The sequence below is a fragment of the Streptomyces peucetius genome (assembly GCF_025854275.1).
Classification (GTDB): Bacteria; Actinomycetota; Actinomycetes; order Streptomycetales; family Streptomycetaceae; genus Streptomyces; species Streptomyces peucetius_A.
The window spans coordinates 7,366,283-7,479,955 of record NZ_CP107567.1; the positions used below are offsets into that span (position 1 = coordinate 7,366,283).

104 protein-coding genes and 1 pseudogene (2 of these 105 only partly in view) are annotated in these 113,673 nt (G+C 72.2%); 47 read left to right on the top strand and 58 right to left on the bottom strand.

The features are described 5' to 3' along the window. From araD to OGH68_RS33245, 5 genes are all read right to left on the bottom strand, one after another. On the bottom strand, nt 1–1,280 hold the 5' portion of the coding sequence (gene araD / locus OGH68_RS33225; protein ID WP_264249141.1) for an L-arabinonate dehydratase. 445 nt of this gene lie to the left of the window's left edge; only the first 1,280 of its 1,725 coding nucleotides appear in the window; the start codon lies at nt 1,278–1,280; its stop codon lies off the left edge, out of view. Further along, on the bottom strand, nt 1,277–2,200 hold the full coding sequence (locus OGH68_RS33230; RefSeq protein WP_264249142.1) for a dihydrodipicolinate synthase family protein: 924 nt from the start codon (nt 2,198–2,200) through the stop codon (nt 1,277–1,279). The genes araD and OGH68_RS33230 overlap by 4 nt, the downstream gene beginning before the upstream one ends. Next, the gene (locus OGH68_RS33235; RefSeq protein ID WP_264249143.1) at nt 2,197–2,850 is read right to left on the bottom strand and encodes a GntR family transcriptional regulator; all 654 of its coding nucleotides are present in this window, start codon (nt 2,848–2,850) and stop codon (nt 2,197–2,199) included. Before OGH68_RS33235 ends, OGH68_RS33230 begins: the two co-directional genes overlap by 4 nt. A gap of 171 nt (nt 2,851–3,021) precedes the next feature. Continuing rightward, a complete protein-coding gene (locus OGH68_RS33240) occupies nt 3,022–4,551 on the bottom strand; it encodes an amino acid permease (protein ID WP_264249145.1) in 1,530 nt (509 codons plus the stop codon). Between the two features lie 105 nt (nt 4,552–4,656). Then, nucleotides 4,657–5,664 carry a hypothetical protein gene (locus tag OGH68_RS33245; protein ID WP_264249146.1) on the bottom strand — a complete coding sequence of 336 codons (1,008 nt, stop codon included), beginning with the start codon at nt 5,662–5,664 and terminating at the stop codon, nt 4,657–4,659. 477 nt (nt 5,665–6,141) lie between these two features. On the opposite strand from OGH68_RS33245, the gene OGH68_RS33250 reads away from it, so the two are divergent. From OGH68_RS33250 to OGH68_RS33280, 7 genes are all read left to right on the top strand, one after another. Then, on the top strand, nt 6,142–7,605 hold the full coding sequence (locus tag OGH68_RS33250; RefSeq protein ID WP_264249147.1) for an FGGY family carbohydrate kinase: 1,464 nt from the start codon (nt 6,142–6,144) through the stop codon (nt 7,603–7,605). Beyond that, entirely contained in the window at nt 7,602–8,999 is a 1,398-nt protein-coding gene (locus OGH68_RS33255; protein ID WP_264249148.1) for an FAD-dependent oxidoreductase, read from the top strand. The genes OGH68_RS33250 and OGH68_RS33255 overlap by 4 nt, the downstream gene beginning before the upstream one ends. A gap of 28 nt (nt 9,000–9,027) precedes the next feature. After that, nucleotides 9,028–10,296 (top strand): NAD(P)/FAD-dependent oxidoreductase, encoded by a 1,269-nt coding sequence (locus tag OGH68_RS33260; RefSeq protein WP_264249150.1) that lies wholly within the window; start codon nt 9,028–9,030, stop codon nt 10,294–10,296. Next, nucleotides 10,293–11,789 (top strand): bifunctional transcriptional activator/DNA repair enzyme AdaA, encoded by a 1,497-nt coding sequence (locus tag OGH68_RS33265; RefSeq protein ID WP_264249151.1) that lies wholly within the window; start codon nt 10,293–10,295, stop codon nt 11,787–11,789. The genes OGH68_RS33260 and OGH68_RS33265 overlap by 4 nt, the downstream gene beginning before the upstream one ends. Nucleotides 11,790–11,864: 75 nt before the next feature. Then, nucleotides 11,865–12,425 (top strand): DoxX family protein, encoded by a 561-nt coding sequence (locus tag OGH68_RS33270; protein WP_264249152.1) that lies wholly within the window; start codon nt 11,865–11,867, stop codon nt 12,423–12,425. Nucleotides 12,426–12,509: 84 nt separating this feature from the next. Beyond that, complete coding sequence (locus OGH68_RS33275) at nt 12,510–13,157, top strand: TetR/AcrR family transcriptional regulator (RefSeq protein WP_264249153.1); 648 nt, start codon at nt 12,510–12,512, stop codon at nt 13,155–13,157. Continuing rightward, nucleotides 13,157–14,917: an acyl-CoA dehydrogenase family protein gene (locus OGH68_RS33280; protein WP_264249154.1), complete on the top strand. Its 1,761-nt coding sequence runs from the start codon at nt 13,157–13,159 to the stop codon at nt 14,915–14,917. Before OGH68_RS33275 ends, OGH68_RS33280 begins: the two co-directional genes overlap by 1 nt. A gap of 80 nt (nt 14,918–14,997) precedes the next feature. On the opposite strand, the gene folE is transcribed toward OGH68_RS33280, so the two are convergent. After that, nucleotides 14,998–15,663: a GTP cyclohydrolase I FolE gene (folE, locus tag OGH68_RS33285; protein ID WP_264249155.1), complete on the bottom strand. Its 666-nt coding sequence runs from the start codon at nt 15,661–15,663 to the stop codon at nt 14,998–15,000. A 137-nt stretch (nt 15,664–15,800) separates the two neighbouring features. Here folE and OGH68_RS33290 point away from each other — a divergent pair, with 137 nt between their 5' ends. The 4 genes from OGH68_RS33290 (at nt 15,801) to OGH68_RS33305 (ending at nt 19,808) form a co-directional block, all read left to right on the top strand. Next, nucleotides 15,801–16,607, top strand: a complete 807-nt coding sequence (locus OGH68_RS33290) for a helix-turn-helix transcriptional regulator (protein WP_264249157.1) — start codon at nt 15,801–15,803, stop codon at nt 16,605–16,607. Nucleotides 16,608–16,669: 62 nt separating this feature from the next. After that, complete coding sequence (locus OGH68_RS33295) at nt 16,670–17,899, top strand: NAD(P)/FAD-dependent oxidoreductase (RefSeq protein WP_264249158.1); 1,230 nt, start codon at nt 16,670–16,672, stop codon at nt 17,897–17,899. 93 nt (nt 17,900–17,992) lie between these two features. Continuing rightward, nucleotides 17,993–18,700: a GntR family transcriptional regulator gene (locus OGH68_RS33300; protein WP_264249159.1), complete on the top strand. Its 708-nt coding sequence runs from the start codon at nt 17,993–17,995 to the stop codon at nt 18,698–18,700. Between the two features lie 100 nt (nt 18,701–18,800). Beyond that, nucleotides 18,801–19,808, top strand: a complete 1,008-nt coding sequence (locus tag OGH68_RS33305) for a 1-aminocyclopropane-1-carboxylate deaminase (RefSeq protein WP_264249160.1) — start codon at nt 18,801–18,803, stop codon at nt 19,806–19,808. A gap of 362 nt (nt 19,809–20,170) precedes the next feature. Here OGH68_RS33305 and OGH68_RS33310 read toward each other — a convergent pair whose 3' ends face one another. From OGH68_RS33310 to OGH68_RS33335, 6 genes and pseudogenes are all read right to left on the bottom strand, one after another. Then, nucleotides 20,171–21,031 carry an ABC transporter ATP-binding protein gene (locus tag OGH68_RS33310; RefSeq protein ID WP_264249161.1) on the bottom strand — a complete coding sequence of 287 codons (861 nt, stop codon included), beginning with the start codon at nt 21,029–21,031 and terminating at the stop codon, nt 20,171–20,173. Between the two features lie 293 nt (nt 21,032–21,324). Continuing rightward, nucleotides 21,325–21,756: pseudogene (locus tag OGH68_RS33315) on the bottom strand (oligopeptide/dipeptide ABC transporter ATP-binding protein); the annotation flags it as partial. 167 nt (nt 21,757–21,923) lie between these two features. Further along, entirely contained in the window at nt 21,924–23,072 is a 1,149-nt protein-coding gene (locus tag OGH68_RS33320) for a winged helix DNA-binding domain-containing protein (RefSeq protein ID WP_264249163.1), read from the bottom strand. 103 nt (nt 23,073–23,175) lie between these two features. Then, the gene (locus OGH68_RS33325) at nt 23,176–24,360 is read right to left on the bottom strand and encodes a low temperature requirement protein A (RefSeq protein WP_264249164.1); all 1,185 of its coding nucleotides are present in this window, start codon (nt 24,358–24,360) and stop codon (nt 23,176–23,178) included. Between the two features lie 61 nt (nt 24,361–24,421). Further along, nucleotides 24,422–24,736 carry a nuclear transport factor 2 family protein gene (locus OGH68_RS33330; RefSeq protein WP_264249165.1) on the bottom strand — a complete coding sequence of 105 codons (315 nt, stop codon included), beginning with the start codon at nt 24,734–24,736 and terminating at the stop codon, nt 24,422–24,424. A 160-nt stretch (nt 24,737–24,896) separates the two neighbouring features. Then, complete coding sequence (locus tag OGH68_RS33335) at nt 24,897–25,355, bottom strand: SDR family oxidoreductase (RefSeq protein WP_264249167.1); 459 nt, start codon at nt 25,353–25,355, stop codon at nt 24,897–24,899. 94 nt (nt 25,356–25,449) lie between these two features. Here OGH68_RS33335 and OGH68_RS33340 point away from each other — a divergent pair, with 94 nt between their 5' ends. Then, nucleotides 25,450–27,009 carry a SpoIIE family protein phosphatase gene (locus OGH68_RS33340; RefSeq protein WP_264249169.1) on the top strand — a complete coding sequence of 520 codons (1,560 nt, stop codon included), beginning with the start codon at nt 25,450–25,452 and terminating at the stop codon, nt 27,007–27,009. 37 nt (nt 27,010–27,046) lie between these two features. On the opposite strand, the gene OGH68_RS33345 is transcribed toward OGH68_RS33340, so the two are convergent. The 6 genes from OGH68_RS33345 to OGH68_RS33370 all read right to left on the bottom strand — a co-directional run bounded on the left by OGH68_RS33345 (nt 27,047) and on the right by OGH68_RS33370 (nt 34,637). Further along, entirely contained in the window at nt 27,047–27,781 is a 735-nt protein-coding gene (locus OGH68_RS33345; protein ID WP_264250412.1) for a class I SAM-dependent DNA methyltransferase, read from the bottom strand. 56 nt (nt 27,782–27,837) lie between these two features. Continuing rightward, nucleotides 27,838–29,010, bottom strand: coding sequence for an FAD-dependent oxidoreductase (locus OGH68_RS33350; protein WP_264249171.1), 1,173 nt, complete (start codon nt 29,008–29,010; stop codon nt 27,838–27,840). A gap of 23 nt (nt 29,011–29,033) precedes the next feature. After that, a complete protein-coding gene (locus OGH68_RS33355) occupies nt 29,034–30,764 on the bottom strand; it encodes a radical SAM protein (protein ID WP_264249172.1) in 1,731 nt (576 codons plus the stop codon). Between the two features lie 39 nt (nt 30,765–30,803). Next, the gene (locus OGH68_RS33360; protein WP_264249173.1) at nt 30,804–31,535 is read right to left on the bottom strand and encodes a TIGR04283 family arsenosugar biosynthesis glycosyltransferase; all 732 of its coding nucleotides are present in this window, start codon (nt 31,533–31,535) and stop codon (nt 30,804–30,806) included. Between the two features lie 117 nt (nt 31,536–31,652). Beyond that, nucleotides 31,653–33,080, bottom strand: coding sequence for a radical SAM protein (locus OGH68_RS33365; RefSeq protein WP_264249174.1), 1,428 nt, complete (start codon nt 33,078–33,080; stop codon nt 31,653–31,655). Nucleotides 33,081–33,197: 117 nt separating this feature from the next. Continuing rightward, nucleotides 33,198–34,637, bottom strand: coding sequence for a dihydrolipoyl dehydrogenase family protein (locus OGH68_RS33370; RefSeq protein ID WP_264249176.1), 1,440 nt, complete (start codon nt 34,635–34,637; stop codon nt 33,198–33,200). A 278-nt stretch (nt 34,638–34,915) separates the two neighbouring features. On the opposite strand from OGH68_RS33370, the gene OGH68_RS33375 reads away from it, so the two are divergent. The 3 genes from OGH68_RS33375 to pspAB all read left to right on the top strand — a co-directional run bounded on the left by OGH68_RS33375 (nt 34,916) and on the right by pspAB (nt 37,506). Then, nucleotides 34,916–35,665 (top strand): class I SAM-dependent methyltransferase, encoded by a 750-nt coding sequence (locus tag OGH68_RS33375; RefSeq protein ID WP_264249178.1) that lies wholly within the window; start codon nt 34,916–34,918, stop codon nt 35,663–35,665. 260 nt (nt 35,666–35,925) lie between these two features. After that, the gene (gene htpX, locus OGH68_RS33380; protein ID WP_264249180.1) at nt 35,926–36,846 is read left to right on the top strand and encodes a zinc metalloprotease HtpX; all 921 of its coding nucleotides are present in this window, start codon (nt 35,926–35,928) and stop codon (nt 36,844–36,846) included. A 15-nt stretch (nt 36,847–36,861) separates the two neighbouring features. Further along, on the top strand, nt 36,862–37,506 hold the full coding sequence (gene pspAB, locus OGH68_RS33385; RefSeq protein WP_264249181.1) for a PspA-associated protein PspAB: 645 nt from the start codon (nt 36,862–36,864) through the stop codon (nt 37,504–37,506). 120 nt (nt 37,507–37,626) lie between these two features. Here the strand turns inward: pspAB and OGH68_RS33390 are convergent, their stop codons facing one another. Then, nucleotides 37,627–38,151, bottom strand: coding sequence for an aspartate carbamoyltransferase (locus OGH68_RS33390; protein ID WP_264249182.1), 525 nt, complete (start codon nt 38,149–38,151; stop codon nt 37,627–37,629). Beyond that, nucleotides 38,144–38,587 carry a MarR family winged helix-turn-helix transcriptional regulator gene (locus OGH68_RS33395; RefSeq protein ID WP_264249183.1) on the bottom strand — a complete coding sequence of 148 codons (444 nt, stop codon included), beginning with the start codon at nt 38,585–38,587 and terminating at the stop codon, nt 38,144–38,146. The genes OGH68_RS33390 and OGH68_RS33395 overlap by 8 nt, the downstream gene beginning before the upstream one ends. A 191-nt stretch (nt 38,588–38,778) precedes the next feature. Here OGH68_RS33395 and OGH68_RS33400 point away from each other — a divergent pair, with 191 nt between their 5' ends. Beyond that, nucleotides 38,779–39,234: a PaaI family thioesterase gene (locus OGH68_RS33400; RefSeq protein WP_264249184.1), complete on the top strand. Its 456-nt coding sequence runs from the start codon at nt 38,779–38,781 to the stop codon at nt 39,232–39,234. Nucleotides 39,235–39,327: 93 nt separating this feature from the next. Here OGH68_RS33400 and OGH68_RS33405 read toward each other — a convergent pair whose 3' ends face one another. The 3 genes from OGH68_RS33405 to OGH68_RS33415 all read right to left on the bottom strand — a co-directional run bounded on the left by OGH68_RS33405 (nt 39,328) and on the right by OGH68_RS33415 (nt 42,916). After that, nucleotides 39,328–40,170, bottom strand: a complete 843-nt coding sequence (locus OGH68_RS33405) for a class I SAM-dependent methyltransferase (protein ID WP_264249186.1) — start codon at nt 40,168–40,170, stop codon at nt 39,328–39,330. Then, the gene (locus tag OGH68_RS33410) at nt 40,167–41,060 is read right to left on the bottom strand and encodes an alpha/beta fold hydrolase (protein WP_264249187.1); all 894 of its coding nucleotides are present in this window, start codon (nt 41,058–41,060) and stop codon (nt 40,167–40,169) included. Before OGH68_RS33410 ends, OGH68_RS33405 begins: the two co-directional genes overlap by 4 nt. Before the next feature lie 164 nt (nt 41,061–41,224). Then, nucleotides 41,225–42,916, bottom strand: a complete 1,692-nt coding sequence (locus tag OGH68_RS33415) for a helix-turn-helix domain-containing protein (RefSeq protein WP_264249188.1) — start codon at nt 42,914–42,916, stop codon at nt 41,225–41,227. A 309-nt stretch (nt 42,917–43,225) separates the two neighbouring features. Between OGH68_RS33415 and OGH68_RS33420 the strand changes: the two genes are divergently transcribed. Continuing rightward, a complete protein-coding gene (locus OGH68_RS33420) occupies nt 43,226–45,163 on the top strand; it encodes an aconitate hydratase (protein ID WP_413471142.1) in 1,938 nt (645 codons plus the stop codon). Here the strand turns inward: OGH68_RS33420 and OGH68_RS33425 are convergent. The 3 genes from OGH68_RS33425 to polX form a co-directional block, all read right to left on the bottom strand. Beyond that, nucleotides 45,150–45,461, bottom strand: coding sequence for a hypothetical protein (locus tag OGH68_RS33425; protein ID WP_264249192.1), 312 nt, complete (start codon nt 45,459–45,461; stop codon nt 45,150–45,152). The genes OGH68_RS33420 and OGH68_RS33425 overlap by 14 nt on opposite strands. 386 nt (nt 45,462–45,847) lie before the next feature. Further along, on the bottom strand, nt 45,848–46,279 hold the full coding sequence (locus tag OGH68_RS33430; RefSeq protein WP_264249194.1) for a DUF2267 domain-containing protein: 432 nt from the start codon (nt 46,277–46,279) through the stop codon (nt 45,848–45,850). A 28-nt stretch (nt 46,280–46,307) separates the two neighbouring features. Next, nucleotides 46,308–48,068, bottom strand: a complete 1,761-nt coding sequence (gene polX / locus OGH68_RS33435; RefSeq protein ID WP_264249195.1) for a DNA polymerase/3'-5' exonuclease PolX — start codon at nt 48,066–48,068, stop codon at nt 46,308–46,310. Between the two features lie 372 nt (nt 48,069–48,440). Between polX and OGH68_RS33440 the strand changes: the two genes are divergently transcribed. Continuing rightward, nucleotides 48,441–48,908, top strand: coding sequence for an Asp23/Gls24 family envelope stress response protein (locus OGH68_RS33440; protein ID WP_264249196.1), 468 nt, complete (start codon nt 48,441–48,443; stop codon nt 48,906–48,908). A gap of 129 nt (nt 48,909–49,037) precedes the next feature. Here the strand turns inward: OGH68_RS33440 and OGH68_RS33445 are convergent, their stop codons facing one another. The 9 genes from OGH68_RS33445 to OGH68_RS33485 all read right to left on the bottom strand — a co-directional run bounded on the left by OGH68_RS33445 (nt 49,038) and on the right by OGH68_RS33485 (nt 58,720). Next, the gene (locus tag OGH68_RS33445) at nt 49,038–49,472 is read right to left on the bottom strand and encodes a VOC family protein (RefSeq protein WP_264249197.1); all 435 of its coding nucleotides are present in this window, start codon (nt 49,470–49,472) and stop codon (nt 49,038–49,040) included. A gap of 92 nt (nt 49,473–49,564) precedes the next feature. Next, nucleotides 49,565–50,863 carry a methyltransferase domain-containing protein gene (locus OGH68_RS33450; protein WP_264249198.1) on the bottom strand — a complete coding sequence of 433 codons (1,299 nt, stop codon included), beginning with the start codon at nt 50,861–50,863 and terminating at the stop codon, nt 49,565–49,567. A 1-nt stretch (nt 50,864) separates the two neighbouring features. Then, nucleotides 50,865–51,794 (bottom strand): NUDIX hydrolase, encoded by a 930-nt coding sequence (locus OGH68_RS33455; protein ID WP_264249199.1) that lies wholly within the window; start codon nt 51,792–51,794, stop codon nt 50,865–50,867. 149 nt (nt 51,795–51,943) lie between these two features. Further along, a complete protein-coding gene (locus tag OGH68_RS33460) occupies nt 51,944–53,956 on the bottom strand; it encodes an ABC transporter ATP-binding protein (RefSeq protein WP_264249200.1) in 2,013 nt (670 codons plus the stop codon). A gap of 579 nt (nt 53,957–54,535) precedes the next feature. Continuing rightward, entirely contained in the window at nt 54,536–55,774 is a 1,239-nt protein-coding gene (locus OGH68_RS33465; RefSeq protein WP_264249201.1) for a cytochrome P450 family protein, read from the bottom strand. Then, nucleotides 55,771–56,808, bottom strand: a complete 1,038-nt coding sequence (locus tag OGH68_RS33470; RefSeq protein WP_264249202.1) for an amidohydrolase family protein — start codon at nt 56,806–56,808, stop codon at nt 55,771–55,773. The genes OGH68_RS33465 and OGH68_RS33470 overlap by 4 nt, the downstream gene beginning before the upstream one ends. Then, nucleotides 56,805–57,701: an NAD(P)-dependent oxidoreductase gene (locus OGH68_RS33475; RefSeq protein ID WP_264249203.1), complete on the bottom strand. Its 897-nt coding sequence runs from the start codon at nt 57,699–57,701 to the stop codon at nt 56,805–56,807. Before OGH68_RS33475 ends, OGH68_RS33470 begins: the two co-directional genes overlap by 4 nt. Then, nucleotides 57,698–58,036, bottom strand: coding sequence for an antibiotic biosynthesis monooxygenase family protein (locus OGH68_RS33480; RefSeq protein ID WP_264249205.1), 339 nt, complete (start codon nt 58,034–58,036; stop codon nt 57,698–57,700). The genes OGH68_RS33475 and OGH68_RS33480 overlap by 4 nt, the downstream gene beginning before the upstream one ends. Before the next feature lie 342 nt (nt 58,037–58,378). Beyond that, a complete protein-coding gene (locus tag OGH68_RS33485; protein WP_319020259.1) occupies nt 58,379–58,720 on the bottom strand; it encodes a DUF3223 domain-containing protein in 342 nt (113 codons plus the stop codon). 692 nt (nt 58,721–59,412) lie between these two features. On the opposite strand from OGH68_RS33485, the gene panD reads away from it, so the two are divergent. The 3 genes from panD to OGH68_RS33500 are packed head-to-tail and all read left to right on the top strand — an operon-like array spanning nt 59,413 to nt 60,709. Then, nucleotides 59,413–59,835, top strand: a complete 423-nt coding sequence (gene panD, locus OGH68_RS33490; RefSeq protein WP_264249207.1) for an aspartate 1-decarboxylase — start codon at nt 59,413–59,415, stop codon at nt 59,833–59,835. 51 nt (nt 59,836–59,886) lie between these two features. Then, nucleotides 59,887–60,045 (top strand): hypothetical protein, encoded by a 159-nt coding sequence (locus OGH68_RS33495; RefSeq protein ID WP_264249208.1) that lies wholly within the window; start codon nt 59,887–59,889, stop codon nt 60,043–60,045. 34 nt (nt 60,046–60,079) lie between these two features. Continuing rightward, entirely contained in the window at nt 60,080–60,709 is a 630-nt protein-coding gene (locus OGH68_RS33500; protein WP_264249210.1) for an aspartate/glutamate racemase family protein, read from the top strand. 461 nt (nt 60,710–61,170) lie between these two features. Here the strand turns inward: OGH68_RS33500 and gndA are convergent, their stop codons facing one another. Continuing rightward, the gene (gene gndA, locus OGH68_RS33505; RefSeq protein WP_264249211.1) at nt 61,171–62,613 is read right to left on the bottom strand and encodes an NADP-dependent phosphogluconate dehydrogenase; all 1,443 of its coding nucleotides are present in this window, start codon (nt 62,611–62,613) and stop codon (nt 61,171–61,173) included. A gap of 390 nt (nt 62,614–63,003) precedes the next feature. Between gndA and OGH68_RS33510 the strand changes: the two genes are divergently transcribed. From OGH68_RS33510 to OGH68_RS33540, 7 genes are all read left to right on the top strand, one after another. Beyond that, entirely contained in the window at nt 63,004–63,765 is a 762-nt protein-coding gene (locus OGH68_RS33510; RefSeq protein ID WP_264249212.1) for a DeoR/GlpR family DNA-binding transcription regulator, read from the top strand. Between the two features lie 125 nt (nt 63,766–63,890). After that, on the top strand, nt 63,891–65,258 hold the full coding sequence (locus OGH68_RS33515; RefSeq protein WP_264249214.1) for an ABC transporter substrate-binding protein: 1,368 nt from the start codon (nt 63,891–63,893) through the stop codon (nt 65,256–65,258). Continuing rightward, nucleotides 65,255–66,265, top strand: a complete 1,011-nt coding sequence (locus OGH68_RS33520; RefSeq protein WP_264249216.1) for a carbohydrate ABC transporter permease — start codon at nt 65,255–65,257, stop codon at nt 66,263–66,265. The genes OGH68_RS33515 and OGH68_RS33520 overlap by 4 nt, the downstream gene beginning before the upstream one ends. Next, complete coding sequence (locus tag OGH68_RS33525) at nt 66,262–67,140, top strand: carbohydrate ABC transporter permease (protein ID WP_264249218.1); 879 nt, start codon at nt 66,262–66,264, stop codon at nt 67,138–67,140. The genes OGH68_RS33520 and OGH68_RS33525 overlap by 4 nt, the downstream gene beginning before the upstream one ends. Further along, complete coding sequence (locus OGH68_RS33530; RefSeq protein ID WP_264249219.1) at nt 67,137–68,126, top strand: zinc-dependent alcohol dehydrogenase family protein; 990 nt, start codon at nt 67,137–67,139, stop codon at nt 68,124–68,126. The genes OGH68_RS33525 and OGH68_RS33530 overlap by 4 nt, the downstream gene beginning before the upstream one ends. A gap of 169 nt (nt 68,127–68,295) precedes the next feature. Then, nucleotides 68,296–69,567: an ROK family transcriptional regulator gene (locus OGH68_RS33535; protein WP_264249221.1), complete on the top strand. Its 1,272-nt coding sequence runs from the start codon at nt 68,296–68,298 to the stop codon at nt 69,565–69,567. A gap of 420 nt (nt 69,568–69,987) precedes the next feature. After that, on the top strand, nt 69,988–71,250 hold the full coding sequence (locus OGH68_RS33540) for a transglycosylase family protein (protein ID WP_264249222.1): 1,263 nt from the start codon (nt 69,988–69,990) through the stop codon (nt 71,248–71,250). On the opposite strand, the gene OGH68_RS33545 is transcribed toward OGH68_RS33540, so the two are convergent. The 9 genes from OGH68_RS33545 to OGH68_RS33585 all read right to left on the bottom strand — a co-directional run bounded on the left by OGH68_RS33545 (nt 71,131) and on the right by OGH68_RS33585 (nt 81,695). Further along, on the bottom strand, nt 71,131–72,096 hold the full coding sequence (locus OGH68_RS33545; protein ID WP_264249223.1) for a DMT family transporter: 966 nt from the start codon (nt 72,094–72,096) through the stop codon (nt 71,131–71,133). The genes OGH68_RS33540 and OGH68_RS33545 overlap by 120 nt on opposite strands. A 200-nt stretch (nt 72,097–72,296) precedes the next feature. Then, on the bottom strand, nt 72,297–73,082 hold the full coding sequence (locus tag OGH68_RS33550; RefSeq protein WP_264249224.1) for an endo alpha-1,4 polygalactosaminidase: 786 nt from the start codon (nt 73,080–73,082) through the stop codon (nt 72,297–72,299). Then, entirely contained in the window at nt 73,079–73,738 is a 660-nt protein-coding gene (locus OGH68_RS33555) for a spherulation-specific family 4 protein (RefSeq protein WP_264249226.1), read from the bottom strand. Before OGH68_RS33555 ends, OGH68_RS33550 begins: the two co-directional genes overlap by 4 nt. Then, nucleotides 73,735–74,742 carry an NAD-dependent epimerase/dehydratase family protein gene (locus OGH68_RS33560; RefSeq protein ID WP_264249227.1) on the bottom strand — a complete coding sequence of 336 codons (1,008 nt, stop codon included), beginning with the start codon at nt 74,740–74,742 and terminating at the stop codon, nt 73,735–73,737. Before OGH68_RS33560 ends, OGH68_RS33555 begins: the two co-directional genes overlap by 4 nt. 6 nt (nt 74,743–74,748) lie before the next feature. Continuing rightward, a complete protein-coding gene (locus tag OGH68_RS33565; RefSeq protein WP_264249229.1) occupies nt 74,749–75,462 on the bottom strand; it encodes a nucleotidyltransferase family protein in 714 nt (237 codons plus the stop codon). Nucleotides 75,463–75,490: 28 nt separating this feature from the next. Beyond that, entirely contained in the window at nt 75,491–76,486 is a 996-nt protein-coding gene (locus OGH68_RS33570) for an SDR family NAD(P)-dependent oxidoreductase (protein WP_264249231.1), read from the bottom strand. A gap of 127 nt (nt 76,487–76,613) precedes the next feature. Continuing rightward, a complete protein-coding gene (locus OGH68_RS33575; protein WP_264249232.1) occupies nt 76,614–77,987 on the bottom strand; it encodes a hypothetical protein in 1,374 nt (457 codons plus the stop codon). Beyond that, on the bottom strand, nt 77,984–79,477 hold the full coding sequence (gene pelF, locus OGH68_RS33580; RefSeq protein WP_264249235.1) for a GT4 family glycosyltransferase PelF: 1,494 nt from the start codon (nt 79,475–79,477) through the stop codon (nt 77,984–77,986). The genes OGH68_RS33575 and pelF overlap by 4 nt, the downstream gene beginning before the upstream one ends. 70 nt (nt 79,478–79,547) lie before the next feature. Beyond that, nucleotides 79,548–81,695 (bottom strand): hypothetical protein, encoded by a 2,148-nt coding sequence (locus OGH68_RS33585; RefSeq protein WP_264249237.1) that lies wholly within the window; start codon nt 81,693–81,695, stop codon nt 79,548–79,550. A 597-nt stretch (nt 81,696–82,292) separates the two neighbouring features. Between OGH68_RS33585 and OGH68_RS33590 the strand changes: the two genes are divergently transcribed. Both OGH68_RS33590 and OGH68_RS33595 read left to right on the top strand, forming a co-directional pair. Further along, nucleotides 82,293–83,759: an SDR family NAD(P)-dependent oxidoreductase gene (locus OGH68_RS33590; protein WP_264249238.1), complete on the top strand. Its 1,467-nt coding sequence runs from the start codon at nt 82,293–82,295 to the stop codon at nt 83,757–83,759. A 299-nt stretch (nt 83,760–84,058) separates the two neighbouring features. Then, complete coding sequence (locus tag OGH68_RS33595) at nt 84,059–84,229, top strand: hypothetical protein (protein WP_264249239.1); 171 nt, start codon at nt 84,059–84,061, stop codon at nt 84,227–84,229. An 8-nt stretch (nt 84,230–84,237) separates the two neighbouring features. Here the strand turns inward: OGH68_RS33595 and OGH68_RS33600 are convergent, their stop codons facing one another. From OGH68_RS33600 to OGH68_RS33610, 3 genes are read right to left on the bottom strand one after another with little or no spacing between them, the layout of a single operon-like run. After that, entirely contained in the window at nt 84,238–85,644 is a 1,407-nt protein-coding gene (locus tag OGH68_RS33600; protein ID WP_264249241.1) for a lipase maturation factor family protein, read from the bottom strand. 29 nt (nt 85,645–85,673) lie between these two features. Beyond that, on the bottom strand, nt 85,674–86,204 hold the full coding sequence (locus tag OGH68_RS33605) for a DUF1990 family protein (RefSeq protein ID WP_264249244.1): 531 nt from the start codon (nt 86,202–86,204) through the stop codon (nt 85,674–85,676). Then, nucleotides 86,201–87,046 carry a YndJ family protein gene (locus OGH68_RS33610; RefSeq protein WP_264249245.1) on the bottom strand — a complete coding sequence of 282 codons (846 nt, stop codon included), beginning with the start codon at nt 87,044–87,046 and terminating at the stop codon, nt 86,201–86,203. Before OGH68_RS33610 ends, OGH68_RS33605 begins: the two co-directional genes overlap by 4 nt. Before the next feature lie 144 nt (nt 87,047–87,190). Here OGH68_RS33610 and OGH68_RS33615 point away from each other — a divergent pair, with 144 nt between their 5' ends. Further along, on the top strand, nt 87,191–88,351 hold the full coding sequence (locus OGH68_RS33615) for a DUF6777 domain-containing protein (RefSeq protein ID WP_264249246.1): 1,161 nt from the start codon (nt 87,191–87,193) through the stop codon (nt 88,349–88,351). Between the two features lie 64 nt (nt 88,352–88,415). Beyond that, nucleotides 88,416–90,488: a SpoIIE family protein phosphatase gene (locus tag OGH68_RS33620; RefSeq protein ID WP_264249248.1), complete on the top strand. Its 2,073-nt coding sequence runs from the start codon at nt 88,416–88,418 to the stop codon at nt 90,486–90,488. Between the two features lie 34 nt (nt 90,489–90,522). Here OGH68_RS33620 and OGH68_RS33625 read toward each other — a convergent pair whose 3' ends face one another. Further along, the gene (locus OGH68_RS33625; protein ID WP_264250415.1) at nt 90,523–91,143 is read right to left on the bottom strand and encodes a DNA polymerase ligase N-terminal domain-containing protein; all 621 of its coding nucleotides are present in this window, start codon (nt 91,141–91,143) and stop codon (nt 90,523–90,525) included. Nucleotides 91,144–91,397: 254 nt separating this feature from the next. Here OGH68_RS33625 and OGH68_RS33630 point away from each other — a divergent pair, with 254 nt between their 5' ends. From OGH68_RS33630 to OGH68_RS33640, 3 genes are read left to right on the top strand one after another with little or no spacing between them, the layout of a single operon-like run. Continuing rightward, nucleotides 91,398–92,390, top strand: coding sequence for an aldo/keto reductase (locus OGH68_RS33630; RefSeq protein ID WP_264249249.1), 993 nt, complete (start codon nt 91,398–91,400; stop codon nt 92,388–92,390). Next, nucleotides 92,387–93,229, top strand: coding sequence for an amidohydrolase family protein (locus tag OGH68_RS33635; protein ID WP_264249251.1), 843 nt, complete (start codon nt 92,387–92,389; stop codon nt 93,227–93,229). Before OGH68_RS33630 ends, OGH68_RS33635 begins: the two co-directional genes overlap by 4 nt. 45 nt (nt 93,230–93,274) lie before the next feature. Continuing rightward, nucleotides 93,275–94,135, top strand: a complete 861-nt coding sequence (locus OGH68_RS33640; RefSeq protein ID WP_264249252.1) for an Fpg/Nei family DNA glycosylase — start codon at nt 93,275–93,277, stop codon at nt 94,133–94,135. Nucleotides 94,136–94,202: 67 nt separating this feature from the next. On the opposite strand, the gene OGH68_RS33645 is transcribed toward OGH68_RS33640, so the two are convergent. Then, entirely contained in the window at nt 94,203–94,871 is a 669-nt protein-coding gene (locus OGH68_RS33645) for an anti-sigma factor family protein (protein ID WP_264249254.1), read from the bottom strand. Between the two features lie 162 nt (nt 94,872–95,033). Here OGH68_RS33645 and OGH68_RS33650 point away from each other — a divergent pair, with 162 nt between their 5' ends. The 5 genes from OGH68_RS33650 to OGH68_RS33670 all read left to right on the top strand — a co-directional run bounded on the left by OGH68_RS33650 (nt 95,034) and on the right by OGH68_RS33670 (nt 99,702). Then, nucleotides 95,034–95,831 carry a LytR/AlgR family response regulator transcription factor gene (locus OGH68_RS33650; protein WP_264249256.1) on the top strand — a complete coding sequence of 266 codons (798 nt, stop codon included), beginning with the start codon at nt 95,034–95,036 and terminating at the stop codon, nt 95,829–95,831. A 129-nt stretch (nt 95,832–95,960) separates the two neighbouring features. Next, nucleotides 95,961–96,230 (top strand): hypothetical protein, encoded by a 270-nt coding sequence (locus OGH68_RS33655; protein ID WP_264249258.1) that lies wholly within the window; start codon nt 95,961–95,963, stop codon nt 96,228–96,230. A gap of 122 nt (nt 96,231–96,352) precedes the next feature. After that, entirely contained in the window at nt 96,353–96,733 is a 381-nt protein-coding gene (locus OGH68_RS33660; protein WP_264249259.1) for a hypothetical protein, read from the top strand. A gap of 21 nt (nt 96,734–96,754) precedes the next feature. Further along, entirely contained in the window at nt 96,755–98,488 is a 1,734-nt protein-coding gene (locus OGH68_RS33665; protein ID WP_264249261.1) for a cation acetate symporter, read from the top strand. Continuing rightward, entirely contained in the window at nt 98,485–99,702 is a 1,218-nt protein-coding gene (locus tag OGH68_RS33670; protein WP_264249263.1) for a sensor histidine kinase, read from the top strand. The genes OGH68_RS33665 and OGH68_RS33670 overlap by 4 nt, the downstream gene beginning before the upstream one ends. A gap of 20 nt (nt 99,703–99,722) precedes the next feature. Here OGH68_RS33670 and OGH68_RS33675 read toward each other — a convergent pair whose 3' ends face one another. Together OGH68_RS33675 and OGH68_RS33680 are read right to left on the bottom strand one after the other, a co-directional pair. Beyond that, the gene (locus tag OGH68_RS33675; protein WP_264249265.1) at nt 99,723–100,238 is read right to left on the bottom strand and encodes a hypothetical protein; all 516 of its coding nucleotides are present in this window, start codon (nt 100,236–100,238) and stop codon (nt 99,723–99,725) included. An 84-nt stretch (nt 100,239–100,322) separates the two neighbouring features. Next, nucleotides 100,323–100,940 carry a sigma-70 family RNA polymerase sigma factor gene (locus tag OGH68_RS33680; RefSeq protein WP_264249266.1) on the bottom strand — a complete coding sequence of 206 codons (618 nt, stop codon included), beginning with the start codon at nt 100,938–100,940 and terminating at the stop codon, nt 100,323–100,325. Between the two features lie 279 nt (nt 100,941–101,219). Here OGH68_RS33680 and OGH68_RS33685 point away from each other — a divergent pair, with 279 nt between their 5' ends. Then, a complete protein-coding gene (locus OGH68_RS33685) occupies nt 101,220–102,422 on the top strand; it encodes a CapA family protein (RefSeq protein ID WP_264249268.1) in 1,203 nt (400 codons plus the stop codon). Nucleotides 102,423–102,430: 8 nt separating this feature from the next. On the opposite strand, the gene OGH68_RS33690 is transcribed toward OGH68_RS33685, so the two are convergent. Next, nucleotides 102,431–102,895 carry a universal stress protein gene (locus OGH68_RS33690; RefSeq protein WP_264249269.1) on the bottom strand — a complete coding sequence of 155 codons (465 nt, stop codon included), beginning with the start codon at nt 102,893–102,895 and terminating at the stop codon, nt 102,431–102,433. A gap of 157 nt (nt 102,896–103,052) precedes the next feature. On the opposite strand from OGH68_RS33690, the gene OGH68_RS33695 reads away from it, so the two are divergent. Continuing rightward, complete coding sequence (locus OGH68_RS33695) at nt 103,053–103,889, top strand: polysaccharide deacetylase family protein (protein ID WP_264249271.1); 837 nt, start codon at nt 103,053–103,055, stop codon at nt 103,887–103,889. Nucleotides 103,890–103,896: 7 nt separating this feature from the next. On the opposite strand, the gene OGH68_RS33700 is transcribed toward OGH68_RS33695, so the two are convergent. From OGH68_RS33700 to OGH68_RS33715, 4 genes are all read right to left on the bottom strand, one after another. Next, nucleotides 103,897–104,544 carry a class F sortase gene (locus OGH68_RS33700; protein ID WP_264249272.1) on the bottom strand — a complete coding sequence of 216 codons (648 nt, stop codon included), beginning with the start codon at nt 104,542–104,544 and terminating at the stop codon, nt 103,897–103,899. A 320-nt stretch (nt 104,545–104,864) separates the two neighbouring features. Beyond that, nucleotides 104,865–105,347, bottom strand: a complete 483-nt coding sequence (locus OGH68_RS33705) for a hypothetical protein (protein ID WP_264249273.1) — start codon at nt 105,345–105,347, stop codon at nt 104,865–104,867. A 229-nt stretch (nt 105,348–105,576) separates the two neighbouring features. Then, entirely contained in the window at nt 105,577–106,095 is a 519-nt protein-coding gene (locus OGH68_RS33710) for a hypothetical protein (protein ID WP_264249274.1), read from the bottom strand. A 169-nt stretch (nt 106,096–106,264) separates the two neighbouring features. Further along, a complete protein-coding gene (locus OGH68_RS33715) occupies nt 106,265–106,786 on the bottom strand; it encodes a MarR family winged helix-turn-helix transcriptional regulator (protein WP_264249275.1) in 522 nt (173 codons plus the stop codon). A gap of 57 nt (nt 106,787–106,843) precedes the next feature. On the opposite strand from OGH68_RS33715, the gene pip reads away from it, so the two are divergent. From pip to OGH68_RS33735, 4 genes are all read left to right on the top strand, one after another. Then, nucleotides 106,844–107,806: a prolyl aminopeptidase gene (gene pip / locus OGH68_RS33720; RefSeq protein ID WP_264249278.1), complete on the top strand. Its 963-nt coding sequence runs from the start codon at nt 106,844–106,846 to the stop codon at nt 107,804–107,806. A 218-nt stretch (nt 107,807–108,024) separates the two neighbouring features. After that, on the top strand, nt 108,025–108,999 hold the full coding sequence (locus OGH68_RS33725; protein ID WP_264249279.1) for an SCO0930 family lipoprotein: 975 nt from the start codon (nt 108,025–108,027) through the stop codon (nt 108,997–108,999). A 248-nt stretch (nt 109,000–109,247) separates the two neighbouring features. Then, the gene (locus tag OGH68_RS33730) at nt 109,248–110,057 is read left to right on the top strand and encodes an SAM-dependent methyltransferase (RefSeq protein ID WP_264249280.1); all 810 of its coding nucleotides are present in this window, start codon (nt 109,248–109,250) and stop codon (nt 110,055–110,057) included. Continuing rightward, nucleotides 110,054–112,216, top strand: a complete 2,163-nt coding sequence (locus OGH68_RS33735) for a putative bifunctional diguanylate cyclase/phosphodiesterase (protein WP_264249281.1) — start codon at nt 110,054–110,056, stop codon at nt 112,214–112,216. Before OGH68_RS33730 ends, OGH68_RS33735 begins: the two co-directional genes overlap by 4 nt. Here the strand turns inward: OGH68_RS33735 and OGH68_RS33740 are convergent. Further along, nucleotides 112,186–113,106: a LysR family transcriptional regulator gene (locus OGH68_RS33740; RefSeq protein WP_264249282.1), complete on the bottom strand. Its 921-nt coding sequence runs from the start codon at nt 113,104–113,106 to the stop codon at nt 112,186–112,188. The genes OGH68_RS33735 and OGH68_RS33740 overlap by 31 nt on opposite strands. A 93-nt stretch (nt 113,107–113,199) precedes the next feature. Here OGH68_RS33740 and OGH68_RS33745 point away from each other — a divergent pair, with 93 nt between their 5' ends. After that, nucleotides 113,200–113,673: the 5' portion of a succinate dehydrogenase gene (locus tag OGH68_RS33745; protein WP_264249283.1), read on the top strand. It continues 234 nt past the right edge of the window; only the first 474 of its 708 coding nucleotides appear in the window; it begins with the start codon at nt 113,200–113,202; its stop codon lies off the right edge, out of view.

The window sequence follows — 113,673 nt, forward strand, 5'->3', positions numbered from 1 at the left end:
CCGAGCGACGGGTCGTCGATGGTGCGCTGCATCGTCCGGTAGTCCGGGAACACCACGGCCGGTCCCGTGTGCTTCAGCAGCCCCGGGTCGGCGGCGATGTGCTTGATGACCGCTCCGCCCGGGCAGAGATTGCCCCGCAGGACCGCGACCCCGCCCTCGGCCGCGACCGGGTTGTCACGGGTGCGGATGACGTCGTCGTTGTGCACCCGCGCGCCCTCGAGCTGCTCGCGCAGCGTGGTATGGGCGACGGTCGGCCGGTCCAGGTGCAGCAGGTCGCGGATGCGGGACAGGAAGCCGGGCAGGCCGCCCGCGAAGTGGAAGTCCTCCATCAGATAAGGGCCGCCGCCGGGGCGGACGTTGGCGAGCACCGGCACCGTCCGGGCGATCCGGTCGAAGTCGTCCAGGTCGAGGCGCACCCCTGCGCGCCCCGCCATGGCGATCAGATGGATGACGGCGTTGGTGGAGCCGCCGAGACCGAGGACCGTGGTCACCGCGTCCTCGAACGCCTCCCTGGTCAGGATGTGCGACAGCCGCAGGTCTCGGCGCACCAGCTCCACGATCCGCATCCCCGAGGCCGCGGCCATCCGGTCGTGGCCGGAGTCCACCGCGGGAATCGACGAGGCGCCGGGGACGGTCACGCCGAGCGCCTCCGCGGCGGCGGTCAGCGTGGCGGCGGTGCCCATGGTCATGCAGGTGCCGGGGGAGCGGGCCAGCCCGGCCTCCAGCTCGCTCATCTCGCAGTCGCCGATGAGCCCGGCCCGCTTGTCGTCCCAGTACTTCCACATGTCCGTGCCGGAGCCCAGCACCTCGCCCCGCCAGTGGCCCGGCAGCATCGGGCCCGCCGGCACGAAGACCGCCGGCAGACCGGCACTGGCGGCACCCATCAGCAGCGCCGGTGTCGTCTTGTCGCAGCCGCCCAGCAGCACCGCGCCGTCCACCGGGTAGGAGCGCAGCAGCTCCTCCGTCTCCATCGCCAGCATGTTGCGGTAGAGCATGGGCGTCGGCTTCTGGAACGTCTCCGACAGGGTGGAGACGGGGAACTCCAGCGGGAAACCGCCCGCCTGCCACACCCCGCGCTTCACGGCCTGCGCGCGGTCGCGCAGATGCACATGGCACGGGTTGATGTCTGACCAGGTGTTGAGGACGGCGATCACCGGCTTGCCCAGGTGCTCCTCGGGCAGATAGCCGAGCTGGCGGGTACGGGCCCGGTGGGAGAACGAGCGCAGCCCGTCCGTCCCGTACCACTGGTGACTGCGCAACTGCTCGGGCCGCAGGGTCATACGGACCACCCGGCCACGAGCTCGGCGACCTCGGTACGGCGCCGGCCCGGCAGCAGGCTGCTCGGCGGGCGGACATCGCGGCGGCACAGGCCGAGCGAGGCCAGCGCCTCCTTGACCACCGTCACGTTGTCGGCGGACCGCTGGGCGGCGCGCATCTCCTCGAGCGGCCGGATCTGCTCCCAGATCTTCATGGCGGCCGGATGGTCACCGGTGCGCAGCGCGGCGAGCATCCCCAGCGAGACGGACGGCGACACATTGACCAGCCCCGAGGTGAACCCGGTGGCGCCGGCGGAGAAGTACGAGGGTGCGTACAGCTCCGCGAGGCCCGCGATCCACACGAAGCGCTCCATGCCGGCGTCCCGGGCGAAGGCGGCGAACCGCGCCGCGTCCGGAACCGCGTACTTCACTCCGATCACGTTGGGGCACAGCTCCCCGAGCTGCGCCATGCGCTCGCCCCGCAGATGCGGGTTGCGGACGTACGGCACGACCCCGAGTTCCGGAACGGCGTCCGCGATCGCCCGGTGGTAGTCCACCCAGCCGTCCTGCGACACATAGGGGTGCACGGGCTGATGCACCATCACCATCCGGGCGCCCGCGTCGCGCGCGTGCCGCGCGCCGGCGACCGCCGTCGGCAGGTCCAGGCCCACACCGGCGAGGACGACGGCCCGGCCGCCGGACTCCGCGACGGTCTCGACGGTCAGTTCGGTGACCGCGCGCCGCTCGCCGGGGCCGAGCGCGTAGTACTCGCCGGTGTTGCCGTTCGGGGTGAGCGTCCGCACGCCGCCGTCGAGCAGCCGGCGCACCAGTGTCCGGTACGCACCCGAGTCGACGGTGTCCTCCGCGGTGAAGGGGGTGACCGGGATGGCCACCACATCGGCGAGCGCCTCGCGCAGCAGGACGAAACCAGGATCGTCGCTCATGCCTCGTCCTCCTCGGCAGTCATCGGGAACGCCCGCTGCACGAACGAGTCGATGTGCTCGTGCAGCGCGCGGGCCGCGGCATCGGCGTCGCCCGCCAGGGCGAGCCGCAGGATCTCGCGGTGCTCGTCCGCCTCCCGCTGCCACGACGGGTCGGCCGCCCACGCCACCGTGGACACCAGGGCCGCCTGGTCACGGACCTCGTCGAGCATCCGCGCGAGCAGCGGGTTGCCGCAGGGCACGTACAGCGCCCGGTGGAACTCCCGGTTGGCCAGCGACCGTTCGGCCTGGTCGGCCGCTTCGTCGGCCCTGACCAGCGCGGTCTGCGCCTCCTTGAGCGAGGCGCGGCGGGTGATCGAGCGCCGCAGCGCCTCGGGCTCCAGCAGCAGCCGCACGTCGTACACCTCGCGGGCCATGTCCGCGTCGACCATGCGCACGGTGACGCCCTTGTACTGGCTCATCACCACGAGCCCGGAGCCGGCCAGCGTCTTGAGTGCCTCCCGCACCGGGGTCTTCGACACCCCGAACTGTGCGGCCAGTTCGGTCTCGACCAGCGCCTGGCCGGGGCTGAGGCCGCCGGTGAGGATGCCGTGCTTGATCGCCTCCAGGACGTACTGGGTCCGGGAGGGGATCGGAGTGGGAGCGAAGGTCATCAGCACTCTCAGATCTCGCGTATCGCGTCTCATATATGACGTACGAAGTGCAACGCGCCGAACGTAGATCCGCCAAGACGTGCCGTCAATGCTTCGAACAGAATTTCCTCGCCCGGCACGCGAAAGGGCCCGACCGGCACGGTCGGGCCCCCCGGAGGACTGCGGATACGGTCAGACGATGTTCTCCGCGATCTCCGCCTGCTCGCGCGCGTTCCCGTACGCGGACGGCGTGCTGTACGAGTGGCGCGCCACGAACCACCACACCGTGGCCAGGATCAGCACCGCCGCCAGCGCGATCGACGCGTAGTTCATCGAGTCGACGGTCACCGGATTCGACTGCGGCAGGCAGAACAGCACGGTCACGCACGCCACCCACACCACGGCGACCCAGCCGATCGGCCTGCTCCACCTGCCGAGCGACCACGGGCCGGGTTCGAAGCGGTTGCCGGCGCGCAGCCGCAGATAGACCGGGATCGCGTACGCCGGGGTGATACCGATGACGTTGATCGCGGTGACCGCTCCGTAGGCGGTCGCGGAGTACAGCGACGGCACGGCCAGCAGGCAGGCGAACGACACGGACAGCCACACCGCGGGGACGGGCGTCTGCGTGCGGCTGCTCACCTTGCGCCACAGACGGGAGCCGGGCAGGGCGTTGTCACGGCTGAAGGCGAACACCATACGGCTGGCCGCGGCCACCTCGGCGTTGCCGCAGAAGAGCTGGGCGACGATCACCACGAGCAGCAGCGCCGTGGCGGCGCCCGTGCCGAGGGCGTCGATGAAGATCTGGGCGGGCGGCACCCCGGTCGCGGTGTCCTGGGTCCCGGCGTAGTCCTGTATGGCGAAGGTCAGGCCGGCGAGCAGGGCGAACCCGGCGATCCAGGAGACCCAGATGGAGCGCACGATGCCCTTGGCGGCGGCGACGGACGCGTTGGACGTCTCCTCGGACAGATGGGCGGAGGCGTCGTAGCCGCTGAACGTGTACTGGGCCAGCAGCAGACCGATGGCGGCGACGTAGATCGGATTGTCCCAGCCGGTGTTGTTGACGAACTCGCCGAACACGAACTCGGGGGACTGGTGGTCCGACGGCACGATCGCCAGGGCTCCCACGATCAGCGCCACACCACCGAGGTGCCACCACACGCTGACGGAGTTGAGCAGGCTGACGAGCCGCACGCCGAACAGGTTGAGGGTCGCGTGCAGCAGCAGGATGCAGATGAAGATGATCATCGTGGAGCCCGGGGTGGGCTCGAATCCCCACTGCAGGTTCAGGAAGGCGCCGGTGAACAGGGCGCAGCCGTAGTCGATCCCGGCGATGGCACCCAGCAGACCGAGCAGATTGAGCCAGCCGGTGTACCAGCCCCACTTGCGGCCGCCGAGCCGGTCCGCCATGTAGTAGAGCGCACCGGAGGTCGGATAGGCGCTGGTCACCTCCGCCAGGGCCATGCCGACACAGAGGACGAAGAGGCCGACGCCCGCCCAGCCCCAGAGCATCACCGCCGGACCGCCGGTGCCGAGACCGAACCCGTACAGCGTCATGCAGCCGGACAGGATCGAGATCACCGAGAAGCTGATCGCGAAATTGCCGAAGCCGCCCATCCGCCGGGCGAGGACCGGCTGGTAGCCCAGCTCCCGCAGCCGCTCCTCCTCGTCCTTGGGCGGATCCTGGCCGGGATCCGACCACTTCGGCGGGGATATGGACATCGAGTACCTCCGGGGAAAAGGTGATGTGCTGGGCGGGGCAGGGGCAGGGACAGGGACAGGGGACAGAGGGGAGCGGCGAGTCAGGAGAGGGTGAGGGGGGAGGGCTCAGGCGGACGTGCCCGTCCCCGCGTCGCGCGCCGCCGCCAGACAGCGCGCACGCGCGCGCAGGAACAGCTCCTCCGCGAGCCCCGCGTCCCCGGGGCCGGGCGTGCGGTCCGTCCACGGCAGCGTCGTCCAGAACGGGCCGAGCGCCTCGAACACCCGGCCCGCCTCGGCAAATTGGTGCGAGCCCCACAACGCGTGCGCCAAGTGGCCCAGATCGAGCAGCGTGTGCGACTGCGGCGGGGCCGCGTCGAACCAGTCCCGCAGCGCCAGCCGCCCGTCGCGGGCCGCGTCGTCCGTGACCCAGTGCAGGTCCAGGGCCTTCTCGTGGCCCATCTCCCGGCGGTAGCGCTCGACCCGCACATACAGCGGCAGGGCCTTGACCGGCGACCCGAGGGGTGCGGAGGAGGACGCCCACTGGACGAAGTTCACGGCCTCGGACAGATGGCTGCCGGTTCGCCGCGCGTACAGGAACTGGAGCATCCGGTGGTACGCCTCGCGGTTGTGCGGGTCGCGCTTGTCCGCCTGCGCCAGCAGGCCCCACGGCCCGGGAAAGAGCATCGGGCCGGGCGGCGCCGTCCGGTGCTCCTCCAGCCGCTGCCCCTCGTCGAGCCGGGCCAGGGCCAGCAGGCACACCCATGGCACGGGATCCTCCGGCGACCGGTGTGCGGCCAGCCGGCACGCCTCCCACGCCTCGTGCCACAGCTCCTGGGTGCGCCGGTGGCCGTCCCGGTGGGCGCGTAACGCCCGCTCGACAACGATCCGGCAGTGCATCACGACCGCCGCGGAACTCTCGGGCTCCTCCGCCCGCCACGCCTGCACCGTGTCGGAGCCGGCCGCGACCGCCGCCAGCACCTGGGTGCGCCGCGTCCACAGATCCCAGTCCGTCGTCGCCGCCAGGAGGTCACGCATCGCCAGCCAGCGGCCGGTGCGCAAGTCCTGCAGGGCTGTGCCCAGTTCCTTGTCCCGGCCGGCCGGGTGGTAGACCGGGCGGAAGGTGTTCGGGGCCATCAGGGACGGACCCATCGGGGCCGCGAGGTCGGGCCGATTACCGGCCGCCCCGGGGGGCGCGGGGTGAGGCCGAGTCCGGGCCGTGCCGGGGGGCGTAACGTCGGGGGGAGGTCAGTCAGCACGGGCGGCGGGCCCCCGATTCCGACATGGGGCGGTCCGCCGCGCGCTGTGCCGCAAAGGGACACTCGGTTCGTGCGCTGGTCGTCATGGGGCCTCTTGGGGCAGTGGGGGCTGAGGCATGCGCCGACGGCGGTGATCGGCCGCGCCGGCAGAGGTCGGACGACGGGACACAGAGCCGCGCCGGCCCCCCGTTCCGCTTCGGTGCGCGGCCGATCTTACTCAAGCCCCGCCCCACGGCAAGGAGTTCGGGACAACGCTGTCACGCGGACGGATTTCCGGGCCTTGACGGCGGTGCCCGCCTGCCCCACGCTTTCGTCAGCGATCAAGGTTCCTACTACCCGGAGAGCGGGGTGGCCGATGACGGGCCCGGTGCTTGCCGTCGACCAGGGCACGTCCGGCACCAAGGCCCTCGTGGTCTGCCCCGAACGCGGAGTGATCGGCAGCGGTTCCGCGCCCGTCTCGCCCCGCTACGGCCCCGGCGGACGCGTCGAGGTGGACCCGGCGCAGCTGCTCACTTCCGTCGTCGACGCGGGGCGCCGCGCGCTCGCGGACGCCGGTGAGCCCGCGTCGGCCGTCGGCCTCGCCAACCAGGGCGAGACCGTCCTCGCCTGGGATCCGTCGACCGGCGAGCCGCTCACCGACGCGATCGTCTGGCAGGACCGCCGAGCAGAGCAGCTGTGCGGCGAACTCGCACCGCACGCGGAGGAGTTACGGCAACTCACCGGGCTCCCCCTGGACCCGTACTTCGCCGCGCCGAAGATGGCGTGGATCCGCCGCGAGCTCACCCGCGACGGCGTCGTCACCACCAGCGACTCATGGCTCGTGCACCGGCTCACCGGCGCGTTCGTCACCGACGCGGCCACCGCCGGACGCACCCAGCTCCTCGACCTCGACCGCGTCGCCTGGTCGCGGCGGGCCCTCGACATCTTCGGTCTGGCCGGGGAACGGCTGCCGGACGTCGTCGACGCCGCCGGTCCCGTCGGCGTCACCACCGCCTTCGGCGCCGGGACTCCGCTCACGGGCCTCCTCGTCGACCAGCAGGCCGCGCTTCTCGCCCAGAGCGTCACCGAACCCGGCGCCGCCAAGTGCACGTACGGCACCGGCGCGTTCCTGCTCGCCCAGACCGGCCACCGGCCCCTCCGCTCCACCACCGGGCTGGTCGGCTGCGTCGCATGGCGGCTCGACGGCCGCACCAGCTACTGCCTGGACGGCCAGGTGTACACCGCCGCCTCCGCCGTGCGCTGGCTCGCCGACCTGGGGATCGTCTCCGGCGCCGCGGACCTCGACGCCGTGGGCCGGGCGGTGCCCGACAGCGGTGGCGTCACGTTCGTACCGGCGCTCGCCGGGCTCGCGGCGCCCTGGTGGCGCGGCGACGTCCGCGGCAGTGTGACCGGTCTCGGTCTGGACACCGGCCCCGGCCACCTCGTCCGCGCGCTGTGCGAAGGGATCGCCGCACAGGTCGTCTCCCTCACCGACGCCGTCGCCACCGACCTCAGAACCCCGCTGACGGCACTGCGCGTCGACGGCGGTCTCACCCGCTCCGCCCTGCTCATGCAGACGCAGGCCGACCTCCTCCAGCTCCCCGTCGAGGTCTCCGCACTGCCGGACGCCACCGCCCTCGGCGCCGCGGCCGTCGCACGGCTCGGCATCGACCCGGACCTCGCACCGGAACAGGCCCTCCCCGCCTGGCGGCCGTCCGCCGTCTACGAGCCCCGCATCAGCGCCGACCGGGCGGCCGAACGGCTCGCGGCGTTCCGCGCCGAGGTCGCGGCGCTGCTGGACCGCACACCGGCGCCCGCCGCCGGACCCGGAGCGTCATGACCGTCACGACCGACGGCACACTGGCCGACCAGTTGTACGACGTCACCGTCGTGGGCGCCGGTGTCGTCGGCACCGCCATCGCCCGCGAACTCGCCCGGCACCGACTGCGTATCGCGCTCATCGACGCGGGTGACGACGTCGGTGACGGCACCTCCAAGGCCAACACGGCCATCCTGCACACCGGTTTCGACGCCGTGCCCGGCTCACTGGAGTCCCGGCTCGTACGCGAGGGCGGGCGCCGCCTCGCCGCGTACGCGCAGCAGAGCGGCATCCCCCTCGAACCGGTCGGCGCCCTGCTCGTCGCCTGGGACGCCGACCAGCTCGCCGCGCTCCCCGCTCTCGCCGCCAAGGCCGCCCGAAACGGCCGCCACGGCACGCGCATCCTGGACGCCGCCGAACTCGCCCGGCGCGAACCGCATCTCGGCCCCGGCGCGCTCGGCGCACTGGAGGTCCCCGACGAGTCGATCATCTGCCCCTGGACCACGACACTCGCCTACGCCACCCAGGCCGTCCGCGCCGGCGTCGCCCTGCACCTGCGCTGCCGGGTGCAGTCCGTCACGAGTGGCAGCCACCACGAACTCGCCACCACGCGCGGCTTCTTGCGCACCCGCTACCTCGTCAACGCGGCCGGACTGCACGCCGACGAGCTGGACCGGCAGCTGGGCCACGACGACTTCACGGTCACCCCCAGACGCGGCCAGCTGATCGTCTACGACAAGCTGGCCCGCCCCCTCGTCCGCCACATCCTGCTCCCCGTCCCCACCGCGCTCGGCAAGGGCGTCCTCGTCGCACCGACCGTGTACGGGAACGTGATCCTCGGCCCGACCGCCGAGGACCTCGACGACAAGCGGGCCACCGGGTCGACCGAGGAAGGCCTGCGCAGCCTGCGCGACAAGGGCCGGCGGATCCTGCCCGCACTGGTCGAAGAAGAGGTCACGGCCGTCTACGCAGGTCTGCGCGCCGCCACCGGGCAGGACGACTACCGCGTCCGGGCCCACACCCGCCGGCGGTACGTCACCGTCGCGGGCATCCGCTCCACCGGCCTGACGGCCTCCATGGCGATCGCCGCCCACGTCACCGGCCTGCTCGGCGACGCGGGACTTGCCCTGGGCACGGCCCGCGACCTGGAGCCGGTGCGCATGCCCGGCATCGGCGAAGCGGGCCCGCGCCCGTACCAGCGGGCCGACCTCATCGCCGCCGACCCCGCGTACGGCACGATCGTCTGCCACTGCGAACGCGTCACCCGTGGCGAGATCCGCGACGCGCTGAACAGCACGGTCCCGCCCCGGTCGCTCGACGGGCTGCGGCGCCGGACCCGCGCCCGCGGCGGCCGCTGCCAGGGCTTCTACTGCGGACCCGCGGTCCGGGCGCTGTTCGAGGAGGGCTGCGGATGAGCCGGACGCTGTCACAGGAGGGCCGCGGATGAACCGCACGGAACGCGCCGTGGACGTCCTCGTCGTCGGTGCCGGCCCGGCCGGGCTCGCCGCCGCCGCCCAGCTGGCCGCCGCCGGTGCCGGCCGGGTGGAGGTCCTGGAGCGCGAACAGCGGCCCGGGGGCATTCCACGCCACAGCCACCACCGCGCGTTCGGACCGCGCCACCGGCCCGTCGACGGCCCCCGGTACGCCGGGCACCTCGTCGACGCGGCCGTCCGCGCCGGAGCCGCGGTGCGCACCGGCGTCACCGCCACCCACTGGGCCGGCCCCCGCACGCTGGACACGACCGGCCCGGACGGCCTCGAACGCGTCACCGCCCGAGCCGTCGTCCTGGCCACCGGCGCCCGCGAACGGCCGCGCAGCGCCCGTCTGGTGCCCGGCACCCGGCCCGCCGGCGTCCTGACCACCGGCGAACTCCAGCAGACCGTCCACCTGTACGGCGGACGGACCGGCCGCCGCGCGGTCGTCGTCGGCTCGGAAGCCGTCGCACTCCACGCCGTAAGCACCCTGCGCGCCGACGGCGCCCACGTCGTCGCCCTCGTCACCGAAGAGCCCGCCGCACCCGTCAGGTCACCCCGGCACCGGGTACCTGTGATCACCGGGACAGCCGTCGCGGAGCTGACCGGCCGGGGCAGACTGACAGGCGTCCGCCTGCGGGGTCCCGACGGCAGCAGCACGCTCCTCGACTGCGACACGGTCGTCTTCACCGGCGACTGGATCCCCGATCACGAGCTGGCCCGGCTCGGCGGCGCGGTCCTCGACGCCGGCACGCGCGGACCGGCCGTCGACTCGGCCTTCCGCACCTCCCTCCCCGGCGTCTTCGCCGTCGGCAACCTGCTCCACGGCGTCGAGCCGGCGGCGATCGCCGCGGCCGAGGGACACCGCGCCGCCGCTCACGTCCTGCTCCATCTGGCCGGGGCGCAGCACTGGCCGCACGGCTCTGTGCCCCTGGAGGCCGAGCGCCCCCTGCTCTGGATCGCGCCGAACCTCCTCGCACCCCACGGCCCGCCGCCCCTGGAGGAGCGCTTCACCCTCCGTGCCGCACAACGCCTCGCCCGGCCCGTCCTCCTCGTCAGCCAGGACGGCCGCGAGCTGGACCGGCAGCAGTTGCCACGCACCGCCCTGCCCGGTCGGGCCGTCCATCTGCGCGCCGGCTGGACCACCCTGGCGGATCCGGACGGCGGCCCGGTCCGCGTCACCGTCGTGTCCGATTTCCGCCAGCCCGGTACCGGGGCGGCTCGCATACTGGCCGTATGACCACCGAGGCACCCACGGCCCAGGACAGCCGTTACGAGGCCGTGAGCAGCCGGGACGCACGGTTCGACGGCGTCTTCTTCTTCGCCGTCTCCACGACCGGGATCTACTGCCGGCCCAGCTGCCCCGCCATCACACCCAAGCGCAGGAACGTCTCCTTCTACCGCACCGCCGCGGCGGCCCAGGCCGCCGGCTTCCGAGCCTGCCGCCGCTGTCGCCCCGACGCGGTCCCCGGCTCCGCGGAGTGGAACGTCCGCGCGGACGTCGTCGGCCGCGCCATGCGGCTGATCGGCGACGGGATCGTCGACCGGGAAGGCGTCGCCGGACTCGCCACCCGCCTCGGCTACAGCGCCCGCCAGGTGCAGCGTCAGCTCAACGCCGAACTCGGTGCGGGACCCGTCGCCCTGGCCCGCGCCCAGCGCGGCCACACCGCACGCGTACTGCTGCAGACGACGACCCTCCAGGCCGCCGAGATCGCCTTCGCGGCCGGGTTCGCGAGCGTACGGCAGTTCAACGACACGATCCGCGAGATCTACGCCGCCACCCCCACGGAACTGCGCGCCGTCCGGCCCGGCCGCATCTCGCCGGTCGACGGCGGCTCCGGGATCCCGCTGCGGCTCGCCCACCGGGGCCCGTACGCGGCCGACCGGATGTTCGACCATCTCGCCGCCCACGCCGTGCCCGGCATCGAGGAGGTCACCGGCGCACGCGGCACCCGCACCTACCGCCGGACCCTGCGGCTGCCCGGCGGCGCGGGCATCGCCGAGGTCGGCGAACGCCCGGGCACCGGCGGCTGGCTCGAGTGCCGGCTGCACCTGACGAACCTGCGCGACCTGACCTCGGCCACCCAGCGGATGCGCCGCCTCCTCGACCTGGACGCCGACCCCTGCGCGGTCGCGGATCGCCTCGGTGCCGACCCGGCCCTCGCCCCGCTCGTGGCGGCCCGCCCGGGACTGCGTGTCCCCGGTGCCGCGGACGCGCACGAGTCAGCCGTCCGCACTCTGGTCGGGCAGCGGGCCGCCGGCGAACTCGTCGCCGCGCACGGGGAGAGGCTCGACGCCCCGAGCGGGGGGCTCACCCACCTGTTCCCCCGCGCCGAGGACCTCACCGGCAGCGGCCCGCCCGCGCTGCGCGCCCTGGCCGAGGCGCTCGCCGGCGGCGATCTCGTCCTCGGCCCCGGCGCCGACCGCGAGCAGGCGGAGCACCGGCTGCTGCGGCTGACCGGCATCGACGCCCGCACCGCCGCCGCCGTCCGACTGCACGCGCTCGGCGACCCCGACGTCCTGCTGCCCGGCGACCCGGCGCTGCCGCCCGCGGCGGACACCGAGCGGTGGCGGCCGTGGAGGTCGTACGCGATGCACCATCTGTGGGCCGCCGCCGCTGCCCCCGGGTCACTGAAGAGCTCCGGCAGGACCGGGCGGGCGGGCACGGCGGGACGGACGGGCGTTCCACGGCGGACCAGGCCGGCCACGGCGGCGGCTCACCCGTACGGCTGAGCAACGCAGCGGCCACGGGGCCCGGCGGACCCAGAGTGGATGGCATCGCCCACCGTCACCGCACCGGGAGAACCGATGACCCCCCTCAACCGACGTGACCTCGGCCTGCTCGTCCTGCGCATGGGGACGGGCGCCGTCCTCATGGCCCACGGCACCCAGAAGCTGTTCGGCTGGTTCGGCGGCGGCGGTCTGGAGGGGACCGCCAAGGGCATGGAGTCCATGGGCTTCCACCCGCCCAGGCACAGCGCGATCGCCGCGGGCGTCGCCGAGACCGGCGGCGGCCTGCTGCTCGCCATGGGTCTCGCCACACCGGCGGCCGGCGCGGCGGTCACCGGGAACATGGCGGGCGCGGTGTCCGTGCACGCACCGGCCGGCTTCTTCGCCCAGTCCGGCGGCTTCGAGTACCCCGCGTTCCTCGGGTTCACGGCGGCGACCGTCGGCGTCATGGGCCCCGGCCGCTACTCCCTCGACCACGCCACCGGCCACCGCTTCGACCAGCCGTGGGTCCTGGCGTCCGCCTTCGCGGCCAGCGCCCTGGTGGCGGCCGCCGTCGTCGGCAAACGGGTCAAGGGCCAGATCGGGGCGGACGTCGACGACACGATGCAGGACCAGGGAGCCGACACCCTCGAGGACTGACCGGCGCGGAGCCGATCCGCGCCGATCGACTCGACCGCGTCGCGGGCCTGGTGCCGAAGCGTTGAACAGTGGTTCACTTCTTGCATGGCCTATCGCAAGACAGCCGCCGTGCAAAGCCGCCTGGACGCCGCCCGTGAGCATCTCGTGGAGCAGGCCACGTCCGTCGTCGCCGAGGTCGGCTGGGCGAACGCCTCGGTCACGGCGGTGGCCGCCGCCGCGGGCATGTCGGTCGGTTCCGTCTACCAGCACTTCCCGTCCAAGGGGGCACTCGCCGTCGAGGTCTTCCGCCGTGCCTCCGGCCGCGAGGTCGAGGTGCTCGGCGACGTGCTCAGGGAAGGCAGCGGCGGCCCGGTCGAACGGCTCGCGCTCGGCGTGGGCGTCTTCGCCCGCCGCGCCATGGAGCGCCGCGGCCTCGCCCACGCCCTGCTCGCCGCGCCCGCGGAACCGGCGGTCGGCCAGGAGCGGCTGGAGTTCCGGCGCCGCTACCGCGACGTCTTCGCCGAGGTGATCCGCGAGGGCGTCGCGGCCGGGCACCTGCCCCGCCAGGACCCCGACGTCACCGCCGCCGCGCTGACCGGCGCCATCGGCGAGGTGCTGGTGGACCCGCTGTCCGCCCCCGTGGCGGGCGACGCGGCCGACGACCTGGTCACCGAGCTGGTGGCGATGTCCCTGCGCTGTGCGGGCGCCACGCCCGCCCGGCCGACCACCCCGACGACCCCTGAGGACCTGTGATGACCGCGCACCCCGCCGTATCCACGCCGCCCGCCGTGGCCGCGCCCGCATCGTCCGGTTCCCCCGGCACGTCCGCCGCCGCGCCCGTCACCACGTCCGCCGGTGCCGCCCCGCGCAGCAACCCCGCCGCCCGTACCCACGAGGTGACCAACCAGGCGCCACCGCTCGTCGGTCACGACGTCGCGGACGACGCCGTGCTGCTCGAAGGCATGGAACGCGAGGGCGCCGGGTGGTACGTGGAGGACCTGCACCGCGTCGGCAGGCTGGCCGGCTCCGAGGAGGTCCAGCGCTGGGCCGAGGAGGCCAACCGCTGCGAACCGCTGCTGCGCACGCACGACCGTTACGGAAACCGGATCGACGAGGTGGAGTTCCACCCCTCGTACCACTCGCTCATGGACGTGGCGATCCGCGAGGGACTCGGCGGCGCGCCGTGGGCCGACGACCGGCCCGGCGCCCATGTCGCGCGTGCCGCGGGCTTCATGGTGTGGAGCTCGGCCGAACAGGGCCACGCCTGCCCGGTGTCCATGACGTACGCCGCCGTTCCCGCCCTGCGCTCCGCGCCCGGACTGGCCGCGGTCTACGAGCCGTTGCTGACCAGCCGGACGTACGACCCGGGCCTGCGCGCGCCCGGCCGTAAGCGCGGGCTGCTCGCCGGGATGGGCATGACGGAGAAGCAGGGCGGCACCGATGTGCGCGCCAACACCACCGTCGCCGTCGAGCAGCCGGACGGCACCTGGCGGCTGCGCGGCCACAAGTGGTTCACCAGCGCGCCCATGAACGACCTGTTCCTCGTGCTCGCACAGGCGCCCGGCGGCCTGTCCTGCTTCCTGGTGCCGCGGGTCCTTCCCGACGGCAGCCGCAACACCTTCCGTATCCAGCGCCTCAAGGACAAACTGGGGAACCGGAGCAACGCCAGCAGCGAGCCCGAGTTCGACGACACCGTCGCCTGGCTGGTCGGGCCCGAGGGCCAGGGTGTGCGCACGATCATCGACATGGTCACGATGACCCGCCTCGACTGCGTCCTCGGTTCCGCCTCCGGCATCCGCACCGCGCTGACGCAGGCCGTCCACCATGTCCGCCACCGTTCCGTGTTCGGTGCCAAGCTGATCGACCAGCCGCTGATGCGCAACGTCGTCGCCGACCTGAGCGTCGAGTCCGAGGCGGCGACCACGCTCGCGCTCCGTGTCGCGGGAGCGGCGGACCGCGCACAGCGCGGCGACATGCAGGAACGGGCCTTCCTCCGCCTCGCCACCGCGGTCGGCAAGTACTGGGTGTGCAAGCGGCAGCCGGCGGCGGTCGCCGAGGCGCTCGAGTGCCTCGGCGGCAACGGCTACGACGAAGCGTCCGGCATGCCCCGGCTCTACCGGGAGGCGCCGCTGAACGGCATCTGGGAAGGCTCCGGCAATGTCAACGCGCTCGACGTGCTGCGCGCGTTGAGCAAGGAACCCGACTCGCTCGAGGCGTACGGCGCCGAGATCGAGGCGGCGGTGGGCGCGGACGCCCGACTGGACGCGGCGTGGCGGCAGTTGCGTGCCGAGCTGGTACCTTCCGACGACGCGGCACTGGGCGCCCGCCGCCTGGTCGAGCGCATGGCGCTGGTGCTCCAGGGCTCACTGCTGGTCCGGCACGCGCCGACCGCCGTGGCAGACGCGTTCTGCGCGTCGCGGCTCGCCGGGGACCGCGGTCTGGCCTTCGGCACACTGCCCACCGGTCTCGACCTCGCCGCGCTGATCGCCCGCGTGCCGGCCGCGGCGGGCTGAGGCTTCGACGCCGACGCCGACGCCGACGCCGACGCCGACGCCGCGGTGGCGGCAGCGGCCGACGGCGCGCCGCCGTGCGGTCAGCGCGGCGGGCCGGTCAGGGCGAGGAACTCGCTGCGGGAACGGGCGTCGGTGCGGAGCAGGCCCAGCAGCGTGGAGGTCATCGTGGTGGTGCCGGTGGCCTGGGCGCCGCGCAGGGTCATGCAGGTGTGCTCGGCCTGGATCACGACGCCGACGCCCTTGGGCTCCAGCTGGGTCTGGAGCCAGTCGGCGACCTGCTTGGTGAGGCGTTCCTGCACCTGGGGGCGGCAGGCGAAGTGCTCGAGGACCCTGGCGAGTTTGGACAGGCCGAGGATCCGGCTGCCGGGGAGGTATCCGATGTGGGCGGTGCCCACGAACGGCAGCAGATGGTGCTCGCACACGGACCGCAGGGGGATGCTGCGGGCGAGGACCAGCTCGTCGTACCCCTCGTCGTTGGGGAAGGTGGTCAGGTCGAAGGGGCGGGGGCTGAACAGTTCGGCGTAGGCGCGGGCCATCCGGCCGGGGGTGCCGCGCAGGCTCTCCGAGTCGGTGCTGATGCCGAGGGCTTCGAGGAACTGTCCGGCGGCGAGTTCCGCGGCCGTGAGGTCCGCCTCCTGCGCGTCGTGCACCACACGCAGGGCCGGGGGCTCCGCCGTGCGGGCCGGTATCGACGCATGCGCGGCGTCGGAGGCCACGTGCAAGGTGGGGTGAGGGCGCTGAGTCATGTCACTCTCCGATGCCTGAAACGCCGGTCGATTTCACCAATCAGTATTGGCGTTTCTGTGATCACGGTCAAGAAACCCCAGGAAAACAGCGGCTCGTCGAGAGGCGTGTCGGCAATGACTGGCGTTATCGTGGAGGTATGACCTCCGACTCGACACCGTCTTCACTCCCGCCGTCCACCGCCGAGGGCGTCGAAGCGGTCTCGGTCCTGGCCGACGAGCTGCGCCGTAGGATGTACGGCTTCATCCGGCGCGCCCACCGCCCGGTGACCCGGGAGGAGGCGGCCGCCGACGCCGGGATCTCGGTCAAGCTGGCCGCATTCCACCTCGACAAACTCGTCGCGGCCGGGCTGCTGCGCGCCGGTTACGACAGCCCCGGCAAGGCCCCCAGGGTCGGCCGCAGGCCGAAGGTCTACGAGCCGGCCGGCAACGACATCCGCGTCAGCATCCCCGAACGCCGTCCCGACGTGCTCGCGGAGATCCTCGTGGACGCGGTCCTCGACCAGCGGCCGGACGAGGACGCGCGGGCCGCCGCACTGCGCACGGCCCGCACCCGGGGCGAGGAGCTCGGCGCCGCCACCCGCGCGCACAGCCGTCCCGGCAGGCTGGGGCCCGAGCGTTCCATCACCCTCAGCGAGGCCGTCCTGCAGGAGCACGGCTTCGAGCCCGACCGTCCGGCGCCGACCGACCTGCGGCTGCTCAACTGCCCGTTCCACCCCCTCGCCGCCCGCTCGCCCGAGCTGGTGTGCGGGATCAACCACGCCTTCCTCGAAGGGTTCCTCACCGGACTGCGCACCACCGGGATCGAGGCCGTCCTCGCTCCCCGGCCCGGGCGGTGCTGCGTGGAGTTGCGCGCCGCGTCCGGGGGCCACGGTCCCCCCGGCCCCGAGGAGAGCTGCGCGAGAGAACCCGGCCCCCCGTCCCGGGGTGACCGGACAACCGGCTGACCGGCCCGGTCGTCGGACCGTGAACCGCCCGAGAGCACTTTCGACGCGACAGAGGAGCGGACATGCCCGCACACAACGCATATGTGATCGTCGGAGCCGGCCTGGCCGGCGCGAAGGCCGCACAGACCCTGCGGGAGGAGGGTTTCGACGGCCCGCTCGTGCTGCTGGGGGAGGAGGCCGAGCACCCCTACGAGCGGCCGCCGCTCTCCAAGGGCTACCTGCTGGGCAAGGAGGAGCGTGACGTGGTCTACGTCCACCCTCCCCGGTGGTACACCGACCAGAAGGTCGATCTGCGTCTCGGGGTCAGGGTCACCGCCGTCGACCCGGCCGCTCACGAGGTGACACTCGACGACGGCAGCCGCGTGGGCTACGCGAAGCTGCTCCTGACCACCGGTTCTTCGCCACGGCTGCTGCCCGTGCCCGGAGCGGACCTCGACGGTGTGCACACCCTGCGACGGCTCGCCGACAGCGACCGCATCAAGGACGCCTTCGCGTCCGCCTCGCGAGTGGCGGTGATCGGGGCCGGGTGGATCGGCTTGGAGACGACCGCCGCCGCCAGGGCCGCCGGTGCCGAGGTGACGGTGCTGGAGGCCGCGGAACTGCCGCTGCTGCGAGTCCTGGGCCCCGAGGCGGCCCAGGTCTTCGCCGACCTGCACACCGACCACGGGGTCGACCTGCGCTGCGGTGTGCAGGTCGCCGAGATCACCGGGGCGGACGGCCGGGCGAACGGCGTACTGCTGGACGACGGCAGTCGCGTCGACGCCGACGCGGTCGTCGTCGGCGTCGGTGTCACCCCCGACATCGGGCTCGCGGAAGCCGCCGGTCTGGAGATCGGCAACGGCGTCCGCGTCGATGCCGCACTGCGTACCTCCGAGCCCGACATCCATGCCGCGGGTGACGTGGCCGACGCCTTCCACCCGCTGCTCGGCAAGCACATCCGGGTCGAGCACTGGGCCAACGCGCTGAACCAGCCGCAGGCCGCGGCCAGGGCCATGCTCGGCCAGGACGTGGCCTACGACCGCGTCCCGTACTTCTTCACCGACCAGTACGACCTGGGCATGGAGTACACCGGGTACGTGGAGCCCGGCGGTTACGACCAGGTCGTCTTCCGAGGGCCGCCCGAGACCCGTGAGTTCATCGCCTTCTGGCTGTCCGGCGGCCGGGTGCTCGCCGGCATGAACGTCAACGTCTGGGACGTCACGGACCCGATCCGGGCCCTCGTCACGTCCGGGCGGCCGGTCGATCCTGCCCGGCTCGCCGACCCCGACGTGCCACTGGGCGACCTTCTCTGACGTTCGGCCGCGCGGCGGCCCCGGCATCGCGGCGGTCCGGGGCCGCGGTGCCGGACCTTGACACGCTCTCGCTCGTAGCATGCAATATATTGCATGCCGGTACCGCAGAGCCGAGGTCTCGTTTCCAGGTCACTCCTCAGGGAGAACGCCTTCCGCGCGATTCGGGACGCCATCGTCGACGGCACGCTCGCGCCGGGCGAACGCCTCAACGACGCCGATCTCGTCGAGTGGCTGGGCGTGAGCCGCACGCCGGTCCGGGAGGCCCTGGCACGACTCGAACAGGCCGGTCTGGTGCGCACGAAACCGGGCCGGTTCACCATGGTCAGCCCCCTGGACTTCCGTGCCGTGCGCGCCGCGCAGTCGGTCACCGCCGCCATGCACGAACTCGCCGTACGGGAGGTTATGCCCAACCTGTCGGCCGCCGAGCTCGACGCCATGCGCGCGGCCAACGCCCGCTTCGCCGACGCACTGCGGCAGGGCGACGTGGACGCGGCGATCAGCGCCGACGACGACTTCCACGGAGTGTTCGTCACCGCATGCGCGAACGACGCGGTCCGTACCGTCCTCGAGCAGTTCACGCCCGTGCTGCGGCGCGTGGAGCGGCTGCGCTTCTCGTCCCTGAGCGGCCGGGGCTCGGTCGCCCAGCACAACCGGATCATCGAGCTGTGCGCGGCGGGGGACACGGAAGGCGCGGTCGCCGCGACGCGTGCCAACTGGCAGACGCTGCTGCCGCTTCTCGACAGCGCGCTGCCGGAGGCAGACGAGCAGGACGGAGCCGACGGCAGCAGCCCCGCCCACTGACCGGCCCGCCCACCGACCGGCGCCCCACTAACCGACCGGCCCTGCCCCGTCCCGGGGCGGGGCCGTGACCCACCGGATGCCGCACCCCAAGGAGCCGCAGATGTCCCTTGACTCGTTCGAGCGCTACCCCCTCCTGTTCGGCCCCAGCCCCGTCCACCCGCTGGAGCGGCTCAGCGCGCATCTCGGCGGCGCCCGCATCTGGGCCAAGCGGGAGGACTGCAACAGCGGGCTGGCCTTCGGCGGCAACAAGACCAGAAAGCTGGAGTACCTGATCCCCGACGCACTGCGGCAGGGCGCCGACACCCTGGTCAGCATCGGCGGCATACAGTCCAACCACACCCGGCAGGTGGCCGCGGTCGCCGCCCGCGCCGGCCTGAAGGCCGTACTGGTGCAGGAGAGTTGGGTGGACTGGCCGGACGCGGTCAATGACAAGGTCGGCAACATCCTGCTGTCGCGCATCATGGGGGCGGACGTACGGCTGGTGCGGGCCGGGTTCGGCATCGGCTTCAAGGAGAGCTGGCAGCAGGCGCTGGACGACGTCCGCGCCGCCGGCGGCACTCCGTACGCCATCCCGGCCGGCGCCTCCGACCATCCGCTGGGCGGTCTCGGCTTCGCCGGCTGGGCCCGCGAAGTGGAGCAGCAGGAACGTGAACTGGGCGTCTTCTTCGACACGATCGTGGTGTGCAGCGTCACCGGCAGCACCCACGCCGGCATGATCGCCGGTTTCGCCGGCCAGGACCGGCCCCGTCGTGTGCTGGGCATCGACGCCTCGGCCAAGTTGGACGAGACGCGTGCGCAGGTGGAGAAGATCGCACGCGGCACCGCCGGGCTCATCGGCCTGCGCCGCGATCTCCGTGACGACGAGATCACCGTTCTCGGCGGCTGGGCCGGCGACTTCTACGGCATCCCCGTCGAGTCCACGCTGAACGCGATCCGGCTCACCGCGGGCCTGGAGGGCATGATCATCGACCCCGTCTACGAGGGCAAGTCGATGGCCGGCCTGATCGACCTGGTGAAGAGCGGTGACATCCCCAAGGACTCCAATGTCCTCTACGCCCACCTCGGGGGCCAGCCTGCGCTCAACGCCTACAGCGGCGTCTTCCAGTGACGGGCCTACGCGCCGGGAGCCGAACGCCCTGATCGCCACCGTACGGTGACGGTCACTCGCCCCGTCCGGAGCCGGGGCCGGACACACGCCTGTCCGGCCCCGGCGAACCACTCAGCGGCCGGAAGGCGGGACCATGCTGGGTGAGGAGGCGTCGCGCGCGACACGGGGCGGCTCACCCGTGCCGTCGGCCGGGACGGACCAGATGTCGAAGGACCCCGCACCGCGGCGGCCACGGTCACGGCCACGAAGCGGGTACGCAGGGTCGGTGCGGGGGTCATCTCGAGGGCGGTCCGCAAGGGGCGCGGCAGAAGAAATGCAAACGGGCGCAGGGGCAGCGGTCCGGCTGCGGAGTCGACTCCCCTTCAGACGGCGGCCTGTGCCGGGTCCATCGCGGCCCTCGCCCGGACCGCGTCGCCGGGGTCCCAGCCCTCGTGCGGCACGGAGGCCAGCAGCAGCCGGGTGTACGGGTCCGAGGGAGCGCCGAGCACCCGTGCCGTCGGCCCCTGTTCGACCACGGTGCCCTTCCGCATCACGGCCGTCTCGTCCGTGATGTGCTGCACGACGGCGAGGTCATGGCTGACGAAGACGAGGGCCACGCCGGTGTCGTCCCGTATCTCCGCGAGGAGTTGCAGGATCTGCGCCTGGATCGAGACGTCCAGTGCCGCCACCGCCTCGTCGAGGACGAGGATCCGCGGATCGACCGCGAGCGCCCGGGCGATGGCCAGGCGCTGCCGCTGGCCGCCGGACAACTGGTGCGGCCGGGCCTCGGCCTCCCGCGAGCCGAGGCCGACCCGGTCCAGCAGCGAGCGGACCCGGGTGTCGGAAGCGTCGTGGTCGTGGAGGCGCAGGGCCGTGCGCAGGCACTGCCGGGCGGTGAGCCTGGGGTCGAGCGAGACATAGGGGGCCTGGAAGACCATTTGGATCTCACGGGCGCGCGTCAGCCGTGCGGCCCGGCGGCCCAGGGCCGGCGGCCGCGCGGCGCGGTCCCTGCCCTCGACCGAGACCGTGCCGGCATCCGGCCTCTCCAGACCGACGAGCATGCGGGCCACGGTGCTCTTGCCGGACCCGGACTCGCCCACGATGCCGAGGGACCCGCCGCGGGGCACGGCGAACGACACCTGTGCGGCGGCCGTGAGACGGCCGCCGCCGGGCAACCGGTAGGTCTTGGTCAGCCCGTCGACGCTCAGCAGCGGGACTTCGGCCGTCGGTTCGCATGCGGTCACGGTGTACTCCTCTTGGCCAGGGACGCCCGGGTGCCGGCGGGTGGTGCGGATGCCTCGGTGAAGCCGCCGGCCAAGCCGCCCGGGGCCCGGTCACCGTCGGCCGCCGGCCGGACCGTCCCGTCCGGCTGCGCGTCCGGCACGGCGGGGAGCCCCGGCGACTGGGCGACGCGCCGCCCGGGGTCGCCGGTCGGGTCGGTCGGGTCGGTGCAAGCGGTGCTTGCGGTGCTTGCAGTTCTCGCGGCGTCGGCGGTGCCGACGGGGCCGGCGGGTCGGTGGGAAAGATCGGGCAGGACGGGGAGAGTGGGCAGGTCGGTGAGTCGTCGGCAGGCCGCCGTGCCCCCGCCCGGCACCGCGAGCGGCTCCGGTGTCCATGTCTCGCACGCCGGCTCCGCGTACGGGCAGCGCACCGCGAAGGGGCAGCCGGTGAAGGCGTCGGCCAGCGACGGGGGCCGTCCCGGAATCGGGCGCACGGACCGGGCGGTGTCGCCGAGTGCGGGTGAGCAGTCGAGCAACCCGCGGGTGTACGGGTGCCGGGCCCCGGTGAACAGGCGGCGCGCGTCCTGCTCCTCCACGACGCGCCCCGCGTACATGACGTACACCCGGTCGCAGTAGGCGGCGGCGAGGTGGAGGTCGTGGGTGATGAACAGCGTGCCCATCCGCAGCAGGGCGAGGATCTCGGCCTGGGTGGTGACGTCCAGTGCGCTGGTCGCCTCGTCGGCGAGCAGTGAAGCCAGTCCGGGCCTGAGGCCCGTCCGGGGTTGGAACGCCGAGGCCGCGGATCCGGTCCGCCGTCCCCGTGACCGCCGCACCGTTCGCAGGAGCGGCACGCCCGCCCGGTGGCGGCCGTGACCGGTCGGGCACCGGGGCGTTGCCGGGGGACCGGGCCGGTGGTTCAGCCGGCGGGCAGCAACCGGGTCTCGGCGGCCGGCAAGCCCTTGGCCCACCAGTGGTTGTAGCGGCCGTAGACCGTGGGTTCGCGGTCGGCGAGGAAGGCTACGAGCGTCCGCGCCTCCGCGGCCAGTCCCTCCCAGGCATCGCCCGGAAGCGGATGGAAGGCGGTGGCCTCGATCCCTCCCACGGCGGGACGCCAGACGCCGGCGACGTAGCCGTCCACCAGCAGCGTGGGCAGCACATCGCCGTTCACGCGGATCACCGTCCTGCGGTAGTCGGGCGGGATGACGCGACTGCGGTCGGCGTAGGCGAGCAGGATGCTGTCCCACATGGCCATCAGCCGGGGCGGCGCCGGAGTGTCCCCGGCCGGCCGGGGCGCGCCGGGAATGTCGTACAGCACCTCGCCACCCGGGCCCCGCAGTTGCTCGAGCTCCGCGCCGAGCGCCTGGACCGCCGCCCTGACGCGCTTGCGCTGGGCCATCGCGAACTGGGCCATGTCCGCCACCGACGCCGGCCCGAAGCCCTCCAGATAGCGGCGGACCAGGGTCTGCAGAGCGCCGGCGGCAACGTCGGGATCCGCCAGTACCGGCTGCGTGCCCGCGGCGACGTACGACTGCCGGGTGCCGAACGACCAGGGTCCTGCGACGGGCGTGTGCCACAGCGGCGTGTACTGCCGCAGCATCCGCCAGGCCGCCGGTTCCAGCGGTGCGCCCAGCAGTTCCCCGAGCCGGCCCTGCAACTCGGCCACGGTCCGCGGCCGGTCGGCGTACTTCATCAGGTCCGGGATCAGAGCGTCGGCGTCGGCCGGGGTGAGCCCGGACGCCGCGAAACGGGCGTCTCCCAGCCTGGACGCGCGCAGCGACGGCTCCATCGCCTCACGGAAATCCCGGTAGTCCTCGGCATGGACCATGTGCAGGGTGAGCCGCATCAGCGTCGATTTGACCGCCTGGAGCCCGCTCACGGCCGTATCGAGGCCGGCCGCGTCGAACCCGCCGATCCGGTTCCACAGCGCGACGTACGGCGAGGCGGGCTGCTGCGCCTGAAGCGCGACCACCCGCCGTATCCCCTCCAGGACGTCGAGCGGCTCCCGGCCGAGCAGCAACTGGCGTGCGAGCGTGGAGCGGTTGAGGGCGCGTGCGGTCATCACCATGCCGACGATCTTCTCGCTTCTTCGTTCGATTCGGTAGCCGTCGTCGTGGTCCGGCGAACCGAACGAGCGGAAGAGGACGTTCAGCGCACGAGGCGACGCCCTGTCAGGCGTGGCGCGCCGCGGCCGCCGCACGCGCCCCCAGGACGAGGGTCGCGGCGATGAGGAGCGTCGCGAGAATTCCGGTGACCAGTACGGGGGCGGGTGCGAAGGTCGCGGCCAGGACTGCGAGAACGACCAGGGGGTGGACGATGTCGGTCGCTCTGCGTACCTCGGAAGCCCGGTGGTGCAGAAGCCAGACGACGGTGATGTAGACGGCGACGGGGATTGTGTAGGCGGCCGCGACCGCGTGGTCGGTGAGATGGCCGTGACCGGTGGTGTGGGCGACGTTGAGCGCGAGCCCGGCGCCGACGGCGGCCGCCGAGGCGAAGACGGCGTAATGCCCGTAACCCCACAGCAACGCCGAGCGCAGGCCGGTGAGTCTGCCGGGTGCGTTCTGGGCGAAGTAGAGCCACCACAGGGCGAAGACGGTGAGGACACCGCCGACGACGAGGGTGGCGACGTCGCCGAGCGAGGCGTCGTCGTCGAGGGCGGTACGGACCGCAGCCGTGGCCGCGATGATGGATTCGCCGAGGACGATCAGGGTGAACAGGCCGTAGCGTTCGGCGATGTGGTGGGGGTGCCACGTGGTGATGGCCGCGCGCTCGGCCCAGACGGGAACGGCCAGTTCGGCCAGGACCAGGATCCCGAAGACGACCAGGCCGCCGTCGTCGGGGAGGAACAGGCGCCCGACCCAGCCGAGCTGGACGACGAAGATCCCCGCCGCGTAACGCAGACAGGTCGTGCGGCGGTCGGGGTCGGAGTGCGCGGCGCGCAGCCACTGGCTGACCATCGCGAGGCGCATGACGACGTAACCCCACGTGATGACCGTGAAGTCGCGGTACTGGAGGGCCTCTGCCGCGCCCGCGGCCATGATCAGGGCACCGGTGATCTGGACCAGGGTGAGCAGCCGGTAGGCGACGTCGTCGGTGTCGTAGGCGGAGGCGAACCAGGTGAAGTTCATCCACGCCCACCAGATCGCGAAGAACACCAGGACGTAGCCGAGCACGCCCTGGCCGATGTGGCCTTCGGCCAGCTCGTGCTCGAACGCCACCGCGGCCTGGGCGACGGCGGCGACGAAACACAGGTCGAAGAAGAGTTCCAGCGCTGTCGCGCTGCGGTGCTCCTCGTCCGAGAAGCGGGCCACCATCGGCCGGTGCCAGGCGCCGGCGATGGAGGGTGTCTGGCTCATGGGCGTGGGACCCCTACGGTGCGGTGACGGGCGGGACGTCGTGGCGGTGCGATCGCCCGGTTCAGGCCTGGCCGGTCTCGAAGCGGCTGACCCTGCCTCCGGTGACAGTGAAGGTCCAGCGGGTGCGCATGGCTCCCCACGTCGAGTTGGTGTAGACGGTTGTCAGTGTACGGCCGTCGGGGGAGACGCTTTCGACGTCCATGCGTCCGTTCGAGGAGAAAATCTCCTTCTCGGTCCAGTCGCTGAGATCGCGCTCGGTGCCGTCGTCGGCCATGGTCGCGTCCGGAGTGAGCGCGGCGAAGAAGGCGTCCTTGTCGCCGGCGTTGACGGCGTTGACGAACGCCGCGACCGCGGGGTCGGTGAGTTGGGCTGTCATGGTGGCCTCCGATCGGATCGGTACGACGGGGGACCCGGCCGTGCGGGTGGACCGGTGACGGCGTCCACCCGCCCCGCCGGCTCCGGTCAGCGGGTGGTGTACCCGCCGTTGAGGAACAACGTCTGGCCGTTGGCCCACCAGCCGTCGGTCAGCAGGTGCCTCACCCAGGGACGATATCCCCGAGCTTGGTGAGATCGCCGTTCATCGCGGACGACTTGTGGTAGGCGACGGAATCATCGGCCTCGGCGGGGTAGAAGAACGAGGTGTCCATCGGACCCGGGGCGATGTTGTTGACCGACACGTTCCGGCCGAAGAGCTCCTTCGACAGGGCCCGGGTGAAGTGCTCGACCGGCGCCTTGCCGCCCGCGTAGGCCGAGTACAGCCCCGTGTAGGCGGCAAGCAGCGAGGTCACGATCGTGATGATCTTCCCGCCGTCCTCGATCCGGCGGGCCGCCTCCCGCATGACGAAGAACGCGGCCTTGGAGTTCACCGCGAACATCCGGTCGTACTCCTCCTCGGTGATCTCGGTGAGCGGCTTCTTCAGCACCATGCCGGCCGTGTTGACGCTGCGGTCCAGCTTGCCGAACCGGTTCACGACCTCGTCGAAGACCCGTTCCACCTCCCCGGCCCGGGGTCAGGTCGGCCTGGACGGCGAACGCCTCTCCGGGGCCGGTGTCGAACGGGGACGGCACGACCGGCGGACACCGAGGGCCATGCCCTGCCCCGACAGGATCGCCGTGACGACGGGCGCCCATCCTGAACGATCCGATCACCGATGGAACGGAACGCTCACGACTTCGGGCACGGCCCGTCAGCGGCGGCCGTTTCCCGTCGCGCAGCGCCTGCGGTGTGGCCCCCTACTGCTGCACCCGGACGACGTGCCGGTGCTGCAGGCGGCGATCGCCCGGGTGACGGAGGAGGCGGTCAGTGCCCCGGCGCACGGGGCTGCGGATGCCGGCCGCTACCACCTCGGCTACCGCATCCGGCACTCCGACGGGAGCGTCCACGCCGTGGCCGAATTCGGCCGCGTGATCATGGACGACCAGGGGCGGCCCGCCCGTGCGCTCGGCCTGGTGATGGAGACCGGCGAAGGCACCGACCGGTCGCCGCGCGGTCCGGTGTCGGCGGACAGCTCCCGGGACTCGTTCCTCTTCACGCTCACGCGGGCGCTCTCCCAGGCCGTCACCGTGCGGGACGTCACCCAGGTCATGACCCAGCTCGCCCGTCCGGCGCTGGGCGCCGAGAGCCTCATCCTGGGCATCGAGGAAGCCGGCCGGCTGACCATTGTCGGCGAGACCTCCATTGCTCCGGCGCTGTCGCACCTGCGCGGACCCGCGCACACCGTCATGGCCCTGGCCGCCCGGCAGGAGCAGGCCCTGTTCGTCGAGGACCTCAGCCGGCACACCGGCCCGGAACTCGCCGAACTGGCCGCGGCGGGTGAGATACCGCCGCGGTCATGGGTGGTCCTTTCCCTGGGATCCGTGGCCCAGGTGACCGGGGCCTGCCTCATCGCCTTCGCCGGGCCGCGGAAGTTCGACGCGGGCGAGCGTACGTTCTACACGGCTGTCGCCGTCATCCTGACACAGAGCCTGGAGCGCGCACGGCTGTTCGACACGGAGCATCAGCGCGCCACCGACCTGCAGAAGGCGATGCTGCCGCGTCACCTTCCGGCGCTGGACTCGCTCACCGTGCACTCCCGCTACCTGCCCGGCACGCAGGGCATGCACATCGGAGGCGACTGGTACGACATTCTCTCGCTCAGGGACGGGTCGGCAGCGCTCGTCATCGGTGACGTCCAGGGCCACGACGCCCACGCGTCCGCGGTCATGGGCCAACTGCGCGTCGCCCTGCGGGCGTGCGCGGAGGCGGGGCTGCCGCCCGGGGCCCTCCTGGGGCAGGTCAACCGGGTCCTCTGCGACCTCGACACCGACCGCTTCGCCACCTGCACCTACCTGGTCCTCGACAGCGGGGTGCCGGTTCGCACGGCGACGGCCCGCAGACACCAGTGGCCGGGAGGGGGACAGGCAGACCAACTGTCCCACCGGGGATGGCTCCGGACCGACACCGAGCAGCGACTGTTGCTCACGGATGCCGGGGAGGCGGCCAGAGCGCGGCTGCGTGAGCCGGCGACCGAGGTGCGTTCCGTGGTCCACCGGGGCATCAGCGACGAGGAGTACGTATCCGCGCCCAAGGTGCTGCGCACGATGATCAACAATGTCGAGGCGGACGGGGGTCCTCAGCACTCCGGCCCGGCCGCGTCACCGACGGTGTGACACCGCCGGTTCGATCACGAGCGGGGTCGGCACCCTGTCAGCGTGGCGGTTTCTGCCACACGGAGACGTGTGACCTGCTGGACGCGGTGAAGGGCGTCTCGTTCCAGTCGGCCCATCGTTCCGACGGCTCCAGGCCGGCGAGCTCGGCCATCAGGTCGAGCTCGGAGGGCCACACGTAGCGGTGAGGCGATCGGAACGTGGAGCCCCGGCCGTCCACGACCGTGTAGTGATGCGAGACGAGTCGCTGGTTGAGCAGGTCGTACGTGTCGAAACCGACGTGGTGGTCGCCGATGTGGAACGGACGTGCCGTCTCGCCCGGCGGCAGGCGCTGCAGTTCCGGGACGAAGACCTCCACCACGAAACGGCCGCCCGGTTCCAGATGAAGAGCGGCGTTGCGGAAGCACGCGACCTGTTCGGCCTGGGAGAGGAGACAGGTGATGGAGTTGTGGACGAGGTAGACCAGGCTGAACGAATCCGGGGCGCGAGACGTCGTCATGTCCCCGACGATCACGGCCACATCGCTGCCGCCGGGCTTCCCGGCGAGCTGCCGTGCCATGGGCGCCGACTTCTCGATACCGGCCACCCGAACGCCGCGTGCGCTCAGCGGAAGCGCGACGCGCCCGGTCCCCACCGCGAACTCCAGGGCGGGGCCACGGCCGGCACGGCGCTCGAGGAAGCGGACCGTGGGGTCCAGGACTTCCGGTGTGTACATGTGCGCGGACGACGCGTCATAGCCTTGCGCCACCTGCTCGTTCCACACGTCCGCATCCATGACGTCGAAGGCTGCCACGCCGTCGAAGCGGCGTGCCAGTGCACTTCGCCGCCGGCTCAGCCGGCCACGGCCGGGGCGTACGCGCCCGCGACGGCGTCGACCTGTTCGTATCCGGTGCGCAGCAGAAAGGTGTTGAGGCGTCCGTAGGACTTGGCGCCGAGGACGAAGAAGTGCGGTTCGGGGTTGCGCAGGGCGTCGATGCCGACGGCGGGCCGGGCGAGGCAGTCGCCGCCCGCGGAGCCGAGCAGGGCGGCGGAGAGGTTCATGGGTGCGGCGGTGGCGTAGCACTCGTGGACCTGAAGTTGCCGGTGGAGGCAGGCGTCGCCGACGTAGCCGGTGAGGGCCACGACGTGGTCGCAGACGACGTCGCGCGGGCCGTCGGCCGTGCCGAGGACGGCGTGTACCCGGTCACCGTCGGACCGGAGGGCCTGGACGTGCGCGCCGGTGTGGACGGTGACGTGGCGGTGGGTGACGCCGTCGGCGAGCGAGCGGGAGCTTTCGACGAGCTGTCGGCGGCCGGGCAGGGTGTCGCCGGGCACGGCGCCCCAGTCGGGCGCGGGGCTGCGCACGACCCATTCGACGCGGGTGCCGCGCAGCGCGGCGAGGTCGCGGGCGGCGGTCTGCGCGGACTTGCCGGCGCCGACGAGCAGGACCGTACCCGCCCAGCGTTCCGGGTCGTCGACGGACGGGAGGGTGCGGGTGATGCGGTGGGCGAGGGCTCGTTCGCCGAGGGCGGGGATGCCGCCGGCGCCCAGGGTGTTGGGGACGCCGTAGGTGCCGGTGCAGTCCAGGACCAGGTCCGCCCGCGTGGTCTCCTCACCGTCAGGCCCGTCGATGAGCAGGGTGAACGGCGCCGCGCCGCGGGCGTCGGTCCCGATCTGCTCGTGCTTCAGCATGCCCGTGCGGGCGACGGCGGCGACACGGCTGCGCAACCGGATCCGGCCGGCCAGTGCGGGCAGGGCGGCCAGCGGGTCGAGCAGACGGGCCGCCAGCTCCGTGCCGGTAGGGCAGTCGGGCCCGGCTGGGGCGTGGGGGAGGTGGGTGCGCATCCGGTGGGACACGTTGAGGTCCCACGGGGTGAACAGGCGCACATGACCCCAGGCCCGTACATGGGCGGCGACGGCGCCGCCTGCTTCGTAGACGGTGAAGGGCCGTCCGGCGTCGGCGCAGGCGAGTGCGGCGTCGAGGCCGACGGGGCCGGCGCCGAGGATCGCGACGTGTCGCTGCATGGTGAACTCCCTTGGTGTACCGGTCACATGGCGCAGTGGACGGGGCGGGGCAGGCTGCCGTCGGTGAGGCGGGCGGCGAAGAACCGTTCGGTCACCAGTTGTCTTCCCAGGACGAGCGGGGTCCCGGCGGGCGCGAGGTGCATGTCGGGGCTCGTGGCCCGATCGGCTCCGGCGGGGTGCCAGTGCAGGCCGTCGGCGGTGACGGTCAGTTCCGGGATGGTGGAGTCCTCGCCGATCTCCACGCCCGTTGCGGAGAAGCCGCGGCGCAGCAGCGGTCGTACGGCGAAGTGGCCGGCCGGCAGCCCGAGTTCGGCCAGCAGCGCGGCGACGGCGGGGATGTCGTGGGTGTTCTCCGGTGTTTCGGTGAGGGCGACGCGCGGGGGCAGACCGAGGTCGATCAGATGGCCGATGCCGTCCACGGCGCGCTTCCAGGAGCCGGTGCCGCGATGCCGGTCGTGGGTCGCGGCGGTGGCGCCGTCCAGCGACGTCTGGACGGTGAGCCTGCGGCCGGCCAGGCCGGCCAGGCCGACCAGCTCCGCGAGCCCCGCCGCCCGGCGGCCGCGCAGCAGCATCGCGTTGGTCATGACGACGGTGGGCAGCCGCGCGGAGGCGTGGTCGAGCAGACGGACGATGTCGGGATGGAGGAAGGGCTCGCCGCCGGTGAGATACAGCTCGGAGAACCCGGCCGTGACGGCCTCGTCGACGAGGGCCCGGAAGGCGCCGACGGACAGGCTGCGGGCGGCCGCCCCGGGGGATGACGCGACGGCGCAGTAGTCGCAGGCCAGGTTGCAGTGGAAGTTGGTGTAGATCCACAGCCTGGACGGGAAGTACGGCGAGCCGAACAGCGGGACAACCGGCCGGTCGTCCTCGACGGCAGGCGGGACCACCTGCCGGTCGTCCTGGACGGCCCGGGGCGTGGCATCGCCCCAGCCGTCGTCGTCGGCGGGCCGGAAGCCGGACGGCAGCGTGGAGCGGTAGAGGTGGTAGCGGCCACGGGAGCGTTCGCGCGGCGGCAGGACCTCCAGGCAGGTGGTCCACCAGCCGGTCTCGATGGTCTCGACGAACACGTCGGGCAGACCGGCGGCGCGCATGGACCGCGCCTGCGCCTGCCAGTCGTAGGCGAGCGGCACCAGTTCCGCGGCGGCGTGCCCGTCGATCAGGTCGAGCACCGCGTACCGGACCTCTTGGCGCCCGTCGTTGGCCGGTTTGCCGATCACGCCGACGTTGACGGCGAGCGTGTCCCCGATGCGCCGCTGCCAGGGCAGACCGCTGTGGGTGCACAGCACCACGTCCGCGCCGGACGCCTCGGCGCGGAGCCGGTGCTCCTCCTCGGGCAGCGACTCCCACCAGAAGTCGTTCAGGGCCAGCGTGGATCCGTGGACCATGTGGACGTCGACGCCTGCGATCGTCTCCCGGTGCTCGGTGGGCAGCCGGCCCATCCAGGCGGCGAAGTCGCGGCCGGTCGCGGCGAGGGTGTGGTCGTAGACGATCTGGGCGTACTCGTTGTCCTTCGGGTCGCGGTATCCGCAGCCGCAGTCGGCGTCGCCGCGGGCGATCGCCACGTCGTAGTTGCCGGCGACGCACTCGATGCCGTTGTCCGTCAGGATCGGCCACAGGGCATCGACGTCGGCACCGAAGCCGCCGAGGTCGCCCAGGCAGAACAGCCGCTCGGCGCCCCGGGCACGTGCGTCGTCGACGAACGACCGCAGGGCGTACGGGTTGCCGTAGGGGCCTCCGCATACCGCGATGCGCACAGGGAATCTCCAGTCTCTCCGGTGAAACGGGCGTGGGGGTCAGGACCGTTCGGCAGGGACGTCGCGCGCCGTCCGCCCGCGGCGGCGGAGGTGGGGCCCGGCGGCGTACAGGGCGCGGATGCGTTCGGGGTCGACGCCCGCGAAATACAGCAGCTTCAGGTACTGCATGAAGGCGACCATGCGCCAGGTGCCGTGGGCGGTGAACCGGCGGGAGGACGCTGTGGAGGTCGCGGGCAGAAGGCACAGGGTCCCTCGCCGGTGCAGACGCCGGGACATTTCCAGGTCCTCCATGATGGCCAGGTCGGGGAAGCCGCCCAGTTCGTCGAAGACGCCGCGGCGGATGAACATGGCCTGGTCGCCGAAGATGTGGTGCAGCCGACGGGCCCGGGCGTTCGAGGTCCACGCCAGGTGGTTCAGGCCGGGGGTCCGGCGGTCGAAACGGATCGTCAGGCCCCCGCCGACCACGGCCGGGTCGGCCAGGCAGGCGCGGATCTGACCGAGCGCCGCCGGGTCGACGGCGGTGTCGGCGTGGACGAACCAGAGCACATCACCGCCGGCGTGCCGGGCGCCTTCGTTCATCTGCTTGGCGCGGCCGCGTGCGCTGTGCACCACGGTGGCGTGGCGGGCGGCGAGTTCGGCGGTGGTGTCGGTGGAGCCGCCGTCGACGACGATGAGCTCGCAGTCGGGGAAGTCCCGGCACAGGCGGCTCAGCGCGGCCTGTACAGCGGCTTCCTCGTTCAGTACCGGGACGATGATCGACACCTCGCTCATTCCGCTCACCGCGCCCCTGAAGTCGCAGCCGGAGCCGCAGCCGGAGCCGCAGCCGGAGCAGCGCGGCGAATCGTGACGGCATCGCCGGCTCCGCCGACGAGTCCGGTGCGCATGGGCCTACTCCTCCTGTCCGTCGGGACGGCGCACGGACGGCGCACGGACCTCGACGAGCGGGAGCAGCGTGCGCAGCTGTGCGTTCTCGGCCGGGTCGAGCACCGCGTGCTGCACGCAGGCCGGCACCACGGTGCCGTCCTCCGGGTGCGCCATGGAGTACTGGCAGGCGGCCAGCCGCTCCTGAGCCTCCCGCAGCGCCGGTTCTCCCGCCGGCTCTCCGCGCCGCATCATCTCCCAGGCGGGCCCGACGACTTCGGCGTCCATGAACCGATGCATCACAAAGGTGACCGGGCGGACACGGAAACGGTTCCGCACCAGCCGCGGCACGCCGACCCGGCCGGCCGTACGGGCCAGCCACCGCACCGCGATCACCACGGTGGAGGGGTGCCGGGCGACGACACGCGCCATCTTCGCGGCGAGCACGGCGGGCGGGGTGCCGGTGAAGCTGACCTTGCCGAAGTACCGGAAGAAGGCGTCGCGCACCGCCAGATCGCGAGGGTCGTCCTCTTCGAGGAACGGGTACCAGCGCCTCCCGGCGTAGAAGCCGTACGCGGTGCGGTTGCAGCGCACATCACCGTTCTGGAAGACCCCGTACCCGAGCGGGCGTCCCGCGCCGCGCCCGATCTCCGCCCACACCGCGTCCGCGGTCGCCTCGCGGTACGGCTCCTTCCAGCGCCGCTCGTCCCCGAGGAAGGCGGCGGGCTGGAAGGAGAACATGCCGTACCCCATGGTGCGGCACTCCCGGACGACGTCGGCGATCTCGTCGAGGTTGCCGGGTGTGACGGTCATGTTGTGGGCGAGGAAGTACCGCACCCCGTGTTCGCGGCGCAACCTCGCGAACATGTCGGCGAACCGCTTCCGGTAGGGGTTCAGCGCCAGTTCACCGGGCGGGCGTTCGATGCCGCGCCTGCCGTACATGAACTTGTCGAAGTGCGCGGCGAAGGACAGCCGCGCGAAGCGGCGCTCGCCGTCGTCGCGCAGCGCCAGCCGCTCCAGATGGTCGTAGTCGAAGTCGCCGTGCGTGAAGCTCATCGGCTCCCGGCCCTGGGCGTGCATGATCTCCAGCGCGGCCGCGTGATCGTCCGGCGGAAGCAGGCTCACTTCGCCGCCGATCAGCTGGGCGTGGGCGCGCGGGCCGCGCAGTATGCGCAGCAGACGCATCTGGGCGGCCACCTGCTCCCGGCTGTGCGGGCCGTCGACCCGGACCTGATTCGCGTCCCGCGAGTGGTAGCAGGGCGTGCACTTCAGGTTGCACCTGGGGAAGACCCCGTGGGTGCCTTCACAGCCCACGCCGTGCTGCCCGATGATCTGCCCCGGCGTCCTGACGGCATCCGGCAGTTCGGCCCACCGGCGTGCCATCGCCGCCACGAACTCGGGATCGTACGGCCGGGTCGCCCGTTCGAGGGCTCGCAGTCGCGCCAGGATTCCCATCGGTCACTTCTCCGTCCTCGATGCCGTACGAGTGATCAGCGGTGGTCCGCCGGAGGGCGCCCGGGTCCGGCCCACCGCGAACCGCGAGCCGGGTGGACGTGCCGGGCGCCCGGCGTGTCACGGCGCGCGGCCCCTTCCTGCCGGCCGTGTCCTCCTGCGCAGTCCCAGCAGCGCGCCCGTGAGGGCACGAGCACGGTCGAGCCGGTCGTACACGTCCGTGAGCGCCGCGTGCCAGGGCCCGTCCGTGTAACCGGGGTACGGGTGCACGGTCCTGGCGTACCGCGAGGGCGTCCAGCCCAGCCGCACCGCGGTGGCCAGGTGCGCGATCGTCTCCCCGGCCCGCGGAGCGACCACTGTCGCGCCGGTGATCCGCCCGCGTCCGTCCAGCACCAGGCAGGTGAAGCCGTCGGTACGGCCGTCGGCGACGGCCCGGTCCACCCGGTCGTGTTCCACGGTGACGCTGCGGGCCCCTTCGGCGGACGTCGCACCCACGCGGGCGACCTCCGGGTCGGTGTACGTCACCCGGGGCACCGCGTCGTAGTCGATCCGGCGCCGCACACCCAGCAGCGCGGACGCCGCCGCGGCCGCGCCCTGCACGCCGCCCAGGTGCGTGAAGGCGGAGCGGCCGGTGACGTCCCCGGCCGCGTAGACGCGCGGATTCGTGGTGCGCAGCCGGTCGTCCACCCGGACGTCGCCGCGCCCGGTCAGCGCCACCCCCGCCGCCTCCAGCCCCAGGCCGCGGGTGTTCGCGCGGCGGCCGGTGACGGCCAGCAGCGCGTCGTACACCAGCGGGCCACCCGGAGCGTGCACCGCGCCGCCGTCGACCCGCTCGGCCGGGCAGCCGGTGCGGACCGTGACTCCCTCGGCCGCCAGTCGCTCCCGCACGAGAGCGGAGGCGCGTGGTTCCTCGCGCGGCAGCAGCCGTTCCGCCGCCTCCACGAGGGTGACCGTGGAGCCGAGGCGGGCGAAGGCCTGCGCCAGTTCGCAGCCGACGGGCCCGCCGCCCAGCACCAGCAGCCGCCCGGGCAGCTCGGTCAGTCCCCACACGGTGTCGCTGGTCAGCGGATCGGCCTCGGCCAGGCCGGGGACGGGGACCAGGGAAGGGGCCGAGCCGGTGGCGATCACCGCGTACCGGAAGGCGACCTCCCGCTCACCGGCCACCCGCAGCGCCCGCGGTCCGGTGAAGACGGCCTCCCCGTGGGCCACTTCGACACCGGCGGCGTACAAGGACTCGGCCGAGTCGTGCGGCTCGATCGCCGCGGTCGCCCGCTCGACATGCGCCATGGCCGCCGCGAGGTCCGCCGGGCCGTGCGGTGCCCGCAGCCCGTACCGCCCCACGCCCCGGGCGGCCTGCACTTCGGCGGCCACATGCAGCAGCGCCTTGCTGGGCACGCACCCGGTCCACAGGCAGTCACCGCCCAGCCGGTCCCGTTCGACGAGCAGCACCCGGGCGCCGAGGCGGGCGGCGGTCCGGGCGGCGGTCAGGCCGGCGCTGCCGCCTCCGACGACGACCAGGTCGTACGCCCCGTCGCCGCGCGAGGGCTGTCGCATGCTCATCGGCCGCCTCACTCGCCTCTCGTGTCCACTGCGGCACGGGAATCCGCTCGGGTGACTCCGGCCTTCCCTTCAGGTACGACTCATTCGACACGCCGCACCCCACCGGCAGGCCGACCGCCGTCCCCGGCGTGTCGGGCAGGCAACAGGGCAGGGCCCGGGGATGTACTGCGTCCTCAACGGACCGGAATCACGGGACGCGAGGCACGGCCAGCCGCGGAAGGACCGGCCCGAACCTGGGGTTTCGCGCATCCGTCCGCCGGCACAGAGGAGTCATCGCATTGGACGAGAGGGAGTGGCGCCGCTACCTCGCCGCCTACCATGACGACCGTCCCGGCATCACCGAGGAGTTCTTCCGGCGCGCCGACACCTCACCGCACGCCTGGCTCGCCGAACCGCTGCGTGCGTCGGCCGGCACCGTACTGGACCTGGCCTGCGGCACAGCACCTCTGCGCCCCCTGCTGCCGGACGCCGAATGGGTCGGGCTCGACTCCTCGCCCGGGGAACTGGCGGCGGCCGCCCGGCTCGGCCGGGGGCCGCTCCTCCGGGCGAGTGCCGACGCCCTGCCCCTGGCCTCGTCGAGCCTCGGCGCCGTCTGCGCGTCGATGTGCCTGCCCGTGCTCACCCCGCTGCCGCGAGTACTCGGCGAGGTCGAACGGGTGCTGCGGCCCGGCGGGATGCTCGCGGTCCTCGTCCCTGCCCGCCTCGGGCTCGACCCGCGGGGGCTGATGGGCTGGGCCCGGGTCATGTCGGCGCTCGGTGTGGCACGTCAGCCCTGGCCCAATCCGCAGGCCAGGGATGCCGCTGCCACGGTGCTGCGGCGGGCGGGATTCACGGTCCGGTCCGACGAGCGGCGGGTCTTCACCCTCGTACTGGAGACCGACGACGACGCGGCCGTCCTGGTCGACGGCCTCTACCTGCCCGGCCTGCGCCCGGAACGTGCGGCCGCCGCCAAGCGGGTCCTCGGCGGCTGGATCCGTGACGGACGAACACTGCCGCTGCCGTTGCGCCGAGTCCTGGCGACGACCTGACAGCGACCTCGGCCTTTGCCCTTACACCTTGGCGAGCTCCTGATTCCCCGTCCGCACCTGCGCACTGCTCGCGAGCGGAGCCGGACGTGCCGGGCCCCGGTGCTGGGAGCCCGCCCCCGCCGCCATCGGTACACCGTGGGTGCGTCCCGGGCCGGGCGGTGCTGATCGTTGCCTGCCCCTCACCGCCGCCGGGAACCTGTACAAAAAGGGCAGAATGAAGGGAGAGGTTCGCCCGCAGCCTCTGTCCGGAGGGTGACCAGATGGCAGGGAAGGGTTCTCGTTCACGCTACGTCCCTGACCGGGGACTGACCACGCGCATGGTGACGACGATGTTCCTGATCGGGCTGCTGTACGTGGTCTTCGTCGGTGTCCTGCTGGCCACCCTGCGGGACTCGTGGCTCCTGATCCTCGTGATCGCGGGCGCCGTCTTCATCGCGCAGTTCTGGTTCAGTGACCGGATCGCGGCTTTCAGTATGGGCGCCCGCGAGGTCACTCCCGAGCAGCAGCCCGAGCTGCACGGCGCTGTCGACCGTATCTGCGCCCTCGCCGACATGCCGAAGCCGCGGGTGGCGGTCGCGGAAAGCGATGTGCCGAACGCCTTCGCCACCGGCCGCAGCCAGGAGACGGCTCTGGTCTGTGCCACGACCGGCCTGCTCCGGCGCCTGGAGCCACAGGAACTGGAGGGGGTCCTCGCGCACGAGCTGTCGCACGTCGCGCACCGCGACGTCGCGGTGATGACCATCGCGTCGTTCCTCGGCGTCCTGGCGGGCGCGATGACCCGTGTCGCACTGTGGGGCGGCTTCGGGCGGCCGGGCAGCAGCCGTGACGGCAACACCGCCATCGCGATGCTCGTCATCCCCCTGGTCAGCGCCGTGGTCTACGTGATCAGCTTCCTGCTGACCCGGTTGCTCTCCCGCTACCGGGAGCTGTCCGCCGACCGTGCCGCCGCACTGCTGACCGGCCGCCCCTCGGCGCTTGCCTCCGCCCTCACCAAGGTGACCGGCGAGATGGCGCGGATCCCGACGCGGGACCTGCGCAAGGCCGAGCCGTTCAACGCCTTCTGGTTCGCGCCGGCGTTCTCCTCGAAGGAGAGCCTGAGCAGGCTGCTCTCCTCGCACCCGACTCTGGAGCAGCGGCTGGACCAGTTGGGCAGGATCTCGTCGCAGCTCGGCAGCCCGTGACGGAAGGTTCCTGCTATGGGACTCCTCGACACCATCCTCGGCCGCAGCCGACCGGTGCGCCCCGATCTCGAACAGCTCTTCGGTCTGCCCGGTGCCGCGATCACCCTGGAGGCGGGCACCGGGTTCACACCGACCGGCCTGGGCTCGGTGTGCTTCGCCAGCGTCGAAGGCGGCGCCTTCACGCGGCTCCGGACGGACGTACGGGAACTGCTCGACGCCGACACCGGCCGGGGTGGCGTCCCGGTCGAGTTCAGCCAGGACGCGTACGGCTACACCTGGCTCCTCGCCCGCCACCCGGCCGGCGACGTCGTCTCGCTCGTCAACGACCTGCACGCCGTCAACACCCTCCTCGAGGAGGCAGGCTTCGGGCCGCAGCTGCTCTGCTCACTGGCCGGCTTCCGCGCGGCCGGGGGAGACCGTGCGCTGGCGTTGGTCTACCTCTACAAGCGCGGCACCTTCTATCCGTTCGCGCCGCTCCCGGGCGCCATCGAGAAGCGTGACAACGCCCTCGAGCTCCAGGTGAGGGCGCTGCTGAAGAACGATCTGCGGATCGAGACGGATCTGAAGCGCTGGTTTCCGGTGTGGGGGGCACCCGGCCTGGGCGGGACGGGGGCCGACGGCGGTGGCGGGCCGGGCGGTTCGGGTACGGGCCGGCCCTGAGGAAGCGTGTGGACGCGAGCCGGCCGTGGTCCCCGTCCTGCCGTTCCACGGCGGGCAGCGGCCGCCGCTGCCGGTGACGCCGGCCTGCCGGTCATCGTCCGGTGGCCTTCCCCTTCCGTTTCAGTGGCCGGACTCGGCGTGCGAACCGTGGTCGCCGAGCTGAGCTGCGAACCAGTCGTGCAGGGCGTCGGTCAACGCCGAATCCCCCGTGGCGTAGGTCAGGGTGGCCCCGTCGGCCCGGTCCTCGTAGCGCACCTCGATACGGTCGTACCCGTCCCGCAGTGCGGCGAGGCCGGGCATGTCGTCGCCGTGGATCCGGGCGGGATCGGCGAAGTCTCCCCGGCTGAACGCCTCGGCCTCCTTGCGCAGATGAGCGCGTATCAGGTCGATCTGCTCGGTGTCGCCGCGCCGGTCGGCCACGACGTCCTGGGTGCCTCCCGTTGCCGTGGGCGTGAAGCGGTGCGTGGTCTGCTCGAGGTCGAAGGGCATCACGGTGCCTCCCCGCTCGGCCACCACCTCCTGCCGCTCGGTCCGGCCGCCGCCCGGACCCTGCTCGGGGCCGCCGGCTGCCAGGACGACGGCCGTCACCGCCCCGGCGACGATCACGCCCGCGCCCGCCAGGGCCAGGAGCCTGCCGCTATTCATCCAGTGCCTCCACCATCACATCGAGGGCGTGGAGCACGCCCGATCTTTCGTGAGCCGGGATCGAACCGAGCAGGCGGGAGAACCGCTTCCGTCGCGCCTCAGCCAGGTTCTGTGCCGCTCGTCGCCCCGCAGCGGTGAGCCGCAGGACGACGCCGCGTCCGTCGTCGGGAGCCGGGGCGCGTTCCACCCAGTCACGGGTGGACAGCTGTCTGACGAGTCGGCTGACGGTGCTCTTCTGCAGCCGCAGCCGGCGGGCGAGTTCGACCTGCCGCAGCTCTCCCTCCTGCGCCAGCTCGCTCAGGGCGTGCGCCTCGGAGACCGGGATCGGCCGGCCGCAAGGCGTTGCTTCCGGCTGGTGCAGCCCGAAGGCGCGAACGAAGCTCCCCAGTGCCTCTTGCAGGGCGACCGGGTCGTCCGCCCTTTGATCCCTCGACATGGTTCGACGGTACAACCATGTGGTTCGATGATGCAACCAGTTCAGGTGTCCGGGCAGTCGGCGGGGCTGCGGTGCCTTGATGATCGCCATCGGCGGATTCCAGCCGGTGGAAGCGCCCGGCCGGCCGGGGTGAACCCGCCTCGTCCCGTCCACCCCGTTCGAAGGCCGCGACGTCCGTCGGAGGAGAGCACGTGGAAGACCAGACGCAGCACGGACAGGCGAGCCCCGAGGCCCAGCAGCGCATACAAACCAGCTTCGACCGCCAGGGCCTGATGAGTCACCTCGGTGCACGCATCACCCACATCGGACCCGGTCGGGTGCACATCGAGCTGCCGAGCCGCCCGGAAGTGACCCAGCAGCACGGCTACTTCCACGCCGGCGCCACCAGCGCCGTCGCCGACAGCGCCGGTGGCTACGCGGCCTTCACCCTGTTTCCCGGGGACGCCGAGGTGCTCACCGTCGAGTACAAGATCAACCTCCTCGCGCCCGCCGCCGGTGACCACATCGAGGCGGTCGGGACCGTACTGAAATCCGGACGCACCCTCACCGTCTGCCGGCTGGAGGTGTTCGGCGTCCAGGGCGACCGGCGCAAGCCCGTCGCCAACGGCCAGCAGACGCTGATCCGCGTGAACCGACCCGAGCAGTGAGCCGGCGGGAGTGCGGATGGGGGCCCGCGGTGAGGCGGTCGGCGGCCGGAAGGATGCGTCGCAGTCGCCCCGTCGTACCCGGACGATCCGCACTCAGGGCGTACCCGTGGCGACGTTGATCGTGGTGTGCAGGACCGCGCCCGGTGCACCGCCCGAGCGTTCGCGGAGCATGCCCTCCAGGATCTGGCGGACCTCAGTGGACTGGGCCTCGGTGAGGCCGGCGATCCACTGGGCGCCGAGGGGATGACTGCTGCGGATGGTGTCCAGCAGTTCCGTGGCGGAGCCGAAGGGTGTGTCCATCACTGCCTGACGGACGGTCACCTCACCGAGGCCCGCTTCGCGCAGCACGGCCGCGAAGCGCTCCGGGTCCGCGAGCCGGAAGGGTAGCGGCGGCGGGTCCGTCGGCAGACCGGCGAAGCCGGGGACGGCGGCCCGCAAGGCCCCCAGCGTCCACGCGATGAACTCCGCCTTCTGCGGCGGGCCGAACGCCGCGACCAGCACCGTGCCGCCCGGGCGCGTGACCCGGGCCATCTCGGCGAGGCCGCGCCCCAGGTCGGGGAAGAGCGACACGCCGTTGAGCGACGCGGACACGTCGAAGGCGTCGTCGTCCAGGTCCAGATGCTCGCCGTCCATGACGAGCGCGCGGACCTGTTCCAGGCCCTCGGCGCGGGCGCGGGACGCGAGCCGCTCCACCATCGCCGGTGCGATGTCGACGGCGACGACCCGGGCACCGCGGCGCGCCGCGGGCAGGGCCAGGGCGCCGCTGCCCGCGGCCACGTCCAGGAAGCGGGTGCCGGGGCCGACGGCGGCCTCGGCCAGGATCTGTTCACCGAACTGCATGGTGTGCGGCGTGGTGTGGCGGTCGAACCCGGGAGCAAGGGTGTCCCAGGCGGTGCGGATCTGGTCCGTGGTGGGGGGTTTGGTCGGGGTGGTCATGGCCGGGTCCTTTCCTGCGTGGGGCGAAGCACGGTGCGCAGGGTCGCCACGAGGGCGTCGGGCTGTTCGAGGTGGGCGTCGGCGCCGCACTCGTCGATGACGTGCAGCGGCCAGCCGTGCCGGGCGGCGGCCTCCTCGCCGTACCGGAGCCGCGCCTCGGGGTCCTGGCGGCCCCAGACGAGGGTCGTGGGGACGGGGATGGCGGCAAGGTCGGCCGGCGGGATCACGGGGAGCACGAACTCCTTCATGAGCGTGCGGCCCGCGGCCTTCACGCCGGGGGTACGGGCGCGGTCGAGCGCGTAGTCGGCGACGCCGTCCCAGCGCTCTCCCAGGTCGTCCCGTACGCCGTCGAAATCGACCATGCACCGTCCGAGCATGCGGTCCCGGGTCCGCTCGGTGGCACGCAGCTGGAACGCCGCGACGCTGACCGCGAAGCGCGGCGCCGGGCGGAACGGGCCCAGGCCCAGCGCGTCGACCAGGACCAGCGCGGCGATCCGGTCACCGTGCGCGGCGGCGAAGCGGGCGGCGACGGCGCCGCCCACGTTGTGGCCGACCAGCACGGGAGGTACGGCGCAGGCGGTCGCGACGAGCTCGACCAGCCACTCCACGACCCGGCCCGCGGTGAGCGGGACGCCGGCGGGGACCTCGGAGGCGCCCTGGCCGGGAAGGTCCGGGACGACGAGCGTCCAGGACGACGCCAGGTCGGGGATCACCCGGATCCACCCCAGGGCGGACTGCCCGATGCCGTGGAGGATGACCATCGGGGGTCCGCTGCCCCCCTCCAGTACGGCGGTGGGGACGCCGGCCAGGTCGCGGTGGTGCTCGGCGAGCGGGATCTCCGCGAGGATCCGCTGCCGGGCCTCGGCGCCCACGGTGGATGTGCGGTTCATCGCAGCCTCCTCTCCATTGATCCGCGGTCTCTTCGGCGGATGTTCCGCGGATCTATGGAGAGTGTGAGGGCGGCACCCCGACCGGCACATCGGGGGAAATGCGCATCTCATCCGCCACGTCCGATGTGGGTGGAACCACCCATACCGGGGTCGGGCCGTCGGCGTCAGGCCAGGTCGTGTTCGTACGCGTACGCCGTGGCCGCCGCGCGCGAGCCGACGTCCAGCTTGTGGAACATGTTGTTCAGATGGCGGGCGACGGTCTTCTCGCTGATGACGAGCGCGGCAGCGATCTCGCGGTTGGTGGCGCCCGCCGCGACGAGCTTCAGCACCTCCGCCTCGCGCGGGGTGAGTCCGCCCGGCAGCCGGTGGCCCGTGGCGCGCCGGGACAGCCGGTCCACGCGGGCCAGCTGCGGGACGGCCCCGAGCCGCTCGAACACGGCGCGGGCGGCGTCCAGCGCCATTTCGGCCGAGTCGTGGTCGCCGAGCGCCCGGTAGGCCTCCGCCATCAGCACGCGCACCCGCGCCCCCTCGTACGGAACCTCCAGCTCCTGCCAGGCCGCCCACGCTCCGCGCAGCGCCTCCCCGGCGCCCTCCGGGTCTCCACCGGCCAGCAGCACGGCGCCACGGGCGCCGGCCGCGACCGCGCGCAGGTAGGGCGCGGCCAGATCGTCCGCCGCCGTGGCCAGTGCACGGGCGGCGTCGCGGGCGGCGTCGGTGTCGCCTGCCGCGAGAGCGATCTCGGCGTAGGCGGCGAGGACGCGGGAGCGCCGCACGGGATCGTGCTCGGCCTCGGCCGCGACCCTCCGGACAGCGGCCAGGGCGTCGTCGGTCCGGCCCTGCGCCAGCCGCAGCAGGGCGAGCCCGGGCTGCGGCGGGTGCCCCCACCGGTCGGCCTGCCGGTACGCATCCTCCGCACGCCCGAAGGCACCACGCAGGCGCAGCAGTTCGGCCCGCTGGTAGTGGGCCATGCCCGCGGCGGGGTCACCGGCCGGGGTGTCCATGTGGGTGCAGGCCTGCTGCGCCTCGGCGAGGGCGTCGGCCCACTCGCCGTGCAGCTGCATGATCTCGGAGCGGTGGACCATGCACTGCCCGCGGTACGGCCTGAGGTCGGGCTGGGACGCGCACCAGCGGCTGAGGGCCGCGGTCCACTCGGAGGCACGGTGGACGTCGAAGGTGTCCCGGCACGCGATGATCACGGCGCAGTAGACGATGCCGGCCGTGATCGGGGAGACCTCGCCCGAGGTGACGGCGACCATCGCCTCGTCGAGCAGCGCCCGGCCGCCCACGCAGTCGCCGCCACCGATGAGCGCCTGCCCCTGGCCGAGGCGGCCGAGGGCGACGAGGTCAAGATCGCCGAACCGGTCGGCGATCCGGGTGGCCTCGGCGAACGCGGCGCGCGCCGCCCCGTGGTCGCCGGCTCCCATCGCACGGAGACCGGCGGGCAGGAGCAGATAGCCGCGCTCCACGTGGTCCCCGCCCGCCTCGTCCAGCAGGCGGGCGGCGCGGCCGAACCAGCCTCCGGCGCGCTCGTGGTGCCCGAGCCGGGCGAGCGTCATGCCGATCCAGAAGGCGCAGCGTGCGGCGGGCCCCACCGCGCCCGCCTCGCCCAGCGCGAAGTGGGCCCGCTCCCAGAGCTCCAAGGCCCGGTCCTCCCGGCCGGTCAGGTAGGCGGCGCGGGCGAGCAGGTCCACGTCGGACGCGGGAAGCGGCTCCCGCGCATCGGCGGCCGCGAGGCGGTCGTACGCCTCGGCCCAGGCCCGTCCGCGGAACGCCTCCCGGCCCTCGTCCAGCGGCCGGGCGTCCGCGACGGCGCCTTTTGCAGCCGCGGCCCGCTGTGCCGCCGAACGCTCCGCCATGGCAGCTCCGCACTCCTACTCCTGGGCGGCCGGAAGGGTCGCCCGTGCTGGCACCCCCCTCCAACGTACGAGTGGCCGGTCAGGCGCGCAGGACGACCTTGCTGAAGCCGTCCTCCTCGCGGTGGAGCATGCGGCACGCATGGCCTGATCGTCCCTTCCCTTGCCGCCCTTCGCCGGTCCCGCAAAGGCCGGCACGGTCCGGTGGCGGCTTGCCGTCCCCGGCGCGCAGGGCGCAGGGTGGAGGGTGTGACGCGCTCCCACGGCACGCTGGCGCACCGGCTGATCGCGGACCATCTCGTCGACGGCCGGATGGAGCCCGCATGCGAGATCGGACTGCGGATCGACCAGACCCTCACCCAGGACGCCACCGGCACCTTGGTGATGCAGGAACTGGACGCTCTCGGCCTGGACCGGGTCCGCACCGAGGTCAGCGTTCAGTACGTCGACCACAACCTGCTCCAGGCGGACGAGCGCAACGCCGAGGACCACGCTTTCCTCCGTTCCGCGTGCCGTCGCTTCGGCCTTTGGTACTCCAAGCCCGGCAACGGCGTCTCGCACCCCACGCACATGCAGCGCTTCGGTGTGCCCGGCAGGTCGCTGGCCGGGTCCGACTCGCACACGTGCGCCGCGGGCTCGCTCGGCATGCTCGCCCTGGGCACGGGCGGCCTGGAGGTGGCGCTCGCCATGGCCGGGCGGCCCCTGTACGTGACCATGCCGGAGATCTGGGGAATCCGGCTGACCGGCCGCCTGCCGGAGTGGGTGAGCGCCAAGGACGTGGTGCTGGAGATGCTGCGGCGGCACGGCGTCAAGGGGGCGGTGAACCGGATCCTGGAGTACCACGGCCCGGGTCTCGCGCACCTGAGCGCCATGGACCGGCATGTCATCGCCAACATGGGCGCCGAGCTGGGCGCGACCACCTCCGTCTTCCCCGCGGACACCGCGGTGCGCGACTTCCTGCGTGCCGAGGAACGGGAGGCCGACTTCCGTGAACTGGCCGCAGAGCCGGACGCCGTGTACGACCTCACCGACGAGATCGACCTCGCCACGCTCGAACCGCTCATCGCGCGCCCCACCTCCCCCGGCAACGTGGTACCGGTGCGCGAGGTCGCGGGCGAACCCGTGGGGCAGGCCGTCATCGGTTCGTCCGCCAACCCGGGGCTGCGTGACTTCGCCGTCGCCGCCGCTGTCGTCGCCGGCCGTCAGACCGACCCCGCGGTCAGCTTCGACATCAATCCCACCTCCCGCGAGATCCTCGCCGACCTCACGAAATCGGGTTCCACCTTCGAGCTGATCGCGGCAGGGGCCCGTATCCACCAGACCGGATGCCTGGGCTGCATCGGCATGGGGCAGGCCCCGGCACCCGGCCGCAACAGTCTGCGCACCTTCCCCCGCAACTTCCCCGGCCGCTCCGGCACCGAGCAGGACGCGGTCTGGCTCTGCTCCCCTGAGACCGCCGCCGTCTCCGCCCTGACCGGCGAGATCACCGATCCCCGCGACTGGGCGGCCGAGGAGGGCGTGCGGTACCCGCGGCTGCGCCTCGCCGAGCACGCGACGGTCAACCGCGCGATGCTCGAGCCGCCGCTGCCGCCCGGACAGGCGGCCCGCGTGGAGCTGGAACGCGGGCCCAACATCTCCGTCCTGCCCGACCTCGACCCCATGCCCGACGCGCTCGAGGGGCCGGTCCTGCTCAAATGCGGCGACAACGTGTCCACCGACGAGATCTCCCCGGCCGGCGCGAAGGCACTGCCGTACCGCTCCAACATCCCCAAGCTCGCCGAGTTCACCTTCACCCGTATCGACCCGGACTACCCACGGCACGCCGCCGAACTGGCCGGCGACGGCGGATCCGGCGGGCACTTCGTCGTCGGCGGGGAGAACTACGGGCAGGGGTCGTCCCGCGAGCACGCCGCGATCACCCCGCGTCACCTCGGGCTGCGGGCGGTCGTCGCGAAGTCCTACGCCCGCATCCACTGGCAGAACCTGACCAACTTCGGCATCCTGCCGCTGGAGTTCGACGATCCGGACGACCACCACCGCATCGACGCGGGCGACCGGCTGCGACTGGACGGTCTCCACGCCGCCCTGGCTCCCGGCGCCGAGCCGTTCCTGCGGCTGCGCAACACCACCAAGGACGAGATCTACCAGGTCCGCCACCGCCTCTCCGACGGCCGCCGTCGCACCGTACTCGCCGGAGGGACGATCGCGGCCCTCGCCGGCGAGGAGCAGCACCACCTCACGGATCGCTGAAGCGGAGGGAGTACGTGCGGCCCTCGACGCCCCATTCGCCGGCGGGCGGCTTCAGCCCGGCGTCGATCGCCCGCAGGCCGGGGCGCCCGATGTGGGCGTAGACCAGGCGCCGCACTCCACGATGTGCGGCCTGCTCACTGATCGTGCGGACACTCGCGTGGCCGCCGACACCGCCCCGGAACCGTATCGGCCGGTCCCAGGCCGCCGCCTCGGCGAACATCAGGTCCGCCCCCGCGGCCCAGGCCGGAAAGTCCCAGAACTCCGGTGCCCAGACCACCACCGAGTCCCCGGCTTCCACGCGGTACCCGTATGCGGGGTGCGAGGTGTGCACCACCGGACAGCAGCGCACCCGGGCACCTCTGCCGTCAGATCGCCGACGCGCATTTCGACACCCCGTTCGGACGCCAGCCGCCGCAGTTCCGACCGCAGTTCCGACTGTTCGTCGGTGACCAGCCACGCGTCCAGCCGCCCGGGCGGCGGCTCGGCACCGGGACCGCCGTCGAAGGCCACCTGGTGCCCCGCGCACCGCAGCAGCAGGCCCGCCGGGGCGAAGCGGGGCGAGTTCATCGCTCCTGCCCCGAGGAGTGTCAGCCGCAGCCAGTGGTTCATCAGTACCCCCGGCTCCTCCGCTCTTCGGCTCCTCCGCTCTTCGGCTCCTCCGCTCTTCGGTTCCTGCGCGATCGGTCAGTCGGCCGGCTGGAGGAACATGGAGCGGATCTCGTGCGGGAGTTGTTCCAGCGCCGAATCCAGAGCCCCGGGCGAGAAGTGCTCCCGTACGACGCCGGTGACGGCGGCTGCGATCCTGGGAACCTCCTCGGCCGATACCTTGGCCTCCTGGACGAAGCGGTTCACATAGCCGTCGCGGTCGTACCTGATGGGTACGGCGCTCGGGTCCCAGCCGTCGTAGTAGACGCCCCGCAGCAGTTCGGGCAGCTGCGCGGCGAAGTGGGCGGCCACGTCGACGGTCAGCCGGTCACGGAACGTGTGCAGCCAGGCGCGCAGGACCCGGTGGGCGAAGTGCCGGTCCTCCGTACCCAGAGCCTGCGACACCGCTTTCAGCCAGATGTTCGAGGTGTGGATGGCGTGCTCGAAGTCGTGTGGATGCGTGACGGGCATGGTCGTTCCCTTCAGTGCGTTGTCGCGGTCAGGAGCGGGTTCCCCGGTCCGTGCCTTCTTTGCGCAGAAACCGCCGCAGCCGTGCCTCCGTCCAGGTGTTGATCACGTCGTTCTTGTTGAGCCAGCCGCGCTGCGCCGTCCCCACGCCATAACGCACGTTGGCCAGATGCAGCACGGAGTGCGCGTCGCTGTCGACGGCGAACTTCACCCCGTGCCGCCGCGCCCGCAGGATGTCCTCGTCGCGCAGATCCAGCCGGTCCGCGTGGGCGTTGACCTCCAGCGCGGTGCCGGTCCGCGCGCACGCGGCGAAGACCTCGTCGAGGTCGACGTCGATGCCCGGCCGCTTGCCGATGATGCGGGCGGTGGGGTGGCCGATGATGTTGACGAACGGGTTCTCGCAGGCCCGTACGATCCGGCGGGTCAGCTGCTCGCGGGTCTGGTTGAAGTGCGAGTGCACCGAAGCCACGCACAGGTCGAAACCGGCCAGGAAGTCCTGCGGCCAGTCCACGTCGCCGTCGGGATCGATGTTGAGCTCCGCACCGTGCAGCAGCCGCATGCCGCCGCGTCTGCCGTGCTTGCCGTACGCGCCGTCGAGTTTCCGTACCTGCTCACGCTGGGCGAGCATCCGCTCGTCCGTCATCTGCTGCATGTACAGGTTCGGCCCGTGATCGGTCACGGCGTAGTAGGCATAGCCCCGCTCGGCGGCCGCGGCGACCATCTCCTCCAGCGGCGCGAGGCCGTCAGTCAGGTCGGTGTGCGTGTGCAGATCGCCCCGCAGGTCCGACTCCTGGATCAGGCCGGGCAGCTCATCGCGCAGGCCCGCCTCGATCTCCCCGCGGTCCTCGCGGAGTGTCGGCGGGATCCAGGGCAGGCCGAGCCGGGCATACACCTCCTCCTCGGTCTCCGAGACGATCTTCTTCCCGCTCTCGGCGTCGAACAGCCCGTACTCGGACAGCTTGAGCCCCTGTCGTACGGCCAGTTCACGGGTGCGGATGTTGTGCGCCTTCGAGCCGGTGAAGTACTGCAACGCCGCGCCCCAGGCATCGGGCGAGACGACCCGAAGGTCGACGGCGAGGCCCTTGGTGGTGCGGACCGAGGTCTTGGCCGTGCCCTGCGCGACGACCTCGCTGACATAGGGCAGCTCGGTGAACGCCCGCATCAGCGGCGCCGACTTCCGGGCCGCGACGAGGACGTCGATGTCCCCGATCGTCTCCCGGACGCGGCGCAGCGACCCGGCGTACGTGCAGCGCCGGCAGCCGGTCGCCCCGGACAGCTGGGCCACCAGGTCCTCGGCGAGATCCATGGCCACGTCCAGCAGCACACGGCCCCCGGCCGACTGCAGCAGCTCGACGCCGTGCAGGATCTTCTCCTCCGTCCTGGGCCCGAAGCCCTTCAGATCCCGGAGCTTCTCGGCGTGGACGGCTTCCACCAACTCGTCGACCGAGGAGATGCCGAGCTCCTCGTACAGGGTGTGTGCCTTCTTCGGACCGAGGGTGGGAATGGCCGTCAGCCGGCGCACACCGGCGGGGATCTTCGCGCGCAGCTCCTCGACGGCCGACACACTGCCGTTCCGGAAGTACTCGGTGACCTTCTCGGCGATCGACTTTCCGACCCCGGGGATCTCCTGCAGACCCTTGACGTCGAGCGTGGCGACGTCGGCGTGGTGACCGCCGATGGCACGGGCGGCCTTCTCGTAGACGCGCGCCTTGTACGCCTCGCCGCCGGTGATCGAGATCAGGTCCGCGTACTCGGCCAGCAGCGCGGCCACCTCTTCGTTGGACCGAACCATGTCTTCCGAGTGAGCAGACTCGCGCCGTCCATTCGTGGCGGATCCGGTCCCGGTGAGGGCGGCCCCGTCCGAAGCACAGAGCGCCGGCAGGGACCGGCTCGTCGAGCGGCAGGAGGCAGGGCCAGCCGCGCCGGGGGATGCCGCGGAATGCGGAGTCTCATGTTCGTTCCTGGCCGGGCTGCGGTGGAACTGCAACCCGGAGCGGCGTAGGGCAAGCTGGTGTGAGAGGGCCGTGCAGGGTTGTGGCCTTCCCCGGGGTTGGGAGCGTTCGACGGCAACATTCCTGTTCCTCGTCCTTGCAGCCGTCGTGCTCTTCGTGGCCATCGTGACGGTTTCTGCCAACCGGTCAGATTGTCGAGGAGGTGGCTTCGCGTGACGGAGCCCAGCAGCACCAGGACCAGGACCGAACCCCGCGCGAGCACTTCGCAGGGCGGGCGGACCGGCACCGACCCCGCCGCCCGGGGCAGGACCACGATCGCGGACGGCGTGGTGGCCAAGATCGCCGGGATGGCTGCCCGGGAGGTCTCCGGCATCCATGCCCTGGGAGGTGGGGTCGCCCGCACCATGGGCGCGGTGCGTGACCGGGTCCCCGGTGGACGCCCCGGCGTCACCCGAGGCGTCAAGGTGGAGGTCGGTGAGCGTCAGAGCGCTATTGACCTCGAGATCGTCGTTGAATACGGCGTGGCCATCGCAGATGTCGCCGCAGAGGTCCGGGAGAGCGTCGTCGAGGCGGTGGAGCGGATGACCGGTCTGGAGGTCGTCGAGGTGAATCTCTCGGTCAACGACGTCCACCTTCCGGACGAGGAAGAGGAGGAAACCACCGAAGGGCGCGTGCAGTAACCACAACGCTACGGCTGGTACCTCAGCGGCTTCCTCGGCATGAGGCCGACGGTTGCGGGACGGGCCCGCCTCACCGGATCACGTGATGCGACCCCCGACGGCTGTCCACCTCGCCGTCCCGGAGGATGCTCAGTCGAGACAGAATTCGTTGCCCTCGATGTCCTGCATCACGATGCACGACTCGTTGTCCTCGTCGGCAAGCAGCGTCCGCACGTGTACCGCGCCGAGCGCGACCAGTCGTGCGCATTCGGCCTCCAGCGTGGCGAGGCGCTCTTCACCCACGAGTCCGGTGCCGGCCCGCACGTCGAGATGCAGCCGATTCTTGACGACCTTGCCTTCGGGAACGCGCTGGAAGAGCAGGCGCGGACCGGCACCCGAGGGATGAGCGCATGCGAAGTAGGTGACCTGTTCCTCAGGCGGCAGCGAGCGATGGTATTCGTCCCAAGAGACGAACCCCTTCGGCGGCGGCGGTACGACGTACCCCAGCACCTCGCACCAGAAACCGGCAAGGCGCGCGGGTTCTGCGCAGTCGAAGGTGACCTGGAACTCCTTGATCGATGACATCGGCGCACCATAGCAGGGGGACTCTGTAGGCTCATTTCCCGGTGCGGATCCGCATGTTGTCGGGAGGACGGCCCCTGCCGGCCGCTGCTGTGTCATGCGGGCCGCACGTGGCGAACCGATGCCGATGCCTCCAAGGGCTGCGCGCCGCTTTGGACCGGACCGCGGCCACGGCCCTCGCTGGGATCCAGCGTCCAGGCGAGGGCCTTCGGGCCGGTTCCGGAGGTGATGTGCTGGGGGCCGTTTCCACTCAAGTCGACGTGGTACGAGTCGGGTCGGCCGGCTCGCTGCCAGCGCTCGTGGAGGTCTTCGAGTTCGGCCCAGACGTCCCGCGGCCCGTGCACGCGAACGGTTCCGTCGCCGGGGCCGGCCACCGCCCAGGAGTCGTCCTCCGGGGCGACGATGGTCATCGTCTCGGCCTGGAAGTCCCGCACCGTGCCGGGCACCAGGTACGCCGCGGCGAGCCAGAAGGCGTAGGCGTCGTCCGGCGGTGGCGCGAGCCGGGTCGGCCGCGGCGTGCCGGGGTTCGCCTTGATCCGGGCGCGGTGGTCCAGGGCGGTGAGCCACTGGTGGCCGAGCATGGGCCTGTACCCGCGTGGCCGGCCCTTCAACGCTGCCTCGATGCGGCCCTGCGGGGTGCGGGTGACGAGGAGCCGGCCGGGCCAACTCGGCGTCCTGGTCGCGAGCGTGGTGAGCAGGCGCCCGCCCGGCGTGAGCTGTTCCACCCAGGCCGCCGGGACGCAGGGAACACCGATCCCGGAGTGGATGCGGTCGTACAGGGCCCCTGCCGGATCCCCGTCGAGCGCGTCACCCTCGACGACGGCCGCGCCGAGGCCGAGCCGGTTCAGGTTCTTCCGGGCGAAGGCGGTCATGTGCGGATCACGCTCCACGCCGACGGCGTGGCCGGGGCCGGTGACGGTGGCGGCGAGCGCGAGGGAGACGCCTGGACCGGGTCCGAGGTCCAGGAACCGCTGCCCGGTGTCGAGTTGGAGACTCTGCAGTGCATCGATGGTGGCCGGGGTGTAGCTGGACATGGACGTCATGTGTCCGCCGGTCACAGGGCCTCGGCCGAGGGCGTCGAGTGGTTCGCCGTCCCGCTGGAGCAGGACCGAGTCGTCGCTGTGGATGAGGGCGAGCCACTCCGCCTGGTCCTCGGCGTGGGAGCCGTCGAGGAGGCGCCATTCGATCGGGTCCGCGCCCGGGCCGCTGACCCGGACGTACGCGTGGGGGAGGAGCACTTCCCGCCGTACTACGAGGAGGGCTTCGCGCAGTCGCGGATCGGTGAGCACACCGTCGCCGTCGAGGCGGCTGACCAACTCCTGCCGTGCCTTCGCGGCCCGGGCGGCGAGATGCTCCTGAGCCCCGGCGTGTGAGACCGAGTTCGGGGCTGTCATGTCAGCGCCCTCCGCGGTAGGCCGTGGTGCCCCAGCCGAGTTCGGTGTAGGAGATACCGCTGCGGGTACCGGCGATCGCCGCGCGGGTGTAGGGAACCATCGGCTCGGGCAGCGCGTCGACGGGCCACCACTTCCAGGCCGTGCACTTGTCGGGCTCACGCACCTCCGGCTCCCCCGACCACCGGGACGCGGAAAAGAACAGCTGGATCCTGGGCTCGGCATGCTCATCGTCGAGCAGATGCACGGTGTGCACCAGGGCCAAGTCGTCGGGGTCGATGCCGATCCCGGCCTCCTCGACTGCCTCTCGCACCAGGCATGCGCGCACGCTCTCCCTCTCCACGTGGCCCGCCAGGGCGTGCCATTGGCCGCCGGCGAACGCGACGCTCTCGTGCCGAAGTCCCAGGAGGGTGGCCCCGTCCCGCTCCAGAAAGAGGTGCGCGCCGATCACGTTCTTCACCGCGCTGACCCCGCCGGCCCGTACGGACGCCCGCTGCGAGGGTACGGCGGCAGTGGGCTGCTCGGCGTGATGGGCCTTGATCGCCTCGTGGGCCCAGGAGCACATGGTGAGCTGCTCCATGGTGGCCACGTCGAACCAGGCGAACATGATCCCTTCGGAGGCCGGCAGCGCACGGGCGTCGCCGTCCCACCGGGCCGTGTACAGGTGGATGTTCCCCTCGGTGACGTACGGGCCGTCAGCCGTAGTGGTTGCGAAGGCGGCGACCTGCAGGATGAGGCCGGTCTCCTCGCGGATCTCCCGGACGATCGCCTCGTCCAGGCTCTCACCGGGCTCGAGCCCGCCCCCGACCAGGGACCACGTCCCCCGGTCGCAGATCGGCTTGTGCGCGTCGCGCAGATGGAGCATGTACTGGCCGTGGCTGTTGACGATCAGTACGGCCGTGCCGGCCCCGCCGGTGGTGTGCGAACGGGACAAAGCGATCACCCTTCCTTCGGTCTTCGGTGACAGTGGATGATGACGCGGAGGAGTTCGGCATGTCGGCCGGTACGGCGGTCGGTCGGCGCCGAAACCGGCAGCGAGCAGAAGCCTCATCAAGGAGTGCTGCGACGCGAGACGGGTGGGTGTCACGACCGTGCCTGCCCCTCGCCGACAGAGCTTCCCGGCTCGCACGATGTCCTCCCGGCCTGCGCCGGCACCGACGGGCGCTGGAACTGGCGGGCTTGCAGCTCGTACGCCTCGCGGAACGCCCCGGTGCTCGTGGTGGCGGCCATGAGCTGCTCGAAGGTGCCGTGCTCGACGACCCGGCCCTCGTCCAGGACGTAGATGAGGTCGGCGTGGCGCACGCTGTGGAGGCGGTGGGTGATCAGGACGGTGGTCTGGCCGGTGCCGGCGAGGCGGTGGATCTGGTCGAATACGCGCTGCTCGGCGGCAGGGTCGAGGGCGCTGGTCGGCTCGTCGACGATGAGGACCCGCCCGTCGCGGTACCGGGCGCGGGCGAGGCCGATCTTCTGCCATTGCCCGCCCGAGATCTCCTGTCCGTCTTTGTATCCCCGGGCGAGCAGGGTGCCGAGGCCGTGGGGCAGGCCCTTGACGACCTCGTCGGCGCCCGCGTATGCGGAGGCAGCTTCGACGGCTGTGTCGTCCATCGGAGCGCTGCTCCGGCCGATGCCGATGTTGACGCGGGCCGTGAAGGGCCAGCGGTAGAAGTCCTGGGCGACCATGGCGACACGGTCGAAGACCTGCGCGCGGTCGGCCTGGGCCGTGTCCACGCCGCCCCAGAGGACCCGGCCGGTGTCGGGAAGCCGGGCTCCGCTGAGCAGGCGGACGAGGGTCGACTTTCCTGAGCCGTTCTTCCCCACGAGGGCCACCGTCTTGCCGTGGGGGACGACCAGGTCGACGTCATGCAGGGACGGCTTCTCGGCCCCGGGGTAGGTGAAGGTCACCTTCTCGAACCGGATCTCGTCAACCCGCTCGGGCAGGTCGAGACCGCCGGTGGGAATGGCGCGCCGGACGGCCTCCTCGCACAGGGTCTCCAGATCGGCGACGAACATCGACTCCTCCTGCACGTCGGTGACGCGCAGGACCAGGTCCGTGATGCTCACCGAACCGGTACGGATCGCCAGCACGGCGGTGCCGGCCACGGCGAGGGCCATCTGCCCGTGCCACAGCAGCAGCCCGAGGACGCCGTAGGTGGCCACGGTCGCGAGCCCGCGCGCCGCGTCGGCGAAAAGGCCCGTACGGGCACCGATCCAGGCGAGCCGGGTCTGCTCCCGCTCGCTGGTCTCCGCCATCTGCCGGAAGTGTTTCAGCAGGAACGGTGCAACCCCGTGAACGCGGACCTCGGCCGCGGCCTGCTGGTCGATCAGGAGCCGGCTGATCAGCTGGGCGGCCCGTACGTGCTGGACGAAACGGTGCCAACTGACGTACCTGTGCCGGGCCATGGTCAGGGAACCCCACGCGCTCGGCAACGCCATGCAGATCAGCAGCGGCAGGAGCAGGGGGTGCAGCACCGTCAGCACACCGGCCGCCGCGATCAGGGAGATCGCGGAGGTGACCACGGCGGTGCAGTGGACGACCATCCTCCGGGCCGACTCGGCGCCCCACTGCGCGGAGTCCATGAGCTTGTGGAAGGCGTCGTCCTCGATCGCCTCCAGCTCCACCCGGGCCACCAGACCGAGGTAGCGCTCGGTCGCCACCCGCTGGACCTTCGGCTCCAGGATCCCGGTCGCGGCGGCCGAGGCCGATTTACAGGCCGAGCCGATCACGGCGAGGAAGGCGACCAGCGTGAGCGCCGGCAGTGCCGCGCGCAGCCGGCCGGGGATGTCGCCAGGCGCGAGCAGCTCGACGAGCAGGGAGTTGACCGCGATCAGGGAGACGGCCTGCGTCACACCGCGGGCGATCTCGCCGACAACGACCGTGGTGAGGGCCTGCGGGTCCGCCGCGCGGGCCAGTCGTACGGCGACCGCGACCTGTCGCGGCAGCGAGCCGGCCATCGTGCGCAGACTGAGCTTCAGCCAGGCACCTTTGTGGGTGCCCCACCCGTAGTCGTAGGTCAGTTCGCCGCCGAAGAGCAGCTGCTCCGACTCCGAGAGGCCGCCGGCTGCGGCCGCCGGCGGGGCGCCGGCGCTGCTGGTCATGCCCCCCACCTCGCATCCGGACGTGCTGAGCGCGAGGATCCGTCACCGCTGCGGCGGGCAGGGCTGCTGGACAAAACGCATGTGAGCCGGATGTCACCGGCGGAACGAGGGGCGGTGGCGCAGGGAGGCAAGGGGGGCATGGCGGTCTCCGAAGCAGAGCGGGCCGGGATGTCGCTTGGTTTAACGAGGGTGCGGCCGGGTTCGAACACACGTGTTTCGGACGTGGCGGTGGGCCCGTGGTTGAGCGAAAGGGTGTTCGTGCCCGGTACACCGACCCGCGTAGGTGCAGCGGTGAGGCACCGCGACGCTGTGGCCGAAACGCCGACACCCGCGACGAAGCACGGCTTACAGGCGGTCCGACGCTCCAGGCGCTGTGTCGGCCGCCTGACGGCGACGCGGCTCGGGCCCGGCCCCTTTCAGGAGCCGGGCCCGAGCCGCGCTGCGGAAGGGCCCTGCCGCACAGAGCCCATGCCGATCGCGGAGGTCGTCAGGGGCGGGACGGCGACGCCGCCGTCGGCGGTGTGAGCCTGCTCGGAGGTCCGAACCGACTGCGCTGGAAGACGACGGCTCCGCTGCCGGTCACGGTGCGGGGTCCAGCACGACCGGCAGTTCCGCGAGGCCGCGGAAGGCCGGGAACGGCACCTCCATCCACTTCGGCTCAGCCGCGGGGTCGGCCGGAGCGAGTTTCGGGAACCGGCTGAACAGGCTGGTGAGGGCGAGCTGCATCTCCAGTCGCGCCAGCGGCGCGCCCAGGCAGTAGTGGCTGCCGTGGCCGAACCCCAGGTGGCCGTTCTGTGCGCCCTGCCGGGTGATGTCGAACTCGTCCGGGCAGTCGAACTTGCGCGGATCGCGGTTCGCCGAGAGGAGCGAGATCTGCACAAGAGCGCCCTTCGGGATCCGCGTACCGCCGATCTCCACGTCCTCGGTCGCGAACCGGAACGTCGCGCTCTCCACCGAGCCGTCGTAGCGCAGTAGTTCTTCCACCGCGGTGCCGACCAATTCCGGATTCTCCTGCACGGCACGCAGCTGTGCGGGGTTGGCCAGGAAGTGGTGGACGGAATTGCCGATGAGGTACGCGGTCGTCTTGTGGCCCGCGAACATCAACAGGAACGCCGTCGAGACCAGCTCGTTCTCTGTGAGACCGCCGTCCTTGTCATGGACCTCGGTGAGCGCGCTGAGCAGGTCGTCGCTCGGGTGCTCGCGCTTGCGCGCGATGAGCTGCGTGAAGTAGGCGTGCAGGTCCAACTCCGCCTTCTGCTGCGCCTGCTTGGACTCCTTGCTGAAGCCCGTCTGCGCCACCGTGGTGGACAGCCGCTGCATGTGGGGCCGCTCCTCGGGCGGCACGCCGAGGAGTTCGCAGATCACGGTGATCGGCAGCGGGAAGGCGAACGCGGGCAGCAGATCCACCGGCTCCCGCGTGGGACATGCGTCGAGCAGTTCGTCGACGACATCCTGGATCTTGGGCCGCAGCGCCTCTACCCGGCGGGGGGTGAACTCGGCGTTGACGAGCTTGCGCAGCCGGGTGTGCTTGGGGGCGTCGGCGTTGAGCATGTTGTCGTCGAGTGAGACCGACGAGTCACCGAAGATCCTTCGGTACGAGTCCACGGCGCCGTACATGTCCTTGCTCAGCCGAGGGTCGGACAGGGCGGCCCGGGCGTCCTCGTACCGCGTGATCAGGTACGTTTCGAGGCCGTGCGGCGGCTTCATCGGGCACACGGGCGCCGTGTCCCGGAGGGACGCGTAGACCGGGTGCGGGTTTCTCCGGAATTCGGCGGTGCATTGCTCGGCTGCGGCGACGGGATCCTGCGTGGTGGTCACGGACGGCTCCTGAGGTCGAAGAGGGCCTCGGCATTGCCGCCGAGGATGAGCTGCTGGGACGCCTTGTCCACGGGCAGCTTCTCGATCATGCGGATGAGGTCCTCCAGAGGCGCGGACAGCGGCGGCGAGTCGCTGCCGAACAGCATCCGTTCGGGTCCGAGGACCTCCGCGTTGAGGCCGAGGTGCGCCGGGCTGAACGGGCTGGTGTCGACGTACATGCGCCGCAGGGCCGCGGCCGGGTCGGCCGACGGCGGGACGGTGGGCTGCTCGCGTGGTGCCTGCCGTCCCTGCGCCGGCCCGCCGGATGCCGGCCCGCCGGACGCGGGAGCGGCGGATGGCGGAGCGGCGGAGGGCGGTGCTCCCCCGCCCCAGTGCCGGGGGGCTGCCGCTGTCTGCAGGCGCTCCGGCAGCAGCGCCATCGCGCCGCCGCCGGTCGCGCCGATCAGCCGCAGACCCGGGTACTTGTCCAGCCATCCCGCGAACGCGATCATGGCCATGCTCAACGTGAGGTCGCCGAACCGGCCGATCTGCTCGACGAAGCCGATGCTGTCCACGTGCTCCGTGCCGATCGGTTCGGCCGGTGCGTGCACCAGGACGGGGACTCCTGCTTCCGCGGCGAGCGCGAAGAAGGAGTCCGCCCGCGGCGAGCCGAGCAGCTCGCCGTGGACGCTGGAAGTGGTGATCAGGCCGACGAAGGCGGGGTCCGCCAGAGTCTCCCGCACCCCTTCCAGATGATCGTCGTCGCCGAACGGGTTGGCGTAGACGTACCCGCGCAACTGGTCCGGGAACGAGGCGATCAGACCCGACATCCATGCGTGGAATCCACGCAGCCGGTCGCGTGGCTGCTTGTAGTTGTCGACGCCTGGGACCCGTGCCATCGCACCGGCGCCCACCGGGCTCCCGATGATGGTGAGGTCGATCCCGGCCTGAGCGCGGGCCGCGAGCATTCCGTCGACGTCGGTCAGGCTCGGGGGCATGGGGAAGCGTCTGGCAGCTTCCGGCGGGGACAGATGTCCGTGGATGTCGATGATCATGTGTGTGTTCCTGGTTCCGGTGCGACTGCGCGGGTGACCGCGGCACAGTCCTCGTCTCCGAACCCCTGTTCGGTGACGCGGGTGTGGGTCTCCGCGGCTGCGGCGGTGAGTGGAAGGTGCAGGCCCGCCGCGGTCGCCTGCTCCGTAGCGAGCATGAGGTCCTTGGCCATCAGGCGCAGCCGGAAGTCCGGCTCGTCGAATCGCCCGGCGGCCAGACGCCGCGACTTGAACGACATGACCGGCGAGGCGAAGCCGCTGCCCGCAATCGCCCTGAGGACGAGCTGCTTGTCGAGACCGGAGGCGGCCGCCAGTTCGGCGGCTTCGGCCATGGCCTGCACCTCTATCCCCATGAGGAGATTGAGCAGCAGCTTCATCCGCATGCCGGAACCGAGCGCGCCCAGATGGACGACCTCCTTGCCCAGCTTTTCCAGGAGCGGCCGGCCGGCGGTGAACACTCGCTCCTCACCGCCGACGAACAGCCGCAGTTCGCCGTCGCGGGCGTGGTCGCGATTGCCGAGCATGCCGACGTCCATGACGGAGGGGACGTCCCCGGCGAGACGGACGACGTCGTCGGGTGCGACGGTGCTGGCGCAGATCAGGGCCCCGGGGTAGGTGCCCCTGGCCAGGACGCCGTCGGGGCCTCGCAGCACTGCGGCGAGGGCGTCGCCGTCGGCGACCGTGCAGATGGCGGCGCTCGTACCTTCGACGGCTTCGGAGGGACGGCCGACGGCGACGGCGCCGGCCCGGGCGAGGGGCTCGGTCCGCTCCGGAGTCCGGTTCCAGACCCGCACTTGTATGCCTTGTGCGATCAGGCGTGAGGCCAGGCCGCTGCCCATCGTGCCGAGACCGAGGACTGCGACGGGGCCGGCGTCGTGTGTGGTGGTGTGCGTCATGACTTCTCCTCCACGGTCTCCTTGACGACCCGGAACCGCAGCGACTGCGTCGAGTCGACCCAAGTGCGGAGCGGAGCCACCAGTGCGCGATGGTCCTCACTCTGCTGCCAGGCGAAGAAATGCTCGGGAGTCTCCCACTCGCTGGTGATCACCCACTGCCGGGAGTCGTCAACCGGTGCTCCCAGCCTTTCGACGATGTGCCCGGGGGTACGAGCAACGGATTTCCGCATCTGCTCGTACATCTCCAGGAACCCCTGCTCGCCGCCCTCGATCACGCGAACCGCGAAAACCACGGACAGCCTTTCGGCCGGTTGGCCGTTCTTCACAGTGCCCATGTCTCCTCCTGATGGTGAGATCCGGCAGGACACGCTCTCCAAGGACTCATGGCCACCATGGCGTCGCAACTCCGGTGGGTGCACGGCCCAGTCGGGACAAGGGCTCTCTCTCGTCACCTAGCCCGTTCGAGTGAGTCCGGAAGGGCCCCTCGCCCGGCGGATCCGAGCCCCGCGCCGACCGTCTCCCCATGCCTCGAATGGCGCCGTAAGCCCCTACGAACGAGGGATTGGCAACGAACGGCTTCTCACCCGATGCGGTGGAGGTCCTGGAGCAACGGGCCACGGCCCCCGCACCCGGAGCACCCAGCGGGGTTCCCGGCAGGCGCGGTGGTCGACGATCTGTCACGTCCGCGGTCCTCGCGCGCCCACGGCATGCGGCTCTGGCACACGCGAAGTCGGGGGGAGGAGGAGAAGCCTGTCGGCCGTGGGGTCTTCGTTGACGTGGACTGCCTCGGGTCCCTTGTGGTTACCCCGCGGCGTTCTGCTGACGCGGAAATGTGCGACGCCCGGACCGACCTTCTCCGCTGCCTTCGGATGCATGTCGAGAAGGTCGCGCAGTAGCAGGTCGTCCTCCTCCTGGTCGACCACGGCGCCCACGCTGTGCCGGCACAGAATGTCGCGCACGGCCTCCTCTCGGGCCGCCTTCGTGGGGTAGCGGCGCTCGCCGATTGCGGCCTCGGGCACGGTTGTCCCTCTTCTCTTGGGGAAGATCCCACGGGCGCCCAACGCTGAGGCGTCATCTCATGCGGTGCGGCCCGGCATTGGGGCTCGTTCAGCTACTCCGCGACGCTGCCCATGAACGTGTGGATCTCGGTCGTGAGGTTGCGCATGTCCTCGCCTGGCCGCGTGCACTGTGGTGGTCTCGAACTGACGTCCTTCGGAGGGTGCCCGGTCGCGGATTCCCCGGGTCAGCTATAGCCATGGCCATGAGGATTGCCGGTTTGGCCAACCGGCGATGCCTGCTGTGTTGCCGCGCCGTTTCGGCCCCTCAGATTCCCTGTTGCACCATGGGCTCCGCCTCCTTTGAGGCAGCGTAGAGAGTGCTTGGGTCGGCTGCCCCATGGCAGCGCGCCGGCCCGGCTCCTGGCCGACCGCCTTCGCTCCTGACTGCCGCCCGGACCGTCCGGAGTGACGCTGATCACGGACGCCCTGTGCAGGGTGCTGCGTAGGCTTGTGCCGTCGTCGCGGTGGGTCCGGGAGAGCGGGTGAAGCACTCCTGTACTTGCCTGACGGCACGTCAGGGAAGTCGGCAAGTGGTCGGTATGAGTCCTGAAACATGGGGAATGCTGCCCGGCCTTGCGACTCGTTGTAGAGTAGGGAAACCGCCCTTGACCTGCAAAAACGCAGGCAGGGAGCTCAGATCCAGGAGTACCTCGATGATGCGTACGATGTTCAAGTCCAAGATCCACCGGGCCACCGTGACCCAGGCCGACCTGCACTACGTCGGCTCCGTCACCGTCGACCGCGATCTCATGGACGCCGCCGATCTGCTGCCGGGTGAGCTCGTGCACATCGTCGACATCACCAACGGCGCGCGGCTGGAGACCTACGTCATCGAGGGGCAGCGCGGCTCCGGCGTGATCGGGATCAACGGGGCCGCGGCGCACCTGGTGCACCCGGGCGACCTGGTGATCCTGATCAGCTACGCCCAGGTCGAGGACGCGGAGGCCCGCGCCCTGGTGCCCAGCGTCGTCCACGTCGACGCGGACAACCGGATCGTGGCCCTGGGCTCCGACGCCTCCGAGCCGGTGCCCGGTACCGACACGGAGCGCAGCCCTCAGGCGACCTCCGCGCTCTGACGCCCGGGGAAGGACGACGACCTGCAGGCGGGGCAGCTGCTCCGGGCGACCGTGGGCAGTCCGTGGATCCGCTCCGTCGACACCGCCAAGTACGTCAGCGCCGCGCCCGGCGCCGATCCCTGGGTGGGCCCCGACCAGACGGTCCTCGAGCAGATGCTCGCGTCCTTCGAGCCCGGAGAAGCACCGCCGGCGCCCGTCGTGGCCGGTTGAGGCCGCCGGTGACAGCGGCACTAGCATCGCGCTCATGCTCGTGCTGCTCCACACCTCCGCCGTCCACGTGCCCGTGTTCGACGCGCTCAGGGACCGGGATCACCCGTCCCTGAGCCTGCGGCACCTGGTCCATGACGAGCTGCTGGCCCGCGCGGTACGGGACGGGCCCGAGGCGGTGGCCCCTGCGGTGGAGGACGTGCTCGCGGGCGCGGTCGCCGACGGCGCGAGTGCCGTCCTGTGCACCTGCTCGACGATCGGCGGGGTCGCCGAGGCGTGCGGGCCGCGGCTCGGGGTCCCGGTGCTGCGTGTGGACCGGCCGATGGCCGCCGCCGCGGCCCGGCACCGGCGGGTCCTCGTGGTCGCCGCGCTGCACAGCACCCTGGAACCGACCGCCGCCCTCATTCGTGAGGAGGCCGCCGGACGTGACGTCGAGCTGACCACACGGCTTGTCGACGGTGCCTGGGAGCGGTTCCAGGCGGGGGACCGTGACGGTTATCTGGACGCCGTGGCCGCCGCCGTCGAGGACGTGGGCGGCTCGGACGTCGTCGTCCTCGCCCAGGCGTCGATGGCGGACGCCGCCGACCGTGCCGACAGCCGGGTGCCGGTGCTCTCCAGCCCCCGGCCCGGCCTCCGGGCGGCTGCCGCTGCCGCGGCCGGCACCTGACCGCGGCACCGGGCACCGGGCCCCGGGGCACGGCGGCGGGGCAGCCGCCGGACAGCAGGGCCGCTCTCGCCGCCCGCTGGGCGGTCGCCGCCGGGCAGCGGGACTGCCCCCGCCGCCCCGGCCACGCAGCCGGCCGTACGGCGGGACCGCTCCCGCCGCCCGCGGGAACGCCGCCTCTCGTCGTGAGTGGATCGCACCGGGGTGGGAACGCGGACAGCGGAGATATCGACCGCACCATGGAGGCCGGCATGACGCACCCGTACCCCGACCCCGCACCACCGGTGCCGACGCCCGACCCCGGGGCGCCACCGGACCCGGGTCCGCTGCCCGGGCCGGTGCCGACGCCGAGTCCGCCGCCGGTGCCCGCACCGGACCCGATCCCCAGGCCGCCGGGGCCCAGCCCGGACCCCGTGCCCGAGCCGGAACCCCAACCGGGACCCGCCGGGCCCTGACGGGGCCGGTCAGCCCGCGTCCACCTCCGTGCGGTCACCGCCCCAGAGGGTGTGGAAGGAGCCCTCCCGGTCGGTCCGCCGGTAGGTGTGCGCTCCGAAGAAGTCGCGCTGCCCCTGCGTGAGCGCAGCGGGCAGCCTCGCCGCGCGCAGGGCGTCGTAGTAGGCCAGGGCCGCGGAGAAGCCCGGTGTCGGTACGCCCTGCCGGGCGGCCGTCGCGACGACCTGCCGCCAGTCGTCCTGCGCCGCGCCGATCTCCTCGGCGAACTGCTTGTCGGCGAGCAGGCTCGGCAGATCCCGCCGCTCGTCGTACGCCCCGCGGATCCGGTCCAGGAACGCGGCCCTGATGATGCACCCGGCCCGCCAGATCGCCGCCACGGACCCGGCGTCCACGTCCCAGCCGTAGGCGTCGCTGCCGGCCTGCACCTGGTGGAAGCCCTGCGTGTACGACACGATCTTGGACGCGTACAGCGCCTGCTCGACCTGGTCGGCGAAGCGGGCCGCGTCCTCGGGCTCCAGCGGCTCCGGCTGCGGACCCGGCAGCGAGCGCGAAGCGTCGCGCAGTCCGGCGTGGCCCGAGAGGGACCGCGCGAACACCGCCTCCGCGATTCCCGACACGGGCACCCCCAGGTCGAGCGCGATTTGAACCGTCCAGCGGCCCGTACCCTTCTGCTCCGCCTGGTCCAGGACGACATCGACGAACGGCTCGCCCGTCGCCGGGTCCGTGTGCGCCAGCACCTCCGCGGTGATCTCGATCAGATACGAGTCGAGGCGCCCCGTGTTCCAGGTGCGGAAGGTCTCGGCGATCCGGCCGGGGGAGTAGCCCGCGACCGCGCGCAGCAGGTGATACGCCTCCGCGATGAGCTGCATGTCGGCGTACTCGATGCCGTTGTGGACCATCTTCACGAAGTGGCCCGCGCCGTCCGGTCCGACATGGGTGACGCACGGTGTGCCGTCGGGGGCCTTCGCCGCGATCTTCTCCAGCAGCGGACCGAGCGAGGCGTACGACTCGGCCGAGCCGCCGGGCATGATGCTCGGTCCGTGCAGGGCGCCCTCCTCGCCGCCGGAGATCCCGACGCCCACGAAATGGATGCCGCGCTCCCGGAGCTCCTTCTCACGGCGCCGCGTGTCGGCGAAGTGGGCGTTGCCGCCGTCGATGATGACGTCGCCCTCGTCGAGCAGGGGCGCGAACTCCTCGATCACCGCGTCCGTCGCCTCGCCCGCCTTGACCATGATGACCAGGCGGCGCGGCCGTTCCAGCGCCGCGACGAAGTCCTCCGCCGACTCGGCGGCGACGAATGTGCCTTCGTGGCCGAACTCCTCCACCAGGGCGCGGGTCCTGGCCGCCGTACGGTTGTGGACGGCGACCGCGAAGCCGTTGCGGGCGAAGTTGCGGGCCAGGTTGCGGCCCATCACCGCGAGTCCCGTGACGCCGATCTGAGCTGTGCCACTCATCTGTGTGCTCCTGGATGTCCGTCGGAAGTACGTCCGTGCCGTCGTGCCGCTGTCGCCCCTCGTACACGTACGCATACGTCCGGGCGGCCGGGGCCATTCATCGATCGTCCGCGTACGGGCGCTGCCGCGCACCCTGCCCGGGTCCCGCGCCCGCACCCGGGCACCGTTCGGACTCCGTCACGCCCCCAAGCGGGCACCGGCATGACCTGTGGCGCACCCGCACATCACTGCCCACCAGCTACGACGCGATGGACGAAACGGGCATGAACGGGCACACCGCAGCCCGCGAAGACGCTGGTCCAGCGGCCCCGATTGCTAGTACAAACGACGCATGGGCCCGAACGGACGTCGAGCCCGCCAGTAAGACCAGCACCAGCAGGGATGTGCGTCGTGGACACCGAGGAACGCCGACGGGGCATTCTCGACACGGCCCGGCAGAACGGGTCGGTCGAGGTCAATGCGCTGGCTGCCCGGTTCGCGGTGGCCAAGGAGACCATCCGCCGCGACCTGACGACCCTGGAGGAGCACGGACTGGTGCGGCGCACGCACGGCGGGGCGTATCCGGTCGAGAGCGCCGGCTTCGAGACGACGCTCGCGATGCGCACCACACGTCATGTACCGCAGAAGTCGAGGATCGCGGTGGCCGCCGCCGACCTCCTCGGCGACGCCGAGACCGTCTTCGTCGACGAGGGCTTCACCCCGCAGCTCGTCGCCGAGGCCCTGCCGAGGGACCGGCCGCTGACCGTGGTCACCGCCTCGCTGGCGGTGGCGACCGTCCTCGCGGACGCGGAGAGGATCGCCGTGCTGTTGCTCGGCGGCCGGGTCCGCGGCCAGACCCTGGCCACGGTCGACCACTGGGCCACCCGGATGCTGGCCGGTTTCGTCATCGACCTGGCGTACATCGGAGCGAACGGCATCTCCCGCGAGTACGGCCTCACCACACCCGACCCGGCCGTCGCCGAGGTCAAGGCGCAGGCCGTGCGCAGCGCGCGGCGGTGCGTCTTCGCCGGCGTGCACACCAAGTTCGGCGCGGTGAGCTTCTGCCGCTTCGCCGAGGTGGGGGACCTCGAGGCCGTCATCACCGACACAGGCCTCTCCTCGGCCGAGGCCCAGCGCTACTCCCTGCTGGGGCCGCAGGTCATCCGCGTCTGATCCGACACCTCCACAGCAGCAGCCACCGCACCCGCCCCCGCGGGATGGCCCGTCACACCCAGAAAATCCGAACAAACCGCTCGAAACCGGCACAATGAGCCGCTCTTAATCCCCAGGAGACATCCATGACCCTGAAGCGACGACACCATGGAAAGCGCATCAGTGCGGTTGCCGCCACGGCTGCCCTCGTCGTCCTCGCCGCAGGATGCGGGGGTGCCGGCGGCGGTTCGTCCTCCTCCGGAGGCAACGGGACCCTGAACGTGCTCATGGTGAACAACCCGCAGATGGTCGAACTGCAGAAGCTGACCGCCGACCACTTCACCAAGGACACCGGCATCAGAGTCAACTTCACCGTCCTCCCGGAGAACGACGTCAGAGACAAGATCAGCCAGGACTTCTCCAACCAGGCCGGCCAGTACGACGTCGCCACCATCAGCAACTACGAGGTACCGATCTACGCCAGGAACGGCTGGCTGCACTCCCTCGACACATACGCCGCCGAGGACACGGCCTTCGACCAGAACGACATCCTGGCGCCCCTGCGCCAGTCGCTCACCGCCGAGGACGGCAGGCTCTACGGCCAGCCCTTCTACGGCGAGTCGTCCTTCCTCATGTACCGCAAGGACGTGTTCGCGGCGAAGGGCCTGACCATGCCCGACAAGCCCACCTGGCAGCAGGTCGCCGACCTCGCCGCGAAGGCGGACGGCGCCGAGAAGGGCATGAAGGGCATCTGCCTGCGCGGCATGCCCGGCTGGGGCGAGGTCATGGCTCCCCTCACCACTGTCGTCAACACCATGGGCGGCACCTGGTTCACCGAGGACTGGGAAGCACGGCTCGACTCGCCCGAGTTCACCAAGGCCACCAAGTTCTACGTCGATCTCGTCCGGGAGCACGGCGAGGCGGGTGCGGCCCAGTCCGGCTACGCCGAGTGCCTCAACAACATGACCCAGGGCAAGACCGCCATGTGGTACGACGCCACCGCAGGCGCCGGCTCCCTGGAGGCCGCCGGTTCCCCGGTCAAGGGGAAGATCGGATATGTGCCCGCGCCGGTCGAGAAGACCGACAGCTCCGGCTGGCTCTACACCTGGGCCTGGGGCATGCAGAAGGCGTCCACGAAGGCCGACAACGCCTGGAAGTTCATCTCCTGGGCATCGAGCAAGGAGTACGAGGAGCTGGTCGGCAAGCAAATCGGCTGGGCCAACGTGCCCGCCGGCAAGCGGGCCTCCACCTACTCCAACCCCGAATACCTCAAGGCGGCGGGCGCGTTCGCGGACGTCACCAAGCGAGCCATCGCCGAGGCCGACCCGAAGAACCCCGGCACCCAGCCCCGCCCCGCGCCCGGCATCCAGTTCGTCGGCATCCCCGAGTTCACCGATCTCGGCACCAGGGTGTCTCAGGAGATCAGCTCGGCCATCGCCGGCCGCCAGTCCGTCGAGGCGGCCCTGAAGAAGTCGCAGTCCCTGGCCGAGAAGGTTGCCGAGGAGTACCGGTGAGTACACCGCTGAGCACACCGTTCCCCACACCCGCCGGGCAGCGGCCGCAGACCGCGGCCGGCACGGCACCCGAGCCCCCGCCCTCCGCGCCGCGCACGGCCGGCCACAGCGACCGGATGCGTGCCTGGGCCACCAGGGCTCCACTCCTGCCCGCCCTCGTGTTCCTGATCACGGTCACCCAGCTGCCCTTCGTGGCCACACTGGTGATCTCCCTCTTCGACTGGAATTCCCTCGCCCCCGACGAACGCGGCTTCACAGGCCTGAGCAACTACGCCTCCGTGTTCACGGACGCCTCGATGCGCGCCTCGGTCCTGACCACCGTGCTGCTGACCGCGAGTGTCGTCATCGCGAGCGTGGTCCTCGGACTGCTCCTCGCGCTGCTGCTCGACCGCACCTTCTTCGGCCGCGGCATGGTGCGCACCCTGCTGATCACCCCCTTCCTCCTGGTGCCCGTCTCGGCCGCGCTGCTGTGGAAGCACGCCCTCTACAACCCCGAGTACGGGCTGTTCAACGGCGCCCTCACCTGGGCCGCCGGACTCTTCGGCATCGACTCCCCGGCCCAGCCCGACTGGATCTCCGAGATGCCGCTGCTCGCCGTCGAGGCGGCGCTGGTGTGGCAGTGGACGCCGTTCATGATGCTGATCCTGCTCGCCGGACTGCAGAGCCGGCCCGCGGAGACGCTGGAGGCCGCCCGGCTGGACGGCGCCGGGCCCTGGCAGACCTTCCGGTACCTGACCCTGCCCCATCTGCGCCGCTACCTCGAACTGGGCGTTCTGCTCGGTTCGGTGTACATCGTGCAGAACTTCGACGCCGTGTTCACCCTCACCTCCGGCGGGCTCGGCACCGCCAACCTCCCCTACACGATCTACCAGACCTTCTACCAGGCGCACGAGTACGGACTGGCGTCCGCCGCGGGAGTCGTCGTCGTGATCGGCACCATCGTCATCGCGACCTTCGCACTCCGGGTGGTCTCGTCCCTCTTCCGTGAGGAGGCGACCCGCGCATGAGCACCGCCACCGTCCGACCGTCCCACCAGGCGCTGCCGCCCGCGGCACGCAAGGCCCGCAGGCGCTCCGCAGCCCTCGGCCTCGTCGCCTGGATCGCCGGCGTCGCGTTCTGTCTGCCCGCCCTGTGGATGCTGCTCACCTCCTTCCACTCGGAGGCGGACGCGGCCACCAACCCGCCCTCGTTCGCCGCCTCGCTCACCCTCGACGGCTACCGCGAGTTCTTCGGGGGCGGCGGCGGACCCACGCCGTGGCCGCCGCTGATCAACTCCCTGTCCGCGTCCCTGTTCTCGACCGCGCTCGTGCTGGTGCTCGCGCTGCCCGCCGCCTACGCGCTGTCCATCCGGCGGGTGCGCAAGTGGACCGACGTGATGTTCTTCTTCCTGTCCACCAAGATGCTGCCGGTCGTCGCCGGGCTGCTCCCCGTCTACCTGTTCGCGAAGAACACCGGGATGCTGGACAATGTCTGGCTGCTCGTCATCCTCTACACCTCGATGAATCTGCCGATCGCGGTGTGGATGATGCAGTCGTTCCTCGCCGACGTCCCGGTCTCCATCATCGAGGCCGCCCAGGTCGACGGTGCCCGGCTGCCCACCATTCTGGCCCGGGTCGTCGCCCCCGTCGCCGGCCCCGGCATCGCCGCCACCGCGCTGATCTGCTTCATCTTCAGCTGGAACGAGCTGCTCTTCGCACGGGTGCTCACCGGCGTCGTCGCGCAGACAGCCCCCGTGTATCTGACCGGATTCGTCACCAGCCAGGGCCTCTTCCTCGCCCAGCTGTGCGCCGCGTCCGTCGTCGTGTCCCTGCCGGTGCTCGCCGCCGGCTACGCCGCCCAGGACAAACTCGTCCAGGGCCTGTCCCTTGGAGCCGTCAAATGAGGGCAGCGATCGTCGAAGCCCCCGGCAAGGTCGTCGTCACCACCGTCCCCGACCCGAGCCCCGGACCGCGCGAGGTCGTCGTCTCGGTGGCGTCCTGCGGCCTCTGCGGCACCGATCTGCACATCCTGCAGGGCGAGTTCGCGCCCACCCTCCCGATCGTGCCCGGTCACGAGTTCGCCGGCGAGGTCGTCGGCATCGGGAAGGACGTCACCGAACTGGCCGTCGGCGACCTCGTCGCCGTCGACCCCTCCCTGCACTGCCACGAGTGCCGCTACTGCCGCAGCGGCCGCGGCAACCTCTGCGACAACTGGGCCGCCATCGGCGTCACCGTCCCCGGCGGCGCCGCCGAGTACGCCGTCGCCCCTGTCGCCAACTGCGTCAAGCTCCCCGGCCACATCGACGTCGGGGACGCCGCCCTCATCGAGCCCCTGTCCTGCGCCGTACGCGGCTACGACGTGCTCAGCAGCACCCTCGGCGCCGAAGTCCTCATCTACGGCTCCGGCACGATGGGCCTGATGATGCTCGAACTCGCCAAGCGCACCGGCGCCGCCGACGTGGACGTCCTCGACGTCAACCCCGACCGGCTCGCCACCGCGGGGATCCTCGGCTGCTCCCGCACCGCGGCCTCGGCCGACGAACTCGACCGTCCCGGCGGCTGGGACGTCGTCATCGACGCGACCGGCAACGCCAAGGCCATCCAGGACGGTCTCGGACGCGTCGCCAAGGGCGGCACGTTCCTCCAGTTCGGTGTCGCCGACTACGCGACGACCGCCGTCATTGAGCCGTACCGCGTCTACAACCAGGAGATCACCATCACCGGCTCCATGGCGGTGCTCCACAGCTACGAACGCGCCGCCGCGCTCTTCGCCGCCGGCGTCCTCGACCCGTCGGTGTTCATCAGCGACCGGCTGCCGCTGGAGCAGTACCCCCAGGCGATCGACCGCTTCCAGGCGGGCCAGGGCCGCAAGATCGTGGTGGAGCCGTGAGCCGGGCCGGAGCACCGGCCCCGGGGAAGGCGCGCTGAGCGGCCTCCTGCCGGAGCCGGGAAACCGCACCGCCACCGGCCGGAGCCACGGCCGGTGGCGGTGGGCGTGTGCCCCTGTCCGGGGAGCGGCGACCCCGCCGCGGTATGTTGCGTCCAGGGGAAGGAGCACCATGGCGGCAGGCAAGAGACGGACAGTGCGTGACCTGCGGCGCGGCAACCGCGCCCTCGTCCTGCAGCGGCTGTACTTCGACGGCCCGCTGAGCCGCCAGGAGCTCGGGCCGGCCACCGGACTCAGCTCGGGATCGATCAGCAACGTCGTCTCCGAACTCGTCGCCGAGGGCCTTCTCGAGGAAGCCGGCATCGTCGACTCGGACGGCGGCAGACCGCGGACCCTGCTGCGTGTCGCCGCCGGCAGTGGACTCCTGATCGGCATCGACATCGGTGAGACCCGGGTACGGGCCGAGCTCTTCGACTTGTCCCTCACCGAGCTGGCCCGCACGGAGCGGCCCCTCGCCCAGCATGGCTACGACGTCGACCGCATCGTCTCCCACGTGAGCGCCGCCGTCGCCGACGTCCTGCGCGACGGCGAGGCGGACCCCGGCCGGCTGCTCGGCGTCGGCATCGGAGTGCCCGGCATCGTCGAGCACGCCGCCGACGGCGCGGTCGTGCACGGCCAGACCATCGGCTGGAGCGCCGTCCCCTTCGAGCAGTTGCTGCGCAAGGCCGTCGAAATCCCGCCAGAGGCACCGCTGTCCATCGACAACGGAGCGAAGACCCTCGGGCAGGCGGAGATGTGGTTCGGCGGCGGCCGGGGCGCGGCCTCCGCCGCGGTCGCCCTCATCGGCTCCGGTGTCGGCGCGTGTGTCGTGCACGCCGCGACGCCGGACGAGAGCACTCGCACGGACGCGCTCGAATGGGGCCACACCGTGGTCCACATCCGCGGGCGGCGCTGCCGATGCGGCTCGCTCGGCTGCCTCGAGGCGTACGCGGGCGCGCAAGCGCTGGGCGAGCGCTGGCGGGAAGCGGGCGGCCCGCTGCCGGCCGGCACGGACGACGAGTCGGCCCTCGGCGCGCTGCTGGCAGCGGCGTACCCGGAGCAGGGGGCCGGGGACCGCGAAGCGCTGGCCCTGCTCGACGAGACGGCCGAGTACCTGGGCGCGGCGGTCGCGGACCTCGTCAACCTCTTCCGCCCCGAGCGCATTCTCCTCGGCGGGTGGGCGGGGCTGCTGCTCGGCCCGCACATCCTGCCCGAAGTCCGGCGTTTCGCGGGCGAGTACGCGCTCCAGCACGCGGCGTCCCGGACGACGATCGAACTGGGCCGGCTGGGCCCGGACGCGGTGACGGTGGGCGCGGCGACGCTCCCCCTCTCCGCCTTCCTCACCCACGGCGGCACCCGCCCCACGGGCGCCCCGAACTCCGTCGCCTCCCGGCCGCCGTCCTGACCAGGTGACTTCCCCCTCCCGCCTCCCGCGTCCACCGGGCCGGGCCATCCCGGCGGGGGCGGGGGTGCGGGGGCGCCAGCACCCGCGTACCCCTTCCCCGCCGGGGGGCCGGTTTCGGGGGAAGCTCCGGCCGGCGGCGGCGTACGCCGGCCTCCGGAGCGGGGGCTGTCCGCCCGCCACGCGGTGGGGGACCGGGGGGTGTGCCGGCGCGTAGCCGCCGTCAGGGGGTGTGGGGGCGGCAGCCCCCGCGTGCCCCTTCCCCGCCGGTTTCGGGAAGGGGCGGGGTGGGGGAAATCCCCGCCCGGCCCATGAACGGCGGGATCGGGCCAGCGTTGGGCTGAAGCCTTGTCACTGTCCGTACGTGCCCTCTAAGTTGGCCGATTGCGACATGACCTGAATTGCGCCCAGGGGGAGACCGCCATGGCCGGAACCGGTCGGCACCGCAGATACCAGCCGAGCCGTATCAACCGCGCTTCGTTCACCGTCACCGCCGGCGGCGCCGGCATGGCCCTGCCCCTGATCGGGGCCGGGTCCGCGCACGCCGCGTCCGTGGACGCGTGGGAGAAGGTCGCGGCCTGCGAGTCCACCGGCGACTGGCGGATCAACAGCGGCAACGGCTACTACGGCGGTCTCCAGTTCAGCCAGGCCACCTGGGAGGGCTACGGCGGCCGGCAGTACGCTCCGCGCGCGGATCTCGCCACCAGGGACCAGCAGATCGCAGTCGCGGAGAAGGTCCTCGAAGGACAGGGGCCGCGCGCGTGGCCGACCTGCTCGGCCGAGGCGGGGCTGACCCGTGGTGGCGAGGCCCCGGACATCGCGAGGACGGGACCGCAGGAGGCCGCGCCGCCCAAGCGGATCACGCCGAAGAACGCCGCGTCCCCGACCACCGTTCCGACGCAGCGCGAGGGCTACACCGTCGCCCGCGGCGACTCGCTGTCCAAGATCGCACGCTCGGAGCGCGTCAGGGGCGGCTGGCAGCAGTTGTACGCACGCAACCGCACGGTCGTCGGGGACGATCCCGATCTGATCTTCCCGGGACAGCGGCTGACCCTGCGGGGCAGGTCTGCCCCGCCCGAGGAGCGGACGTCCTCCGGAAACGACCGCCCGGCAACGAAGCCGCAGGCCAAGCCGGCGCCCCGCCCGGAAGCGAAGCCCGAGCCGAAGCAACAGCCGAAGCAGCAGCAGAAGCAGCAGCCGAAACCACGGCAGCAGCCGAAGCCGCAGCCGAAACCACCCACCGCGGCGCCGAAGGCGCCCAAGGCGCCCGTCGCGCACACCGCGCCCGCCGTCGCCCCCGTCGCGGCCGGCCCGTCGACCTCGTACCGCAAGGCGGGTTCGTCGTGGTCGAGCGGCTACCACACCGGCGTGGACTTCCCGGTCCCGACCGGGACCTCCGTGAAGGCCGTCGCCGCCGGGAAGGTCGTCTCGGCCGGCTGGGGCGGCGCGTACGGGTACGAGATCGTCGTCCGGCACGGCGACGGCAGGTACAGCCAGTACGCCCATCTGTCGGCCATGAACGTGCGCGCGGGCCAGCAGGTGAGCGCCGGTCAGCGGATCGCCCGCTCAGGATCCACCGGCAACAGCACGGGACCGCATCTCCACTTCGAGATCCGTACGGGCCCCGGGTACGGCTCCGACATCGACCCCCTCGCGTACCTGCGGGCCAGAGGCGTGACGATCTGAGCCGGCCCGCCGGGGCAGCCCGCTGCCCAGACGTTCGACGGTGAGCAGGATCAGCCCGCCGGCCGCCACCACGCCGCAGCCGAGGGCGAGCGTCGTGCCCGCCACGCCGTAGCGGAAGTCCTCGCCGAACATGGTGATGCCCACGACCGCCGCGACGACCGGGTTGACGACGGTGAGCGTCGCCAGCGGCGCGGCGAGCCCCGCGCCGCGGTAGGAGGCCTGGGACAGGAGCAGGCCGCCGGTGGCCAGCGCGGCGATGACCGCCAGGCTCGGCCACTGGGCGAACGGTGAGCCCCACGTCCAGTCCACGGCCACCGATTTGGTGAAGACGGAAGCGATGCCGAAGGCGACGCCGGCCGCGCCTGCCAGCAGCACACTGCGCTGGATCGGCCGCTGCACGCCCTGGGCCGCCAGGAAGAGCAGCGCCACCGTGCCGAGGGTGGCCAACGCGAGCGCGCCGCGCCCGGCGGTGTCCAGGGGGCGGGATTCCGTCTCCCCCGTGAGGGCGAGCAGCCCCGCGAGGCCGACGGTCGCCATGATCGCGCCGCGCCAGGCCGTGGCGCCCGCCCGGCGCCGTACGAACAGCGCGGCCATCGGCAGCGCGAAGACGATGGTCAGTGCTCCCAGCGGCTGCACCAGGCTCAGCGGGCCGTATGCGAGGGCCACCACGTGCAGGACCGCTCCCGTGCCGTTGAGGGCGACGGCGGTCCACCATCCGGGCTGGTGGAGCGGTGCGTACGGGCGTGAGGGGGTGGTGGTCGCCACGTGCTCCTGAAGGATCGCCCCGGCCGCGTAGGCGACCGCGGAGACCAGCGACAGGATCACGGACAGCGCGAGGGAACTCATACTGACCACCCTGTCCCCCTTCTGCCGTCACGTCGTCGTTCTTGAGCAGGCACTTGCCCGTACTGCCGAAGTAGTACGGGGACGGGATCAAGGTCCGCCTCCGGGTGGGGGCGCGCGCCGCGGCCGGAGGGGTCGGGGTGCACACGACTCGCCTCCAGTATCCGTTCGGCGGCCGTCACCCGCCCACTTCGCGGTGCTGATCAGCAGGGCCGGCGCCACGCCCCCAGGTCGAGCCTCTTGCGCATCGAGCTGAGGCCCAGGCGCTCGGTCTCGCCGCAGAACCGGTCCAAGGGAAGCGCGTACTCGACATGGAAGACGGCCTTCCCCGCCTCGACGAAAGGTGTCAGCGCCGCGCAGTCCCCGTACTGGGCGCACTCCTCGTTCACGGCGAAATCGAAGTCGTCGACGAGTTCGGGCACCTGGTCCAGGTCGTTCTTGAGGCCGACCGACAGTCCCCGTTCATGGGCGAGCCGCGCGATCATCCGGTTGTAGGCGAGCTGGTGCGCGGCCGTCAGCGGGAAGCCGGTGTCGTTGGTCCAGCCGTCGAGCAGGTCGGGTTCGACCGCGTCGAAACCGCGTTCACGGCACATCTCGATCCGCGCGGCCATCAGCGGCCGCAGGACGTCGAGCCGGCGGATGTCCAGCCAGCGCTCGCCCGCCCAGCCGTTGGGCGAGCCCAGCACCGAGCGCGGGAACTGCCCGGCGTCGGGGCGGAAGTCCTCCCACGCCCCGGCATTGATGTAGCAGATCACCTTGCGGCCCTCGCGGTGGAGCCTTCGCACGGTCGAGGCGTCGTTCTCGAACCCGTCGATGTCGTAGACCGGTACGTCGACGCCGTGGTCGATCCTCCCGTCCAGCTGCCACTGCCAGTCCGTGCCCGGCCGCGGCAGCCACCGCGGCCGGGAGCCGCCGCCGTCGGGTGCCGTACACGCGGCGAGCAGCGCCAGTACCAGGGCGGCGACAACCGCGCGGGACCGGGGACTCATGACGCCTCGCGCAGGGCCGGCGGCAGCGCCGACCACGGGTTCGGCCCCCGGCCCGGTACGGCGCAGTGCACCGCGGCCCGGCGCAGTGCGGCGGTACGCGCCGCCAGCCCCGCCAGCCCGCGCGGCACCCCGTGCACCAGGTGGCAGAACGCCTCCGGCGGGTGGGCCTCGGTCCACGAAGGCGCGGCCGGTGCCGCGCGGTACGCTTCCCAGCCGCCCTCGAAGGTGACCAGCAGATCGGCGAACGCCGCGTAGCCGGGCGCCGGGTGCAGTCCCGGATTGAGGACGACCGTCCTCGCGCCGTGGGACCTGGCCTCCCTGGTCAGGCGCCGGTAGTGGCGCACCCCGGCCTGGTCGGGCACGACCTGGTCGAGGAAGACTCCGTCCGTGCCGTACCAGTCGCGGTGACGCCCGTAGTCGCCGGCGACGGCCCGGGCGGAGCGGCGACCGTAGTCGGTGTCCACGTAGCCGAGCACCCGCACTCCGGCCGACCGCAGCGCGGCCGCCGCGCTGACGAACCCGGCGTCGGGCGCGCTCCCCGGACCGTCGGCGGCGTTGAGCACGACGCCGTACAGCATGGGAGCGCGGTCGACGAGGATCCGCCAGGCGGCCGGGTCGACGGCGGGGTGGACATAGAGCGGAACGAGCAGCTTCATGCCGGGCCGATCGCCTCCCGTACGGAGCCGGTGCCGGGGCCGGTGTCGGAGCCGGTACTGACACCGGGGCGGCGACCGGCACCCGCGCTCGCGCCCCTGCCTGTGCCCCCGCCCGTACCACCACCCGCCACGGCCGCGTGCCACAGGTCGGCGACGGACTCGGCCAGTGCGCGGCGCGGCCGCCAGCCGAGCGCGATGCGGGCCGCTGAGATGTCCGCCGCCTGCCACGGCACGGCCGCCGAGCGCGCGGAGCCGTCACCGGCCTCGTCGAGCTGCCCGGTGAACCCCGCCGCCTCGATCAGCAGAGAGGCCAGCTCCCGGACCCGGGCCGGTTGCCCACTGCCGATGTTGACGACCGGCGGCAGCGGTTCCTCGGCGGTCACGGCCGCGGCGACCGCGTCCGCCACGTCTCGTACGTCGACGAAGTCCCGGTGTGCCGACAGGTCGCCGACCCGGACCCTGCCCCGCTCGCCGGCCCGCCGCAGTTCTGCGGCGAGCCGGCCGGCCAGCCCCGACGACGGAGCACCGGGACCGACCGGGTTGAAGACGCGCAGCACCACCGCGTCGACGCCGGAGGCGGTCACGGCGACCGTGCCTGCCAGCTTCGTCGCACCGTAGGGGCCGAGCGGCCGGGTCGCGGCCGACTCGGCGACGGGTTCACCGGGCACGCAGGGACCGTACTCGGCGGCCGAGCCCAGATGCACGAGACGCGCGCCCGGCACGGTGTCCCGCATCGCCTCGCACAGGGCGGCCGGCCCCCGTGCGTTGACGTCCGTGAGCCGTACCGCGCTGCCCGCAACGAGGCCCGCGCAGTTGACGACCACATCGGGCGCCGCGAGCCGGAGCGCCGACTCGAGCACGTCGGGGTCGGCGGTCAGATCGGCCTCCAGGTCGGAGCCGAGGTTCCGGCCGCCGAGCAGCAGCCGGACGTCCGCCAGGGCACGCAGTCTTTCTGCGGTGTGACCGCCGATGAATCCGGTGGAGCCGAGCAGGAGGATGCGCACCGGCGTTCACGCTCCCTTGAGCAGGAGGCCGCGGTGGGTGGTGAACTCGGCATTGGCGCGGTCGTAGTCGTCCGGCCGGCCGATGTCGAGCCAGTAGCCGTCGAACTCGTAGGCGTGCGGCGGGTCTCCGGCCTTCAGCAGGTCCAGCATCAGTTCGTCGAAACCGAGCGGCAGGCCCGGCGTGTACCCGGCGAGGGTGTCCCGGCTCAGGCCGTACACGCCCATGGAGACCCGGTAGTCCATGCTCGGCTTCTCCGCGAAGCCGGTGACCCGGCCCGACTCGGTGGTCAGCACCCCGAAGTCGATGGCGACCTTGCGCGCGTACGTCGCGACGGTCAGCGGCGCGCCGGAGTCGGTGTGCCGGGTGAGCACGTCGCCGTAGTCCAGGTCCGTGAGGACGTCCCCGTTCATCACGAGGAAGCGCTCCGGGAGCCGGTCCATCATGGTGAGCAGCGGGCCCATGGTGCCGAGCGGGCTGTCCTCGGTGGAGTACCCGACCCGCAGACCCCACTGGGAGCCGTTGCCGACGTAGGCGCGGATGATGTGGCCGAGATGGCCGATCGCGAGGGTGCAGCTGGTGAAGCCGGCGGCGGCCAGCTGGCGGAGCACGATCTCCAGGATCGCGTGCCGGTCACCGATGGGCACCAGCGGTTTCGGCAGTGCGGTCGTGTACGGGCGGAGCCGGACGCCCTTGCCTCCGGCGAGTATCACTGCGTGCATGGGGCTCCCCTGTGCGTCGGACGCTGCGTCAGATGTTGTAGATGCCGGTCTTGTAGCGGGCCAGATTGGCCGGGTTGCGGAAGAAGTCGATGGTGTGGCCGAGACCGCGCTCCAGGTCGTACTCGGGCCCCCAGCCGGTCGCCGCGCGCAGCCGGGAGGCGTTGGCGACCAGACGCATCACCTCGGAGGCCGCCGGCCTGATGCGCTGCTCGTCCTGGCGTATCTCGAGCTCCGCGCCCATCAGCTTGCCGATGAGTGCGGCCAGTTCGCCGACCGACACCTCGCCGCCGGTGCCGGCGTTGAAGGTGCGGCCCACGACGGCGTCGGCGGGTGCCGTGCCCACCGCGAGGAACGCGTGCGCGGTGTCCTTGACGTACAGGAAGTCGCGGGTCGGGCGGGGGTCCCCGAGGGTGATGGTCCGTGTCCCGGCCGCGACCTGTCCGATGACGGTGGGGATGACGGCGCGCATCGACTGGCGCGGCCCGAAGGTGTTGAACGGCCGCAGTGTCACCACCGGCGTGCCGAAGCTCGCGTGGTAGCTGTCGGCGAGCCGGTCGCCGCCCGCCTTCGAAGCGGCGTAGGGGGACTGGGTGTTGATCGGATGGTCCTCGCTGATCGGCACCGTCCGGGCGGTGCCGTACGTCTCACTGGTGGAGGTGTGCACCAGCCGGGGGATGCCGAGCCGCCGCACCGCCTCGAGCACGTTGAGCGTGCCGGTGACGTTGGTGTCCACGTAACTGTGCGGCGCCTGGTAGGAGTAAGGGATCGCGATGAGGGCGGCGAGGTGGTAGACCGCCTCGGCTCCTTCGACGAGCTGCTGGACCGAACCCGGGTCGCGGACGTCACCGAGGACGATCTCGACCTGATCCAGCACGTCGGGGGAGAGGGTCTCCAGCCAGCCGTAGGAAGAGAAGGAGTTGTACTGGGCCATGGCCCGGACCCGGAAACCCGCGGCGACGAGTGTCTCGGTCAGATGCGAACCGATGAACCCCTCTGCCCCGGTGACGGCGACCAGCGTGTTCACGAAACAGCTCCCGTGGTGGATGTCGGAGTGACGGAGTTGCGGACGGACGGAGTGGCGAGCGGACGGACTGCCGGAGGGACGAACGGAGTTGCGGGCGGACGGACTGCCGGAGGGACGGACATGGCGGTCAGCGGTGCGCGGTGGGCCGGCAGAGCTGCCGCACCGCGGTGAGGACCAGGACGACCGCCGCCGCCGTGCCGCAGACGGTCCGTACGGCTTCCTGCGGCAGCCCGGCCGCCGCCCAACCGGCTTCCGCGGCGGCGGCGAGAAGTGTCACCAGAGCGGGGACCCACGGCAGCGCGAACGCCTGGAGCAGCAGCGCCGTCCACAGCACGACGCCGAGCGTCAGCAGGGACAGCAGGGCGCCGGGGCCCCTCCCGAGCAGCAGGGCACCGGCGGCCAGGAGCGCCGAGTACCCCGCGAGGCAGCGCACAAGCGCACCGGCCGAACGCAGCGCGAAGTCACGCATGCCGACGCTGCTCCGCAGGGCGCCCACGGCGAGGGACCGGAACCGGTACAGCAACCACTCGGCACCACCCATGCTCAGCGTGAGCACGACGACCAGGGCGGGATCCCTCGCCCCCATGAGCGCCGCGAGCACTCCCGCACCGAGCCCGAACACGCTGTACGGAAGCGACCGCAGCAGCCCGGACCGGCCGCCCGCGGAGTCGGCCGGTCCCGAACGGAGAGCGGCCCGTACCTGGTGCGCGGCGGCCGCAGCTGCCAGCACGACCGTGGCGAGCAGCAGCGCCACGGCCGGCTGCACCGGCGGCCTTGCGGCCGCAGTGAAGGCGGCGCCGGTGGCGACCGGCAGCAGCGAGGCCAGCAGCAGCCCTTCACGGCCGAGGACGAGCAGAACACTCGCCGCGGCCAGATAACAGGACTGGCCGGCGGCGAACACGGCGCCCGCGCCGGGACCCGCGACGGCCAGCCCGGCGGCCGAAGCGGCCAGCGCCCCCGCGGGCGCACCCACCGCCAGGGTCCGACCGGCCGCCGCGCGGCCCCCGGTGCCGAGCCGCACATGGGCGCGATGGCTCAGCCCCTGGTTCCACGCCCATCCGGTCAGGCCGGCGACGACCAGACCCGCCACGTCCGCAGAGCCGTGCCACAGGCCGCCGCCCAGCACATAGGCCAGTCCCGGCAGGGCGAAGACCAGGCCGCGCAGCACGCAGCGGACGGGGTCGGCGCGCCACGGGTCGGCGGCCGGGGGCGGCTGCGGGTAGTGGCGTGGCACCCGCTCGTACAGGTCCTCGGCCAGCGTGAACAGGTCCGGGCGGCCGTAGCGTTCGGTGACCTGATCGGGTGTCAGCCCGTCGGACTCGAGCAGGGCCGCCACCTCGTAGGGATGCACGGCGGACGCGATCGGCTCGAAGAGCCGCTCGGCCAGTTCGTCGGCGGGGTCCGCGGCCCACCCGGGCCGCCGGCGCGCACGGGGGAGCGGTGCCACCAGGGAGGACGGCGCGTCCCCGTCGCCGGGGACCAGCCGCAGCGGGCCGCTCACGCGGTCGCTCCCGCGGTGGCGACGGGGCGCAGCGCGACGGCTTCCCGTGCGCCGAGGGCCAGTTCGAGATAGACCGAGCGGAAGGTGTCGACCGTCTGCCGCAGGGTGAACTGCTCGATCACCCGCAGCCGCGCCCGCTTGCCCAGCACCGTCCGGCGCGGCGCGTCCCGCAGCAGCTCCAGCGCCGCACGTGCCATGGCCTCCGGCTCCCGCGGCGGTACGACCAGGCCGCACTCGCCGACGGCCTCCCGGACCCCGCCGACATCGGTCGAGACCGTCGCCCGCCCGCACGACATGGCCTCGATCAGGGTGAACGGGAAACCCTCGCTGATGCTGGACAGCATCACCACACTGCCGGACGCGTACGCGTTCCTGATGTCGTCCACCCGTCCCTCGAAGCGGACGGCCCCGGCCTGCCCCAGTTCGGCCGCGAGCGCCTCGCAGCTCTCCCGGTACGTCTCCCCGCCGCGCGGCGTGCCGCCGAACAGCCTCAGCCGTGCCTCGGGCAGCTCCCGCCGTACGAGCGCGAACGCCCGGATCAGTGTCCCGAGGTCCTTGATGGGGTCGACCCGGCCCGCCCAGCTCAGCGTCGGCGTCGTGGGCTCCGGCCCCGCCGGCGGGAACGCGGCCGGGTCGACACCGTTGTAGACGGTGCGTATCAGCCGGGGATCGGCGCCGCCGCGCTCCTCCCAGAGCCGGTTGTACCGGTTGCCCGGCGTCACCAGGGCGGCGACCCGGTACGTCTCCTCGGCCAGCAGCCGGAAGAAGCTCAGCAGCAGCGCCTTGACCGGCCAGCGGTACGGCCCGGTGCGATAGCCGAGGTAACGTTCCCGCAGATAGACGCCGTGCTCGGTGAGGAGCAGCGGCACCCCGTGCTCGTGCGTGCCCACCAGACCGGGCAGCGCCGCGATCCCGCCGCTGACGGCATGCGCGACCCCGGTCCGCGGAGGTGCCGCGGCCAGCGGCCGCAGGGCGTGCTCCAACAGGTCCGTGGCGGTGAGCGCGTCGTGGAGGGTGGGCCGCGCGGCGGACACCGGAAGGCCGCGCCGCGTCCAGAGGCCCGCGAGGACACGCACCGCGCGGTCGGACCGCAGCACGGGTGCCAGCACGCCGTCACGGGCGGCGCGGGCCAGCTCGTACAGTGCGGGCCCGAACCCGTCCTCGGCCGCCGGGTCGACGAGCGCGGTCAGAAACCGTTCGTAGACCTCCGTCAGCCGGCGCAGCCGTGCGCCGCGTGGCGGCCGGCCCGCCGGGGCGGGACCCCACATGGGCACGGTGACCGGGTCCGCGACATGCGGCGGCAGCTCCCAGACGACCGGCTCGCGTCCGGTGCCGGTCACCGCGGTGACGCGGAAGCCGACGTCGGGCATGCCGCGTACGAGCTGGTCGCACCAGACGCTCACCCCGCCGTGACTGTGCGGATATGTGCCCTCGGTGAGGAGGGTGACCTGCGGCGCGCCGGAACGCGGCGGCCCGATCCTCGGTGCCATGCGGAACTGTCCCCCGGTGTGTACGAGCGGTACGAGTCGTGCGAATGGTCCGTCGGCGTGCCGGTGCGGCTCAGCGCGCCGGCCCGTGTGCCACCGGCTCGCGCACCCCTCGGGGCAGCGGCAGCCGCGGAGTGCGCTGCCGAGCCGGTTCTGTACCCTCAACGCGGACGAGCGCGGGCGCCGGTGACGTGGCCGGCAGGGCGAGCGTGACCCGGTCCTGCAGCAGCCCCGGCGACACCCAGCCGGAGACCGAACCGGCGTACGGGGTGCCGAAGGGGGGCGAGCCCAGCAGCTGGTTCTGGCGGGTACCGGCCGGCATGGTGGCCGTGACCCGTACGCCGGAGGGCGCCCGCACGGTCACCGTGCCGCCGACGCGGTACGCGGTCACCTGCCCGGCCGCCACCGCCGCCCGCCACGCCGCGCGGTCCCGCAGCTCGGCGCCGATGTCGCGCTGACGCAGGTTCACCAGCGGGGCGCTGTCCGCGAAGAGGCCGGCGTAGGTGTCGAGGACACGGTCGAGCACCGGGTAGGCGATGCGGTCCTCGGCCAGATTGGACTGGTGGATGAAGTGGGGCCGCGGGTCGCCGGACAGCACATGGCCGAGCGCGATCCGGGCCTCCAGCGGGACGAGGTACTCGGCGTATCCGGTGGCCGGGTCCAGCGGCTCGTCCAGACACGTGGTGACGGGCGAGGACTCGCAGATGCCGCTGCCGCCGTCAGCGGCCCGCGTGTAGATCCAGTTGTACTCGTCGATCTGCTCGGCGCTGCGGCCCGCGTTGTAGAAGATGTTCATCGGGTAACGCGGCACGGTCAGGGCCGGGCCGACCCGGCGCTGCTCGCCGTCGCGGGAGTGGTCGGAGGCCAGGGACGTGATCGCGTTGTCGGCCAGTGCGGGCGCGAGGTTCGGGTTGTCGTCAGGCTGCTGCGGGAGGACCTTGAGGCCGGAGTGCTCGCCGGTGACCAGTTCGTCGGCCCTCATCGGCAGTCCGGCGCGCCGGCCCCAGGCACGGTTGTCCGCGATCTGGCCGGCGATCTCGGCGCGGCTCACGTACTTCACACTGCCGTCCGCGTTCCTGGCACACGTCCACGGGACGGTGGAGACGTCCTGGACGCAGCCGAGGAACGGGTGGTTGTAGGTGTGGTTGACCCACCGGTAGAGGTCCCTGTCGGCGGTCAGCTGCCGGGCCAGCGGGTCCGCGCCGCCGTTCTCCTCCTTGAACAGCTCGCTGCCACCGCCGTTGAAGACCATGTCCAGGGTGAAGTCCCTGGAGACCGACCATCCGGCCGCGTAACGGGCGTCCTCCGCGGTCATCCGGATCGCGTCGGGCTCGCCCTGTCCCGGCGGGCAGTCGACGTCGCCGGGCGTGCAGTTGAGCTCGCTGTCCCAGCGGTCGTCGGCGGCGAGCACGTCGTCCACGTGGACCGCGAAGTGATGGCGGCCCGCACCGAGCCGCACGCTCTGCGTCATCCAGTCCAGGATGCCCCGCGCCAGCAGCCGGAACTGCTGCTGGTACCGGTTGTAGACGAAGGTGACGACAAGCTCCCGGCGGCCGTCGTGCCGGTATTCGCCCACGAGCGACCCGCGCCCGCCGGAGCCGGGCACGGGGACGTCCACATAGCTGGTGAAGTCCGCGCCGGCCGCCGGCAGCGCGGCATGGGCGTAACTCTCGCTCACGGCAGGCGAGTTGTCCTCGAAGGGGACGGGACCGTCCAGATAGCCGAACGGCCCCGCCCGGCCCGCCGCCGTCACGGCCGCCCGCGCACCGTCGAGCGAGCCGCTGTAGCCGCCGTGCACCGGAAGCGCCAGACCCACCTCGGGCCGGGCGTAGGTGTACGCGTCGACCTGCGGGATCGCGAAGCTCTTCTCGTACTCCGTCAGCGCCGCCAGCTCCGCGTCCGCCATCCCGGCCGGGCTGTCGCTGGGCAGCACCACCGCCTGGTACTTGGCGCGCGGCCGCCCGTCCACGGTGTCGGCGAGGAACGCCGCGTCGATCTTTGGGCGCTGTGCGACGCGGAGGTCCACGCGGGTGAACGGGGTGCCCTGGTCACCCAGTTCGGCGGCGATCGCGTCGACGGCGGGACCGCCGTCGTCGACCACGAGCACCCGCAGGTCGACGCGTGGCGCGGGCGGCTCCACGGCGCCCGCCGCGGGTGCCAGGAGAACCGGCAGAAGTGCACCCGCGCAGGCGAGAGCTGTGGCACGGACGGTGCGCATCAAAGTGGTCCCTCCCCGACAGGGCATGCCGGACCCCCATCCGGCATGCCCTGTCCCCCCAGAAGTGGCCGGACCGCAGGGCGACCGCCACATCGGCTCTGTCGGATCACATAGTGAGGTGCGCTCCGGTGGAAGTGTGTGGGCATTGTGAAACCTGGCGCAAAACGGAGGTGGCGGTCGAGGCCGGCCGTCGGCTGCGGAGCGGGACGAGGGGGGTGGGAGAGCGACCGCCCCGCCGGTCCGATCGCCAGGCGGCACCGGGGGCAAGCGGTTGTTGGAACGGTCTGTCGACTTCAGTGATCCAGACCATGTGGCGTCGATGTCGATCAAACGGCCGTAGCTCACAGATTCGGCCAACCTGCGCGTCCGGCGCTCTGCCGCGGGCGCCCGCTCCGTCTCCGGGCCGTCCGTGCGGACGCCGAGGCCGTCCGTGCGGACTCGCCCGGACCGTCCGCGGACTCGCCCGGACCGTCCGCGCTTCGTCTGCAGGTCCCACCTCAGATCTCACGTGACGGGTGTCATTTGGTCGGTAACCCAACAGTCAGTAAAGTCGAGCCTTTGAAACGTGGCATTCGAGTGACCGAGGAACGGCAACCAGCGATGACGGTGACAGAGGACAGCCCGGTGGCGTACGGGCCGGGCATCGACCCGGAGCGGCTGGCCGTCTGCCTGAGCGTGCTCGAGGAGCTCGACAAGCTCGAGGTCGACCACCCGGACGCGATCGCGGTGCGCCGTGCGACGGCCGGGGTCTACCGCACGGTGAAGCAGCGCCGGCGGCAGGAGCGCCGCGCGGCCAAGACGGCGCACGACAAGGCCGTCACGGAGGCGACCGCGACCGGTTCCGCTGCCCGGATCGACGACGAGACGCAGGGCGTGCTGCCCTCGTCCTCCTCCCAGGGGGAGATCGCGGGCATACTGCGGCGCCCGCGTTCCTGCTACATCTGCAAGACCCGCTACGTCGAGGTCGATGCGTTCTACCACCAGCTGTGCCAGGCGTGCGCGGCCGAGAACCGCGCCCGGCGCGACGCGCGCGCCGATCTGACCGGCAAGCGCGCCCTGCTCACCGGCGGCCGGGCCAAGATCGGTATGTACATCGCGCTGCGGTTGCTGCGTGACGGTGCTCACACCACCATCACCACCCGCTTCCCGAACGACGCGGTCCGCCGCTTCAAGGCGATGCCGGACAGCGACGACTGGATCCACCGGCTCAAGATCGTGGGCATCGACCTGCGGGACCCGGCGCAGGTCGTCGCCCTCGCCGACTCGGTCGCGGCCGAGGGCCCGCTCGACATCCTGATCAACAACGCCGCCCAGACGGTCCGCCGTTCCCCGCAGGCGTACCGGGAGCTGGTCGCCGCCGAGTCGGGGCCGCTGCCGGCGGGCGAACTTCCGTCGGCCGAGGTCATCGGCACGTTCGGCAGCGGCGCCGTCGACTCGGTGGCCGCCCTGCCGTCGGCCGGCGCGGAGGGGCTGACGGCGCAGCAGGTCACGGACCTGGCCCTGGTCAGCGGCTCCGCCTCGCCCGAGCGCATCGCGGCGGGCACGGCCATCGACGCGGGCGGCCTGGTGCCCGACCTGCACGACACGAACAGCTGGATCCAGACCGTCTCCGAGGTCGACCCGGTCGAGCTGCTCGAGGTCCAGCTGTGCAACTCCACCGCGCCGTTCATCCTGATCAGCCGACTCCGTCCGGCGATGGCAGCGGCCGCGTCGCGGCGGAAGTACGTGGTGAACGTGTCGGCCATGGAAGGCGTCTTCAGCCGCGGCTACAAGGGCGCGGGCCACCCGCACACCAACATGGCCAAGGCCGCGCTGAACATGCTGACCCGCACCAGCGCGCAGGAGATGTTCGAGGCGGACGGCATCCTGATGACGGCCGTCGACACCGGCTGGATCACCGACGAACGTCCGCACCCCGACAAGATGCGTCTGGCGGACGCCGGTTTCCACGCCCCGCTCGACCTGATCGACGGCGCGGCCCGCGTCTACGACCCGATCGTGCGCGGCGAGGACGGCGAGGACCTGTACGGCTGCTTCCTCAAGGACTACGCCCCCGCCAACTGGTAGGCCATCGCCTCACATCGCACCACGTGCCACGGCCGGTGCATCCGACTCGGGTGCACCGGCCGTGGCTTTCGGTCCGGACGCCGGGAGCGGCCTGAATCGAGCGGAATTCGCGGCGCTATCGAGCGCGGCGCCGCTCATTTGGTTATCTTGGGGTGGACGGACGAGCCACCAAGGGATCCACAAACTCCCTTCGGCCGTCCTGGGACAGGTCTGCAACCAGGCCGCGGTCCCGCCCGAGTGACGGCGCCACCGCGACCGAACTGCCCCTGTCCCAGTTTCGCGACACGAAGGAGTGCGCGGTGACACCAGATGTGAAGCAAGACCAACGCCCGTCGGAGCGCGGCGGCGAACGAGCCGGCAAGACCGAAGAGCTCGGCAATCTCGAGGTCTGGGCCCGCTCGGCCCCGATCCGGCTCGCCGGATACGAGGAGGACCTCGCCGAACCGCACATCCTGCCGGGCATCGACTGACCAGCGCTTCAGGACAGCCGTGCGGGCGCCAGGAACTCGCGTACGAAGGTGCGGTGCCACCGCGCCCCGGTCTCCCGCCGCTCGCGCCGGGTGGTGAACCGGTAGCGGTAGAGCCGCGCCCGCACATGGGTGGGCGGCGCGTCCGGGAAGGGGTTGCGCCGCAGCAGCCGGAGCGTGTCCCGGTCGCCGTCGAGCAACCGCTCCACGAACGGCAGGAACCACGGCCCTGCGTAGGCCGGGGAGAGCGCGGCGAACCACATCATCCAGTCGAGCCGCAGATGGTACGGGGCGTACTGGCGCGGCAGCCGGCGCACGTCGCCCGGCTTGCCCTTGAACTCGTACTCCCGCCAGACGGTCCCCTCGTGGAGCGTCCTCTCGTCCGTCCCCTCCACCACCAGCTCCTGCCGGACCCGGCCCACCGTGCCGAACGCGCCGTAGGAGTTCACCAGGTGCAGCGAGTCGTAGGAGCGGTTCATCGCCTGGTGCTTGGAGAGCAGGTTGCGTGCCGGGCGGTAGCTGAGAGCCAGGACCAGCACGGTCACGGCGATCACCACGATCCGGTACCAGAGCGGCGCCTCTGGCAGCGGGTGCGGGCCCGCGACGAGCGAACCGTCGAACGCGGAGAGGGCGATGACGATCGTCAGCCAGTTCAGCCACGCGAAGTTGCCCGACAGCACGAGCCACAGCTGGGTCACCACGATCAGTGCCGCGGCGACGCTCGCCACCGGCTGCGGGGTGAACAGCAGGAACGGCACGGCGAGTTGCACCACATGATTGGCCGCCGCCTCGACGCGGTGCACGGGCCGGGGCAGCAGGTGGAAGAGCCGGCTCAGCGGGCCGGGCATCGGCTGGGTCTCATGATGGAAGTACAGGCAGGTCAGATTGCGCCAGCAGGCGTCACCGCGGAGCTTGATGAGCCCCGCCCCGAACTCCAGCCGGAACAGCAGCCAGCGCAGCAGCCACAGCACCAGCACCGGCGGCTGGACGTGTTCGTTGCCGAGGAAGACCGCGAGGAAGCCGGTCTCCAGCAGCAGCGACTCCCATCCGAACCCGTACCAGGTCTGGCCGACGTTGACGATCGAGAGGTACAGCAGCCACAGCACCGCCCACCAGGCCATGGCGGCCCCGAGCGGAAGCCGGTCGGCCGCTCCGGCGACCAGGGCCGCGGAGAGCAGACATCCGGTCCAGGCGACCAGGGCGAAGAAACGGTCGGAGTAGTGCAGCCGGAACACCGTCGGTGAAGCGCGCCAGGGCACCCGGCGCAGGAAGTCCGGCACCGGCAGCATTCCGCGCTCGCCGATCAGCGCCTTGAACTGCAGGGCGGCGGAGAGGAACGCGACGAAGTACACGGCGGCGAGAGCCCGCTGGAACACCAGCCGGCTCAGCCAGTAAGCGTCGTCGCCGAACCACTCCATCCCCTCCAGTATCGGCCCGCGATCCGGGATCAGCCCGCAGCGATCCGTCGCAGCGTGTGGCCCAGCCGCCGTGCGTACCAGCGCTGCAGCACGGGCACCAGCGGGCCGCCGAGCCGGCTGTACCACGCGGCGGGCCGGCTGAACGCCAGCACGGTGAACCACACGGAGCCGTCGTCGTGCAGATCGACGGTGAAAGCCTCCTCGCCCAGCTCGGGATGGCCGGTGAGCGTGCCGTACGCGAAGCCGGTGCGGTTCTCGTCGTACACCGTCCAGATCACCTCGCACGGCACGGCCAGGCGGAGCGGACCGATGCCCGCGGAGACCTCGACCCGCACCCCGGGCGCCGCGCGCTCCGCGGACGCCCGTACCCCGGCCCCCGACGCACGGTGCATGCGCCAGGTCGTGACCGCGCGGCCCGCGGCCCCGAACGCGGCCCGGCCGGTCCCGATGCGGGTGGTGTGGTGCAGATGGTGGTAGCCGGCCGGGAGCGGGCCGAGCCGCGTCGCGCCGACCTCCGGGTAGTCGAGGCTGCGTGCGGGGTTCCGGCGTGCGGAGCTCATACGGCACTCTCCTTCATGTCCTTGATCGTTTCCATGTCCCCGATCCTTCGCCAGGCCAGCACCGAGCAGAGTGCGAAGCCGAGGGCGTTGCCGAGGCCGTGGGTGGCGGCCATCCAGGTCAGGCTGGGGTGCGGGAGGTCCGCGGCCTCGCCGACCGCCCAGCTCAGCGCCAGCAGCATCGTCGCCACCAGCACGGCCGCGGAGACCGCGAGCAGCGCCCGCGTCCACCGGTCGTGCTCAGGCCCGCGGACGTCGCGCCAGGTCACCAGGGCCACGGCCCACATGCCCGCCGTGAGCACCAGCGCACCGGCGAGCTCGGCCCAGTCGTCGATGAAGTAGCCCGCGAGGACGCCCAGCGTGCCGATCGGCACGCTGAGCGCGGCGAACCGCCCGAGCGGTCCGTCGGCCCGGCCGCAGACCAGGCCCGCGACGAGCGCGGCGGCGAACCCGGCGAAGTGGAAGTGCGGCACGGTCAGCGCCAGGATCGGCAGCGTGAAGCCGAACAGTTCGTGACCGGCCCGCTCCGCGACCAGCGCGAGCCCCGCGACGGACGGTGTGACCAGGGCGGTCAGTACCGCGACCTCCGCGGGCGCGACCGAGCGGGTGGCGGCGAGCCGCCGGACCGCCTGGGCGGCCGGCAGCAGTGTGCCGAACGCGAAGACGACCGCCAGTGCGGTCGCCGCATCCCCTCGTGGCAGCCAGAGCGCGACGGCGCCCGGTACGGCGAACAGCGGCCAGATCCGCCGAACGGGTGCGAGCCGTACGGGGTCGAGCAGCCGCAGCCCCGCCGGTACGACGATCAGCATCCCGAGCATGACGATCAGGTTGACCAGGACGGACATGCCGCACCCCCCACCGATTGAACGTGTTCAAACCTCTCTGGCGCCCAGCCTATGCGTCGAACTGAACGCGTTCAAGTCGCATCGCTCGTGATGATCCGTCAGAAATTGAGGGACATCCCGGGTTGCGGAAGGCAGGAGATCCTGGTGCGTTCACCGATGCGTGGTCTGTACGCGGCGGTCGCCGTGCTGTGCGTGGGGCCGCTGGCCGCCGGCTGCGGAGGCGAGAGCAAGGCGGCGGAACCGGAGGAGATCCTCCTCCAGTCGTCCGCGGCGACGGGCCCGGAGCCCTTCACGGCGTCGACCGCCAGCCCCGGCCGGCCCCCCGCCCTGCCGCGCGTCGCGAGCGCACCGAAGAGCCCGTCCGGTGGAGGGGTGACGCTGCGCACCATGTCGGGCTCGGCACCGGGGTTGTACGCCGGCACCCAGGAGGTGGCGGCCTGTGACGTCGCCGCGCAGGCCGGGCTGCTGGTCACCGACAAGGACAAGGCCCGCGCGTTCGCCGAGGGGGCGGGGGTCGAGCCGTCGGGCATCGGTGCCTTTCTGCGCGGCCTGACGCCGGTGCTGCTGCGCACCGACGTCCGCGTCACCGGACACGGCTTCCACGACGGCTCCGCCGTCGCCCGCCAGTCCGTCCTCCAGGCCGGTACGGCGATCCTGGTCGACCAGTACGGCGCCCCGCGGGTGCGGTGCGCCTCCGGCACGCCGCTGAAGAAGCCGGTCCCGGTCGGGGCCCGGATGGTCACCACGGGCACGGCCTGGCCCGGGTACCGCGCCGACCGGACGCTCGTCGTCAAGCCGGCGGCTCAGCCCGTCAACAACCTTCTGCTGGTGAGCGTCGTCGACAACGGCTGGATCGAGCGCCCGAGCGGAACCACGGGCGAGGACGACGCCCGGCCCGCGGCGATCCCGCCCGTCGACCCCGACGAGGTCTTCGCCGATCCAGGTCGCGACGAACCGGACGACGCCGCCGACCCTGCGGGCGCCGAGGGCGCGAGCTCCGGGCCGCGCCCCTCGGAGGCCGCACCACAGCCGCCCGCGGAACCCGCCGCCCCGCCCGCGGAACCCGCGCCGCCGGTCGAGCCCGCCCCGCCTGCGGAGCCCGGCCCGTCGGCGGCCCCGCAGCCCGACCTGCCCCCGGGGCCGCTCCCGGGGGTCCCGGACCAGGTGGAACCCGAGCCGGCCGACCCGTGGCTCCCGGACGACGCCGTCGGCGCCCACGACACCGACGGGGGAACGGGGGTCGGGTCCGATCCGGTCGCAACGGTCCCGGAGGAGCCTGCCGAGGGGGACGCGTTCCGGCGCTGACACACCGGGCAGGCCCCTCGCCCGACAGCTCGTGGATCGCGACAAATCATGGCAGAGTGGCTCCATGGCTGATCGGGCAGCGGGTGCCCTGTCGCTCCCCGACGACTGGCCGGCGCACGCGGACGTGAGTCTCATCCTCAACCGGATGGGCACCTTCGACTGGGATCTCACCAGCGGGCTCATGCACTTGGACGAGCCCGGGCTCGACGTGTTCGACCTGTGTGCCGAGGAGTACGACGGCCGTCCGGAGAGCCTTTCGACGCGGGTACCCGCCGACGAGGCCGTCCGTCTCGACACCATGGTGGCCCAGGCCCTGAAGAACGGGAGCGACAACTACGGCGCCTACTTCCGCATCCGGCGCCGTGACGGAAACCTCCGCTGGACCCACACCCAGGCCTGCGTACGGCGGGACGAGACCGGCCGCCCGGTGCGCATCATCGGGATCGTCCGGGACGCGACCCAGGAGCTCGCCGACTCCACCGCCCACGTCGAGGTCGACCTCGAGCGCCGCAGACAGACCAGCGTCGTCGAGAGCACCACCGCCGCCCTGGCCCACGCCCGGACCGTCCAGGACGTCATCGAACTGCTGAAGAGCTCCCACGGGCTGGAGCACCTCGGCGCCACCAGCCTGGTCATGGGCCTCCTCGAGTCCGGCCGGATCCACCTCGTGGCCGAGGGACCGGAAGGATCCTTCGTACCCGGCACGCGCTACACGAGAGTCGACGAGCAGTATCCGATGAGCGAAGTGGTGCGCACACTCACCCCCCGCTTCATCGAGTCCAAGGCCGACTTCGCCCGGTCGTACCCGGTCCTGTGGCCGCACATCAGCGGACTCGGCATCTCCGCCGCCGCCTATCTGCCGCTGATCGCGCAGGCCCGCCCCATCGGCGCGCTCGGCCTGCTCTACCGCGACAAGACCTCCTTCAGCGCCGACGAGCGCAACCTGCTCGTCGCGCTCGGCAGCAGCATCGCCCAGAGCCTCCAGCGCGCCGTGCTGTACGAGCAGGAGCACGACCTCGCCGAGGGCCTGCAGCAGGCCATGCTGCCGCGCCGCATCCCCGAGGTGCCGGGCGCGCAGATCGCGGTGCGCTACCGCTCCGCGCGGTTCGGCCGGGACATCGGCGGCGACTGGTACGACGTCATCCCGCTGCCCGGCGGCCGCGTCGGGGCGGTCATCGGCGACGTACAGGGGCACGACACGCACGCTGCCGCGGTCATGGGGCAGTTGCGCATCGTGCTGCGGGCGTACGCGGCCGAAGGGCATCCCCCCGCCACTGTGATGGCCCGGGCCTCCGTCTTCCTGCACGAACTGGACACCGACCGGTTCGCGACATGCATCTACGCCGAGGCGGACCTGTCGACCGGAGTGCTGCAGGTGGTCAGGGCCGGCCACGTCGACCCGCTGATGCGCGACCAGAGCGGCAGTTGCCGCAGGCTGGCGATGTCGGGCGGCCTGCCTCTCGGCCTGTCCGCGGAGTTCGGCCGGCTGGAGTACCCGGTCGTCATCATCGAGATGGACCCGGGGCAGACGCTGGTGATGTACACCGACGGCCTGGTCGAACAACCGGGCGCGGACCTCGACGACGGGATGCAGCTGCTGTCCGAGCTGGTCCACGACGGTCCCCGGGACGTCCAACTGCTGGCCGACCGGCTCTGCGCAGTGGTGGACGAACGCGGCGGCGACGACGACGTGGCGCTCCTGCTGCTGCGCCGCAAGGGCGCCTACACCGGCCGGCCGGGCGGCCGCCTCCAGCAGCACGTGGGCCAGGGCGACCCGGAGGCGCTCCGGTCGGCCCGGCACATGGTGCGCGCGGCCGTGGGGGCGTGGGGGGCCCGCCACCGCGCGGACGACATCGAGCTGGCCGCCGACGAGATGATCACCAACGCGCTGATGCACACCGACGGCGGGGCGATCATCACCGTGCGGGTGCCGACCGGCGCGGAACGGCGGCTGCGGGTGGAGGTCGAGGACCGCTCCAGCGCGCTGCCGCGCCGGCGTGAGGCAGGGGTGTCGGGCGTCTCGGGGCGGGGCCTGATGCTCGTGGACCTGCTGTCCGACAGCTGGGGGGTCGAGTCACGCGGCAGCGGCAAGTGCGTGTGGTGCGAGTTCCGCATGCCGGACAGGCCGGCGCGGTGACGGGCGCGGCGGTGCCGCGGGTGCCCGTGCCGGTTCAGGAACGGCCGGCCTCCGCGTCCGCCGCCACCCGCTTGAGGGTGCGGCCGGTGCGCGCCGACCGGGCGCGGCGCGGCTCCGGCGCGTCGTGCGAGGAGGCGTGCCGGTCCTGCTTCTTCACCAGCAGCCACGTCTCGCGCTCACCGCCCCGGCCGCCGCGGGTGCGGGTGAGGGCGTAGCCGCCGTGCAGCTTCGCGCCGTCGAGCCAGAACGAGGCGTGACCGTTCTCCAGGGCCTCGGCGAAGGGGATCTCGTTGCCGCGCCGGTCGGTGGCGAGACTCCGGTAGCTGCCCTCGTCCCAGATGAGGACGGTCCCGGCGCCGTACTCGCCCGGCGCGACGACCCCTTCGTAGTCCGCGTACTCCAGGGGATGGTCCTCGGTCGGCATGGCCAGCCGCTTCGTGCCCGGATCGGCGGACGGCCCCCTGGGGACCGCCCAGCTCTTGAGGACGCCGTCGACCTCGAGGCGGAAGTCGAAGTGCATGGTGCTCGCGTCATGGATCTGCACCACGAACGAGCGGGCTTCGCCCTCGCGGGGGCCGCCGTCTCCCGAGGGCTCGGTGGTCCGGATGAAGTCGCGCTTGCGGCGGTACTCCGCCAGGGCGTCGCGGGCGGGCATGGACACCTCCTCGGACGTGGCGTACACGCCGGGCACGGCAGAAACGGCGGACGCCGCGGACACGGTGGACGTCGCCGGACGCGGTCGTTCGGCTCGCGAGTACCCGGCCGGCCGTCTCTCAAGCGTCCTTGTACATCGGACAGATGGATCTGCAGGAACGGGATTCTCCGGCCACCGGGGTGTTGACGGGCCGAAGAGATCCGATGAATATCGTGACCGGACGTCCGGATCCAGGGCGAGGGGGCAACAGCCGGATGCGACGCACCAGGCTCGGGCACAGCACCGTCGAGATCACCGAACTGTCCTTCGGGGCGTCCGGCATAGGAAACCTCTACACCCCCGTGGACCACGACGACGCGATGGCCACGGTCGACGCCGCGTGGGAGGCGGGCGTCCGCGCCTTCGACACCGCACCCCACTACGGACTCGGACTCGCCGAGCGAAGACTCGGCGAGGCGCTGCGCGCCAGGCCGCGCGACGCCTACAGCCTCTCCACCAAGGTGGGCCGGCTGCTCGAACCGTGCCCCGTCGACGGCGACGACCTCGACCACGGCTTCGCGGTACCCGCCGACCACCGGCGGACCTGGGACTTCAGCGCCGACGGCGTACGCCGCAGCATCGAGGAGAGCCTGCAGCGGCTGGGCCTGGACCGGATCGACGTCGCTCTCCTCCACGACCCGGACGACCACGAGGAGGCCGCGCTGCGGCACGCCTACCCGGCGCTGGAGGCACTGCGCGCCGAGGGAGTGGTCGGCGCCATCGGCGCGGGCATGAACCAGGCGGCGATGCTCACCCGCTTCGTCCGCGACACCGACATCGACGTCGTGCTGTGCGCCGGCCGCTGCACGCTGCTCGACCAGAGCGCCCTGGCCGAACTGCTGCCGGCAGCCGCCGCACGCGGCAAGAGCGTCGTCGTCGGCGGCGTGTTCAACTCCGGCCTGCTGGCCGACCCCCGCCCCGGCGCCCGCTACGACTACACCGCCGCACCACGGCATCTCGTCGAACGTGCCCTGCGCCTGAAGGACGTCGCCGGACGCCACGGCGTCCCGCTGCGCGCCGCCGCGCTGCACTACCCCCTCGGCCGTCCCGCCGTGGCCGGCGTCCTGACCGGCGCGCGGTCCGCCGCAGAGGTCCGTGACACGGCCGGGCTGCTGGCCGTGCCCGTACCCCCCGCGCTCTTCGACGACCTGCGCGCCGAAGGACTGCTGCGGGACAGGCCCCCGTGGAGTGCGGAGGAGCGCCGGTGACCCTCGTCGACGCCCACCACCATGTGTGGGACCTGTCCGTACGGGACCAGGAGTGGATCAGCGGGCCCGGCACGGCCGCCCTCCGGCGCAGCTTCGGCATCGAGGAGCTGGCGCCGCAGGCCCGCGCCGCCGGTGTGGACGCCACCGTCCTCGTCCAGACGGTGTGCGTCGCGGAGGAGACGCCCGAGCTCCTCGCGCTCGCCGCCGTCGGCGGCCTCGTCGCCGGTGTCGTCGGATGGACCGACCTCACCGCACCCGGTGCGGCCGACGCTCTCGCCGCCCTGCGGGAACTCCCGGGCGGGCAGCGGCTCGTCGGCATCCGCCACCAGGTCCAGAGCGAACCGGACCCCCGCTGGCTGCTGCGTGCCGACGTCCTGCGCGGCCTGGCGGCCGTCGCGGAGGCCGGGCTCGTCCACGACATCGTGGTACTGCCGCACCAGCTGCCCGCGGCCGCCGAGGCGGCCGCCCGGCTGCCGGGACTGACCTTCGTCCTCGACCACCTCGGCAAGCCACCCGTCGCCTCCGGCGCACTCGAGCCCTGGAGCTGCGCGGTACGCCGCCTCGCCGCGCTGCCGAACACCGTCTGCAAGCTCTCCGGACTCGTGACGGAGGCCGACCGGTCCTCATGGACCGTCGAGGATCTGCGGCCCTGCGCGGACACCGTGCTGGACGCCTTCGGCCCGGACCGGCTGATGTTCGGCTCCGACTGGCCCGTGTGTCTTCTCGCCGCCGGTTACGGGGAGGTCCTCGACGCCGCCCGCGCACTGACCGGCCACCTCGGTGAGGCGGAGCGGCGTGCCGTCTTCGGGGGCACGGCGACCCGCGTGTACGGGCTCTGAGCGACTCGGCGCGCGACGGGCCCTTCGCTGCGGCAGGGTGGAGTCATGCCCGAACTGCCCGAGGTCGAGGCGCTGCGCGAATTCCTCGACACCCACCTGGTGGGCCGCGGCATCGCCCGTGTGCTGCCGGTGGCCGTCAGCGTGCTCAAGACGTACGACCCGCCGCTCTCCGCCGTGGAAGGGGCCCGGGTCACCGCCGTGGACCGGCACGGCAAGTGGCTCGACGTCACAGCCGGCGGACTCCACCTGGTGATCCACCTCGCCCGCGCGGGATGGCTCCGGTGGCAGGACGAGCTCCCCGCCGCGCCGCCCAGGCCCGGCAAGGGTCCGCTGGCCCTGCGGACGGTGCTGGCCGGGGGCGGTGGTTTCGACTTGACCGAGGCCGGCACGACCAAGCGCCTCGCCGTGCACCTCGTACACGATCCGGCCGATGTGCCCGGTGTGGCGGCGCTGGGGCCGGACCCGCTCGCCGACGACTTCGACCGTGCCGCGTTCGACCGCGTGCTCGCCGGCGAGCGGCGCCGGATCAAGGGAGCACTGCGCGACCAGAGCCTCATCGCCGGCATCGGCAACGCGTACAGCGACGAGATCCTGCACGCGGCGAAGATGTCGCCCTTCAAACCGGTGCAGAACTTGGACGACGCGGAACGGGACGCCCTGTACGAGGCGCTGCGGTCGACGCTCGGCGAAGCCGTCGAACGCTCCCGGGGGCTGGCGGCGGGCCGCCTCAAGTCGGAGAAGAAGAGCGGACTTCGCGTCCACGGCCGCACCGGGCAGCCCTGCCCCGTCTGCGGGGACACCGTGCGGGAGGTGTCCTTCAGTGACTCGTCGCTGCAGTACTGCCCGACCTGCCAGACCGGTGGCAAGCCGCTCGCCGACCGCAGGCTCTCCCGTCTGCTCAAGTGACGCCGCGCCGCCGGGGCAGACGTGACGCCGGCGCACACGGGGCGCCGGGGACGCCGGGGCGGGCCGCTCAGCCACCGATCGACAGCAGCCGCTCGCCGCCGTCCGAACGGACCTCCCAGCGGCCGATCTCGGCCGGGTGCAGCCCCGTGCTCGCCTCCAGATCCAACGGGCCCTGCCCGCCCGGTTCCTCCGTGACGCCGTAACCGCCCTTCGGGACCCACCAGCTGAGCACCGGATGCTCCACCCCGTCCTTGCCGATCGCAATGAGCCGGCAGGTGCGCGGACCGGCGAGCCCGCTCAGCCGCATCGCGACCGACGTACCCCAGTCGCGGTCCTCCAGCGCCACCGACGCGGTCACCCCGGAGACGGGATCCGACGCGACCACCCGGGGCGGCTCGGGGTCCTCGGCGTCCTGCACGGTGACCACCGCGGTGGGCAGGGCGACGATCAGCGCGGCGGCCACGGCCACCAGCCGGAAGCGGCGCCTGCGCTCCCTCCGCCGCTGCGCCACCACGGCGCCGGTCAGGCGTTCGAGCAGCTGCGGACGGGGGCGGGCGTCAAGCCGGCCGGGACCGGCGAGCTCGGACAGCGCGGCCGCGACGCCGGTGAAGCCGGACAGCCCCACGGCACACGCGACACAACCGGCGAGATGCTCCTCGAACCGATGGGTGTCGGCCGGTTCCAGGATGCCCAGCGCATAGGCGGCCACATCCCGGTGCGGCTGCTGCCGGCTCATGGGCGGTCCTCGTTTCCTCAAGGTGTTACGGGCGGTCACCCTGGAATACGCGGCAGAAACGCGCTCTGCTCAACCCGCGGGCGACCCGGCCGCAGTCGCAAAGCCGACCGCCTCCCACAGGGGCGTGGCCCCGGCGCCGGGAGCGGACCTAGACTCCGCTGCATGCTGCGCGTACTGGCCGTCGACGACGAGAAACCTGCGCTCGAGGAGTTGCTCTACCTCCTGCGTGCCGACTCACGGATCCGCAGCGCGGAGGGAGCGACGGACGCCACGGAGGCGCTGCGTCGCATCGGGCGCGCCCTGGAGGCCGGTCCGGACGGCGAGGAAGCGATCGACGTCGTGTTCCTGGACATCCACATGGCCGGGCTGACGGGGCTGGACGTCGCGAGGCTGCTCGCCGGATTCGCCCGCCCGCCCCTGATCGTCTTCGTCACGGCGCACGAAGGCTTCGCGGTCCAGGCGTTCGACCTCAAGGCCGTCGACTACGTGCTCAAGCCCGTGCGCAGGGAGCGCCTCGCCGAAGCGGTGCGCAGGGTCCGCGACCTGGTCGTCGCGCTGGGCGAACCGCAGCGGACCGACCAGCCGGCGCCGGCGCCGGAGGCCGCACCGCAGGCCCCGGCCGGGGGAGCGGAGCAGATACCCGTCGAACTCGGCGGGGTCACCCGCTTCGTGCCGGTGGACGACATCACCTACGTGGAGGCACAGGGCGACTACGCCCGTCTGCACACCGCCGCGGGCAGCCATCTGGTCCGCATCCCGCTGTCCGCGCTCGAGGAGCGCTGGGCGTCACGCGGCTTCGTACGGATCCACCGCAGCCATCTGGTGGCCCTGGGCCGCATCGACGAACTGCGGCTGGACGCCGGCGCGACGACCGTACGGGTCGGTGACGCCGAGCTCGCGGTCAGCCGGCGTCACGCGCGTCAGCTGCGCGACCTGCTGCTGCGGCACGCCAGGGGCTGACCGACCGTTCGGCGACCACCGGCAGCCGTTCGTCGCCCGGAACCCGCCGCACGGCGATGCGGCAGCGGCCCCGGCCACGGGCGCACAGGCCCGCGCCTAACCTTGATCGCGCCGGGAAGAAGGGGCCTGATGCGCGACATCGACGCACTGCTGGACGAGCTCCGAGGCGTTCCGCGGACCCGCCCGGCCGACCCCCACGACCTTCAGGCGCTCCTCGCCACCGTGCGCAGCGCCGCGGGGCGGTGGGCCGACGTGCTGGACGAGATCCGCCAGTCGGCACGGGGCATCGCCGGACCGCGCGCGGAAGCGGCCCTGGAGGTCGCCTTCCGCAGGGCCGAGGAGTCGTACGTCGAGCTCGAGATCGCGCTGCGGGACTGCGCCCGCGACACCGGCCGCTGACCCGCCGCCCCTCAGGACGCAGCTGTCCGGGAGAGCCCCGCCCGTCTCTACCGTCGGTAATCGCTCCTGCGTAGACTCCACCATCTCCCCGAGTTCGCCGACAGACGCTGGAGCGGACGACCATGTCTGCAGAGCAAGCCCCACGCCGCGAGGTGGTCACCGGTGTGCCGCGCGGCACCCGCCGCCCGCCCGGCCACGCACCCGCCCGCTCCGAGATCAGCGAGCAGACCACCCTCGGCACCACCTATGTCCGCTCACTGATGCGCACCCAGCTGCGGGCGGCCCTGTACGCGCTCGGCACGCTCGCCCTGCTCGTCGGCTCCCTGCCGCTGCTGTTCGCGCTGCCCGCCGCCCTCGGCGGTTCGGCCGGGTCGCCGGAGCCGTTCGTCTGGGCCGCGCTCGGGGTGGCGGTCTACCCCGTGATGTGGCTGATCGCCCGCTGGTACGTGCGCCGGGCCGAGCGCAACGAGCGGGACTTCGTCCGGCTCGTCGAGGGCCGCTGAGGTGCCCGCGGGAGAAGCCACGTGAACCAGACCTACGCGGTGGCCGCCGTCACCGTCGTGGTGCTCGCCACCGTGCTCGTCGGCGCGCTCGGCCTGCGCATATCCCGCACCACCTCCGACTTCTACGTCGCCTCCCGCACCGTCAAACCCGCGCTGAACGCGGCCGCCATCAGCGGCGAGTACCTTTCCGCGGCGTCCTTCCTGGGCATCGCGGGGCTGGTGCTCCTCCAGGGCCCGGACATGCTCTGGTACCCGGTCGGCTACACGGCCGGCTATCTGGTCCTCCTGGTGCTCGTCGCCGCCCCGCTGCGCCGCTCGGGCGCGTACACGCTCTCCGACTTCGCGGAGGCCCGTCTCGAATCGGCGCAGGTGCGCAGGCTGGCCAGCCTCTTCGTCGTCGGCATCGGCTGGCTTTACCTGCTGCCGCAACTGCAGGGCGCCGGCCTGACCCTGCAGATCCTCACCGGTGGGCCGGACTGGGTCGGCAGCGTCGTCGTCGCCCTGGTCGTCACCGGTGCCGTCGCCGCCGGCGGCATGCGCAGCATCACCTTCGTCCAGGCCTTCCAGTACTGGCTGAAGCTCACGGCCCTGCTGGTGCCGGCGCTGTTCCTCGTCGGGGCGTGGTTCGGCGACGACGCCCCGCGTGCCCGGTTCGACGCGCCCGCCGTCTTCCAGAAGCACACGGCCGTACGCATCGACGACACGGTCCGTGTCGATGTGGACGCGCCGCTGACGCTCACCGTCTCCGGCACGGTCGACGGCGTGCGGCACCAGGACCGTCCCGTCGCCCTGGAGGAGGGAACGCACCGGATCGAGGCGGGCACGACGCTGGGCTTCCCGAAGGGCGCGGAGGTGCCCCGGCGGACCACCGAGGGCACCGACCCGTTCAGCTGGTCGCAGCCGCTGTCCGGCGGCCGGGACGGCCACCGGCTGTACGCGACGTACGGGCTGATCCTCGCGACCTTCCTCGGCACCATGGGCCTGCCCCATGTCGCCGTCCGCTTCTACACCAGCCCCAACGGCCGGGCCGCCCGCCGCACCACGCTGGTCGTGCTGGGGCTGATCGGCGCCTTCTACCTGCTCCCGCCGGTCTACGGCGCGCTGGGCCGCATCTACGCACCGGAGCTGGCGCTCACCGGCGCCGCCGACGCCGCCGTACTGGTGCTGCCCGACCGGATCGTGGGCGGGCTCGCCGGCGAACTGCTCGGCGCACTGCTCGCCGGCGGCGCCTTCGCCGCCTTCCTGTCCACCGCCTCCGGCCTCACCATGTCCGTGGCCGGAGTGCTCACCCAGGACGTGCTGCCCTCGCGCGGTGTGCGGCACTTCCGGCTCGCGACCCTGCTCGCGATGACCGCGCCGCTCGCCCTGAGCGTGGTGGCGACGAAGGTGCCGGTCGCCGATGCGGTCGGGCTCGCCTTCGCCGTCTCCGCCTCGTCGTTCTGTCCGCTGCTGATCCTCGGCATCTGGTGGCGCGGGCTCACCCCGCCCGGCGCGACAGCCGGTCTCGTCGTCGGCGGCGGCGCGGCACTGACCGCGGTGATGGCCACCCGGACCGGCCTGGCACCGGAGGGCTGGACGCACACGCTCATGGCCTGGCCCGCCGTCTGGTCGGTGCCGCTCGGCTTCCTGACCATGATCGGGGTGTCCCTGGCCACCCGCCGCCACATACCGGCCGGAGCCGCCGCGACCCTGGCCCGGCTTCATCTGCCGGAGGGTCTGGTGGGCCGGCCGCAGCACGAAGGAGCACCACGATGACCGGGACGGGCATGGCCGCACTGGCCGTGGTGGGCATCCTGCTGCTGGCCCTCGGCGCGGTGATCGGCCGGCTGACGGCCGGACGCGGCGCTGACCGCCCGGACCTGGACCTCGGTACGCCCGTCGAACGCGCCACCTTCCACACCCTGCACACCGCGTCCCTCGCCGCGCCGCCGCTGCGGGCGGGCCTCACCGAGGACACAGCGCGCAAGGCCGCCCGCCGGCTGCGCCCGCTGCTGGGGACGGAGGCCCTGTGCCTCACGGACCAGGAAGGGGTCCTCGCCTGGGACGGGCCCGGCGCCGACCGCCACCGGCAGCAGGTGATGGCGCTGGTGGCGGAGGTGCTCGACTCGGGGCGCAGCAGAAGTGTCCACGCCGAGTGCGACGAGCTGGACTGCCCGCTGCGCTGGGTCGTCATCGCACCGCTGACCGGCGAGGAAGGCGTGCTGGGCGCGCTGGTCGCCTACGGCTCCCGGGAGTCGGCCGTACTGGTGCGGGCGGCCACCGAGGTGGCCCGCTGGGTCTCCGTGCAGCTGGAGCTGGCCGAGCTGGACCGGTCCCGCACCCGGTTGATCGAGGCGGAGATCCGGGCCCTGCGGGCACAGATCTCCCCGCACTTCATCTTCAACTCGCTGGCCGCGATCGCGTCGTTCGTCCGCACCGATCCGGAGCGGGCCCGTGAACTGCTGCTCGAGTTCGCCGACTTCACGCGCTACTCGTTCCGGCGGCACGGCGAGTTCACCCAGCTCGCCGACGAACTGCGCTCCATCGAGCAGTACCTGGCCCTCGCCGGGGCCCGCTTCGGCGACCGGCTCAAGGTCACGCTCCAGGTCGCCCCGGAGGTCCTGCCGGTCACCCTGCCCTTCCTGTGCCTCCAGCCCCTGGTCGAGAACGCCGTCAAGCACGGCCTCGAGGACTCCAGGAACGTCTGCCGGGTCACGATCGCCGCCCAGGACGCGGGCGCCGAGGCGGTGGTGACGGTCGAGGACGACGGCGTGGGCATGGACCCGCAGGTGCTGCGCGCCATCCTCGCCGGTGAGCGCACCACGTCCTCGGGCATCGGCCTGAGCAACGTCGACGAGCGGCTGCGCCAGGTGTACGGGGACGACTACGGGCTGGTCATCGAGACCGCCGTCGGCGCCGGGATGAAGATCACCGTCCGTATCCCCAAGTACCGGGCGGGCGTCCACTCCTCGGCGGGTCCGCGGCCCTGAGCTGATCCCCGCGGGGAGGTTCACCACAGGTGGATCGCCAGGTGACCGAGGGGCAGACCGAGCTCCCAGGCGGGCATCCAGACCTGCGCCGCCTCGTCGGGAGGGACGTCCGCGGGACGGGAGGGGTGCCAGGGCTCCAAACCCGTGAGGTCGGTGGCGAGCAGTTCCGTGTCGCGCAGCAGGCGCCAGGCGTCCGAGGCGAGCGCGAGGTCGGGGTCCTCGCCGCCGTGCCGCTCCCGTGCCGTACGGTCGGCGAGCCGGCCTTGCACCCACTGCGGCCAGGGGTGTCCGTACGAGGTGACGGTCAGCCACTCGTCGACCTGGGCCGCCGGTGACGCACCGGAGAACGGGTCGGCACCGTCGCACAGATGGATGGTGAGGGCGAGCGCCTGCCGGCCGGCCCGGAACTCCAGCGAGTCGGGCTCCACCAGGGCGGCGGTGCGCAGCATCTCGTCCGCGGTGTATTCGGCGCACAGCCACGCCATGGGGACGGCGATACCGCCTCCGCTGGTGCCGTTCGTACTCCCGGGCTGCACGTTCCCCACCCTCTCCCGTACGACTGGATTCGCTTCTCGACGACGAGCCTCCACCGACAGACACGGTGGAGTGGGCCTGTTTGCTCAACTCGCCCGTGACGTTTCGCAAACGACCGCCCGGCGGCGACCACCGGTGGGGGAGGCGGCCATCACCGTGGCTCCCGGGGCGGACGTGGCGGCGCGCCTGCTGTACCCCGGCAGACAGCGGGCGAGGGCGCGCAGCGCGTAGTACGAACGCGACTTGACGGTGCCCGGCGGGATGCCGAGGGCCTGCGCGGCCTCGTTGACGCTCAGCCCGTGGAAGTAGATCTGGACGAGCACGGCGCGGTGCTCGGGGCTCAGCGAGCCGACCGCGGCACGCACGTCCAGGGCGGCGACCGCACTCTCGGTGACGTCCGCCGGGTCGGGCGTGGTGGCCAGCACCCCGTCGCCGATCTCGGTGGGCCGGGCCATCCGGGAGCGCCGGGCGTCGATGGCGAGGCGGCGTCCTACGGTGAACAGCCAGGGGCGCATGGACTCGTACGGGGCGTCGAACGCCTCGGGGTGCTGCCAGGCCCGTACCAGCGTCTCCTGCAGCAGGTCCTCGGCGCGCTGCTGGTCCCCGTAGGTCAGGCCCAGCAGAAAGTTCAGCAGCGCGGGGCCGTGCTCCCGCTGCAGCTCCGCCATGGCCTGCTCGTCGGTCGTCGCGGTCGCCGTCGCCATCGCCTACACCCTTTCTCCGCAGAGGTCCGCTGACACGTGGCGTATACGAACGCATCCCGGCGCACAGCGACAGACGGCGTGCCGCGGTCTGTCGGCGAACGGTCGCAACCAGCGGCGAGTGGTGCGGTGAGCGGTCGACCGGGCCGCCGGGGTCGGTGGAATGCGCGGGTCCGTTGCAGCGACCGGATCGGCTGTGTCGCTTGACTCGGCACGTCCTCCCCTGTGGATTCAATTCATCCGATATTCCGTTAATCGTGCAAATCGGGAGGCTGGTCGACGATGCCACACGCGCGATCCGCGCCACGGGCCACGGCGGCCGTCTGCGCCGTCCTGCTCGCAGGAGCCGCGGGCTGTGCCGGACACGACCCCGGCCACCCGGCGGCGCCCCGGCCCGGCTCCACAGGCGCCGGACCCTCCGCGGCCCCCGGCGCCGCCTCCGAGCCCCGCGGCTTCACCCTGGTGGCCAGCGGCGACGTCCTGCCGCACGACTCGATCATCGACCAGGCCAGGCTGGACGCCGGCGGCCACGGCTACGACTTCCGCCCCATGCTCGCCGGGGTGGGCCCGGTCGTCTCCCGCGCCGACATCGCCGTCTGCCACATGGAGACCGTCTACGGGGAGAACGGGAACTACACCGGCTATCCGAGCTTCAAATCGCCACCCGAGATCGCCACCGCACTCGCCCACACCGGCTACGACTCGTGCTCCACCGCCTCCAACCACACGCTCGACGACGGCGCCGCCGGAGTACGCCGCACCCTGGACGCCCTCGACCGGGCGGGCATCCGGCACGCCGGCTCAGCGCGCACCCCTCAGGAGGCGGACCGACCGGCCTGGCTCACGGCCGCCGGCGCCAAGGTGGCCCACCTCGCCTACACCTACGGCACCAACGACATCCCGCTCCCCGAAGGCCAGCCCTGGGCCGTCGACCTCATCGACGAGCAGCAGATCGTCGCCGGCGCCCGCGAGGCCAGGAACGCCGGGGCCGACGTCGTCATCGTCAGCCTCCACTGGGGCACGGAATGGCAGACCGAGCCCGACCGGCAGCAGCTGGACCTCGGCCGGTCCCTCACCGCGTCCACGACCGGCGGGCGCCCCGACATCGACCTGATCCTCGGTACCCACGCCCACGTCCCCCAGGCGTACGAGAAGGTCAACGGCACCTGGATCGTCTACGGCATGGGCGACCAGATCGCCGGCGACATGATCAACCACTGGGGCGAGCAGGACCCCCGGGGCAACCAGGGCTCCCTCGCCCGCTTCACCTTCTCGCCCCCCGCCACGCCCGGGGGCCGGTGGGACGTCACGAAGGCCGAGTACATCCCCCAGTGGATGGACACCGCCGCGGGCCGGGTCGTCAACCTGCCGGAGGCGATGCGCCGCGAAGGCCCGCGCGCCGACTACGCCGAGGCCGAGAAGGCGGTGACCGACGCTGTCCTCAGCCGTGGTGCGGCAGCGGACGGTCTCACCAAGGGCCGCTGAGCGAGCGCCTACGGAACCACCGTCACCGGCCACCGTCCGGCCTTCACCAGCCGTACCGCGACCGAGCCGACGAACCGGTGCCCGGCCGACTCGGACGCGCCCACCACCACGGCGTCCGCCCGCAATTCGTCCGCCGCCGCGACCAGCCCGGCGTACGGGTCCCCGCGGAAGGTGTGGAACTCCCAGCGGACGTCCCAGATGCCCCGCAACCGCTCGGCCGCCGCCCGTACCTCCTCCACCAGCCCCTCGGCGATCTCCCCGGTCAGGTCCGGGACCGGCATGCCCAGGGCCGCCCCCGCCGGAATCACCGGCTGCACATAGACGATCGCGAGCAGCGCGTTCTGCCGCCGGGCGAGACCGGCGGCGTACGCCGCGGCGCGCAGCGACGACTCCGAGCCGTCGAGACCGGCGACGATCACCTTGGGGCCGTCGGTGCCCCGTTCGAACTCCTGGGGCGGGTCGTGCTCCGTCACACTTCCGAGGGTATCGGCTCCTGGCCGGCCGCCCACCGGACGCCGCCCTCCGAGCGAGGAGTACCGCCTGCCCGCGCGCTGCTCCCATCAGGTGCATTCACCGGTACAACCGGTGTTGATCAGTCGATGACGGCGGTGGTCGTGCGAGCAGTGGCCCATGAAGAAGGATCAACTGCCTCCCGGCCGTCGCTCGGTGCTCCGTATCGCCGCGTGCCTCGGCGCCACCGCCGCCGGAAGCCTGCTCGTCGGTGAGCGGGCCGAGACCCCGGGACGCGGGCCCGCAGGAGGGGCGGCCGCGGGCCCGCAGGCCGCCGTTCGTCCGCCGAAGGCCACCTCCTACCGGCTGCGGCCCCTGGCGGCGTACGCGGCGCCGGCCCTGCGGCGTGCCAGGCCGCCGGTGCGCCGGCGGCCCTTCCTGGAGATCCCGGACATGGGCCGCGCCATGGTGCTCACCTTCGACGACGGCCCCGACCCCCGCTACACCCCGGACATCCTCGGCATCCTGCGCGAGTACGGGGTGCGGGCCATGTTCTTCGTGTGCGGCGAGATGGCGACCGACAACCGCGACCTGCTGCGCGAGATGGCCGACGACGGCCATGTGGTCGGCAACCACACCTGGTCGCACCCGCTGGTCCCGAAGTTGCCGCCCTCCAGGATCCGCGACCAGCTGGGCCGCACCAGCGAGGTGATCGAGAAATCCCTCGGCGAGGCACCACTGTGGTACCGCGCGCCCTACGGCGCCTGGAACAAGCACTCGTTCGAGATCGGCGCGGAACTCGGCATGGAGCCGCTCGGCTGGACGCTCGACACCCTCGACTGGACGCGGCCGGGGACCTCCACCATCGTCCGGCGGGTGCTGCGCGGGGCGGCCCCCGGCGTGGTCGTGCTCTCGCACGATGCGGGCGGGAACCGGTCGCAGAGCGTGGCGGCACTGCGCCGCTATCTGCCGGAGCTGCTCGACGAGGGCTACCGGATCACGGTTCCGCGCCGCTGACGCCTCCTCAGACGACCTCGACCATGTGGGCGAAGACGACGACGTTGCCGTCGTAGCCGTCCGCCTGGGAGTATCCGCCGCCGCAGGTGATCACCCGCAACTCCGGCTGGCCCGTGTCGGCGTACACCCGGACGCCGGGGAAGTCGTGCTTGGAGAAGACCTCCACGCCGTACACCTCGAAGACGGCGACGCGGCCGTCGAAGCGGGGCACCTCGATCCGGTGGCCCGTCTTGACGGAGCCGAGGCCGTAGAACACGGCGGGGCCGGCCTGGTTGTCGACGTGCCCCACGATGACGGCGGTGCCACGCTCGCCGGGGGAGATGCCGTTCTGGTACCAGCCGGCCAGGTTGGGATCCTGCGGCGCCGGTGCCGCGACCCAGCCGTCCTGGTCCAGGCCGACGTTCACGATCGGGGCGTCGACCTCGATGGCCGGGATGCGCACCCGCTTGGCCGCCGCGTACGGCAGCGGCTCCAGCGGTACGGGAAGGAAAACCTCGCCCGCACTGGCGTGCGAGGCGGCCGCCGCGGGCTGCGGCGGGCCGAGGCCGACGTCCACTCCGTTCTTGACGAGGGCGATGCCGGTGAGCATCGCCAGAGCCAGTACGCCCCAGGGCGAGCGCCTCCTCGGCTCCCAGCCGTACCTGTCCTGCCCCATGGTTCTCCCTTCGCGCGCTTGTGGGCACGCTAAGCGGGGTGCGGGGCTCCGGCGAGGGGGGAAGCGCGAACGGGTGGCCGTCGCCAGCAGGGATGGCCCATCCGAGTATTCGGGGCGATAAAACTTCTGATGGTCCGTGACCTGCGACTCCGTCAGGTGGAGATGCGCTTCGTCGGCGTGTCGGCTCACCGGGGTGGACCAAGGCCGAAATGCGATGAAAGCACCGGCCGGTGATCGTTCGTCATGGAAGACGTACTCGTCGATCATCCCGGAGCGCCGCTTTGGGGCGTCTTCCTTCTGGAGGTTCAACGATGCGTGCCTCACGCGCTCTCGCAGCGACGGTGACCGCTTTCGCGGCCGTCGGACTGTGCGCTCCCATGGCCGCTGCCGGTGGCGGCGACGGCCCGAGGAACGTTCAGGTCAGCCCGTCCTCGGTCCACCAGGGCGGCATCCTGACCATCACCGTCGACGGCTGTCACCGTGGCGGTGTGGTCAGCTCCAACGCGTTCCCGGACGCCATGCTGTCCAGCCGGGACCGTGACCGTGATGACGGTGACAACCGTGATGACCGTGACAACCGCGATGACCGCGACAACCGCGGCGACCGCGACAACCGCGATGACCGCGGTGACCGTGACAACCGCGATGACCGTGACAACCGCGATGGCCGTGACAACCGTGATGACAGGGACGACCGGGACCAGGCCGGTAGTGGCAGGGCCGGCGAGTCGGTCGCCAGGGCCCGGGTTCGCAACAACGCGACTCCGGGGAACTACAGCCTGACGGTCAGGTGCAACGACCACCCGCAGACCGCCACGGCTTCCTTCCGCGTGCTGCCCGGCCGCGGCGCACAGGGCGGTCTCGGCGGTTCGATCGGCCCGACAAACGCCGAAATGGCGATCGGCGCGGGTCTGGTCGCCACGGCGGCCGTGGGCGGCAGTCTGTTCATCGTCCGCCGCCGTCGCACGGTCGGCGCCTGTGGCGGTGGCGCTGGGGATGTGCGTGTACGGGGGAGGCGGGCGTACGCGGCCATCAGTGCCGGCGCCCGGTCGACCGCCGGCGCACGACGAGTACCGTCGCGGTGGCTGCGGCGGCGACCAGGGCACCACCGGCGGCGATCTCCGCGGTGTTCATGCCTTCGAAGCTGCCGCCCACACCGCCGCGCACGCCGGCGGGCGGGGTGGTGGTCCTCGTGGAACTGGCGGTGGGGCTGGAGGTGCCACCGGAAATCCTGAGGTCCAGGGTGCCGATCCGTCCGATGCAGTTGAACTGCACCGTGTACACGGTGCCCGGCCTGGCGTCCCAGTCGACGACGGCTGTCGCGGCACCGTTGCGGGGGACGGTCACGGTGTCGAACACGGCGGAGGTGACAGTGGTGTTGCTGGGGCAGCCGCCCGCGGTCAGGGTGACCCGGCCGCCCGCCGCGACGGTCGAGGGCGTGACGTTGAAGTCGTACGGCGTGTTGTTGACGGCCATGGCCGTGGGGGCCGCCGTCACTGCGAGTGCGGCCGCTCCGAGCAGAGCGGCGGATGCGGCACGTATCGCGCGCATGGTGGTCCTCCGGTCCCGAGGAGCAGTCGCGGAACGATTTCCGCAGGGGTCGGAAAATGCACCTCGATCACCGAAACGCTAAAAGCGGTGTGTGTCCCCCGCGATCGGTGTAGGGCAAACGGGTCATTTGGCTGATCCGGGCAGGCGAGACGACCGGCGTGTCGGCGTTTCATCGCCGGGGCGAAGTGGAATCGGGTGCCGCGTCCAGGATGCGCTCGCGCATGGGCCGTCGCCGCAAGGCATCCAGGGCCTCGCCGATGAGCTCGCTCAGCGGGAAGGGGAGTTCGGCCTCGAAGGCGGCGGCAGCCGCGGCCGTCGCACGCCACTCGGCGTCCAGTGCGGGCAGCAGGGACCGCGCCCGCGCGGTGAGGGACGCGATGCGCCGGCGCCCGTCGCTGCCGGGGCCGACGGTCACGAGCCCGTCCTTGACCAGGTGGGCCACCGTCTGGCTCACCGCCGAGTGCGTCACGCCGGTCGCCGCGGCCAGGTTTCGGATCGAGCTCGGGCCGTCGGCGGCCAGCGCGCGCAGGACCGGCGCGTAGCGGGGGCGTACGCCTTCGAGGCCCAGTTCGTCGTAGACGGCCGCGACACCGGCGTCGAGTTCGGTCAGCAGAAGGCGCAGGCGGGAGCCGAGCAACTCGGGACCGGGGGAGGGGGCCTGGGAACCGGGGGCTTGGGCGGTGGAGGACACGAGGATAATGTAACAGCGCTGTTGTATTTCTGTTGAGCCAAGGGAGGGCGTCGGACCATGGCAGAGCTGTATCCGCCGATCGAGCCGTACGAGCAGGGGACGCTCGACGTGGGCGACGGGAACCTCGTCCACTGGGAGGTGTGCGGAAACCCGCGCGGCAAGCCGGCGCTCGTCGTGCACGGCGGGCCGGGGTCCGGCTGCAATCCGCGGATGCGGCGGTACTTCGACCCCGGCGCCTACCGGATCGTGCTGTTCGACCAGCGCGGCTGCGGACGCAGCACACCGCACGCCGCCGACCCCGCCGTCGACATGCGGCACAACACCACCGGCCATCTGCTCGCCGACATGGAGCGGTTGCGCGAACACCTCGGGATCGAACGCTGGCTCCTCTACGGCGGGTCGTGGGGCTCGACGCTCCTGCTGGCCTACGCCGAGCGCCATCCGCTGCGCGTGTCCCAGATCGTGGTCAACGGCGTCACGACCACCCGGCGGCGGGAGATCGACTGGCTCTACCGAGGGGTCGGCCGCTTCTTCCCCGAGCAGTGGGACCGCTTCCGGGCCGGCGTGCCCGGGGCCGGGCGGGGCGGTGACCTCGTGGCCGCGTACGCCGCTCTGATGGAGAGCGGCGACCGGGCGGTACGGGAGAAGGCGGCCGGCGACTGGTGCCGCTGGGAGGACGCCGTGCTGTCCCTGGAGCCGAACGGCGGGCCGGCCCCCTACAGCGGCCGGCCCTCGGACGCGCGGATCGCGCTGGTGCGGATCGCGGCTCACTACTTCGCGCACGGAGCATGGCTGGAGGAAGGGGCGCTCCTGCGCGACGCCGCCGGCCTGAACGGAATTGCCGGAGCGCTCTTCCACGGCCGTCTGGATCTCAGTTCGCCGCTCGAGACCGCGTGGGAACTCAGCCGCGCCTGGACGGACGCCGAACTGGTGGTCGTGGACGACTCGGGGCACAAGGGGAGCGCCGCGATGCGCGGCCAGGTCATCGGCGCTCTGGAGCGATTCCGGTACACCGAGTGACTGGTGTGCCCAAAGGGGCAGTTGAGATCCAGCCAATTGCGCAGCGGTGCCACTTGTGGGGAATTCACCTGGTGGAAGCGGGATTTCAACCGTTCGCGGCCGCGACGCCGAAGTTTCTTCGAATGCCGTTGAACAGCTGCCGCCCTCCCGTCCGTACCTAGGGCCATGAACGGCGCGCTCCGGGCGCCGGACCGGATGGATGAAACACGGGAGTGGACATGAACACCTGGCGGAACGCCTCGCTCGCGGTGACTGCGACGGCCGTACTCGCGCTGACGACGGCGTGCGGTCAGGACAAGGGCACCGAGACACCCAATGGTCAGGCGGTCGGTGCCGCCAACCCGGCCGCACAACCCGGCAACGGCTACGGCTCCGACGCCGGTTACGGTTCGGCGGCCGGCGGCGAGGCGGCCGACGCGAAGCCGGCCGGGCAGCTCGCGGTCTGGGAGAGCAAGGAACTCGGCAAGGTCGTCGCCGACAGCGCGGGCCTCACCCTCTACCGGTTCGACAAGGACACCGCCAACCCGCCGAAGTCGAATTGCGAAGGCGACTGCGCGAAGACATGGCCCGTCGTGGCCGCCGGCGGCGCGTCCGCCGCCCCCGGCGTCGACCCGTCCCTGATCGGCGAGGTCACCAGGGCGGACGGCACCAAGCAACTCACCATCGACGGCTGGCCGATGTACCGGTACGCCAAGGACACCAAGGCCGGCGACGTCAAGGGCCAGGGCATCGGCGGCACCTGGTACGCGGCCGCCCCCGACGGCAAGAAGGCCGCACCGGGCGCGGACGGCGCGGCAGGAGGTGACGAGGGCGCCGCCGAGCCGGCGGATCTCGCGGGCCTTTCCGTCCGCAAGGACCCGAAGCTCGGCGAGATCGTGGTCGACAAGAACGGCATGACCGTCTACCGGTTCATGAAGGACTCCGCCTGGCCCATGAAGACCGCCTGCACCGGCGACTGTCTGGAGAAGTGGCCGGTGGTGGCCCCCGTCGACAAGAACGACACGGTCGGCATCCTCAAGAAGGGCTTCGTGACCTTCGACCGCCCCGACGGGATCGTGCAGCAGACCATCGACTGCTGGCCCATCTACACCTTCAAGGGTGACGCCGAGCCCGGTGACACCAACGGCCAGGGCGTCGGCGGCACGTGGTACGCCGTCTCGCCCGAGGGCAAGCCGGTCGGAGCGCCCAAGTAGTCCCCACGCCGCGCCTCCGGCCCGCGTCGGCCCGCCTCACGCCCTTGCGCGTGACGGCGGGCCGGCGCATGTGCGGGGCGGTTATGACGAGGGCCGATGCCACGGGCCGATGACCAACAGGTGTGACCAAGAACGGACCGCTAATTTCCGTTTGGGCTCGCCCTCTTGGCGGGCGATCAGTAGCCTCGGCTCGAACGCCGGCCATGAACACGGCCGAACTCCCCCGTGGCGACTTGTTGGAGACATCGATGGAGCGTCCCGCCTGGGCCCCGCACGGCATCGACATTTCGGTGCCGAGCGTGTCCCGCATCTATGACTTCTATCTGGGCGGCTCCCACAATTTCGAGGTCGACAGGGCGGCCGCGCGCAAGGCCATGGAGTTCATGCCGGGACTCCCCAAGATCATGCAGGCGAACCGGGCCTTCATGCGCCGCGCGGTCGAATTCGCGGTGGACGCCGGCATCACCCAGTTCCTCGACATCGGCTCCGGCATTCCGACCTTCGGCAACGTCCACGAGGTCGCCCGCAAAGCCACCCCCGACGCACGGGTCCTCTACGTCGACCACGATCCGGTGGCCGTGGCGCACAGTCGCGCGGTCCTCGACGGCGACGAGCAGTCGGACGTCGTCGCCGCCGATCTGCGGGGGCCCCGGCAGATCCTCGACAGCCCCGAGGCCGCACTGCTCGACCTGGAACGGCCGGTGGCGCTGCTCCTCGTCGCCGTACTCCACTTCCTCGAGGACGAGGACGACCCGTACGTGGCGGTGGCCGAGCTGCGTGACGCGCTGGCACCGGGCAGTCTGCTGGTGCTCACCCATGCCTCCTTCGAGGGCGTTCCGGTGCCGCCCGAGCGGGCGGGCGGCGCGGTCGAGGTGTACCGGGACATCCGCAACCCGCTGGTGATGCGCTCGCGCGAGCAGATCGCCCGGTTCTTCGACGGGTACGAGATGGTCGAACCCGGGCTGGTGTCCATGCCGCACTGGCGGCCGGACGGGCCGGTCGACCAGGAGGATCCGTATGCCTTCTCCGGCTTCGCCGGGGTGGGGCGCAAGGCGTGAGGCAAACGTCAGAGGCGGCCGTGCCGGAGGGGCATCCGGGCGTGCTGGAGGACCGGCTCAGGCGGTTCGCGACGATCTGGAGCCGGGCCATCTTCCCCGCCACCGCCACGTCGCTGACCCGGCCCGAGTTCGAAGAGCATCTGCTCCCGCTCGCACGGGTGTTGAGCGACGCGCTCCATGCCCGCCCGTTCACCGCCCAGGTCGCCCAGCAGGTGGGCGCCGCGCTCGTCGGCGCGCACTGCACCGACCCGGATGCCCTCGGCCGCACCCTCGGCGTGGTCGACGCGTACCTGGTGCTCTACTGCGGCGATCCCGAGCAGAGCGCGGAGGAGAGCAGGGCCCGCTGCGCCAGGCTGCAGCATGCCCTCGCCACCGGCTTCGCCCAGGCGCTCCGCGAGCGCACGCTGGCCGAGCAGGAGTCCATCGCCCGCTCGTCACTGCTGGCCCGCAGTGAGGCACTGCACGCCATGCACGCCACCGAGGTCCGCTTCCGGGCGGTGTTCGAGGGTGCCGCAATCGGTATCGGCATCGCCGATCTCGAGGGCAACGTCCTAGAGGTCAACGACACGCTGACGCAGATGTTCGGCGGGCTGGAGAACCACGTCCGCGGCCGCAAGGTCACCGACTGGGCCCACCCGGAGGACCGGCCGCACGTGTGGGAGTTCTACCGGGAGCTGGTCAAGGGCGAGCGCGAGCACTACCGGGTCGAGAAGCCGTTCTACCGCAACGACGGCACCGTGCTGTGGACCAATCTGACCGTCTCCCTGTTGCGCGACGCCGACGGCCGGCCGCAGTACCAGCTGGCGCTCTTCGAGGACACCACCGAGCGCCGGCTGCTCAACCTGCGGCTGCGGTACGAGGCCACGCACGACGCGCTGACCGGTCTGCCCAACCGCACGCTGTTCTTCGAGCGGCTGGAGAAGGCCGTCGGCGCCGGCAACGGCACCCGCTTCGGGCTGTGCTACCTCGACCTCGACGGATTCAAGACCATCAACGACAGCCTCGGCCACGCCACCGGCGACCGGCTGCTGGTGGAGGTCGCCGACCGGCTGCAGAGCTGCGCCACGGCACCGGGCGAGATGGTCGCCCGGCTCGGCGGCGACGAGTTCGTCGCCCTGACCACCGGGCCCGACACGCAAGCCGAGGTCGACGAGCTCGCCACCCGCATCCTGAACGCCCTGGCCACCCCGATCCGCGTCGACGGGCGGGAGTTCACGGTGCGCGGCAGCATCGGCATCGTCGAAGGACCGGCGGGCGAACGGACCGGCGCCGAGGTGCTGCGCAGCGCGGACATCACCATGTACCGGGCCAAGTCCGCCGGCGGCAACCGCTTCGAGATCGCCGACCCGGAGGCCGATGCCCGTGCCATCACCCGGCACGGGCTGACCAACGCGCTGCCCGCCGCCCTGGAGCGCGGCGAGTTCTTCATCGAGTACCAGCCGCTGGTCCACCTCGGCGACGGCAGTGTGCACGGCGCGGAGGCCCTGGTGCGCTGGTGCCATCCGCAGCACGGGGTGCTCGGTCCCGACCGGTTCATCCCGCTCGCGGAACGCACCGGGCTGATCGTGCCGCTGGGACGCTGGGTGCTCCAGGAGGCCGTACGCCAGGCCCGGTTCTGGAGCAGGCGGCACACCGACGGGGGGCCGCTGCGGATCAACGTCAACCTCTCGCCCGCCCAGCTCCAGCATCCCGGGCTGGTGGCCGACACCGTCGACGTACTGGAGCGGTCCGGTCTCGAACCGGGCGCGCTGTGCCTGGAGGTCACGGAGTCCGCGCTCATCGGCGCCGACGAGGAACGGCTGGGGCCGCTGCGGCAACTGGCGGAGATGGGCGTCGACATAGCGCTCGACGACTTCGGGACCGGCTACTCCAACCTCGCCAACCTCCGCCGGCTGCCGGTGAGCGTCCTCAAGCTGGATCGTTCCTTCACGCAGGGCATGCAGCGCCACCCCGCCGATCCCGTCGACCTCAAGATCGTCGAGGGCATCGTGTCACTGGCGCACAGCCTGGAGCTGGCCGTCACGGTCGAGGGCGTGGAGACCGCCGCGCAGGCGGAGCAGCTGCGGGAGATCGGCTGCGACACCGCCCAGGGCTGGTACTACGCGCGGCCCGGAGCCCCCGACCGGATTCACACCCTGGTGCTGGCGGACGCGGTCTGACGTCTCCCGGCGGCCCGCGAGTCCAGCAGCACTCGCTGCAGCTCGCGGGCCGCCCGCGGCGGCGCGACGTCGCTGCGGTGCGCGAGCCCGATCGTCCTGCGCAGCCCCGGCCCCGCGAGCGGGGTCACGCGGAGGTCGCCGCCGGCCCCCTCGGCCACCATGGCGGGGACCACGGCGACCCCGAGGCCCGCCCGGACGAACCCGAGCACCGCGTCCATCTCGCCGCCCTCCACGGTGAACGACGGCTCGAACCCCTCGGCCCGGCAGGCGGCCACCGTCAGATCCCGCAGGTCGTAGCCGTGCCGGAACATCACCAGCGGTTCGCCCGCGAGATCGGAGATCCGCAGCGGAGCGGGCGGCGCGGGCGCGGCGGGTGAGGAGACCGCCACCAGATCCTCCCGCAGCAGTTCGACGGTGCTGAGCGCCGGCGAGGAGGAGGGCAGGGGCAGCACCACCAGCGCCAGGTCGAGAGCGCCGCGCGCGAGCTCCCGTACGAGATCGTGCGAGCCGGACTCCTCGACCAAGATCTCGATGCCCGGGTGCAGATCGTGAAAGGTGCGCAGCACCTGCGGCAGCAGACCGGTGCACAGGCTCGGCGTCGCACCGAGCCGGACCCGGCCGCGGCGCAGCTGGGCCACCTCCTGCACCTCGCGGCGGGCGGTGTCGGTGTCGGCGAGGATCCGGCGGGCGAGCGGGAGCAGTGCCTCGCCGGCGTCGGTGAGGGCGATGTTGCCCCGGGCACGGCGGAAGAGATCGGCGCCCAGCTCCTGCTCCAGAGCCCGGATCTGCTGGGAGAGCGACGGCTGGGAGACATGGACCCGCTCCGCGGCCCGGGTGAAGTGAAGGGTCTCGGCGACCGCGGTGAAGTAGCGCAGCTGCTGCAGTTGCATGACCCGAGTCTAACGGCTCGATAGGCTGTCGCTATCGACATCAGCCGGATCATGTCTTGGACCTCTGATGCCGACCGGGCCTAGCGTCGACGCATGGCTTCGGCAACGCGGACGGAACGACAACCGTCCATGACACACATCTTCTGGCGCTCGACCGTCGGCAAGAAGACGGTCATGGCCGTCAGCGGTCTGATCATGCTCGGCTACCTGGTCGCCCATGTGATGGGCAACCTCAAGATCTTCTTCGGACCGGGGGAGTTCAACGCCTACGGCCACTGGCTGCGCACCATGGGCGCCCCGGTCCTGCACCACTCGTGGGCCCTGTGGATCGTCCGCGTCGTGCTGCTCGCCGCCGTCGTCGCGCACGCGGTCAGCGCGTACCAGCTCAGCCGGCGCGACATCAGGGCCCGGCCGACCGCGTACGCGCACAAGCGGCCCCGCGCGAGCTACGCGACCCGCACCATGCGCTGGGGCGGCGTCATCCTCGCTCTGTTCATCGTCTGGCACATCCTCGACCTGACCACCGGCACCGTCCATCCGGGCGGCTTCCAGGAAGGGCGTCCGTAC

Coding starts and splice junctions, on each gene's coding strand:
- OGH68_RS33230 (WP_264249142.1), bottom strand. CDS start 2,200: ATGAGCGACGATCCTGGTTTCGTCCTGCTGCGCGAGGCGCTCGCCGAT.
- OGH68_RS33235 (WP_264249143.1), bottom strand. CDS start 2,850: ATGACCTTCGCTCCCACTCCGATCCCCTCCCGGACCCAGTACGTCCTG.
- OGH68_RS33240 (WP_264249145.1), bottom strand. CDS start 4,551: ATGTCCATATCCCCGCCGAAGTGGTCGGATCCCGGCCAGGATCCGCCC.
- OGH68_RS33245 (WP_264249146.1), bottom strand. CDS start 5,664: ATGGCCCCGAACACCTTCCGCCCGGTCTACCACCCGGCCGGCCGGGAC.
- OGH68_RS33250 (WP_264249147.1), top strand. CDS start 6,142: ATGACGGGCCCGGTGCTTGCCGTCGACCAGGGCACGTCCGGCACCAAG.
- OGH68_RS33255 (WP_264249148.1), top strand. CDS start 7,602: ATGACCGTCACGACCGACGGCACACTGGCCGACCAGTTGTACGACGTC.
- OGH68_RS33260 (WP_264249150.1), top strand. CDS start 9,028: ATGAACCGCACGGAACGCGCCGTGGACGTCCTCGTCGTCGGTGCCGGC.
- OGH68_RS33265 (WP_264249151.1), top strand. CDS start 10,293: ATGACCACCGAGGCACCCACGGCCCAGGACAGCCGTTACGAGGCCGTG.
- OGH68_RS33270 (WP_264249152.1), top strand. CDS start 11,865: ATGACCCCCCTCAACCGACGTGACCTCGGCCTGCTCGTCCTGCGCATG.
- OGH68_RS33275 (WP_264249153.1), top strand. CDS start 12,510: ATGGCCTATCGCAAGACAGCCGCCGTGCAAAGCCGCCTGGACGCCGCC.
- OGH68_RS33280 (WP_264249154.1), top strand. CDS start 13,157: ATGACCGCGCACCCCGCCGTATCCACGCCGCCCGCCGTGGCCGCGCCC.
- folE (WP_264249155.1), bottom strand. CDS start 15,663: ATGACTCAGCGCCCTCACCCCACCTTGCACGTGGCCTCCGACGCCGCG.
- OGH68_RS33290 (WP_264249157.1), top strand. CDS start 15,801: ATGACCTCCGACTCGACACCGTCTTCACTCCCGCCGTCCACCGCCGAG.
- OGH68_RS33295 (WP_264249158.1), top strand. CDS start 16,670: ATGCCCGCACACAACGCATATGTGATCGTCGGAGCCGGCCTGGCCGGC.
- OGH68_RS33300 (WP_264249159.1), top strand. CDS start 17,993: ATGCCGGTACCGCAGAGCCGAGGTCTCGTTTCCAGGTCACTCCTCAGG.
- OGH68_RS33305 (WP_264249160.1), top strand. CDS start 18,801: ATGTCCCTTGACTCGTTCGAGCGCTACCCCCTCCTGTTCGGCCCCAGC.
- OGH68_RS33320 (WP_264249163.1), bottom strand. CDS start 23,072: ATGGTGATGACCGCACGCGCCCTCAACCGCTCCACGCTCGCACGCCAG.
- OGH68_RS33325 (WP_264249164.1), bottom strand. CDS start 24,360: ATGAGCCAGACACCCTCCATCGCCGGCGCCTGGCACCGGCCGATGGTG.
- OGH68_RS33330 (WP_264249165.1), bottom strand. CDS start 24,736: ATGACAGCCCAACTCACCGACCCCGCGGTCGCGGCGTTCGTCAACGCC.
- OGH68_RS33340 (WP_264249169.1), top strand. CDS start 25,450: ATGCCCTGCCCCGACAGGATCGCCGTGACGACGGGCGCCCATCCTGAA.
- OGH68_RS33345 (WP_264250412.1), bottom strand. CDS start 27,781: ATGGATGCGGACGTGTGGAACGAGCAGGTGGCGCAAGGCTATGACGCG.
- OGH68_RS33350 (WP_264249171.1), bottom strand. CDS start 29,010: ATGCAGCGACACGTCGCGATCCTCGGCGCCGGCCCCGTCGGCCTCGAC.
- OGH68_RS33360 (WP_264249173.1), bottom strand. CDS start 31,535: ATGAGCGAGGTGTCGATCATCGTCCCGGTACTGAACGAGGAAGCCGCT.
- OGH68_RS33365 (WP_264249174.1), bottom strand. CDS start 33,080: ATGGGAATCCTGGCGCGACTGCGAGCCCTCGAACGGGCGACCCGGCCG.
- OGH68_RS33370 (WP_264249176.1), bottom strand. CDS start 34,637: ATGAGCATGCGACAGCCCTCGCGCGGCGACGGGGCGTACGACCTGGTC.
- htpX (WP_264249180.1), top strand. CDS start 35,926: ATGGCAGGGAAGGGTTCTCGTTCACGCTACGTCCCTGACCGGGGACTG.
- pspAB (WP_264249181.1), top strand. CDS start 36,862: ATGGGACTCCTCGACACCATCCTCGGCCGCAGCCGACCGGTGCGCCCC.
- OGH68_RS33390 (WP_264249182.1), bottom strand. CDS start 38,151: ATGAATAGCGGCAGGCTCCTGGCCCTGGCGGGCGCGGGCGTGATCGTC.
- OGH68_RS33395 (WP_264249183.1), bottom strand. CDS start 38,587: ATGTCGAGGGATCAAAGGGCGGACGACCCGGTCGCCCTGCAAGAGGCA.
- OGH68_RS33405 (WP_264249186.1), bottom strand. CDS start 40,170: ATGACCACCCCGACCAAACCCCCCACCACGGACCAGATCCGCACCGCC.
- OGH68_RS33410 (WP_264249187.1), bottom strand. CDS start 41,060: ATGAACCGCACATCCACCGTGGGCGCCGAGGCCCGGCAGCGGATCCTC.
- OGH68_RS33415 (WP_264249188.1), bottom strand. CDS start 42,916: ATGGCGGAGCGTTCGGCGGCACAGCGGGCCGCGGCTGCAAAAGGCGCC.
- OGH68_RS33420 (WP_413471142.1), top strand. CDS start 43,226: ATGGAGCCCGCATGCGAGATCGGACTGCGGATCGACCAGACCCTCACC.
- OGH68_RS33430 (WP_264249194.1), bottom strand. CDS start 46,279: ATGCCCGTCACGCATCCACACGACTTCGAGCACGCCATCCACACCTCG.
- polX (WP_264249195.1), bottom strand. CDS start 48,068: ATGGTTCGGTCCAACGAAGAGGTGGCCGCGCTGCTGGCCGAGTACGCG.
- OGH68_RS33445 (WP_264249197.1), bottom strand. CDS start 49,472: ATGTCATCGATCAAGGAGTTCCAGGTCACCTTCGACTGCGCAGAACCC.
- OGH68_RS33450 (WP_264249198.1), bottom strand. CDS start 50,863: ATGACAGCCCCGAACTCGGTCTCACACGCCGGGGCTCAGGAGCATCTC.
- OGH68_RS33460 (WP_264249200.1), bottom strand. CDS start 53,956: ATGACCAGCAGCGCCGGCGCCCCGCCGGCGGCCGCAGCCGGCGGCCTC.
- OGH68_RS33470 (WP_264249202.1), bottom strand. CDS start 56,808: ATGATCATCGACATCCACGGACATCTGTCCCCGCCGGAAGCTGCCAGA.
- OGH68_RS33475 (WP_264249203.1), bottom strand. CDS start 57,701: ATGACGCACACCACCACACACGACGCCGGCCCCGTCGCAGTCCTCGGT.
- OGH68_RS33480 (WP_264249205.1), bottom strand. CDS start 58,036: ATGGGCACTGTGAAGAACGGCCAACCGGCCGAAAGGCTGTCCGTGGTT.
- panD (WP_264249207.1), top strand. CDS start 59,413: ATGATGCGTACGATGTTCAAGTCCAAGATCCACCGGGCCACCGTGACC.
- OGH68_RS33500 (WP_264249210.1), top strand. CDS start 60,080: ATGCTCGTGCTGCTCCACACCTCCGCCGTCCACGTGCCCGTGTTCGAC.
- gndA (WP_264249211.1), bottom strand. CDS start 62,613: ATGAGTGGCACAGCTCAGATCGGCGTCACGGGACTCGCGGTGATGGGC.
- OGH68_RS33515 (WP_264249214.1), top strand. CDS start 63,891: ATGACCCTGAAGCGACGACACCATGGAAAGCGCATCAGTGCGGTTGCC.
- OGH68_RS33525 (WP_264249218.1), top strand. CDS start 66,262: ATGAGCACCGCCACCGTCCGACCGTCCCACCAGGCGCTGCCGCCCGCG.
- OGH68_RS33530 (WP_264249219.1), top strand. CDS start 67,137: ATGAGGGCAGCGATCGTCGAAGCCCCCGGCAAGGTCGTCGTCACCACC.
- OGH68_RS33535 (WP_264249221.1), top strand. CDS start 68,296: ATGGCGGCAGGCAAGAGACGGACAGTGCGTGACCTGCGGCGCGGCAAC.
- OGH68_RS33540 (WP_264249222.1), top strand. CDS start 69,988: ATGGCCGGAACCGGTCGGCACCGCAGATACCAGCCGAGCCGTATCAAC.
- OGH68_RS33545 (WP_264249223.1), bottom strand. CDS start 72,096: ATGAGTTCCCTCGCGCTGTCCGTGATCCTGTCGCTGGTCTCCGCGGTC.
- OGH68_RS33550 (WP_264249224.1), bottom strand. CDS start 73,082: ATGAGTCCCCGGTCCCGCGCGGTTGTCGCCGCCCTGGTACTGGCGCTG.
- OGH68_RS33555 (WP_264249226.1), bottom strand. CDS start 73,738: ATGAAGCTGCTCGTTCCGCTCTATGTCCACCCCGCCGTCGACCCGGCC.
- OGH68_RS33565 (WP_264249229.1), bottom strand. CDS start 75,462: ATGCACGCAGTGATACTCGCCGGAGGCAAGGGCGTCCGGCTCCGCCCG.
- pelF (WP_264249235.1), bottom strand. CDS start 79,477: ATGGCACCGAGGATCGGGCCGCCGCGTTCCGGCGCGCCGCAGGTCACC.
- OGH68_RS33590 (WP_264249238.1), top strand. CDS start 82,293: ATGACGGTGACAGAGGACAGCCCGGTGGCGTACGGGCCGGGCATCGAC.
- OGH68_RS33600 (WP_264249241.1), bottom strand. CDS start 85,644: ATGGAGTGGTTCGGCGACGACGCTTACTGGCTGAGCCGGCTGGTGTTC.
- OGH68_RS33605 (WP_264249244.1), bottom strand. CDS start 86,204: ATGAGCTCCGCACGCCGGAACCCCGCACGCAGCCTCGACTACCCGGAG.
- OGH68_RS33610 (WP_264249245.1), bottom strand. CDS start 87,046: ATGTCCGTCCTGGTCAACCTGATCGTCATGCTCGGGATGCTGATCGTC.
- OGH68_RS33620 (WP_264249248.1), top strand. CDS start 88,416: ATGGCTGATCGGGCAGCGGGTGCCCTGTCGCTCCCCGACGACTGGCCG.
- OGH68_RS33625 (WP_264250415.1), bottom strand. CDS start 91,143: ATGCCCGCCCGCGACGCCCTGGCGGAGTACCGCCGCAAGCGCGACTTC.
- OGH68_RS33630 (WP_264249249.1), top strand. CDS start 91,398: ATGCGACGCACCAGGCTCGGGCACAGCACCGTCGAGATCACCGAACTG.
- OGH68_RS33640 (WP_264249252.1), top strand. CDS start 93,275: ATGCCCGAACTGCCCGAGGTCGAGGCGCTGCGCGAATTCCTCGACACC.
- OGH68_RS33645 (WP_264249254.1), bottom strand. CDS start 94,871: ATGAGCCGGCAGCAGCCGCACCGGGATGTGGCCGCCTATGCGCTGGGC.
- OGH68_RS33650 (WP_264249256.1), top strand. CDS start 95,034: ATGCTGCGCGTACTGGCCGTCGACGACGAGAAACCTGCGCTCGAGGAG.
- OGH68_RS33655 (WP_264249258.1), top strand. CDS start 95,961: ATGCGCGACATCGACGCACTGCTGGACGAGCTCCGAGGCGTTCCGCGG.
- OGH68_RS33660 (WP_264249259.1), top strand. CDS start 96,353: ATGTCTGCAGAGCAAGCCCCACGCCGCGAGGTGGTCACCGGTGTGCCG.
- OGH68_RS33670 (WP_264249263.1), top strand. CDS start 98,485: ATGACCGGGACGGGCATGGCCGCACTGGCCGTGGTGGGCATCCTGCTG.
- OGH68_RS33680 (WP_264249266.1), bottom strand. CDS start 100,940: ATGGCGACGGCGACCGCGACGACCGACGAGCAGGCCATGGCGGAGCTG.
- OGH68_RS33685 (WP_264249268.1), top strand. CDS start 101,220: ATGCCACACGCGCGATCCGCGCCACGGGCCACGGCGGCCGTCTGCGCC.
- OGH68_RS33695 (WP_264249271.1), top strand. CDS start 103,053: ATGAAGAAGGATCAACTGCCTCCCGGCCGTCGCTCGGTGCTCCGTATC.
- OGH68_RS33700 (WP_264249272.1), bottom strand. CDS start 104,544: ATGGGGCAGGACAGGTACGGCTGGGAGCCGAGGAGGCGCTCGCCCTGG.
- OGH68_RS33710 (WP_264249274.1), bottom strand. CDS start 106,095: ATGCGCGCGATACGTGCCGCATCCGCCGCTCTGCTCGGAGCGGCCGCA.
- pip (WP_264249278.1), top strand. CDS start 106,844: ATGGCAGAGCTGTATCCGCCGATCGAGCCGTACGAGCAGGGGACGCTC.
- OGH68_RS33725 (WP_264249279.1), top strand. CDS start 108,025: ATGAACACCTGGCGGAACGCCTCGCTCGCGGTGACTGCGACGGCCGTA.
- OGH68_RS33730 (WP_264249280.1), top strand. CDS start 109,248: ATGGAGCGTCCCGCCTGGGCCCCGCACGGCATCGACATTTCGGTGCCG.
- OGH68_RS33740 (WP_264249282.1), bottom strand. CDS start 113,106: ATGCAACTGCAGCAGCTGCGCTACTTCACCGCGGTCGCCGAGACCCTT.